Genomic DNA, 115,343 nt, shown 5'->3' with positions numbered 1-115,343 from the left:
AGCGTCGCCGCTCACACGTCCCGTGGGTGACGTGGGGAACCACGGTACTGGTGGCGCATTCCGTCGAGGCGTACGCGCAGCCGGATCTGCGAGACGAGGTCATGTCGCAGGTGTTCAGCGGTCACGTGCGGATGTGCCTGGGGTACACGGAACCCGAGGGCGGCTCGGACATCGCGACGTGCAAGACGAAAGCGGTGCGCGACGGTGACGACTGGGTGATCAACGGATCGAAGATGTTCACTACCGGCGCACACAATTGCCGGTACGTCTTCCTGATCACCAACACCGATCCGAACGCCGAAAGGAAGCACAAGAGCCTGACCATGTTCCTGGTCCCGCTCGACACTCCCGGCATTGAGATCCAGGGGCTGCGGACGGTCGACGGAGACCGTACGAACATCGTGTACTACAACGATGTTCGTATCTCCGATCGCTACCGGCTCGGTGAGGTCAACGAGGGGTGGACGGTGCTGCGCGGCCCGCTCGACACCGAGCACGGCGTCGTCGACGCTGCAGTGGACGGTCTCGACGACGTGTCGATCCTGCAGCACCAGGGCATGTTCATGGGGACCGCAGTGGACAAGGTGGCGACCATCGTCGGCCAGGAGGGTTCGGACGGCGGCCGCCGCATCGACGACGGACTCGTATCCCACCGTCTGGGGCGGAGCGTCGCCCGCATAGAGGCGGCACTGAGCACTCCGCACATGTTCGGCAGGGTGGCGATCGCGCAGGCAATGCGCGAGGTGTCCCTCGAACTCATGGACGTCGTGGGACCCACGTCGGTGCTGCCGATCGAGACCCCGGGTGCCCTCGATGACGGCGCGACAGAGTACCTGTACCGGTGGGCGCCGCTGTGCGGGATCTACGGGGGCACTCTCGAGGTGTTCCGCAACATGATCGCCCAGTACACGCTGGGAATGGGTCGGCCGATGTACGCACCCGTCAAGCGCTGACCTGCTGAACACCACAGCGACGAGAATGCCGGACGGACTTCGGGTCCGGCCGGCATTCTCGTCGTCTTTCGCAGGCTCAAAGGACCGCGCCGGACACCTTCGCGGCGATGATGTCGTCCCAGGTCATGCCGAGCTCCTCGAGGATCTCGTCGGTGTGCTCTCCGTGACCGGGTGAGCGACTCGGCGCGGCAGGGGTCTCGTCGAACAGGATGGGTGCGGTGACCGTCCGGTAGACCTCGCCCTTCGAATCGGTCACGTTCATCAGGTAGCCGTTGGCAGCGGCCTGCGGATCATCGAGCACCTCGGCGGGCGTTGCGATCGGCGACCACACACCGGGTTCGTCGGCGAGAATCTTCTGCCACTCCGTGAGGTCGCGTTCGGCGAAAATCTGCCGCAGGAGCGCGGTGGCATCGTCACTGTTCGAGACGAGGTTTGCCAGCGGGGTGAAACGTTCGTCGTCGCCGAGTTCAGGCCGGCCGATGCGCTCGCAGAATCCCTTCCAGAAGCGGTCCGCCTGCAGGAACACGAGCTGAACCCAGCGTCCGTCGCGGGTCTTGTACCGATTCACGACGGGGTTGGGTGCTTCGCCCTGCACGTACGGGGGGATTCGCTCGATACCGTAGTAGTCGGCAGCAGCGATGTCCGGTGCAACCGCCCACATTCCCTGTGCGAGAAGCGACCCGTCGACCACGGGTGGGCGCCCGGTGCGTTCCCGGTGGAACAGTGCCGCGGCGATCCCGCCGGCGAGGGTGATGCCGCCCTGAAGATCGCCGAAGGCCGGTCCCTGCGCGAACGGGAACTCCTGCCCGTCGGGCGTGAGGGCGTGGGCGACGCCGGCGCGTGCCGTGTACCCGGACGCGTCGAATCCGCCCTTGTCCCGGTCCGGCCCGAGAGGGCCCTGCCCGCTGCCCCGCGCGATGATCACGTTCGAGTTGAACTCGCGGATCCTCTCGACCGACAGATCGGCGCGTTCGAGTGCGGATGGAAGCCAATTGGTGAGGAGCACATCTGCTTTTGCGACCAGTGCGCCGAAGATCGCACGCCCCTCGGGCGATTTGATGTCCACGGCGATGCTGCGCTTGCCGTGGTTCCCGATTTCCATCATGAGGTTCGCGTCGACGCGCGATTCGGCAGGGTCGAGACCGCCCACGACGAGGTATCGGCAGGGATCACCTCCGTGGGTGTCCTCGATCTTGATGACGTCGGCGCCCCAGTCGCAGAGCGCGGAACCGGCGCACGGGACATAGGTCCAAGAGGCGAGTTCCACCACCCGGACACCTCTGAGCAGTTCGGACATGGCATTCCCTTCTCGCGGCACAAGTTGACTCTTCACCCGCTCTGGACGTTACTGTATCAATTACAGTTAGTCATCCCGTCGTATAGTCGAGGAGAGCGCATGAGTGAGGTAGTCGAAAGCTCCGAGGTAGGGGGACCCGAAGTCGGGAGTTCCGAGACCGAAACGAGCGTCGAACTCGGACAGCGCGTCGCAGCCCGGGCAGAAACCCGGCTGCTCATAGACGGAGAGCTCACTGAGGCTGCAGACGGTGCGACCTATCGGAACACCGCTCCCGCGACGGGGCTCGTTCTCGGCGATGCCGCCGCGGCAACCGCCCGCGACATGGACCGCGCGATCGGCGCGGCGCGGCGAGCGTTCGACGAGACCGGTTGGTCGACCGACCGGGCTCTGCGTAAGCGGTGCCTGCTGCAGCTCCAGGCTGCCCTCGAATCCGAGAAAGACCACCTGCGAGAGGAACTCGTCGCCGAGGTCGGATGCCCGACGATGGCAACCGGCGACGCCCAGCTGGACTGGCCGCTGACCGAGTCGCTCCGCTGGCCTGCTGCGATGGTCGACGACTTCGAGTGGGAACGAACCCTTGCCGGAGGTGGACTGTTCGGACCGCGCAACCGCCGGGTCGTCGTCAAGGAAGCCGCGGGTGTGGTTGCCGCGATCACGCCGTCGAACTACCCGATCGAGGTGATACTCAACAAGATCGGGCCCGCCCTGGCGGCCGGCAACACCGTCGTCCTCAAACCGGATCCGAACACACCGTGGAACGCGGCGCGACTCGCACGTCTCGTCGCGGAGAAGACCGACATCCCCGCCGGCGTGCTCAACGTCGTAACCACACCCGACAACGAGGTCGCCGGGATGCTCGTCGACGACCCCCGCGTCGATCTCATCTCGTTCACGGGCTCCACCTCAGTGGGGCGGATGCTGATGCGGCGCGGCGCAGCCACTATGAAGCGCATGTTCCTCGAACTCGGGGGCAAGTCCGCGCTCATCGTGACAGACGACGCGGATCCCGTGAAGGCGATCATGAGCACAATCGGCGCGTGCTCCCACGCGGGACAGGCGTGCGCCGTCAACACCCGAATCCTCGTACACCGGTCGCTGTTCGATCAGGTATCTGTGGGCGCCGCAGAAGCCTACCGACAGGTGCCGGTCGGCGACCCGGTGTTGCCTGAGACATTCGTCGGCCCACTCATCAGCGCATCGCAGAAGCAGAAGGTGCTCGACCTGCTCGCACGGGCACGCGACGGCGGCGCACACTTCCTCGCCGGTGGTGGTGAGATGGACGGGCTCGCCGAGCACCTGCGCGGCGGCAACTTCGTAGCACCCACACTCGTGACCGGACTCGGCAACGACGCCGAACTCGCGCGGGAGGAAGTATTCGGGCCGGTTGCTCTGCTCATCCCGTTCGACACCGACGACGAGGCAGTGCGGATGGCGAACGACAACCCGTTCGGACTGGCCGGTGCCGTCATGTCCGGATCGAGCGAACGCGGCAATGCCATAGCCCGGCGTGTGCGCACCGGAGCGATCGGAGTGAACGGCGGAATGTTCTACGGGGCAGACGCGCCGTTCGGGGGCTACAAGAACAGTGGCCTCGGACGGCAGTGCGGTACAGAAGGTTTCGAGCAGTATCTGGAGACGAAGACGATTGCCGAACGCCTCCCGCGGGGAGCGGTCTGACCGGCGCGTACATCGACCACCACCAGGAAGGTACGAAAGCATGGGCACATTCGACAACAAGGTCGCGATCGTCTCGGGAGCGGCCCGCGGACAGGGGCGCTCGCACGCGGTCGCCCTCGCGGCCGAAGGCGCGAACATCATCGCACTCGACATCTGCGCGGATCTCGACGGCAACACGTATCTGCTGTCGCGACCGGAGGACCTCGAGGAGACGGCGCGTCTCGTCGAGAAGGAAGGCGTTCGCGCACATACGGTGATAGCGGATGTGGGAGAACGCTCCGAGGTGCGGCGGGCGATCGCCGAGGGCGTCGCGCAGTTCGGGCGGCTCGATATCGTCGTCGCGAACGCGGGCATCTGCCCGATGGGCGACGGTCAGAGCCTGCAGTCGTGGTCCGACACCGTCGACACCGATCTCGCCGGCGTGTTCAACGTGGTGCAGGCGAGTCTGCCGCACCTCGGTGACGGTGCCTCGATCATCGCGACCGGCTCGCTGGCAGCACAATTGGGAAGCGCGACCAACCAGGGCCCGGGCGGTTCGGCGTACAGCCTTGCCAAGCAGCTGGTTGCACGATATGTCAACGATCTGGCAGTGCAGCTGGCCAAGAAGAACATTCGCATCAATGCGGTGCATCCGACCAACGTGAACACCGACATGCTCCACAACGAGGGCATGTACCGGGTGTTCCGCCCCGACCTCGAGCACCCGACCCGGGAAGAAGCCGAGGTGGCGTTCCCCGCGATGCAGGCGATGCGGGTTCCGTACATCGAGCCGAAGGACGTGTCCGAGGCGGTCGTGTTCCTCGCGAGCGATTCGGCCCGGTACATCACCGGAAGCCAGCTGCGCATCGACGCGGGTGGCTACGTCAAGTCCGTTCCGTGGAAGGGCTGAGACCGTGGCAGACGTGATCGGATTCCTCGGTGCCGGGCAGATGGGTGAACCGATGGTGCACCGCCTGCTCGCCGCCGGACACGACGTGCTCGCCCACGCCCGGAAGGAAGCGGTGCGCAACCGGCTCACCGACGCCGGTGCGCAGCTCTCCGATTCTGTCGCCGACCTGGCGCGACGGGCCGATATTCTCGTCGTCTGCCTGTTCTCCGACGATCAGCTCGTCGAGTTGGCCACCGGCCCGGACGGGTTCATCGCGCATGCCGAACCCGGGACGGTGGTGGTCTCGCACGTCACAGGCAACGTCGGCACGCTCGACAAGCTCCGCTCCCTGTATTCGGACGGACCGACCGTGGTCGATGCGCCGGTGAGCGGCTCGGCCGAGGACATCGCCGACGGGAAACTCACGGTCCTGCTCGGCGGCGACACCGCCGTGCTGGACCGAGTCGAACCGGTGGTGCGTGCCTACGCCGACCCGGTGATCCGGACCGGCGAGTTCGGCAGTGCGCTGAACCTCAAGCTGGTCAACAACATCCTGTTCGCCGCGAATGCACAGCTCGTCGCCGCCGCGGTCGAACTCGGCGGCAGGCTCGGTGTCGACGGCACTGCACTTCTCGACGCGATCGCGTCGAGCAGCGGTCGCAGTCATGCGCTCGCCTCGATCCGGAAGGTCGGCGGCGTCGATACGTTCACCCAGGCGGCGTCACCGTTCCTGCGTAAGGACGTGGCGGCCTGCGCCGCGGCCGCAGCGGACGCGCACGTCGACCTCGGTTGGCTCGGCACCGTCGTCGCGGACGGTCCGATCTCCCTGGTGAAGTCGACGGTGACCGAATGAGCGTGTCCCTTCTGCTGGAGATGGCAGTCTCGGCCGACCCCGACCGGGTTGCCGTCGTCTCCGAGAACACACGTGTCACCGCGGCCGAGTTGCACGGGATGGCCCGGCGCGGCGGTACCCACATCGCAGGCAGCGGTGCCCGCTCTGTCGTGTACGTCGGCACGGGCGGAGCGATGCTTCCACTGCTGATCTTCGCATCGGCGCACGGCGGAATTCCGTTCACCCCGCTGAACTATCGACTCGGCGAAGGTGCCTTGCACGAGCTGATCGCGCGCCTGCCGGAACCGCTGGTGGTAGCCGACCGGGAGTACCTGCAGACCATGTGGCGCTCCGGCGCGGACGTCATCGAGTCACAGGCCTTCCTCGATCTGGCGAGCGCGTCCGGTGACACCGGTGAAGAGGTCGCGGTCGACCCCGATGATGTGGCGGTGGTGCTGTTCACGTCCGGTACCACATCGAAGCCGAAAGCAGTGGAGCTCAGTCATTCCAACCTGTCCGGCTATGTGATGGCGACCGTCGAGTTCGCTTCTGCAGGTTCGGATGACGCTGCGCTCGTGTGTGTTCCGCCCTACCATGTCGCCGGTGTGAGTGCCGCCCTGTCGAATCTGTATGCGGGGCGTCGAGTGGTGTATCTGCGGCAGTTCGACGCTCAGCGGTGGGTGTCGCTCGTGCGCAGCGAGAACATCACCAATGGGACGGTCGTCCCGACGATGCTCGAGCGGATCGTGGTCGAACTCGAACACAATCCGACATCATTGCCGTCTCTTCGTGCGCTGGCCTACGGTGGGTCGAAGGTTGCGCTTCCGCTGGTGCGACGCACCCTCGAGCTGCTTCCGGACGTGGGATTGGTCAATGCGTACGGTTTGACGGAGACCAGTTCGACCATCGCAGTTCTCACGCCGGAGGACCACTGGGCAGCCCGCGACAGCCACAATCCGGAGATCGTGGGACGCCTCGGCTCGGTGGGCCGGCCGGTTCCGGGCATCGAGATCCAGATCCGTGACGAGTCCGGTACGGTGCTGCCGGCGGGCGCACCCGGCCAGCTGTTCGTGCGCGGACCGCAGGTCTCGGGTCGGTACACGGGGATCGGTTCGGTGCTCGACGACGACGGCTGGTTCCCCACCCGTGACCTCGCGACGGTCGACAGGGACGGTTACGTGTTCGTCGCCGGTCGCTCCGACGACACCATCATCCGCGGTGGTGAGAACATCGCGCCGGCCGAGGTCGAGGAGGTGCTCGTCGAACATCCCGATGTCGCGGCTGTCGCGGTGGTCGGTGTGGAGGACGACGAATGGGGGCAGGCCATGGTCGCGGTCGTCGTTCCGCGCGACGGCACCGACCCCGATGCCGAAGATCTCCGGGCGTTCGTGCGATCGCGGGCCCGCGGATCGCGGACGCCGGATCGAATCGTGTTCCGCGGGGACCTGCCCGTGACGGAAACCGGCAAGCTCCTGCGTCGGGTTCTCGTCGCGGAACTGACTGAGGCGCTGCAATATCAAGGGAGAGATGTTCGATGATCAAGACCGGAACGAGACTGGAGAGCCAGGTCTGCGACACGCAGGTGATCGTGGTGTCGGCGACCGGGTCGCTCGATGAGATCCGTTGTGGTGGAGTCGGCATGGTGGTACTGGGTTCGGCCAAGGAAGCCGGCGTGGTGCTCGACGAGGCGTTCACCGAGGGCCCTGCGCTCGGCAAGCGCTACGTGACCGAGGACGGTGCGGAGGTGTTGGTGACCAAGGCGGGCAGGGGGGCGCTGTCCGTCGGAGCCACCGTGTTGACGCTGAAAGAGCCGAAGGCGTTGCCGGCCAGCGATTGACGACGAAGCAGAGCGGGCGGAACGAGTCAGGTTGGCGCCGGATGAGATCCGTTGTGCCGGAGTTCGGGAGGATGTAACCCTGATCCGGGGTTGCATGGGTTCAGTTCCGAATCCGTATGGAGTTTCGGGAAGGTATGGAAAATTTCCCATACCTTCCCAAACAGTCCCCGAAATCCCCCGATCTGCAGACCTACCTCAGCGCGGAGTTGGTTATGTGATCGCGCGCTGCGCCGAAGAGTTCGGTTCCGTTTCGGTCGGCCATGGACTAGTAGGACTTTGTTACGTCGGGAAGGCATGGTGGCACAATGGGCAGGTACCGATCCAACGAGCAAGTGCGCGTTGGAGTTCACGGAGGATTCCGTAGAGGTTCAGTCCTGCCCAACCGCTTTTGGGTCGGTCAACCGTAAGGTGGTGATGAACAGGTGAGCGGCGGTGACCACGGTGGCGTGGTGATGCCATCCCAGCCAGGAACGTCCCTCGAAATGGTCAAGCCCAAGACCGGTTTTCAGCTCCCGGTAGTCGTGTTCGATACGTCAGCGGATCTTGGCCAGACGCACCAGCTCAGCGAGAGAGGTCTCGGCCGGCAGGGTGGAAAGCCAGAAGTCGGTGGGCTCGTCGGCACCGTCCGGCCACTGCGCGAGCAACCACACCCGAGGCAGGGTGCCGTCCTCGGCGCGGGGAATGTCGCGGTTCGCCGGACGGACCCGCAGGGCAGCGAACCTCGAGCGCATCGCCGCGGTGGGGTTGCCGGGGTCGGCCTTGGTGCCGTGGCGCCACGTCACGTCCCGCAGAGCGGAGGTTCTGGCGGCGAGGACCAGATCCTTGCAGGTCGAATGCGGATCCTGGTAGCGCGGTGTCGGCGGGCGTCCGCGCCCGGTGTACGCCGCGGCCTCTGGGACGACGCCACCGGGATAGGCCGTGGTAGCGCCTTTGACGGCGACGACATAGCCGACGCCACGGTCGGTCAGGCCCTCACGAAACGCGGTGGCGTCGCCGTAGCCGGCGTCGGCGGCCACCATCGGCGGGACCCGGCCCCACGCGATCAGCTCGTCGATCATCTCGAGCGCCAACTCCCACTTGCGGCGATGATGCTCGCCGGTGGGGACCGCGGACCGCATCCGGCGAGCGGTGATCGCCGCGACCGCCTTGGGGTCGGTCGTGGACTGATCGTCCCAGCTCTCGGGCAGGAACAGCCGCCAGTCCAAGGGCGCCGAGGCGGCATCGGTGGCGGCATGCACACTGACCGCGATCTGGCAGTTGCCGACCTTGCCCAACGTTCCCGAATGCTGCCGCGCCACCCCGGGCGAGCCGTCCCCGTCCTTGGCGAAGCCGGTGTCGTCGATGACCCACGCGTCCGGATCGATCAGATCGCATGCCTTACGCGAGAGCGTCTTCCGGACCGGAACCACGTCCAACGGCGCCGTGGTCACGAACTGCTGCAGGCGCTGGTGATCGACCCTGAGCCTCTCGGCTATCGGCTGCATCGACTTGCGACGCCCGTCGAGCAGTAACCCCCGGGCGTACACCCCCGCCGTCGCCCGCTGATCCTTCCGCTTCAACGACGCGAACACCTCACCGACAAACGAATCCAGACGTTCGTCGACCTCGGCCAGGGCTGCAGCATCCACCCATGATCGTCTCGAGAATCACGCCGAATCTCGAGCCCTCACAGCCGAAGTGGCAAACCTAACAAAGTCCTACTAGACGGTCTCGCCTGGGATCCCGACACTTGGGCACGCCTGAGGTCAGCCACCACACGAGTGGGATCGACGTTTACGGGAGGAAGCGACTACCGCGATCGATGCCGCCTCGACGCCAGCCGTGACTCTCGGCGGCACTGACTGGTGTGCTCGCTGTAGGCCAGGCGAACCTTTGGCGAGGAGGACTTCTGCGTAGGCGAGAATCTGCGCCGACTCGGTATCGGCCACCGAGATACATCCGCGCCGATCGGGAGGTCGGCGATCAGCTCTACTTTGCCGTGAGATTCATCGTGATTTCCTACTGACAGATGTTGGGTTGATGCGTTGCATCGCGGTCAGATGGCGAGTTCGCGGGTGACGACGCGGTCGGAGACGAGATGCAGTACGCGCTTGGGCAGGATCTTGGTGAGCAGTGCGGTGAAGCGCGCGCGGCGGCCTGGAATGATCATGAATGTGCGCTCGTCGATTCCTGTGATGATCTGACGCACCGCGGATTCGAGTTCGAGCGTTCCGGCCATCTCCTTGAGTGCACGAGTGGGCGCCAGCATGGTTTCGCGTTCTTCCGCCACCATGGGTGTGTCCACCTCCGGCGGGCACACCACCGAGACGTCGACCCGATCCGGGTGTCGTTCCAGCCGCAGGACTTCAGCTAGTCCGACAACGCCGTACTTGGACGCGCAGTACGCGGCATAGGAGTAGTTCGGGACCAACCCCGCCATCGAGGCGATCAACACCAGGTGCCCGCCGACACCGAGGTGCCGCAGTGTGGCGGCGGCGACGTTGCGGCTCCCGACGAGATTGATGTCGACGATCCGGCGGAACGCCTCCTCGGGCAGCTCGTCGAACACCGCGGCCTGCTGGACACCAGCGCAGTTGACGACGAGGTTCAGACCCCCGAAGGTGGCGACGCCGCGGTCGGTGGCAGCCACGACGTCGGCGCCGTTGCGGACGTCGACCTCCTCAACATGCACCCGGCCCGAGGTGGCGGCCTGAAGCCGGGTGCGGACCGCCGAGCTCAGGCGCAGGTCGAGGGCGATGACCGCGTTGCCGCGCTCGCCGTAGAGTTCGGCCAGCCGCAGACCCAGCCCGGAGCCCGCACCGGTGATCAAGACGGTCTTCGTGGGGCCGGACGTGGCAGAAGTGTTTTTCATCCAATGTCTCCGTGTGTGGGCGCGCGATGTCAGCCGCGGGTGATGGCCGAGTCGGTGGTCGGGGTCGTTGCCGTACCGGCGGCTGCTCTGTTCGCCCATCGGAGACCCTCGTCGAGGTCCGCGCGGTTGGTTGCCCAGGCATCGCGGAAGAAGTTCTGTGCCATAGCCCACGGGTACCGGTTGGTGGCGCGCGGCATCAGCGCAGCGGCGCGGGCGAGGTAGCCGGACTGCATGTCCAGCAGAGGTCCCTGCGGTCCGAGGTAATCGGGCAGGGCGGGTGCGACCCAATCGGCCCTGGTTCGGCTGAGGCGACGCAGGATGCGCGCGAGCAAACGCGCGCTCATGTCGGCGCGCATCGTCCAGGACAGGTTGATGTAGCCGATGCAGAACCCGAGGTTCGGAATGTTGGAAAGCATGACTCCGCGGAAGGCGGTTTCCCTCGACAGGTCGATGATAGTGCCGTCGACACGGATCTCGATGCCTCCGAGCAGTTTGATCGACAATCCGGTGGCGGTGACGACGATGTCGGCCTCGACGGTGCGTCCGTCGGTGAGTCGCAGGCCCTCGGGGACGAAGGTGTCGATGCTGCCGGTGACCATGGTGGCGCTGCCGTTCTTGACGGCGGTGAAGAGGTCGCCGTGCGGGGCGATGCACAACCGCTGGTCCCACGGGTTGTACGGGGGGGTGAAGTGTTCGTCGACGACGGCTTGAGATCCAGTGCCGGCGATCGCGCCCTTGCGTAGCAGCGCCTTCATCAGTCCGGGTGCGCGGCGGCAGGCCTGGTAGAGAGTCCACTGCAGCGCCGTGTTCTTGGCGCGCATCAGACAGTGCGCGGTGCCAGCGGGGAGGAAACGCCGGGCCGTGTCGGCAATGGGGTCGTGCCGGGGTTGAGCCAGGACGTAGCTCGGAGTCCGTTGCACCATCGTCACATCGGCGCCCAGCTTCGCCAGGCTGGGAACGAGGGTGACCGCGGTCGCGCCGGAGCCGATGACGGTGATCCGCTTACCGGAGCATGCGAGGTCCTCGGGCCAGAATTGCGGATGCACGATCTCTCCAGTGAAGTCGCCGACGCCCTGGAACTCCGGATCGTAGGGGTTGTCGTAGTCGTAGTAACCGGTGCACATGATCACGAACTTCGCCGTGATCGTGGTCTCGGCGCCCTGGACAGTGCACTTCACCGTCCACCGGGCATCGGCGCTGGACCAGTCGCCGGAGTGGACCTTCGTATCGAACTGGAGGTGCTTGTCGATGCCGAAGGTCTCGGTAACCTCTGTCAGGTAGGCGAGGATCTCGTTGCCGTCGACGATCACGTTCTTGCCTGTCCACGGGTGGAACGGGAAAGCCAGCGTGAAGAAGTCGGAGTCCGACCGGATACCGGGGTAGCGGAACAGGTCCCATGTTCCACCGAGCTGCCTTCGGCGATCGACGACAAGGTAGGTCAGGTCCGGGTTCTGCTCCTGGACCCGATAGGCGGCGTTAATGCCGGAGATACCGGCGCCGACGATCAGGACGTCGACCTCGCGTGACTCAGTGGTGTTGGGCAGGTTGCTCATAGCGGAACTACTTCTTCCTTTGTCGGACAACAGTGTGCGCAATGAGAGGACTGCACAGACCGAGGATTTGCGTTCGCAGTTCATGCAGGCTGCATAGATCTGCGGACCAGTAACCTCAGATTAGGCAATCCGAGGTCTGTTGTCATCAACATCTCGGAAACTGCTAGACTTACCAGTGCAAACAGGTTCGCCAGAGCCTCTATTCTGATGTCGTAAGGTTCCTGTTTGAGATCGAAGGGACGTGATCTGCATGAGCGAAGGGCGCGCATACGGCGGAGAATCCGCCGAGGCGCGTGCGGCGCGTCGCCGGGCCCAGTTGCTTGCCGCCGGTCTGGCAGTGTTCGGCACGATTGGCTTCCGTAAGGCCACCGTCAGGCAACTGTGCCGCGAGGCGCGAGTGGCCGACCGGTATTTCTACGACGAGTTCTCCAGCACCGAGGACCTGCTGCTGGCGGTGTATGACGAGTGCCACCATGTGCTGCGCAGCGCCGTGACCTCGGCGATCGCCGACCTTCATGCGGAGGCCGGAATCGACGACGTGATCACGGTCGGGCTCGATGCCTATCTGGCCTGCGTGCAGGATAATCCGCCGCTCGCACGGTTGCTCTGGTACGAGGTGCTCGGTGTCAGCGAACAGGTCGAGCGACGCCATGTCCAGCGACTCAACGAGTTCGGTGAACTGCTCGGCCTGATCCTCGAGTCGCGCGGATTGCGCCTGGTCGAGCAGACGGTGGCTGGGCGTTCCATCCTCCTTACCGCCATCGCGGGTGGGGTCAGCCAGGTCACGATGAACTGGATCGACAACGGCTATTCGGCTCGCCGGGCCGATCTCGTCGCACCACTCGCGTCCTTCATCCGTAGCGCCGCCGAAATGGCGCGAGTCCGGTAGCGCGGGCCGCCTGATCCGGTCCGAGCACCTTCAGAAGACCCCGTGCCCGAGCCTTTTCTGCTGCCTGAGCAGCCCGCAGACCTCATCACACCGCTCCAGGGATTCGTGCGGATCCATCCCTGGTTCCGGCGTTCGTCCGAGCCGCTGTTTCTTCATCACGAGCCCCGGGCACCGAGCAGGTGAGTGGGCATCGTGTCAGGAGGCAGCTCCGGGCACGAACCGCTTCACGCCGGATTCCTGGGCCGCGGAGTGCTCGATGCGGCGGTGCCCGGCCGCGTATTCGCCTCTCCGCACAACAAACAGATCTATGCGGCCAGCCAGGCCGTCGCCGTGGGCAGCAGTGTACTGCACATCATGAAGAGCAAGACCGGGGACAAGATCAACTTCGGCATCGCCGCCGAACGAGGCCGAGGTCTTGAACGCCGGCTTCTGTGTGATCGTCTCGCGTTGATCATCCGCGACCCGATCTTCGGATCGCGGGCCCACGACGGCACCAGCCTGTTGACTGGACTACGAACGGACACGCCGCAGAGTATTGCGCGTGCGTGTCCCGTACGCATCGCCCACCGACCCGATCGAGTGTCGATCGGTCGGTGTCCGGTGAAGGACTCGGCGTCAACGGTGAACATCACCGGATGCGGGCATTCGGCCCTGTCCGACGAACTCCGCGGCGCCTCCGGCGAGTACTTCAAGGTGAAAGGACCCCGGCAACCGACGATCGACGACATCGCCGCCTACTACCGCGAACGGAAGATGGCTGCCAACACATCACCACGGTGGACCATGCGTGAAATCTGCGTCGGCGCGTATCGAATCCGCGCCGGCGGTCGATAGTTCGTCCCGGAGATGTGATGCTTCAATCCGGGGCTGACGCATGGTCGGCACGAAAGAGGGCGACACTCGGCGATTTTCGCCGCCGAGCTGGCATCCGAACCGGCTCGGACAGATGATCTCTCACTGGGAAGCGCCGGCCTGCTCGTGCTTTGGGGGCACGATCAGGGCCGGGCCCAATATCGAGGGGACCTCGCGTCGAGGCTCAGTTCTTCACGGAGTTGCCGCCCGGCAAGATCACTTCATCATCATCGTGCACGTCGATCCCGCTCGGCCGCGAGTATGGACGCGAGCAGCCGCCACCGACGATGTCGATGCCGAAATATCACACGGGCGAACAACGCCGTCCCCCACCCACGAAACCCCTCCTCCACCTCGACCTCGTCGGTGTAACGGCACGTCGTGTCGTCCAGCGGGAGGAAGGCCAACCGATGGTTCCACGTCCGCACCGGGCCACCACGCTCATGCGTGTAGATCTCGAGATCGTCGAGACGAACAATGCGGATCTCGTGGGTCCAGGTCGGAAATAGACCGAACCACTTCACCCTGCCACTCGCGCAAAAGCCGGGGGTCACTGAGACATCCGGCGGCGGGGCCTCGTCCATCGCGAAGGTCAACACCGGCGCGAGGACGAATTGCATCACCTCGGGGGTCGCGGCCAGCTTCCGGGCCCGCTCGGCAGAGAGCGGAAGATCTGTACTGATCGATATCGTTGTCATGATTGCTCCTTCCGGAGCTCTGCGTCACCGCGCCGGACCGCGATGACGTTGTCGAATACCGTGGCCGTCGTCTCGCCGTCCGGGCCTGTTGCGATTCGCTGTGTGCGTTCGCATCGAACCACTGACCATTCCGGCCGAGCTGTTACTGCGCAAGTGTCTCCTCCGGTTCCGGAAAGGAGGACGGATCGCGCCGTTCCCACGACCACGGCGCCGAGGGAGCATGGTCGATTACAACAAGGTGGCCCCCTGTCGAAGTCCGGGCCATAGCCTCGCGGAGCACCGCGGCCCGGTCGAATTCGATCGGACTGTGGAAGTAGTTCGCATACACGAGATCGAACGGCCCGGCAGGTCGAGTTTCGGTGAGGTCGTGGCATTGTGCATCCACCGAGTCCCCGAGGCCCGCCGCTTTCGCACACCGGTGCGAACTCGCCGTACAGCGGTCGCGGACACATCAGTCACCGTGACAGTCCATCGCACGGACGCCAACCGCAACGCGTCTCCTCCCTGGCCGCATGCCATGTCCCACCCGTGCCCGATCGGCACGGCGAGGTCGGTCAATAGTTGTTCGAAGACGGCGTTGGGCTGGCGTGTCCCCGAATCGGGCGCCTGCGCGAACAACGGTTCCCAGAACTCGGCACTCGGCGTGTGCAGGTCGCCGACATCACGTGTCATCGCGATTGTTCCTCTCGTCAGACGAATCAGTTCTTCGGACGCTGCGTGGCCTCGCCTGTGTGTCACCATCTGCCCCGGCGTCATCCTGTCGGATCGACATGGGAGGAGCCGGCGTGGAGCCGGATCGCACGTCGGCGACCGCCATCTATCCACGCGGGAGTGGCATGTCGACCCTCCGCATAACGATGCTTCGATACCACAGTGATGTCCACGAGACCGAATCGGTTGCTGCGCAGTCTTTCTGCTGTCGGTTCGGGCGCAACTGACCGACTCGGCCGCGAAATCGACCGCGGGAATCGATTCCTCCGGGCCCGGGACCCACGCGCCGCATTTTGCTGACAACCATGACCACCCCCGACCAACTATCGAACACATCGCCCGGGCCGACCGATCCGCCGTGTGCTGCCGACAACGTCATCGGTGCATCCCGAACCCTACGGCATGTAGTCAGCACATAGGTTTGGTGGGCGGCCTTCTTCACCAGCACTTCCGATCACCGACCGACTGTGTCCGTGTGGTGTTTGGAACCAGCGCGATCGCAACAAGTGTCGGAACAACGAGGGAGATCGCGACGCCAACACCTCCACCTAGGTTGAGCCCGATGCTGGCGACAAGCGCGCCGGTGAAGACACCGAGGCTCATGCCGGCCGCATTGATACTGTACGCGGACGGGGTGAGTTCCTCTCCACGCTCTGCGATCTGCGTCGTGACAAGAGCTGCAACGATGGCGTGGCTGAAGCCCATGACTGCCGTCGCGATCAGTGCGAAGGGAAGCCACTCTGTAGTGAAGACGATGATGACCGCGACAGCGGCACAGAGCAGCCCCACGTAGAGAAGTCGTCGCCTCCGTGGCGCAGTCCCTCTCGCCCACCTCCCGGCAAGATAGTTGCCGGTGAAGAACGATGCGCCGCTGAGTGTCCAGATGAGCGTGAAGGAAACTGGATTGAGGGCGAATCGATCGTGGTAGTAGACAGCAAGGAACGCCAGGTACCCCATGAATGCGGTCGTGCGAAGGAATGCGATCCCAATGAGGGCCAAAAGATCGCGGCGATGCCGTAGCCGATGGAACGCTTCCGCGTATCGCAACGGCGTACTGCCCCCTCCAGACCCACTTTCGGCACGGAGGATGAGTATCGCGATGATCGCGGCCGTTCCGGCGGTGACCCACAAGGCGCCGTGCCAACCGTTCCACAGACCGATGCCTCCGATGACGGGGGCGGCGAGAACTGCAGCAAGGGACTGCGTGGCGGTGACGATGGTCGCTGCCCGGCCAGAATCACCATCACGGGTGAACGTGGTTGTTGCGATCGTCAACAGGGTGGGAGTGAGGACCGCGGTCGCCACGCCTATACCGATGCAGAACAGGACCAGAGCCGGCAGCGTGCCGAGGGTCGCGATCAGGCTTGCGGCTGAGAGAAGCACGAGTGCGGCTGACGTGGTGTGAGGGGCTGACCACCGTGCGATGAACGGTGCGAGCGCAATTCCCACGATGAGCGCGGCGACGCCGCCGAGCCCGCGGAGCGCACCCACGACCGAGGCTTCCTGCTCGGCTGCCTCAGCGATGGGAACGAGAAAGGTGGAGTAGATGGTGAATGGGAACAGGCTGATCACTGCCGCGAGTAGCACCCGCCACAGCGTGCGGATGATCAGGGAATCCGGTGTGGGCAGTGTGCCGCGCTCGGAGTGTCCAGGCGGCATGTCAGCGTCGGTGCGATTCGGCGTATTCGTGGAGATATTCGGCGAAGCCTTCCAAGCCATCGATGTTGCGGGGGCTCGAGATCGCCTTGTTGTAGTCGAGGACATAGAAGTTGTCGTTCACCACTGCGGGAAGGGTCGCAGTCGTGGGGTTCGACTTCAGGAAATCGATCTTCTCCTGTGCGGGCTGATCCTGGTATTCGAGGATGATGATCACCTCGGGTTCGGCTTCCACCACGGCCTCCCAGCTGGCTTCCGTCCACCGTGCCTCGACTTCACCGAAAATGTTGGTTCCTCCCGCGAAGCGGATGATGTCGTTCGGCGGCACCTGTTTGGCGGCGGTGAAGGGCTTGTCGGTCCCGAAGTCGTAGAGGAACACCTTGATCGGGTCTCCCTCAGGTGCGTGCTCCTCTACGGTTGCGACGCGCTCTTTGTATTCGGTGACCAGTGCTTCCGCGCGATCTTCGACGCCGAAGATCTGTCCGAGACGCTCCAGATCGGTGTAAAGGCCTTCGAACGGGGTGTGTTGTTCGGAGAACCCGGGATAGTTGAAACACGATTCGGAGTGCATGAAGCTCTGAATGCCGAGCGTGTCGAGGATCTCCGGGGTGATCCCCCGCGAGTCGGAGAAGCCGGAATTCCATCCGGCGACGACGAAGTCCGCGTTCGCATCGACGACGAGCTCCCTGTTGAGCAGGTCGTCGGAGAGGAACTCGCCCTTCTCGTACTCCGCAGCCCAAGGCGATTCGTTCACCGGAGGATTGGCCGGTGGGAGGACGTATCCCAAGACGTGGTCGGTCAGCCCGAGAGCGAACATTTTGTCCGCACTGCCGCCCTCGTAGACGATGGCGCGCTGCGGGGTGGAGTAATCCACTGGTTCGCCGCACCGATTCACCGTCACGGTCGTGGAACCCGTTCCTTGGCCGTCCTGAGGCGTGTCGACCTGGGCTCCACATCCCGTCAGTAGAAGCGTTGCTGCGGCTGCCGAGGCCGCAGCAGCGGACCTTCTCCGCTGTGGTGCACGTGTTGTCATCTCTGTGCTCCTTCCGTCTAGGGGTTCGAGCCGTCTAGGGGTTCGAGGCAACCGGTGGTTGCATGTCGTCGCCGGTCAGGGTGAAGAGAATCTGGGGGTTCCCGGTGATCGGGTGGCTGACAATGAAGACGGATACACCGAAGACCTCGGCGATCAGTTCCCGGGTGAGAACCTCACGAGGTGCCCCACTTGCCACGAGATGTCCCTTCGAAAGGACACCGATCCGGTTGCATGTGGCGGCAGCGAGATTCAGGTCGTGGAGGACGATGACGACTGTGAGACCGCATCGGCGCAGGTGCCCCAGGAGCTGGATTTGATGTCGCAGATCCAGATGGTTGGTCGGTTCATCCAAGATCAAGATGCTCGGTTCTTGCACGAGTGCTCGTGCGATCAGGACCCGCTGCTTCTCTCCGCCGGAGAGGTCCATGATGCCCCGGTGGGCGAGATCGAGGACGTCCATCTGGTTCATCGCGCGGGCACACAGTTCGCGCTCGGAGTCTGTGAGTGGGTCGTTTCCCCGCTTGTACGGCGTACGACCCAGTGCGACGACCTCTTCGACCGTGAAATCGAAGTCCGCGCCGCCCTCCTGGGTCAGCGCAGCGACGCGCTGGGCGCTGTCGCGCAAGGGAAGGCGCCAGATGTCGTCCCCGCCGATCCGGACGATCCCTGCTGAAGGCTTGAGCGCCCGGTACACGCATCGCAATGCGGTGGACTTTCCCGAACCGTTCGGTCCGACGAGCCCGACGATCTCACCCGAGGACACGGATAAGGACAATCGGTCGACAAGGTCGCGTCCGTCGATAGTGACAGTCAGATCATCGAGGCCGAGGTCCATCATTTCCCCCCGAACACATAGCTCTTGCGCCGCATCAGGTAGATGAACACCGGCACCCCGATGATCGCGGTCAGAACGCCGAGCGGCAGTTCCCTGGGAGCTACGAGCGTGCGAGCGAGCAGATCGACACACACCATCAAGATGGCGCCGATGAACGGTGCGACGAGCAGCAACCGGGCGTGAGTTGCACCGATCAGCATCCGTGTGATGTGCGGTATGACCAGCCCGACGAATCCGATTGTTCCGCTGACGGCGACCATCGTCCCTGTCATCACTGCCGTGACCACGAAAAGCGTCTTCCGGCTGCGCGTTGCGTCGATCCCGAGGCTGGCCGCGGTCTCGTCCCCAAGAGACATCACATCGAGCGAGCGACCGGATCGGCGGAGTACAACGATTCCTGCGAGGACGAAAACTGTTGTGATGGGGAGCGATCCCCACGTCGCTGCACCGAACGAGCCCATCGTCCAGAACAGCACAGTGCCCGTCGCCTCACTCGTGGGCGTGAAGTAGATCATCACGCTCATGACTGCCTGAAAGCCGAAGGACAACGCCACACCGGTGAGGACCAATCGCAGTGGACTGACGCCGACGTTCCCGTAGGCGATCGCGTACACCAGGATCGTCGCCCCGATCGCGCCGATGAACGCTCCCGCGGAGACGGCGTAGATTCCCAGTACAGATAGTGCACCGAACAGCGACACTGCGACCGCGCCGACGGATGCGCCTGAGGAGACACCGAGGATGTATGGATCCGCGAGCGAGTTCCGGACCAGCGCCTGGATCGCCGCACCTACCGCCGCAAGCCCCGCTCCCACCACGACGGCGAGGAGCACACGGGGTGTTCGGATCTGCCAGATGATCTGATAGCGGGTGACCTCATCGGCCGAGATCGTCCCGCCGGTCAGCGCGGACCACAGGTAGCGAACGGTATCTCCTGGCGGCACGACTGCGGATCCCAGTCCGATCGCAATAAGCGCCGAGACCAGCAGAACTGTAAAAAGTCCCGTCACGAGAACAGCCGTTCCCTTCGGTCCCGCAATCCAACTTGCTCGGCGATCCGGACTCGCCTGCATCCCACCGGCCGTGGGTGATGGCACCTTGGCCGTCATCGGATCGCGAAGAAGGACGAAATAACCATAATGATAACCATTGTCAACTAGACTGTTTGCTCAGGTCAAATCGCGCTCATTTTGAACCACCTGGGCTTGGTCAGCGAAGGCAAGTAGGATGCGAGAGCTCCAACATGACGTCGCAGTGTTCGACGAGGCCCACCGCTGCAACGATGCGGTCAGGGGGCTTCCAGACCAGGATGCGATCGTGCGCCTGGACGGTGCGGCGCTCACTGAGCAGACCGACGAAGAGGCCCGCGAGCGAGGATCCGCGCGGTGAGCGATCCCCGGCTACTGGAAGGGTCGAGCCCGGTCAGCCCACCTTCGTCGCAAACTCAAGTATGGCGAGCATCGCGGTGAAACGACTTTCCCGTTCGGTGATGTAAGTTTGCTGCCCGTCCCAATGATCGACGAGTTCCTTAGCCTCAAACTTTCGTCTGGCTAGGCTGACCTGTGGATAACCCGTAGGTGACAGCGTTGTCGTATCGAGGCACGCGGGGTCGCCGACGCTGGTCCAGGCGGTGTCGATGAGGTGGTTGTATGGCCAACCCCTCGGCAGTCGCAGCAATTGCCTTCTGCCTGTATGGACGATCCGGCCGGCGACGGCAAGGATCCGCAGGCGCAGCCGTGTGGGTTCCCACCGGCGGACCGGTGCATGCTCACCCCAAGCAAGAGCCTGAGTCCAGGCTAGTAATTCTGCTGCGAGGGAGACGACTTCAAGCCAGATCTGATTCTGCCCGAAACCGTAAAACGGCAGGGTTCCGCAGTCCGGTGTCCTTCAACCCGCGGATACGGTCCTCAGCGCCTGCTCACGGGTCCGGTTCAGGCACTTCGAGACAGTGATGTGTCCAAAATCTCACCGACCTCGGTCAGCTTTGTCACACCGCTGCTGGGCAAGCGGAGTTCGCGGATCGGGTCGGGCAGGGTGTCGTAGCTGGAGTTCGCCACTGCCAATGGGGCGGTGGTGCCGGCGTGGGAGTCAGATCGATGTGGAAGTCGTCGCCGTCGACGGAGAAGTGGTACAGGCGGCCGGCGAATGCGAATCCGTGCGAAAGCTCGAGCAGGAACGCCTCGAGTCGGTTCATCAGGGGCGGCTTCGAGTTCACGTTCGACTACTCGTTCGGTGAGGCCGAGGAAGTCGAACACGTACGGGTCTCGGACGAGCTGCCTGGCCAGGTCCGACGCCTTCATGGGCAGGTGGTCAGGGAAGTTCGACGGAGCTGCCCCGATCCTGCGGTGCAGTCCCCCGGCGATCTGATGAGTGCAGTTCTCGGGCGCGTGTGCGCGACGGGTGGTGCGGTCAGCGACCCCACACGTCGAGGATGTCGTCTGTGGTGGTGACGGTGGCCAGCACGCTCAGCGTGTTGTCGATCATCGCTTCCCCGTACTCGGCGGGTATCCCCGCGACCGCGTCGCTGGGCAGCACCACCCGGTACGCCTTGTTGACCGCGTCCATGACCAGATTGGGTATCGCGACATTCAGTGACACCCCGACCGGCACGATCGTGTCGATTCCGAGGTTGCGCAGGACCGCATCCAGGTCGGTTCCGCCCATCGGCCCCAGCCCGTGTATGCGGGTCAGCACCACATCGGATTCCGCGGGACCGAACTGCGGCAGCAGGGACGCGCCGTCGCTACCCGGAGCCATCGACGTCGACCGGCTCCCGATCGCGAAGAGTTTCGCATTGTGGTTGGAACCGAGCCCGTCGTCGCGCCGCTGCACCAGGCAGTGGACGACGCGGACCCCGGCTGCCCGGCCAGCGGGAAGTAACCGGCCGATGTTGGGTAGTGCCCGCCGCTCAGCCTCGCGCGCCAGCGCTCGCATGCCTGCATCCGGGCCGACGACAGCGCCCTGCAGTTCCTGCGTGACGATTGCCGTGCGGCCCGGATGGAGAAGCTCCGAGAGGGTCGGTGCGGTCACGCACGTGCCTTGATCGGTGTGCCGGCTGAGGATTCTTCGGGAGGAACCTCGTAGAACTGCTGCGCCCACCGGCGCATCGCCATGTACGGCTTGGCGTCGACGCGTCCGAGCGGAGGATTCTCGACGTAGATCTGGTACCGCCAGATGTCGAGATCCTCGAAAACCGTGTGGAGAAAACGTCGCTCGACCTTCTCCTGAATTTTCTTCGGAGCGACATCGCAGGTGTCGCCTTGCTCGCGTGGCCACCAGATCGAATAGAACAGATCGGAATGCCCGTTGTCGACGGGGGTGCAGGCGAAGATCAATCGATGGTTCTGGGCGCCCTCGAATGCGCTCATCGCGTATCCCAGCCCCGAGAAGTGGCTGTGGATACGCAGCGCCATCTTGTCCGGGTCGTCGCTGGTGGTATCCGGCCAGCCGGTGAGGAACCGCCACTCATTGTCCACCGCTTCCCAATCCAGGGAGACCGGCGTGACGGATGCGCCGTGGACATAGCGGAAGTGCGCACTGTCGGGTCCGTTCTCTGCCACGACCTGGGGATGAACGGGTTCGTAGTCTGCGCGACGGGAGAAGGTCGGATAGATGGGATAGTACTGGTCCGGGCCCGCGGTGATCTCGGGGAACTTCGTGAACGGGTCGGGCAGTTCCCACTGCGGCGGCTTCCCGTCCGGCTGATGCCACATGTACACGATTCCGTGCTGTTCCTGGATCGGGTACACCCGCAGCTTCAGGGCCTTGTTCGGACGGTCGGGGTCGTACGGGATGTAGCGGTTGGAACCGTCGGGGCCCCACCGCCAACCGTGGAATGGGCACTCGATGCAGTCGCCCACGACCTTGCCGCCATGTCCGAGGTGTGCTCCGAGGTGGCGGCAGTTGCCGGTCATCACGTGCAGTTCGCCGTCGTCGTCGCGATAGGCGACGAGGTCTTCCCCGAAGTACCGCAGAGCCCGGCTCTGCCCCGCCTCGAACTCCTGCGACCAGCCGATCACGAACCATCCCGTGACCTTCCATGTGAACGGTACGTCCATGGGTGCCTCCCGGCATTGTCGAAAGTGAAGGTGCGATGAAGTCAGTTCGAACGCTGCATCTCGGTGGCGGCGGCGATCTGCTGTTCCCAGGCAGCGAGTTTCTCAGCGGCATTCGATTCGTGCTTGCTCAGTGCCCGGATGCTCACGTCGTGGCCGGCAGCGGCGGCGCGGAGTGCCCCGACGGTGGCCTGCTCGCGCGGCACGTGCACGAAGGGGTCGAACGAGTACCAGCGCATCGCATTGAGGTGGGTCATCTTGTCGACTTCGCCGTCGGGCACGTGGTCGTCGGCGAAGACACCGCCGAGTTCTTCGGGCGCGCCGGGCCACATCGAGTCGCTGTGCGGATAGTCCATCTCCCACGCGATGTTGTCGATGCCGATGTCGTGGCGGAGTTTGACGCCGAGCGGGTCGCTGATGAAGCAGGTGAGGAAGTGCTCGCGGAACACTTCGCTGGGAAGCTTGCCGCCGAAATCCTGCAGGGTCCAGGTCGAGTGCATCTCGAAGGTGCGGTCGACGCGTTCGAGGAAGTAGGGGATCCAGCCGGTGCCGCCTTCGGAGAGGGCGATCTTGAGATCCTTGTATTCCTTGACCGGGCGGGACCACAGCAGGTCAGCGGCGGCATTGACGATGTTCATCGGCTGCAGCGTGATCATGACATCCGGTGGGGAATCCACGGCGGGAATCGACAGCTTTCCCGATGAGCCGATGTGGACGGACATCACCGTGTCGGTGTCGACGAGGGCCTTCCACAAGGGGTTCCAGTATTCGTCGTGGAAGCTCGGGTAGCCGAGAGCTGCGGGGTTCTCGGTGAAGGTGAGCGAGTGCACACCCTTCTTCGCGAGTCGGCGTACTTCCTGCGCGCACAGTTGGGCGTCCCAGATCACGGGTAGGCCCATGGGAATGAAACGGCCGGGATAGGCGCCGCACCATTCGTCGACGTGCCAGTCGTTGTAGGCCTGAACGAGCGCGAGGGAGAAGTCGGAGTCCTCGGTGGCGAACAGACGGGCGGCGAATCCGGGGAACGACGGGAAGTTCATCTGGGCGAGGACGCCGCCGGCGTTCATGTCCTTGATGCGTTCGTGGACGTCGTAACAGCCGGGCCGGATCTCGTCGAGCCCTTCGGGTTCGAGGCCGTATTCCTCTTTGGGGCGTCCGGCGACGGCGTTGAGTGCCACGTTGGGGATGATGCGGTCCCGGAACTTCCACATGTCCGCACCGTTGTCCATGTGCACGAGTCGCGGTGCGTCGTCGGCATATTTCGCCGGTAGATGGTTGGCGAACATGTCGGGTGGTTCGATGATGTGGTCGTCGACGCTGATGAGGATCATTTCGTTGAGGTCCACGGTCGTTGCCTTTCGCGTGGTGGGAGGAGGTCGGTCGAGATCGTCAGGGCTGTCGGCCTGCGGTGGCCAGCGACGGTGGAAGCGCGGCATCCGGGTCGGGATTCGCGATGGGAAGCCCCATGAATCGGCGGGCATTGTCGCCCATGAAGTCCCAGGTGCGACGACGGTCCATCCCCTCCGCGTACTTCCAGTACCCCTTCGGCTCGGGAAGCCCCTCGGGATGTGGATAGTCGGATCCGAACATGACCTTGTCCCAGCCGACGGTCTCGACGACGTCGGCGACGGACCCTTCCCAGAACGGGCTGACCCAGATGTTGCGGCGGAATACCTCGAGGGGATCCTCGGGGAAGTTCTGGGGCATCTTGTTCGTGAGATCGGCGAGGTCGTGGAACAGTGGCGGAATCCAGGAGCTTCCGTTCTCCACGCTGGCGATGCGCAGTTTCGGGAAACGGGTGAGGGTTCCGTGGCAGATGAGACTGCCGATCATGTCGGAGATCTCGCGATGCCCGAGCGCAAGCCAGCGAAATGCGCTCATGGCCATGAAGTTCTGGGTGTTCGGTGGTTCCCACTTGTTGATGTACTCGTCGAGGGGCGGTTGGCTGGCGTGGAGTGCGATCGGTAGGCCGGCGTCCTCGACATCGCGCCAGAACGGGTCGAATTCGGGTAGTGCAGGCGAGCGCCAGCCGTGCAGTCCTTTGACCGGGGCGGGCTTGATCAGCGCGATTCTCGCGCCGTTCTCGAGGAGATACGCGAGTTCGCGGCGGGCACCGTCGACCTCTGCGCAGTTGATCACGGGGGTGGTGAAGATCCGGCCCTCGTGGGCGAATCCCCAGTGTTCGAGCATCCACTGGTTCAACGCGTGCACGATCGCGAGGGTCAGTTGCGGATCGTCGGCGGACGAATGCTCGACGAGGCTCGCCAGTGTGGGGAAGACGATCGATTCGCGGACGCCCTGACGGTCCATTTCGGCGAGACGTTCTTCGGGGCCGCGGGTGGCGGGTGGGCAGTCGATCGCCCGGCCCTGCATTTCACGCAGTGTCAGGCCGTCGACGTTGCGGCCCGCGAAGAACGGTTCGTGTGCGCCGGGGGCCGCGACGCGGTCGAAGGTGGGGTTGGGGATGAAGTCGGTGATTCTCCCGTTGATGGCGAGGCGTGTGCGCTTGCCGATCTGCACGAACTGGACGGCCGACTCGTATTCGGCGGGAAGGTGTCTCGTCAGCGATTCCGCGGTTTCGTACATGTGCGTGTCGACGTCGAATATCGGTGCGGTCTCGGTTCCTGGCATGCGTGCCCTCCTTAAGTGGCGCCCACTTGTGCTTCCGAGCGTGTCAGCGCTGAACAGTTATGTCAACAGTGCGTCTTACGGTAACTTGTTCTGCGGTGTCGGGATTCTGTGAGCAACCGTCGCGAGAGTGAGATCTTCATGCCGTACGTGATCACCCAGTCCTGCTGCAACGACGCCAGTTGTGTGAGTGTGTGCCCGGCCAACTGCATCCATCCCACTCCGATGGAGCCGGAGTTCCTCACCGCAGAAATGCTCTACATCGACCCGGACACGTGCATCGACTGCGGTGCCTGCGCAGACGAATGTCCGGTCGGAGCTGCTATCGACATCGACCTGCTCGAAGCCCGCCAGGGGCGATACGAGCAGATCAACGCCGATTACTACAGCGACCACGACGTCCTCGGCGGGCTCCTCCAGCACGTGCGGCAGCCGAAGCTCGACGGCGAGTTGTCGGTCGCCGTCGTGGGAGCCGGACCTGCCGCGTTCTACGCGGCAGCGGAACTGTCCAAACACAGGACCGTGCGGATCGACATGTTCGACCGCCTGCCCACCCCGTACGGTCTGGTCCGGGCCGGGGTTGCCCCGGACCACCTGTCAACGAAGCAGGTGCAGGACGGATTCGCAGCGACCGCAGCCGGAGGGTCCTTCGAGTACTTCCTCGGCGCAGAGGTGGGCACCGACATCACCCACGACGAACTGGCGCAACGCTATACGGCTGTGCTCTACGCTTCAGGTGCATCGCACGACCGGCGTCTCGGCGTGCCGGGCGAGGATCTCGCCGGTTCGATACCCGCGACGGAATTCGTCGACTGGTACAACGGCCATCCCGATCGGGCAGACCGGGATTTCGATCTCTCGTGTGAACGTGTCGTCGTGGTGGGCAACGGAAATGTTGCGTTGGACGTCGCGCGTATTCTCTGCCTCGGCCCCGATGAACTGCACGCCACCGACATCGGCGAGCACGCGATCGAAACCCTGCAGCGTTCCCGGGTTCGCGAGGTCGTCGTTCTCGGTCGACGCGGCGTGGCACAGGCCGCTTACACCCTCTCCGAGTTCATGGCTCTTGCCGAGCTGAAGGACGTGGACATCGTCATCGACCCCGACGACCTCGTCCTCGACGACGCGACAGCTCGGGCGGAAGCCGACGGCACCCTCGATTCGGTACTGCGGATGAAGATCTCCCTCGCCCGGGAATTCGCGTCGCGCGACCTCACCGGCGCGAGCCGCCGCATCGTTTTCAGATACCTGTCGGCCCCCGCGGAGCTCGTCGGCGACGACGCGGTCGCAGGCGTGCGGTGCGCGCGGAACGAATACGTGACCGGTGGGGGCGGCACGGTCACCTCGACCGATGATGACCTCGTGCTCGACGCCGGGCTGGTGATCCGCGCGATCGGATACCGTGGCGTGCCGATCCCGGGGCTGCCGTTCGACGAGACGCGCGCAATCGTTCCGAACTCTGCCGGACGCGTGGAGCGAAGCCCCGGAGAGCCCGAACGAGGCGTGTATGTCGCAGGGTGGATCAAGCGCGGCGCCACCGGCGGCATCGGAGTGAACCGATGGTGCGGAGAGGAGACAGCGCGGACCATCGTCGCCGACTTCGCCGAAGGACTCCTGCCCGATCCCGTTGCTGCACGCACCGATATCCCGGACCTGCTCGCCGCGCGCGGTGTGAGGCGTGTGGACTGTGACGGATGGAACCGGATCGACGCGGCCGAACTCGCGGCCGGCCGCGAAAGAGGACGGCCGCGACTCAAGCTCGTCCGACGCGAAGACCTGTATGCCACAGCGGGTGGGGCCGGTATCCAGGTGCCCCTGTAGGAAACCCGAACTGCGGATCCGATCACCATTATCGACGAACTGGAGTGCTGCACATGATCTCGAAAGTGCCCGCAGGGTACGAAGACCTCCTCGAACGGCCGATTGTCGGTGTGCTCGGCACTGTCAGCCCCGACGGATCGCCCAACCTGGCGCCGATGAGATTCAGCTGGGACGGTGCACATCTGCGAGTGAGCCATACGATTCCTCGTAAGAAGTTCGTGAGCCTGCAGGCGAACCCCAACTACTCGTTCATGATCACAGACCCGGAAGACCCCGGCAGGGTCCTCGAGATACATGGGTGGCTGGTGACGGTGGTGCCGGATCATGACGCATTGTTCTACACTTCGCTCGGGCACCGGTACGGAGAGTCGGATGTCCAGCTGCCGGACGACAGCGATGATCGGGTCGTGATGATTCTCGACACCACTCGATTCATCGTCAAATAGCGCGACCACCCGCCGGGGAATCCCGGCGGGTGCCGTAGGACGGTCAGCGATCGTCGTTGGTGAAACGGATGACGCCGCGGATGTTCACGCCGTCGAGCATGTCGCGGTAACCGTCGTTTATCTGGTCGAGCCGGTACTCGCGGGTGACCAGCTCGTCGAGCGGCAGCTCACCGAGCTTGTACAGTGCGAGGATCTCGGGGATGTCCAGTCGGGGGTTCCCGCCGCCGAACAGGCATCCGAGAAGAGTTTTCTGCGACAGGGTGATAGACGCGAGATCGACAGTCGTGTCGACGGCACCGGCGCTGGCGATCGACGCGAGGACACAGGTGCCGGCCTTCGCCGTCAGCTGCATCCAGCTCTCGAGATCGCGACCGTCGCAGCGTCCGACCGTGACGATCACCTTCTTGCACATGCGTCCGTCGGTGACCTCGGCGATGTGTTCGAGTGCGGATTCGGCATCGGCGTACGCGTGGGTCGCGCCGAACTTGCGGGCCTGCTCCCGCTTCCATTCGGAGGGATCGACGACGAAGACGCGTCGTGCCCCCGCGATGATCGCACCCTGCAGTGCCGCACTCCCGACTCCGCCGACCCCGACGATGGCGACATCGTCGCCCGGCCGGACCTGTGCGGAGTGCACGGACGCCCCGTAGCCGGTGGTGACGGCGCACCCCACCAGGCAGGCGACCTCGAACGGGATCGCCGGATCGATCTTCACCGCCGAGGTGTGGTGGACCACCGCGTACGGGGCGAAGGCACCGACGAGCGACATCGGATACACGTCCTCCTCGCCGGTGTGGGCGCGGAAGGTGCCGTCCGACACGGAGACTCCGTTCAGCAGGCGAGGTCGCACGTCACAGAGATCGCTCGCTCCGCTGCGGCAGGACGGGCACGTACCGCACGACGGAATGAACGAGAGGGCGACGTGATCGCCCACCGCGAGGTCGGTGACACCCGGCCCGAGTCCAGTGACGACTCCGGCTCCTTCGTGTCCGCCGAGGATGGGAAAACCGTTCGAGGTGATGTCGCCGGACGCCAGGTGATGATCGATATGGCACAGACCGGCGGTTTCCATCCGGACCAGGACTTCCCCGTACCGCGGAGGGTCGAGTTCGATCTCCTCGATGGACCACGGCTGGTTGTGTCCTCGGAGCAGTGCACCCTTGGTTTTCATCATCGCGCTGCTTTCTGTGCTGGGGTCGTGGCGAGTAGCTGCGCGGCGTGGTCGAGGATGTTGGTCAGTCCGTACTCGAAATTGTGATCGTTGGGTTCTCCTCCGCGGAAACCGTTCTCGTTCGCTGCTGCCAGCAGCGGGGTGGTTTCGGGTGAGACCGGGAGGATCTCGTAGTACGCGTCGGACGGCGAATCGGACATCCGGTTCTTGTCCTGGAGTCGCTGGAGGACGATCATGCCGTGCACGTGCAGCTGGATGCTGGAGTAGATGCCCACCGCGTCGGCGAGGGTGAACCCGGATTCCACGAGCCCGGCGATCACGTTCTCGTTGTGCCGGGCTCCCAGCTTGGCGACATTGGCACTGAGGGAAGGACGGATCAGGATCAGATCGCACAAGATGGGATTCCCGAGGAACATCCGCCGTACAGTGCGCGCGTGGTTCTGGAGCGTCCCACGCCAGTCCGACGGTTCCACCGAGGGGGTGGAGCGCACCGACTCGCGAAGCACGTGGTCGGCCATCGCGGTGAGCAGGTCGTCCTTCTTACGGAAGTACCAGTAGATGCTCGTCACGCCGATTCCGAGGTGGCGTGCAAGCATCGGCATGCTCAGGTTGTCGACGGTGACCTCGTCGGTGAGTTCGAAAGCACCCCTGAGTATGTCATCCGGGTTGAGGGAGCCCCGCTCCAGTCGTGTTCGTTTCGCCATGATGGTGTACCGCCTTGCCGCGTGGTGTTCTCGTTACCTGCACTGCCACATGGGTGCACGTTTCTCGACGAAAGCCAGGGGGCCTTCGAGTGCATCCTCGGTCCGCGTGACGCGTTCACGGAACGATTCGGCGAGCATCTCCGCCTCGTGTAACGGCACGTCCAGCCCCTTCACAATCGCGAGCCTGGTCCCGCGGACGGCCAGTGGTGCATTGGAGTTGACGACATCCGCGATATCGTGCGCCCGCTCGAGAAGTTTCTCGTGCTCGACGATCTCGGTGACCATGCCCAGTTCGTATGCGCGCTGCGCGCTCATACGTTCGTGCTTACCCATCAGCGCCATCCGCAATGCCACCGTTCTCGGCAGCACTCGGGCTACGCGGACCACTTCGCGTCCCGCGACGAGTCCGATGCTGACATGCGGGTCGAAGAACGTGGCCTTTTCGGACGCGATCACGACGTCGCCGGTGGTGACCCAGTCGAGCCCTGCACCGCAACAGATCCCGTTGACGGCAACGACGATCGGTTTCGTCATCGACCGGAACGGGGGTGTCCCCTCCTGCGGTGCCTCCCATTGCTCGTACGTCGACAGGTACGGTTTCTCGTTGACAACCTTCCCGTCGCCTGGAATTTCCTTGACATCCGCGCCCGTGCAGAACGCCCGCCCCGTTCCGGTGACGACGAGCGTCCACACCTTGTCGTCGTTCTCGGCCTCGGTATAGGCGGCCCGAAGCTCGGTGATCATGTGTGGGCTCAAGGCGTTGAGTGCCTCGGGTCGGTCGAGTGTGACGGTGGCCGTATGGCCGTCCACTGCATAGCCGATCGTATCGAAGGTCATGGGTTTCCTTACGTGTAGCGCGGTTCGCGCTTCTCGGTGAACGCGGCGAATGCCTCCAGCACGTGGGGTTCTCGGAGGTTCGCTGCCTGGGCGCTCGATTCGCACTCGAGCGCCTCGCTCAAAGTGCGGTCTATCCCGTTGTTGATCAGATCCTTCGTCCGGGCAAGAGCTCCGGAGGGGCCGCGCGCGAGCCGCTCGGCGATTTCGCCGGTGAACTCGTCGAGTTCGTCCGGTGCCGTGACCCAGGTGACCAGGCCGAGGTCGTGAGCCTCGGCCGCGCCGATCATGTCGGCCAGAAGCGTGAGTCGTTTGGCCTGCTGCAATCCGACGATGCGGGGGAGCAGCCATGACCCTCCGGTGTCGACGGACAGTGCCCGGCGCGAGAAGATCTGGCAGAACCGGGCGTCGGAGTCCGCGACCACCAGATCGCAGGCGAGGGCGAGGTTCCATCCGGCTCCTGCCGCGACGCCGCGGACCTTCGCGATCGTCGGCACCGGTAGTTCCTGCAGGAGGCGCAGCGTGTCGTTGACGGTCGCGATAAGCTCTGCGGGGTCGGGGAACTCATCGAACTCCGCGGCTGCGGCGATGTCGGCTCCGCTACAGAAGGTGCCCCCCGCCCCGGTGAGCACGACCGCGCGGATCGCATCGTCGTCGGCGGCTCCCCACAGCTGCTCGGCGAGCCCGACCCAGATACCCGGCGTGATCGCATTGCGGCGACCGGGCCGGTTGAGGGTGAGCGTGAGGATGCCGGCGTTGCGTTCGGTGAGCAGTGCGGGCTCGGAATCGATGGTCGTGTTGTTCACGTTCACCTGCTTCTTCACGGAGTGTGGCTGCCGGGGTCAGAGCTGGACGGGACCTCCGACGGACATCGGTGCGACGAACCCTCCGTCGACATGGATGTCCTGGCCGTTGACCCAGCCCGCGGCCGGTGATCCGAGGAACTCGATGACCGGCACGATGTCGGAGACGCGGGCATGTCGGCCGACGGTCGCCCTGACCGTGTCGAGCACTTCCTTGCCCATCGACGCCTCGAAATCGCCGAGGATCGGGGTTTCGGTCGGCCCTGGGCTCACGGTGTTGACGCGAACTCCGTACCTCTGCCACGCAGCCGCAGCGAGGCGTTTGGCGTAGAGGATCGCGGCCTGCTTCGAGGTGCTGTAGACCGGGTAGTTCGGATCCTGCCCGGCCTGCCAGCGTTCGACTGCGTCGGCGTCGGTGGACTCGAGGAGGCCGGCGAGTACGTCGATGCGGTCCTGCCAGCCGAGCGCAGCAACAGATGCGACCGTGACGACGGATCCGCCGCGTTGCATCAGGGGCAGCATGCCCTCGGCGAACAGGCGCATCCCGAGGTAGTTGACCTTCAGGACGTCGGCGGCCGGTGCTGTACCGGGGACACCCGCGACGTAGGCGAGCATGTCCCAGCTGTCGCCGATCGAACCGAGCAGATCGCGAATCTGCGCGGCGTCGCGCAGATCGCACTGCGCATGCTGCGAGGCCTTCGCGGCTTCGGGGCGGAGATCGACGGCAAGAACATGATCGCCCTGGTCGTGAAAGTGTGCGGCGGTTGCTGCGCCGATTCCGGATCCCGCCCCGACGACGACGATCCTGCGCTGCTCGGTGTTCATGTGGGCTCCGTGCCTTTCGCTTCAGGGGATTCGTGAAAGCTATATAGAATGCTTGACAGTAAGGCAGACTATAAATCACTCTGGGGTGGCTGACAAAGGCTTTGGGATACCGGCGGTGCCAGACGAGAAGTGCATCGCCCCGGACGGACTGCATCGGAACGGAGCGTTGCTTGTGAATCAGCGAACCGCCGTGGATCGGGCGCGAGTACTGGCGACCCCGGCCGCATACAAGGACGAGCAGAACTTGCACGCGAGCCTGTCCGAGGTGCGGAACGAGACTCCGGTGGTGCGGGTAGAGGTGCCGCGGTACAAACCCTTCTGGGCGGTCCTGCGGCACCGGGACGTCATGACCGTCGAACGGTCTCACAAAGTCTTCACCAACTGGCCGCGCCCGGTGCTCATGACCGCCGAGTCGGACGAGATGCAGGCGGCTGCCGGGGTACGCACCCTGATCCACATGGACGGTGAACAGCACCGGGTCATCCGGGCGATCGCGACCAACTGGTTCCGTCCGAAAGCAATGCGTGCCATGGAGTTACGGATCGAGGAGCTCGCCCGCAAGTATGTCGACAAGTTGGCGGCGGCAGGCGGAGAGTGCGATTTCGTGTCCGAAGTCGCGGTGAACTACCCGCTCTACGTCATCATGTCCCTGCTCGGGGTGCCCGAATCCGACTTCCCGCTCATGCTGCGGCTCACCCAGGAACTCGTGGGCAGCGACGACGACGAGTTCAAGCGCAGCACCCCCGCCGACGAGACGATGAACGCGCTGCTCGAGATGTTCGAGTACTTCCGGGTGCTCACAGCATCACGCCGTGAGAACCCCACGGACGACATGGCGTCGGAGATCGCCAACGCCCGCATCGACGGCGAACCGCTCTCGGACATCGACACGATGTCGTACTACACGATCATCGCGACCGCCGGCCACGATACGACCAGCAGTTGCATCTCCGGTGGGCTCCGCGCGCTGATCGATCACCCGGATCAGCATCGGCTGCTGATCGAAGACTTCGACCTGCTCCCGCAGACGGTGGAGGAGATGATCCGGTGGGTCACCCCCGTCAAGGCGTTCATGCGTACGGCGGCGGAGGACACCGAACTCGCCGGGGTTCCTATCGGTGCGGGGGACTCGCTCCTGCTGTCCTACGCATCTGCAAACCGTGACGACGAGGTGTTCGAGGACCCCTTCGCGTTCGATGTGCGGCGCACACCCAACAATCATGTCGCGTTCGGCTTCGGAGTGCACTTCTGCATGGGCGCGGGTCTGGCTCGCATGGAGATGAAGAAGTTCTTCGCCGAATTGCTCCCGCGTCTGAAGTCGATCGAGCTCACCGGCGAACCCGAACTGACTGCGACGACCTTCGTCGGAGGCCTCAAGCACCTTCCGATCCGTTACGAGATGTCGCACTGATGCTCGACAGCCCACCGACAGCCACAGATCCCCGAGGACTACTCATGACCAACGCCCGGACCTGGGACGACACTCTCGACGACCTCGCCCGCCGCCGGAACCACTCCCACGGGATGGGCGGGTCGGAACGGCTGGACAAGCATCGCGGCAAGGGCAAACTCGACGCCCGTGCCCGGATCGAGAGGCTGCTCGACCCGGGCACGTTCCACGAGTTCGGGACCCTCGTCGGCGGGGACACCCCAGCCGACGCCATCGTCACGGGTTCGGGCCTGATCAACGGATTTCCGGTCATGGTGGGTGCCGAGGACTTCACCACCGTTGCGGGCACGATCGCGCCGGGCAGCAACTCGAAGCGGTACCGTCTCGCGGAATTGGCGGTCCGCAACAAGGTCCCGCTCGTGATGCTCCTCGAGGGAGCCGGCTTCCGGCCTTCGGGCGACCACTACGGACGCACTCCCACCGACCTGCTCGCGCAGGCACAGTGCTCGGGCAAGGTCCCGGTGGTGACCGCCGTACTCGGTGCGTCCGCCGGGCACGGCGCACTGATCGCGCCGGTCTCGGACTTCGCGATCATGAGCCGGCACGGAGCCATCTTCACTGCCGGGCCACCCGTCGTGAAAGTGTCCACCGGGGAGGATGTGTCGAAGGAGGATCTCGGTGGGCCTGGTGTAGCGATCCCGAGCGGGCTGATCCACAACGTCACCGACACCGACGAAGAGGCCCTCGACGAGATCCGCCGGTACCTGTCCTATTTCCCGCCGAGCGCCTGGTCGTATCCCATCGCGGCCGAACCCGACGAATTCTCCGGGCCGCGGAAGACACCGGAACTGCTCGACATCATCTCCCGCGACAACCGCACCACCTACGACATCGCAGCCGTCATCGACGCGGTGTTCGACACGAAGGACTGGTTCGAGGTGCAGCCGGGTTTCGGCAGGGCGATCGTCTGTGCTCTGGCACATCTCGGTGGACACCCTGTTGCGGTGGTCGCGAACCAGCCGCAGGTGCTGGCCGGATCCATCGATGCCGACGCCGCTGACAAGGCTGCCCATTTCATCTCGGTCGCCGACGCGTTCCACCTGCCGATCGTGTTCCTTGCCGACAACCCGGGAATGCTGCCGGGCAGCGAGTCCGAACGTTCCGGTGTGCTGCGCAGCGGCGCACGCATGTTCGTCGCGCAGACCACCGCGACAACCATGAAAATGCATGTGACACTGCGGAAGGCATACGGCTTCGGGTCGATGGTGATGTCGCTGATCGGGTTCGACGGGCAGACGGCGGCGTATGCGTATCCCGGTGCGACGATGGGTGCGATGAGCGCTGCAGCGCTCAGTGGCGCATCGAATGCCGATGACGACCTGGGTGCGCAACTTCGGGAAATGGAACTCGAAGCGTCCTACCGTTCCGCAGAACACATGGGATTCGACGAACTCATCAGCCCCGACGAAACCCGGAACGCGCTTCTGACATCCCTCGAACGAGGAATTTATGCGCGACAGGTCGCAGCGGAACCCGTAGCCAGAACCGCGATCGTGCCCTGACGTTCCGGAAATACTGATGTTCCGGAAACACTGACGTTCCCCGACAGAGGAGTGAAGCAGTGCCCGAATGGACCCTCGGCGCGGTGTTCGACGCCGTCGCAGACGCTGTACCCGATCGCACCATGACCGTATGCAAGCAACGCAGAACCTCGTTCGGTGAAGCTTCTTTGAGCACAAGAAGATTTGCTAATTTCCTTGCCGATCGAGGCTTCGGTGCGCACACTCCCAGTGGCGAACTGGACCGCTGGGAGTGCGGCCAGGACCGCATCGCGATGATCATGTACAACGATCGGTACCCCGAGGTGCTGATCGGCTGTCTCAAGGCGCGCACCGTTCCGGTCAACATCAACCCCCGCTACACCGCGCGGGAACTCCGGGACCTTCTCGCATATCTTCAGCCACGGGGAATCGTGTACCACCGGTCGTTCGGGCCGGTACTGGCGGAGATCATCGACGACGTGGACCTTCTGGTGTGCGTCGACGACGACAGCGACACCCCCGAACTCGACGGCGCGGTTTCGTACGAGACCGCCGTCGAAATGGGCGATCCGGACCGGGTGATCACCGGATCTCCGGACGATGTGATGATGCTGTGCACCGGCGGCACCACCGGAAGCCCCAAGGCCGTGCTGTGGCGACAGAGCGACGTGTACGTGTCGTCGATGAACGGTGCCGATCACGACTCGGCCGAACCGCTGCAGGCATTGACCGCGCTGACGGGACAGAAGTGGTTCGCTGTGTCCCCGCTGTCGCACGCGGCCGGTACGTGGACCGCGTTCGCCGGACTTCTGGCGGGGCAGACCGTCGTGCTCTACGACGACCGCAACCCGTTCGACGCCCGCGACACACTGGATATCGTCGAGCGGGAGAACGTGGCATTGATGACCATCGTGGGCGACGCCTATGCCGGGCCTCTCGTCCGAGAGATGCGGCACCGGCGTCACCGTCTCGATTCGCTCCTCGCGATCGGAACCGGGGGCGCTGCAACGAATCCGGTGCACAGACGCGCGTTCCTCGAGTTGCTTCCGCATGTCACGGTTGTCGAAGGATACGGCTCGACCGAGACCGGGGGAATGGGTTTCGGGCGCAGCAGCAGCGGGGCCGAGGTCGACACGTTCGCCCCGATGCCGGGAGGGACGGCCGTCTCGCAGGATCGCACCCGGCTGCTGCGCCCGGGCGACGACGAGATCGGCTGGGCTGCCCGAACGGGTCGGGTGCCGCTCGGTTACTTCCGCGACCGGGATGCCACAGAACGCACCTTTCCCGTTGTCGACGGGGTTCGCATGGCGATACCGGGTGATCGCGTGACAATGGCGGATGACGGCACGCTGCGCCTGCTCGGCCGGGACTCGCTGGTCGTCAACACCGGTGGCGAGAAAGTGTTCGTCGAAGAGGTGGAGGAGGTGCTGCGCGTGTATCCCGGTGTCGCCGATGCGCTTGTGGTGGGGCGGCCCAGTGAGCGGTGGGGGCAGGAGGTCGTCGCACTCGTGCACCTCGAGCGTGAATCCAATTGCACTGCAGAAGAATTGGGTCAGGCATGCCGTGTGGAACTCGCCGGCTTCAAGATCCCCAAGGAGTTCGTGTTCGTACCCGAGATCCGGCGACTCGGCAACGGAAAGGCCGACTACCGGTGGGCGGCACAGCAAGCACAAAGCAGGGAGACAGGCATCCGATGACGGCGTCGACAACGAGGACCACGCCGGCGACCACCCCACAGACCGAGTTCTTCTGGACATCCGGCGCCGAGGGTGTGCTGAGGATCCAGGAGTGCCTCTCGTGCTCGGGGCTGATCCATCCGCCGCGCCCGGCGTGCCGCCACTGCCACGGCACCGATCTCGGCGTCCGCGTCGTCTCCGGGTCCGCGACGCTCATCGGCTTCACCGTCAACCATCGTTTCGCGCCGCCCGGGATGCTTCCGCCGTACATCGTCGCGCAGGTCGCGCTCGACGACGATCCGCGTGTGCGGCTGACCACCAACGTGGCCGGCTGCGACGAATCCGACCTCACCCTCGGCATGCGAATGGAAGTGCTGTTCGAGCAGGTCGACGACGTGTGGCTGCCGCAGTTCCGCCCGGCGTCGGAACCTGGTCCGGTCCGGGAACTACCTGCCGACGATCCCGACGCCGGAACCATCGCGCAGCGGGTGCGCCCGATGGTGAGCGCGGACAAGTTCGAGGATCGGGTCGCGCTGACGGGAATCGGCATGTCGCGCATCGGGCGCCGACTCATGGTCGATCCGCTGTCGCTCACGGTCGAGGCGTGCCGCGCTGCCCTCGATGACGCGGGTCTGACCGTCGACGACATCGACGGACTGTCCACCTACCCGGGAGCGGGATCGCTCGGCCCGTTCACCGAGGGCGGTGTCACCGCGCTCGAATCAACCTTGGGATTGCAGCCGACCTGGCACAACGGCGCCATGGAAACGTTCGGCCCGGGTGGGTCGGTGATCGCGGCGATGCTCGCGGTCGCGTCGGGGCTCGCCCGGCACGTGCTGTGTTTCCGCACGGTGTGGGAATCGACGTACAGCGAACTGGTCCGGTCGGGCCGCACCGTTCCACCGGCTGCGCCGTCGGATGAATGGTTCGCGCCGTTCGGTGCGGTGTCTGCGGCGCATCTGCTGGCGCAGACCGCGCAACGCCACTTCCATCGATATGGGACGCAGCGCGAAACCCTCGGGTGGATCGCACTGAACCAGCGTGCCAATGCGGCAGCGAACCCCACTGCGATCTACCGTGATCCGATGACGATGGACGACTATCTCTCGGCGCGTCCGATCACCACTCCGTTCGGTCTCTACGACTGCGACGTGCCGTGCGACGGAGCGATCGCGGTGATCGTTTCGGCCCGCGAGACCGCACGTGATCTGGCGCAGCCCCCTGTGTTCGTCGAAGCGGTCGGCACTCAGATCCTCGAGCGACTCGAATGGGACCAGAGCACCCTCACCCACGAACCGCAGGTGCTCGGTCAGGCCGCACACATGTGGAGCCGCACATCTCTGCGCCCCGGCGACGTCGACGTCGCGGAGCTGTACGACGGGTTCACGTTCAACTGCCTGTCGTGGATCGAAGCGCTGGGGTTCTGCGGAATCGGTGAAGCGAAGGACTTTCTGGTCGGAGGAGGAAACATTGCACCGGACGGAGCTCTCCCGTTGAACACACACGGAGGCCAGCTGTCGCACGGGCGCACGCACGGCATGGGACTGATCCATGAGGCGATCACCCAGTTGCGCGGCCATGGAGGTGCGCGTCAGGTCGCGGATGCGCGAGTCGCGGTGGTCACCAGCGGTGGGCTGACGCCGAGCGGAGTCATGTTACTGGAGGCCGGCCGATGAGCACCGCCGGCGTCGGAACGCCCGAGCACATCGGGGTGGACAGGCCGGTTGATCGTGTCGTCGGCGTGGACGGTGTGCCGATGTCGGCCCGTTGCGTGTATGTCGAGCAGCCGCGGGCTGTCGTCGTCGCATTGCATGGTGGAGCGACGACCTCCCGCTACTACGATTTCCCCGGCCTTCCCGAATTGTCGCTGCTGCGCACCGGAGTGGAATCCGGGTACACGGTTCTGGCGATCGACCGGCCCGGTTACGGTGCGTCGCCCGATCGCGATCGGGCGTTCGACGACCCGCAGCGCCGCGTCGATGCAACTTTCAGCGCGGTGGAGAGGTTGCTGGAAGAACGGTCTTGGGGTGCTGGACTTTTCGTGGTCGGGCATTCGGCGGGGTGCGACCTGGCAGTGCGGATGGCGGCCGATCCGCGAGGTGACGGACTGTTGGGATTGGAGATCGCCGGCACGGGCACCGACAAGTTCGAGGATGCACTGCGCATCATCGAAGGGATACGCGCGACGCGAAACCGTTCGACGATCCGTGATCTGCTGTGGCAACCGGAGGAGTTGTATCCGGAAGAGGTTCGTGGCGGGCGCTCACTGACCTCCGCGGCTCCGCACTACGAGACGGCGGTCGCCGTGCAGTGGCCGCGGGACTTTGCGCAGCTCGCACCGCAGGTGCGAGTTCCGGTGCGGCTCAGTTGCGCCGAGCACGAGCGGGTGTGGCGAACCGATGAGGAGGCAAGGACGGTGATTGCAGGGCTCTTCTCGTCGTCCCCGCGGTTCGTCGACCACACACAGCCCGCGAGTGGCCACAACATCAGCGTCGGGTTCGGCGCACCCGACTACCACAGGAGCGTGCTGGCGTTCGTCGAGGAATGCATCACTGAAGTCACCTGAACAAGTATCGTTCGAATCTTCCAATAGTGTTGTCGGTCAGTATAATTTGCACGGTTCGGCAATTCGGCAAATGAAGGGATTCATCATGGAGAAGCTCCGCAATTACGGTCTGCTCGTCAAGTACGTCGTCGTCACGCAGTGGCGCAAGATCCGCGGCACCGACCAGGGGGATCAGGCGCCGACCCCGGACCAGCGCGCTTGATCACCTGCTTTCGCCCGAGTGATCGCGGACCGTGAATTGGTGCGCAGCGCAGGATAATGAGATGGGTGTGGAGGTGAGGGCTTCATGGATCTCGGTCTCGGAGGCGCAGCGGCTGTCGTGGTGGGTGGAAGCCGTGGGATGGGATTCGCCACTGCCCGGTGCTTGGCAGAGGAGGGCGCGCGTGTCGCAGTCGTCGGTCGTTCGCAGGCCGGTGTCGAGGCCGCTGCCGAGTCCTTGTCAGGGTATGGAAGTCCCGACGCTGTAGGGTTCGCCGTCGATGTTCGTGATGGTGACGCAGTGTCCGAGCTCTTCGCCGATCTCGGAGGTCGTTGGGGCGGTGAGCTCAACGTGCTCGTCAACACCGTCGGACCGAACGCGCAGGGGGCATTCGACGTCCTGACCGATGACCAATGGCGCGATGCCGTCGATGACGGTGTGATGTCGATGGTGCGCTGCGTGAGATCGGCCCTCCCACTTCTCCGTTCCGCCCAGTGGGCACGCATCGTCAACTTCTCCGCGCAATCGACTCGTCGACAGAGTGTTCCGCTCGTGGCATACACTGCGGCGAAGTCGATGTTGACGAGTGCGTCGAAGAATCTGTCGCAACTCCTGGCGCCCGACGAGATTCTGGTGAACGTCGTCTCCCCCGGAACCATCGTCACCCCGTCACTGATCGAATGGGCGATGTCGGTGGGGGTCGAATCGAGCGACCCGTACGCTCTGATGGACGCCATCGGCGCACATTTCGGGCATCCGGCGCAGATGCCGCGTGCGGGACTACCGGAGGAGGTGGGCCCGCTGGTGGCATTCCTGGCCTCCCGGCGGAACTCGTACATCACCGGAGCCGACATCAACATCGACGGCGGCTCGGACTTCACCTGATGGTTTGCCGGCACTGCCTCATGGGTGCACGCCTTTCGACAAGTCACGCGCTGAGGCGTCACCGTCGGAAAGTCAGGTTGTCGCGGCCGCGCCTGTGCACAGCGTCGATGCGGCGCAACAGTTCCTGGTGCACTACCTCGTTGGTTGCCGGAACCACACGAATGTCGCGTGCCGGCGCGAACATGTAACGACCGTCGTCGACGACATCGAACCAGCCGATGTCGGATTCCGTGGTGAAGCGGCCGTGAGCATTCGGGGCGAGCAGCCGGATGCTGCCCGCGCCGGAACGGTCGCGGAGGAGGAGGCGGCGCAGCGCCCGCGGTTCGTTCTCGCCGATCTGCTCCCTCACGGATGTGGTGCCGCCGGGTTCGGTGAGTTCACGCATCGACGCGGCTCGCGCCTTCTCACGTCCGCATGGCGCATCCGGGATCTGTGCGACGACGGTACGGGGAAGCGCGTCCGACCGGACAGGAGTGATCTGGATGTCGCCGGAGTCGTGCTGACGCGCGACGACGGCGAATGCACCTTCAACTCCACCACGCACACGTACGTCTGCATTCCCTACGGTGCTGTACACCTCGACGGCTACCTCGCCCGAGTGCAGAATGCGGATCGCGTGCTCGAGGCGCGGATCGGCCAGTTTGCGCCGCCACTCGTGGGCGGCGTGCAGGTCGGCGTCGTGTTCGTCCTCCCACATCGACGTCGACCGATAGCGCAGGGGGAACGGAAATTCGTCGCTTCCCGCCGTGGTCCACAGCGACAGGAAACGGTCGGGCGTGACACTCCAGGTCAAATCGGGTCAACTCCTAGGACAGGCGGGGCGGTGTCGGGGAGCGACCCGATCAGTTCGGTGCCGTGATCGTTCGTGACGAGGTAACTCGCGACCCTTCGTTCATCGTCGTTGTCGCGCTGCTGTCCGCCCATCATGCCGGGATACATGCCCATCGGACGCATCGAACCGGCGCGGGCGGCGGCTCCTCCCTGTTGGGACGCGGCGGGCGCGGGGACGGCAGCCGCGCCGACCCCACCGACAGCGCCCGGTCCGAGCGCGGAGCCACCACCACCGGCCGAGTTGCCACCGCCGAAGCCTCCACTTCCCGGAATGCCGGATCCCGTTGTCGAAGAACCATACGGTTGACTTGTCATGCCGCCGGGAAGAGTCGATGTCGGGGACGTCGAGGTCGGTGACGTGCGGGTCGCTTCCGACTCGGCCGAGCCCGCGCCCTCGGATCCTGCAGACTGCGGCTGTCCGTCCAGGGAACTCTCGGTCGCAGAACTGTCGGTCGTATTGCCGCCATCCGGTGGGGTCGCTGCCGATCCGGACGGCTGACCGCCCGCTGCCCCGCTCCCATTCGAGGACGACGCGGAACTATTGTCGCCGGATGCGGATGGGTTGCCGAACCCGGGTGCACCCACGCCCACGCCCACGCCCATGCCCGCGCTTGCTGAGCCGCCGTCGGCGGTGTCCTGGTGCACGACGCCGGCGGCGTCCTGGGGCGCAGGCAGAACGGGTACCGCGGACCCGGAATCGCGGTAGTACGGCTTGTAGAGCGATTCCATGACGCGAATCGCCTGCTGCCGTGCAGCCTCGTCCCGGCGCTCTCTGTCAGCCGCGGCGACGGGGCTGAGTGCGTCCATCGGCAACGGGACGGAGTTCGACGGGGGAGTGACCGACGACTTCACTCGCGCGCCCACATCTGCGGCGATCTGTAGCTTCTCCGACACCGCGAGCGACGCATCGCTCAACCGCTGGGCGGAGGTGCCGAACAATTCCGTCGCCGACGATGCGGCGTCCGCCGCGTCGCCTTCCCAGTGCTGCGCGATCTTGTCGCGGATCATGGCGGTGGCCATGGAGACCGTGAAGCTGAAAACTGTTCCGAGACTCCTCCATTCGTTCGAGAGCGTGGTCATCGCGAGGGGGCTGATCGTCTGGCTGAGCTGATGGATCGCGGCGTGTTCCATGCCGTGGAAGTTCTCGAACTGCGCGATGTAATCGGGGTCGACGCCGCTGTCCACCCGCCCGGCCAATTCGTCGTGGCGGGCTTGGCGACGCGCGACGGACTCCGGTGGCACGGACCCCAGCAGCGGGGTGAGCAGTTCGTGGATCGGGTTGTCGGTGTCGGACATCGTCACAACTCCTGTTCGATGTTGGCGAGCCGGCGGGCCCAGTCGAACTCTGCGTCGAGAAAGGCTTCGCCGCCGGAGGCGAAGGCGTCGCGGAGATGGGTGAACGCGACGATGAACTGCTCGACGCGCTCCTTGGCCGATTCGGGCGTGCCTGCGCCCTTGCGCGCGAAGCCGGCGGCGAGTTGTTTGGCGGACTCGAACTCGCCGAATCCCTCAGCTCGGCCGAGGAACCCTGCAATCTCGGCTGCCTTGTCGAGTTCCGCGAGCACGGTGTCGCAGATGGCGAGGATCTCGTCGATCACATGTGGTTCGAGGCGGACGAACTCGCTCACTGTGGCTTCTTTCCGGGGTTGTTCTCGATGAACGGTTCGAACAGCGCGACGGTGTCGTGCAGACCACCGCAGCGCTCGTCATGCGTAAGCGTGCGGGTATGGTCGGCGTGGTAGAGGCGGTCGAAAATGACGATGCCGAAGTCGGTCTGTACGGCGATGGCGCAGGTGTTGTCCGGCGTCGGGTCGTACTCCAGTAGTGCGCGGCGCCCGTTGACGGACGACTCACTCGCGATGTCGCCCTCTTTGGCGAGTTCTTCGTCGATCGTGACATTTCCCGCGAGGATGCCGAGCCCGTAGGAGCGGATCACCCCGGGGATGGCGACCGGAGCGCGGTATTTGCACCCGATGAAGGTGTAGTGCTCCATCGGATAGTCAGCCGAGTCCTCGGTGCGGGGGTCGTAACCGGCTTCGACGAGGACGTCGTCGGGGATGTCGAGGCAGGGGTCGAAAGTGATATCGGGTCGGCCCGACTCGTCCGTGAGACGTGGCGCGCGGGTCGTCGGCGTCGTCGTGGTCTCTTCCACGGCGACCGCGGTCGCGTCGCTCGCGGTGGTGCAGCCGCTGAGTGCGACACCCGCGGTGATTGCGGCCGCCCCCACTCTTGCCGCACTGAAAAGACGTGGATACGTCATTGCCAAGGATCCCCCCCGATCCGTCCGGTCGGGCAGATATTAACGCAGATCCGGACACTCGTCCGAGCCAGTGCCGACGCTGCGAAACTTTCCCCCAGTCGCGCGGGTTTCCGTTGCCACACGACCCACGGCAACCCGGACAACGCGAGGAAAGTTTCGTGCGAGGCATTGGGATCTGTATCACAATCGGTTGTCCGTTCATCCAGCAGACAATTGAGTGACCACTGTTCACGGCATCGTGTGCCCCGACCCATAGAGGAAGTGCGGCTCGTGAGTACTCCCACCTCGACCGACAGCCCGGAATCCGCAGCCGAGCGATACCTGTCCACAGCAGTGAAAGCAGCTGCGCGGGTCGCCGACATTCCCGATTCGGTGACGCCGCGTCCGATCAACCGAGTCGCGGTGATCGGTGCAGGCACCATGGGCTCGGGAATTGCCATGGCGTTCGCCAATGGAGGCGTGTCGGTCGCGTTGATCGAGCAGAGCCCCGAGGCGCTGGACCGGGGGATCGGCACGGTTCGGAAGAACTACGAGTCGTCGGCCTCCAAGGGCAAGATCACCGCTGAGCAGGCGCAGGAGCGTGTGGCGCTGATCGAACCGCACCTCGACTTCGCGGCAGTCTCCGACGCGGATCTCGTCATCGAAGCCGTCTTCGAGGACATGGATGTCAAGAAGGAGGTGTTCGGCACGCTCGACGCACTGTGCAAGCCCGGGGCGATTCTCGCGTCGAACACCTCCCGCCTGGACCTCGATGAGATCGCGCGCAGCACGTCCCGCCCGCAGGATGTGATCGGGCTGCACTTCTTCAGCCCGGCGCACGTGATGAAGCTCGTCGAGGTGGTGCGTGGCGACGCCACCGCCGACGATGTCGTCCTCACTTCCATGACGCTCGCGCAGACGATCGGGAAGGTTCCGGTGCTCGCGAAGGTCTGCGAGGGCTTCATCGGCAACCGGATGCTCACTCCGTATCGTCGTGAGGCCGATTTCCTGCTCGAGGAGGGCGCGAGCCCGCAGCAGGTCGATGCGGCGTTGAAGGCGTTCGGGTTGGCGATGGGGCCGTTCGCCATGGCGGATCTGGCCGGCAACGACATCTCGTGGGCTGCGCGCAAACGGCTCGCGCCGACGCGGCCGAAGGATCTCCGTTACTCGCGGGTGGCCGATACTCTCTGCGAGGCAGGGCGCTTCGGGCAGAAGACCGGGTCCGGTTATTACACGTACGAGCAGGGGAGTCGCACACCGGTTCCGGACCCGGCCGTGGATGAGGTCATCCGTAGGTGCGCGGTCGAGGACGGTATCGAGCGTCGCACGATCACCGATGAGGAGATTGTGGATCGCTGCATCTTGGCGTTGGTCAATGAGGGTGCTGCGTTGCTGGGTGAGGGTATCGCTCAGCGGGCGTCCGATGTCGACGTCGTCTACACGAACGGTTACGGATTCCCCAAGCATCGCGGTGGCCCGATGCATTATGCCCAGACAGTCGGTCTCGACGTGGTGCTGCAGAAGATCCGTGAATTCGAGAAGGTTCACGGTCGGGTGTGGGCACCGGCTCCGCTGCTGGTCGAGCGAGTCGAGGGTGGGCACAGCACCTTCTCCGCATAGGCGTACAAGATGACTGTAGGTGTACCGAAATTTCGGTACACCTACAGTCATCTCGGGCCTCTACTGCATCTCGATGCAGCCGGACAGTTCACACTCCCCGCACAGTGGGTTTGATGACTTTCATCGGGAAGCTCGAGGAGACCTTCTGGATTCCGGGAATGGTCTGTACCTTCTCGCTCAGGAAGTGTTCGTAGGCCGCGAGGTCGGCGACGGCGATGCGGACGAAGTAGTCGGGTGACCCGAACAACCGATACAGCTCCTGCACTTCGTCGAACGAGCTCATTGTGGTCTCGAATGTATCGATGCTCTTCCGATCGAAGTTCGTCATCTCGATGTCGACGAGCACCTCGAAGCTGCGACCGACGGCCTCCGGAGCGAGGACAGCGCGGTAGCCGACGATGATCCCTGCGGCCTCGAGTCGCTGCACTCGCCGTAGGCATGGCCCCGGCGTCAATCCCACGCGTTCGGCCAGAGCAACGTTCGGTATCCGAGCCTCCCGGTGAAGAACCTCAATTATTGCTCGATCCAAATCATCCATAACCAATAATTGCACGATCTGGGTATCCAACGGCAGAATCGGCAATCAAATGCCGCGTCATAAATGAGATTCTTGAACCTATGACGCAGGTGTGTGAAAAGGTCGAATTCTCACGGCGGCAAGAAATCAGCACGGGTATCCGGCTCTCGCTTGCGGCCGGCTTGGGCATCTTTCCGATCGGCGTGGCATTCGGACTTCTCGTAGTGCAGTCGGGGCTTCCCTGGTGGGTCGCGCCGGCCATGTCGATCGTGGGATTCTCCGGTTCGCTCGAACTGCTCCTGATCGGGATGATGGCTGTCGCCACGCCGCTCGCGCCGATTGCGCTCACCACCTTCCTCGTCAACTTCCGGCACGTGTTCTATGCGTTCTCGTTCCCGTTGCGAGTAGTGCGCAATCCCATCGCCCGTTTCTATTCGGCCTTCGCGCTCGTCGACGAGGCCTACGCTGTCACCTCCGCGCGACCCGAGGGATGGACCTCGTGGAGACTGCTGTCGATGCAGCTCGCCTTCCACAGTTACTGGATCAGTGGAGGGCTCGTCGGATTGGCTGTCGCAGGTCTGCTGCCAGGGCCTGTCGTGGGGCTGGAATTCGCGCTCTGCGCGCTGTTCCTCACCTTGACGCTCGACGCGTGCCGCACCGGAAAGCAGGTGCCCTCTTTGCTCATGGCGGGGGCGAGTTTCGCGTTCGCGACCCTGCTGACACCCGACGCCGTCATGTTCACCGGACTCGTTCTGTTCGTGGCGGCGCTCATCGTGCGCTACGTCGCTACGCAGCGGAGGGTCGAGCATGCCTGAAAGCTGGTATATCGTCGCCGTTCTCGGGGTCATGTTCATGATCACCTTCGCGTTGCGTGCTGTTCCCTTCGCGGTGATCGGACCGCTGCGGGAATCGGTGTTCGTGGCGACGTTGGCGATGTGGATGCCGGTCGGGATCCTCGGGTTCTTCGCGCTGTCGACGTTGCACAACTCTGCGCTGACCGCTACGGGAGCCTACGTGTGGGAAGCCGCCGTGGCCGCGGCCGTCACGATCATCACGCATCTCGCATTCGGTCGCCGCACCCTCGTCAGCGTCGGCCTCGGCACGTTGACGTTCGTCGCGCTCGTCAACGTCTTCTAGGGATACAGCGACCTCGTAGTCCGTAGACTGGCAGCACGCGGGTGCCGCACGAGAGCCCGGCGCCCGACTCCCGGCCGGGAGGGGCCATGCGCACACGGACACGGGCGACGATCGTTGTCGCGGTGGCATTGTTGGTGCTGCTTGCCTTCGTGCCACCGATCGTGCGTGCGTACACGGATTGGTTGTGGTTCGGCGAGGTCGGATTCCGGGGGGTGTGGATCCGAGTGTTCCTCACCAGGTGGGTGGTGTTCCTCGTCGTCGCCGTGCTGGTCGGGGGTGCGATCTTCGCCGGGATGGCGGTGGCGTTCCGGACCAGACCTCTGTGGATGCCGTCGCGCGGCGACCCGCTCGAACCGTATCGCCGGGTAGTACTGCAGCGGGTCCGAGTATTCGGTATCGGTATCCCTGTGATCATCGGTATGCTGGCAGGGGTTATCGCACAAAGTAATTGGGCAACCGTCCAATTGTTCTTACATGGGGCAGCGTTCGGCTCCGTGGATCCGGAATTCGGGCTCGACGTCGGCTTCTTCGTATTCGATCTGCCGTTCTACCGGTGGGTGCTGGGCTGGCTGTTCGTCGCGGTGTTCCTGGCGGGAATCGCGAATGTCACCACGAACTATCTGTTCGGTGGGATCACCGTCGGCGGCAAGTTACGCAACGTGTTCTCCTCGCCTGCACTGATCCAGGTGGCGGTGCTGGCCGGAGTTTTCGTGTTGCTCAAAGCCGTTGCCTACTGGCTCGACCGCTACGCGCTGGTGTCGGCGGGTCATCGTGAGCCTGCCTTCGCCGGCGCGGGATACACCGACATCAATGCGGTCCTTCCCGCAAAGTTCATCCTCTGCGCCATCGCGTTGTTGTGCGCGGTGGCGTGTTTCGCGGTGATCAAACTTCGGGACCTGCGGATCCCGCTGCTGGCACTGGCGTTGCTGTTCTTGTCGTCGATCCTGGTCGGGGGCGTCTGGCCGTTGGTGGTCGAACAGTTCTCAGTGCGGCCGAACGCCGCAGTGCGCGAAGCCCCGTACATCGAACGTGGCATCGAGGCAACGCGGCAGGCCTATCACGTCGGGGACGACACCGTCGAATACGTCCCGTACCGGGGGGTCGGTACCACGCCGCCCCAGGACGTCCCCCCCGACGTCACGACCATCGCCAATATCCGGTTGCTCGACCCTGACGTGCTGTCGCGCACGTTCACGCAGCAACAGCAGTTGAAGAACTTCTACGAGTTCCCCCGCAACCTCGACCTCGACCGCTACCGGATCGACGGGGAAATGCGGGACTTCGTGGTGGGAGTGCGTGAACTCTCACCCGAGCGACTCACCGGGAACCAGACCCATTGGGTCAACAGACATACCGTCTACACCCACGGCAACGGGTTCGTCGCTGCCCCGGCCAACCGGGTCAACGCGGCGGTGCGGGATGCGACCGATGGCGCGTCGAGCAGCGACAGCGGATACCCGCTCTACACGGTGAGCGACATTGCGACGCACGGTACCGAGCAGTTGATCCCGGTCGAGCAGCCCCGCGTGTACTTCGGTGAGGTGCTCGGACAGTCCGGGCAGGAGTACGTGATCGTGGGCGGTGAACCCGGTGAGGCACCTCGCGAGTACGACACCGACACCTCGTCCTACACCTACGACGGCGAGGGCGGTGTCTCCATCGGGAACTGGTTCAACCGGCTCGCGTTCTCGGCTCGCTACGGCGAACGCAACATCATCTTCTCCAACGAGATCGGCTCGGAATCGAAGATCCTGTTCCACCGCGATCCCGCCGAACGGGTGCACATGGTGGCACCCTGGCTCGAGACGGACACGAATCCGTATCCGGCAGTGGTGGACGGGCGGATCGTATGGATCGTCGACGGATACACCACGGCCGACGGTTATCCGTATTCGCAGCGCAGTGCGCTTCCCGAGCCGGACGCACTGCGTCCCCAGGCGATCAATTACATGCGGAATTCGGTGAAGGCCACCGTTGATGCCTACGACGGCACCATCACTCTCTACGAGGTCGACTCCGCCGACCCGGTGTTGCAGACGTGGATGAGCGTGTTCCCCGGCACCGTCCGACCCGAGAGCGAGGTGCCCGACGACCTGCGCGCCCACTTCCGTTATCCGGAAGATCTGTTCCGGGTCCAGCGGGATATTCTGGCTCGCTACCATGTCGATGATCCGGTGGAGTTCTTCACCACCAACGCATTCTGGTCGGTGCCGAGCGATCCCACCGTCGACGCGAATCCGAATCAGCCGCCGTACTACGTGCTCGTCGGCGACGAGGAGACCGCGCAACCGTCGTTCCGGCTGGCAGGAGCAATGGTCGGATTCCATCGAGAATTCTTGTCCGCCTATATTTCTGCGCGCTCCGACCCGGATGGGTACGGGAAGATCACGGTGCTCGAACTGCCGACCGACAGTCTCACCCAGGGGCCGCAGCAGACGCAGAACTCGATGATCTCGGATACGCGTGTCGCGTCGGAGCGCACTCTGCTCGAACGATCGAACCGCATCCACTACGGCAATCTGCTGACGCTGCCGATCGCCGACGGCGGGGTGCTCTACGTCGAACCGCTGTACACCGAGCGGATGTCTGCGGCGACCGACGGATCGACCTTCCCGCAGTTGGCGCGGGTGCTGGTGAGTTACCGCGACCCGCAGACCGGCGGTGTCCTCGTCGGGTACGCCCCGACGTTGGCGGAAGCGCTCGATCAGGTGCTCGGTCGCGGTGCGGGGAGCGCGGCGACACCTCCGGGCGGCGACGCCGCGACCGTGCCCGAGGAAGTGCCGCCGCCGGCGGAGGGGCTCATGCCCGCTGAAACCCCGGAAGCAGCCGCGGCGACCCCGGAAGTAGCCGCGGCCGCGCAGAACCTGCAGGCCGCCCTCGAAGAGCTGCGATCAGCGCAGCGGAACGGAGGCTTCCGCACATTGGGTGCCGCACTGGATCGGCTGCAGTCCGCGGTGGACGCCTATGTCGCCGTCACCGGAGGTCAGTGAACCGCCCCGACCAACCGTAATGAGAGGTCGGCGTAGAGGGAGCTGAGAGTGTCGGGTTCGTGGTATCGACCGGCCGGATACCAGCGGCAGATGTCGACGCACAGCGACATGAGGGCGAGGGTGACGCCCTCGGCGTCGGGCACCGTGAATTCACCCGAGGCGATCCCGAGGTCGACGACGTCGCGCACCACCCGGGTCGTGTCCCGCCGCAGACCGGTGATGACGCGGTAGTGGCCGGGCTCGAGTGCGGTCAGTTCGTACTGGATGACGCGGGCGCGTCGATGATTCTCTGCCTGCCACTGAGCGAAGCGCCGGATGATCGACGTGAGGCGTGTCGTGGCGTCGGCGTCGGGCAGGTCGGCTTCGCGGACCACCTGCAGCGCGAAGGCGTGACCCTCGTACGCGATGGCGTAGAGGAGATCCTCCTTCGACTTGTAGTGCGGGTACATCGCAGCCGGGCTCATGTCGAGGCGCGCGGCGATCTGCCGCGTGGTGGTGCTGCCGTAGCCGTTCTCCGCGAACGCTTCGATCGCGGCCTCCCGCATGCGCGCGGCGGCCTTGGAGCTGCTGATCACGGTGTTCTCGGGTGCGCTCACGGTGGGCCCGGCCTCCTTTCACTTTCTGGTTGACAAGCAAACCACAGCGTCGTTTAATAAGCGAACGCTTATAATCTAAGCGCGTGCTTATCTAAGAGGAGCAGTTGAATGCGACGCACCCTGTACGGCCCCGACCACGAAGCGTTCCGCGAGTCCGTCCGCGAGTTCGTGAATCGGCTCGTACTTTCCCGTGCCGAGGAGCTCATCGAGCGCCACGAGATCCCGCGCGACATCTGGATCGAGGCCGGTAAGGCCGGAATCCTCGGGCTCGAGATCCCCGAGCGTTTCGGTGGCAGCGAGGCCGGTGACTACCGCTTCAACGCGGTCGTCGCCGAGGAGATGGCCCGCGCGAACATGGCGCTGTCGTCGTCGATCGGTATCCACTCCGACATCACCGTTCCGTACATCGTTCACCTGGGGAACGACGAGCAGCGCGAGCGCTGGCTCCCCAAGTGCGCAACCGGTGAGCTGATCTGCGCGATCGGAATGACCGAACCGTCCGGCGGATCGGACCTCGCGAACCTGAAGACCACTGCGGTGCGCGACGGCGACGACTGGATCCTCAACGGTGCGAAGACGTTCATCACCAACGGCTACAACTGCGATCTCGTGGTCGTGGCAGCCCGCACCGATCCGAGCAAGGGTGCGAAGGGTATCTCGCTGCTCGTCGTCGAGCGCGGGATGGCGGGCTTCGAGAACGGCCGCAAGCTCGACAAGGTGGGCCAGCCCGAAGCCGACACCGCCGAGTTGTTCTTCGAGAACGTGCGTGTCCCGCACGCCAACATGCTCGGCGAAGAGGGCATGGGCTTCATCTCGATGATGAAGCTGCTGCCGCAGGAACGCCTCGGCTCGGCCATCAACAATGTGCACCACGCCAAGCAGATCCTGCTCGAGACCATCGAGTACGCGAAGGAGCGCAAGGCGTTCGGCAAGGCCATCGGCACCATGCAGTACAACAAGTTCCTGCTCGCCGAGCTCGTGACGAAGATCGAGGTCGCGGAGGCGTACGTCGACCAGGCGGTCGAGGCGCACGCCGATGGTGAGCTGACCGCGGTCGACGCCGCGAAGGCGAAGTGGTGGAGCGCACAATCCCAGTCAGAGGTACTGGATGCGTGCGTGCAGATCCACGGCGGCTACGGTTTCATGAACGAATACCGTGTGGCCCGCGCCTGGAAGGACGCCCGCGTGACGAAGATCTGGGCGGGGACGAACGAGATCATGAAGGAACTGATCGGCCGCGACCTGGGCCTGTAGCCCGGTTACGACAACCAACGAGGAGCATGTAATGCCCGAAGCTGTGATTGTGTCCGCTGTCCGCTCGCCCATCGGGCGCGCCATGAAGGGCTCGCTCAAGACCGTCCGCCCGGACGATCTGGCGACGCAGATGGTGGCTGCTGCACTGGCGAAGGTCCCCGAGCTCGACCCCGCGGAGATCGACGACCTCATGCTCGGCTGTGGTCAGCCGGCCGGTCAGTCGGGCTTCAACATCGCTCGTGTTGTTGCAGTGCAGCTGGGATACGATTCCCTGCCCGGTGTGACCGTCAACCGGTACTGTTCCTCGTCGCTCCAGACCACCCGCATGGCGCTGCACGCCATCAAGGCGGGCGAGGGCGACGTGTTCATCTCGGCGGGTGTCGAGTCCGTGTCGAGCTTCGTCACCGGCAATGCCGACGGCCTGCCCGACACGAAGAACCCGCTCTTCGACGACGCGCAGGCGCGCAGTGCCAAGCTCGCCGAGGGTGGCACCGCGTGGACCGACCCGCGCGCCGAGGGGCTGATCCCCGACGTCTATCTCGCCATGGGGCAGACCGCTGAGAATGTCGCCTCCTTCACCGGCATCTCCCGTGAGGATCAGGATCGCTGGGGCGTCCGCTCGCACAACCGCGCCGAGGAAGCCATCGAGTCGGGCTTCTTCGAGCGGGAGATCACCCCGGTCACGCTCGCCGACGGCACTGTGGTGTCGACCGATGACGGCCCGCGTCCCGGTACCACCTATGAGGCCGTCAGCCAGCTCAAGCCGGTGTTCCGTCCCGACGGCACCGTTACCGCCGGCAACGCGTGCCCGCTCAACGACGGTGCTGCCGCTCTGGTGATCATGTCCGACACCAAGGCCAAGGCTCTCGGCCTGACGCCGCTCGCACGTATCGTGTCGACGGGTGTGTCGGGTCTGTCGCCCGAGATCATGGGCCTGGGCCCGATCGAGGCCGTCAAGAAGGCACTGGGTCGCGCGAACATGGGTATTTCCGACATCGACCTGTTCGAGATCAACGAGGCGTTCGCCGTGCAGGTGCTCGGTTCCGCTCGTGAGCTCGGAATCGACGAGGAGAAGCTCAATGTGTCCGGCGGTGCGATCGCGCTCGGCCACCCGTTCGGCATGACGGGGGCGCGCATCACGAATACGCTTCTGAACAACCTTCAGACCCACGACAAGCAGTTCGGTGTCGAGACCATGTGTGTCGGTGGTGGCCAGGGTATGGCGATGGTGCTCGAGCGCCTGAACTGATCCGACCATAGGTTCGGGCTAAGTCACCGTTAGGCCGCATGTCTGAAAAGGCATGCGGCCTAACGCGTTTCGGAAGTCTTTTCTTTTGTAATCAGACCGTAGATGGGCTATACAGGGTGTAGCCCCCGTCACATGAGGAGATCGCTGCATGTCCGTACTCGACAGGTTCCGCCTCGACGACCGCGTCGCGATCGTCACGGGCGCCTCGTCCGGGCTCGGTGTCGCCTTCGCGCAGGCTCTCGCAGAAGCGGGAGCCGACGTGGTGCTCGCGGCCCGTCGCGTCGACCGGCTCGAACAGACCGCAGAACTCGTCCGCGCGGCGGGACGACGGGCCGTCACCGTCGAAACCGACATCGCGGATCCCGATCAGGCGCAGCACATGGTCGATGCGGCAGTCGAACAACTCGGCAAGGTCGACATCCTCATCAACAACGCCGGGATCGGAACTGCGGTGCCGGCAACCAAGGAAACTCCCGATGAGTTCCGGCGGGTCATCGACATCAACCTGAACGGATCGTACTGGGCGGCGCAGGCGGCCGGTCGCGTCATGCAGCCCGGTAGCTCGATCCTCAACATCTCGTCGGTCCTCGGCCTGACCACCGCGCGTCTGCCGCAGGCCGCGTACGCAGCGAGTAAGGCCGCGATCATCGGGCTCACCCGAGACCTCGCTCAGCAGTGGGGTACGCGCAAGGGCATTCGCGTCAATGCCCTCGCACCCGGCTTCTTCGAAACCGAGATGACCGACGAATACCTGCCCGGCTATCTCGACAGCATGAAGCCGCGCATCGTCCTGGGCCGCACCGGCGACCCGGAAGAAATCGCCGCCACCGCAGTGTGGTTGGTATCCGAGGCGGCCGGGTATGTCACCGGCCAGACCATCGCGGTCGACGGTGGCCTCACCATCAACTGACCGCACCACTTCACGGAGGTTTTCAGTGAGCTCAACTGTCCGCACCGCCATCGTCACCGGAGCCGCACGTGGTATCGGTGCCGCCGTCGCCAAGCGTCTGGCCGCCGACGGCATGCAGGTCGCCGTCCTCGACCTCGACGCTGCTGCCTGCGCCGACACCGTGTCCGCCATCGAGGCCGCGGGCGGCAAGGCGCTCGCCGTGGGCGCGAACGTCGCCGACGAAGCCTCCGTGGCCGCCGCTGTGGAGAAGGTCGCCGAGGAATTGGGCGATCCCACTGTGCTGATCAACAATGCGGGCATCACGCGCGACAATCTGCTGTTCAAGATGACGGTCGACGACTGGGATGCCGTCATGAGCGTCCATCTGCGCGGCGCTTTCCTCATGGCACGCGCCACTCAGAAGTACATGGTGGACAACAAGTTCGGCCGTATCGTCAACCTGTCGAGCACGTCGGCGCAGGGCAACCGCGGTCAGGTCAACTACTCGGCTGCCAAGGCCGGCATGCAGGGATTCACGAAGACCCTCTCGATCGAACTCGGCAAGTTCGGCGTCACCGCCAACGCGATCGCCCCGGGCTTCATCGCGACCGAGATGACGGCCGCGACCGCCGAGCGCGTCGGTGCGTCGTTCGAGGACTACAAGGCCGCTGCCGCGTCGCAGATCCCCGTCGCCCGTGTCGGTGAGCCCGAGGACATCGCGCACACCGCGTCGTTCCTCGCATCCGAGGGTGCCGGCTTCGTGTCGGGTCAGGTCATCTACGTTGCCGGTGGTCCGAAGGACTGAGCTGGTTCGACTCGCGGCGCCGCGGTCCCGGAAGGGGCCGCGGCGCCGTTTCGTGTGCGGGAAAGCCTCGACGCAAGCATCGAGCGGTACTTGACGTCACGTATACCGTTCGGTCTACTATGTGTGACGCATGTACACATATACATTTCCCTGCCGATTACTGAGGTGACCGCCATGACCGACACCGCACTGTCCGAGGTTGCGTCCCCGCCGGGAGGTGCTCCGCCGCAAGCCATGACGAGCCTGCGTCGCGGGGCGATCCTGGTCGTCGTCTGCCTGGCGGAACTGCTGGTGCTGCTCGACAACACCGTCGTCAATGTGGCGTTACCGTCGATGGGCGTGAGCTTGGGCGCCGGCTTCTCCGGGCTGCAATGGATCGTCGACGCCTACACCCTGACCTTCGCCGGACTGCTGTTGGCCTGCGGACACCTCGGCGATCGGTTCGGACGTCGGCGCGTGATGCTGATCGGACTGGCCGGCATCGCAGTGATGTCGGTCGGCGGAGCATTGGCCACGAGCGTCGGTATGGTCGTCGCTGCCCGCGCCGCGATGGGTGTGTTCGCTGCGGCCGTGTTCCCCGCGACCCTGGCGCTGGTCACCATCACATTCACCACGCCGAAGGCGCGCGCGGCGGCGATCGCGGTGTGGACCGCGATGGCAGGTTTCGCAGTGGCCATCGGACCGACCGCCGGCGGATGGCTGCTCACGCACTTCTCCTGGCACTCGGTGTTCTGGATGAATGTTCCGATCGCCCTCGCAATCCTCGTTGCGGCCCGGTTTGTGCTCCCGGAGTCGCGCACCAATGCGCATGGCAGGCTCGACGTCCTCGGCCTCGTCCTCTCGTTCGCCGGAATCGTCACCCTCGTGTGGGCGATCGTCGAAGGGCCCCGCCACGGATGGGTCTCCCCGACGACCATCGGGGCGTTCGTATTCGGAGCGGCCATGATCGCAGTGTTCGTGTGGCGCGAAACCCGTGTCAGCAACCCGGTGCTCGATGTGAGGCTCTTCCGCAACCGGAGGTTCTCGCTTCCGGCACTGTCGATCGCCGTCGCCTACTTTTCGATGTTCGGATTCCTGTTCCTGATCACCCAGTATTTCCAGGGCATCCAGGAATACTCCCCACTCGAGTTCGGGATCCGCTCGCTGCCGTTCGCGGCCGCCGTGCTCATCGCGGCACCGGCCGCAACCATGCTCGCTCAACGCGTCGGTACGACGGCGGTGCTGATCGGTGGATTCGTCATCCTCGCAACGGGAATGGGGATCGCCGGTCAGGTCACCGTCGAATCTCCGTACGTAGGAATCGTGCTGATATCGATGATCCTGATGGGCCTGGGTTTGGCAATCGTGCAGGGGCCGGCCACCGAATCGATCATGGGATCGGTGGAGCTGGACGAGGCCGGCGTGGGTTCGGCAGTCAACGACACCACGCGTGAAGTCGGCGGAGCATTGGGCGTTGCAGTGTTGGGATCGATCGTCGCGTCGGCATATACGGACAGGGTGGCCCCCCTCGTCGACACGATCCCGGATTCCATGATGGACCCACAGCAGAAGGACTTCGCACGCCAGTCCGTCCTGACCGTTCTGGAGATCCGCAAGCACGACGTCCCAACGATGTTCTCCGACAGCAAGGACCACCTCATCTTCACGATGAAGGCAGCCGCGCTCGACGGGTTCCAGATCGCGTCATACGCGACAGTGGGTCTGGCGATCGCCTGCGCGATCGCAGTGGCCGCACTCCTTCCGTGGAAACGTCCAGAGAGGGGATCGGTTCTGCTCGGCTGGATGCAGTCTCCCTCATCGGACGAGACGCCCACTACCGGAACCTGAAACAATCGGGTCCATGACGGAATCCGTACGGGAGCGTTTGATCGGTAGCGCCGTCGAGCTGGTGCAGCGCCACGGCGTAGCGGGCACGTCCGTGGCAGATCTGCTCGAGCGCAGCGGGGTCGCGCGCCGGTCGGTGTATCTGCACTTCCCCGGCGGGAAGAACGAGCTGATCACCGCATCCGTCGAGGAAGCCGGGAATACCATCGGAGCGATGATCGAGCGGCTCGTCACGACTCAGTCCCCGCCGGAATCGTTGAGCGCGTTCATCGAGTTCTGGAAGCACCTGCTCACCGGCTCCGACTTCGAAGCGGGATGTCCCATCGCGGCCGCCGCCTACGGTGGTCAGGAGGCTCCCGAGGCACGTGAGCAGGCGCATCGGGTGTTCGCGCACTGGCAGGATCTCCTCGTCCCGCGCCTCACCGCGTACGGCATCGACGAAGCGGACGCGTCCGCCGTGGCGACCACGACGATCGCCGCCATCGAGGGTGCGGTGATGCTGTGCCTCGCCGACCGCGACACCGCACCACTAGATCGTGTCCATTCACAGCTGCAGAGACTGCTGCCGCCGCAGACCGGCTGACAGCAGTCTCGGAGCACGACCTCGGTCGACGCCTATCTCTCGTCGTCGCGTGCGGAGGCGAGGACATCGCTCATGTCGCCCTCGCGCCATTCGGAGATCACACGGCGGAAGGCGATGGGACCGGGCGCGTACGACGACGACGTCGTGCGCGTCCCCTCGCCGTTGTAGTAACCCGGCGTGCACTCGATCAGGAATTTCGAGTTGTCGACCAGGTTCTCGGTGATGGTGTCGCACCAGGCCTGCTCCGCCGCCACCGTCGGCTCCACCCACTTCGCACCGGTCTTGTCGGCCATCGCGATGACCGCGGCGATGTGGGTCGCCTGATCCTGGAGCACGTGAGAGATGTTGACCGAGTTCCCGTTCTGAATCGACGCGAGGTGGAACAGGTTCGGGAAGCCGTGGGTGTAGAAACCGTGCAACGTGCGCGGACCCTGCGACCAGGCCTCGAGCAATGTCGTCCCGTTCCGTCCGTACACCGGCAGGGTGCCCGACAGCACGCCTGAGATTCCGACCTCGAATCCGGTGGCGAAAATGACGCAGTCGACCTCGTATTCCGTCTCGCCCACCACGACCGAATTGTCGGTCATCCGGGTGATCCCGCCGTGATCCGCAGTGTCTACGAGCGTGACATTCGGGCGGTTGAACGTCGGGAGATAGAGGTCGCTGAAACCGGGGCGCTTGCACATGTACCGGTACCAGGGCTCGAGCGTTTCTGCGGTCGCCGGATCGTCGACGACCTTCTTGATGCGGGCACGCATCTTGTTCATCGTCACGAAGTCGGCCAGTTCGTCGCGGCGTTCGCGCTCGGCGGGGTCGAGTGTCGTGTCGAGTGCGCCGCTCATCATCTTGCGTTGCAGGCGCGCGTTGGCCGTCCATCCGTCCTGGACGAGATCCTCGGCGGCGTCTTCCCCGGAGATGATGGCGAGGAAGTTGTCCATCCGCTCGCGTTGCCAACCCGGTTGCAGGGTCGCCGCCCATTCGGGGTCGGTCGGGCGGTTGTCACGGACGTCCACCGTCGACGGGGTCCGCTGCATGACGTAGAGGTGTTGCGCGCCTTCTGCGACATGCGGGATCGCCTGGAGCCCTGTCGCGCCGGTTCCGACGATGGCGACGCGCTTGTCGGCGAGGCCGGTCAGGCCGCCGTCGGGACTACCGCCGGTGTACCCGTAATCCCAACGGCTGGTATGGAAGGTGTGGCCTCGGAAATTCTCGATGCCGGGGATGCCGGGCAGTTTCGCCAGGGTGAGCGTCCCGGAGGACGCGATGACATAGCGGGCGCGGATGGTATCGCCGCGGTCGGTGCGCACCACCCACTCGACTGACTCTTCGTCCCACGTGAAGTCCGTCGCCCGGGTATGGAAGACGGCATCCCGATAGAGGTTGTAGTGCTCGGCGATGGCGACCGCGTGCTGTCTGATCTCCTCACCGGGCGCGTACCGCCATTTCGGGATGTAGCCGATTTCCTCGAGGAGCGGCATGTACACGTACGACTCGATGTCGCAGTGGATGCCCGGATACCGGTTCCAGTACCAGGTGCCGCCGAAGTCGCCTGCCTCGTCCATCATCCGGATGGACTCGAAACTCGCTTCGCGCAGACGGGCACCGGCCATCAGCCCACCGAACCCGCCACCGACGACAAGGATCTCGACGCGGTCGTTCAGCGAGTCGCGCTCGGCACGTTCGGTGTACGGGTCGTGCATGTAATAGCCGAACTCTCCCGCCGCGCGCTGGTACTGCGCGTTGCCCTCCGGCCGGATGCGTCGATCCCGTTCACGACGGTATTTCGCGCGCAGGGCGTCCACGTCGAAGTCGAGAGCCTCCGCGGCGGGCGGTGTCGTTGATTCGGGCACGGTGGTGGCCCTTTCGTCCGAGGTGTGGTCGTCGTCACTTAGGGTGATCGGGGACCTTACCCATATGTACCTGCCGATACGAATCGAGCATCGCCTCGGCGAAGGGGGACCTGTCGACGGAACGCGGCTTGTTCACCGTGCTTGCTGGAGACCCCCGCTGCCCATCCGCCGCCAGATCTCGGCGGCGGCAGTCTGCGCCGACGACATCATCCGTTTGTCCCCTACGCGGTCGGCCGGACCGAACACCGACAGCGCTGCGGCTTCGGTGCCGCCGATCCGCCCGATGGGCACGGCGGCGCAGCTGAAGCCCTTCAGACACCGCTCCGGGTCGTAGGCCAGCCGCCGCTCGCGGACACGGGTGATCTCGGGGGACTCCGCGTCGGCCGGATCGCCGATCGCCAGCAGTGCCTTGCCGATCGTCGATGTGGCGACGGGTAGCCGGTCGCCGACGCGGGACCGCACGAGCGGGGCCGACTCACCGCCGACCTTCTCGAGGTAGACGGCCTCGGGCCCGTCCCGGACTCCGAGATGGACGACGCATCCCGTCATCCGATGCAGCCGTCGCAGGCTGGGCAGAGCAGCGCGACGCAGTGCATTCTGCTGTGCAGCGGCCGCGCCCAGTTCGATCATCCGCATACCCAATTGATAATCCATACCCTCGCGATACACCCAGCGAAGCGCGACCAACTGCTCCAACGCGCGGTGCACCGAGGTGCGCGGGAGTCCGGTGGCAGCGACGATCTGCGACAGGTTCAGGCGGTCTGCGCACTCGAACACGTCGAGGATCACTGCCGCACGCTGCAGCGTTCCGGTCGGCCCCTCCATCCGATCTCCTTCCCACATCCCCGAACATGGTTAACACATCAAGCATGAGTCGAGGCCGATTCTTCCGCTTACCGGAATCGGTTCTGTCGTGCTGGACGCGAGATGCTGTTGACTCCGGCTATGCCGAATCCGAATCCCTTGTGTATGAGTCCCGGCGCGATGTTGGCAGGTCGTCGCGCTGTGGTGACCGGTGGTGCCGCCGGCATCGGAGCTGCGATCGCGAGGTCGTTCGCTGCTCACGGCGCCGACGTACTCGTCGCAGACATCGAACCGCTCGGTTCACTCGAATTCGATTCCTCCGCGGGCGGGGTGATCAGCGCCGTCGAGTGGGATGTGTGCTCCGCGGAGTGTCCTCCCGAACTCGTCGAGCATCGGCCGGACGTGCTGGTCAACAATGTCGGCCACTACCTGCAGCCGCCCCACGCGTTCGCTACCAATGCGCCGTCGCTGTGGGACGGGCTTCACGAGGTCAATTTCGCTCACGTGCTGCGTCTGACGCAGGCGCTGCTCCCGGGAATGACCGACCGTGGGCATGGCTCGATCATCAACCTGACCACGGTCGAATCCCACCGGGCGATCCCCGGGCACACCGTGTACTCCGCGTACAAGGCCGCCTTGACGCAGTTCACCCGATCGCTGGCTGCGGAGGTCGGCCCCGACGGCATCCGGGTCAACGCTGTGGCTCCGGACCTCATCGAGTCGGTGCAGGTACCCTACGCGGCGCTCGTCCCCGACGAGGATCTGCCGCTGTGGCCGAACTGGTCGCCGCTCGGCGGTCCCGGGCAGCCCGAGGACGTTGCGGGTGTCGCGCTGTTCCTCGCCTCCGACCTGTCCAGGTTCGTCACCGGTGGCACCATTCACGTCGACGGCGGCACACATTCCTCCGGCGGGTGGGTGCCGCGCAACTCCGGTGGCTGGACGAACCGTCCCCGCAATCCCTGATCCACGATCCGAAAGAGACATCATGAAAATTCTGGTAATCGGCGGTACCGGCATGATCGGCGCGCACGCCGCACTCGAACTGCGTGAACACGGCGACGACGTCACCGTGGCGGGACGCGGTCCGCTTCCCGACGACTCGCTCGTCGCCGATTTTCCGCTGCTGACCGGCGACTACACGGTGCCGACCTTCACCCGCGAACAACTGGCGGGTTTCGAGGCCATCGTCTTTGCAGCCGGTCAGGACCCGCGACACAAGCCACGCGAGGACGACGACGAGCTGAAGTTCTGGGAGACCACACAGAGCGTCGGTGTGCCCCGTTTCGCTCAGCTCGCCAAGGACGCCGGTGTGGGGCGTTTCGTGCAGGTGGGAAGCTACTACCACCAGGTCTGCCCGGACATCGCGGAGACCAACCCGTACGTCGCGGCCCGCCAGGCGGCCGACGAAGGTGCCCGCGCGCTCGCCGACGAGTCGTTCAACGTCTGCACGCTCAACCCACCGTCGATCCTCGGTGTGGTGCCGGGCGCCTCCACCCGCCGCTACCGGAAAATGGTCTCGTGGGCCGCGGGCAACGAACCCCAGATCCCCGATTTCGCCCCGCCCGGCGGCACCAACTACCTGTCGGCGCGTTCGCTCGCTCAGGCGATCCGCGGCGCCGTGCACCACGGTGAGTCGGGGAAGGCCTATCTCATCGGCGACGAAAACCTCACGTATCAGCGGTTCTTCCAGATGATGGTCGACGCAGCGGGCGGTAGCCGGCAGATCGCGGTGAAGGACGAGTCGCACCTGTTGCTCTCGGATGCGGCGATCGTCCAAGGGCGCGGCAACACTCTCGCGTACGAGCCGGATGCGGACGAGACGCGGCTGCTGGGCTACGACCGCAACGACTGCACGCGAGCGGTGGAAGCCCTTGTCGAGGCCGTCGTCGCGGCCACCACGCGTAATTGACCAACGAGCTGGAGAACGAAGTGAGCTCATCGAAAGAAGTTGTCGTCGACCGCAGTCAGCTGCGCAGGGTAGCGCTGTCGAGTCTGCTCGGCACCGTACTGGAGTACTACGACTTCCTCCTCTACGGCACCATGGCTGCGTTGGTGTTCGGTGAGTTGTTCTTTCCCTCCTCGAACCCCGCGCTCTCCACGATCGCCGCATTCGGCACTCTCGCAGCCGGTTACGCCGCACGTCCATTGGGCGGCGTGATCTTCGGCCACTTCGGCGATCGTCTCGGCCGCAAGACCATGCTGATCGTGACGATGGTGGTGATGGGTGCAGCGAGCTTCATCATCGGACTGCTTCCCACCTATGAGGCGATCGGAGTTCTAGCCCCGGTGCTGCTCGTGACGCTCCGCATCGTGCAGGGATTCGCGATCGGTGGCGAGTGGGGCGGCGCAGCGCTCATGGTGATCGAGCATGCGGAGCCCGAGCGTCGCGGACGGTGGGCAGGCATCATGCAGCTCGGCTCCCCGATCGGGTTCCTGCTCGCCACAGTGGTCGTCATGGTGGTCAGCCTTCTTCCGGACGAGAGCCTGTACTCGTGGGGCTGGCGAGTGCCCTTCCTGCTCAGTGCGCTGCTCGTCGTGGTCGGTCTCTACATGCGGTTGGGTGTGGTGGAAAGCCCCGTGTTCCAGGAAGCGGTGGACAACGACGACGCACAGGTGAAAGCGAAGACACCGCTTCTGCGAGTGCTCCGGCATCCACGCGCGCTGATCCTCGCGTGCGCAGCGGGAATCGGGCCGTTCGCGCTGACCGCGCTCGCGACATCCCACATCATCGCCTACGCCAAGGGAATCGGGTACGACCAATCCGACGTGATGCGTGCGTTGGTCATCATCGCGATGCTGTCGCTGATCACGATCCCGCTCTTCTCAGCGCTGTCGGATCGCGTGGGACGTCGTGGCGTGGCCCTTGCGGGTGCAATCGGTGCGGTGGTGTTCGCGTTACCCATGTATGCGCTCGTCGACACCGTGTCGGCACTGTGGCTGACCGTCGCTCTGCTGATTGCGCAGGTAGTGCAGAACCTGATGTATGCGCCTCTTGCACCGCTACTTTCGGAGATGTTCGGTACCGAGACCCGTTATACGGGCGTCTCGCTCGGATATCAGATGGCAAGCCTGATCGGAGCGGGATTCACCCCGCTGATCGCGAGCAGCCTGCTCGCGGCGACCGGAGGGTCGAGCCTGCCGCTGAGCTGCATCATCGTGGTCGCGGCGCTCATCACGGGCGTCGCGGTCTGGCGGATCGTCGAGACACGTGGACGCGATTTGACGACCGGATTCGATGAGTCTTCGCCGGGCCGCATCGAGCAGTCCGCACCCGAGGCGGGAGTGCGCGTGGAATGACACGCTCCTTTCCGTCATTCGGTGCCGTCCAGTGAGACTGTGGAACCTCGAATCGTAGTTTCCGCGATATCAAGAGGACATTCGGTCGGATTACTGCGAGGAGGACTGCAATGGGCAACCCGGTGATCGTCGATGCCGCGAGGTCCCCGATAGGCCGACGCGGCGGGGCATTGTCCGGGCTGCACGCTGCGGAACTACTCGGGGCAGTCCAGAAGGGTGTGCTGGAGCGGCTGAACCTCGATCCGGCAGTCATCGAGCAGGTGATCGGTGGGTGCGTCACCCAAGCGGGCGAGCAGGCGTCGAACGTCAGCCGCAATGCGTGGCTGCACGCGGGACTGCCGGAGCGGACCGGTGTGACGACCATCGACGCCCAGTGCGGATCCGGTCAGCAGTCGGTGCATCTGATCGCCGCCCAGATCGCGGCCGGCGTGATCGATGCGGGGATGGCCTGCGGAGTCGAAGCGATGTCGCGGGTACCGTTGCTTTCCAACATCACCGGCGACGTCGGCAGCCCGAAGCCTCCGGGCTGGAGTGTCGACATCCCGGCCCAGTTCGATGGCGCCGATCGCATTGCCCGGCGCCGTGGCTTCACGCGCGGCGACCTCGACGCATTCGGGTTGCGGTCGCAGGAGCGCGCAGCGGCAGCATGGGCGGCGGGCCGCTTCGACGCGTCGATCGTGCCGGTGAAGACTCCCGGTGTGGAGGGCGAGGACTCTACCGTCGTGGCGTGTGACGAAGGCCTGCGGGACACCTCGATGGAGGCCCTGGCCCGCTTGAATCCGGTGTTGGAGGGCGGCCTGCACACGGCGGGCACGTCGTCCCAGATCTCTGATGGCGCAGCCGCACTCGTCGTCATGGATCAGGCGCGCGCGGAGAAGCTCGGGCTGCGTCCGCGCGCGCGGATCGTCGTGCAGTGCCTCATCGGTGCCGAGACGCACTACCTTCTCGACGGCCCCGTGCAGGCCACCGAGTATCTGCTCGAGCGTGCCGGTATGTCGATCGGCGACATCGACCTTTTCGAGGTCAACGAAGCGTTTGCGGCAGTGCCGATGTCGATGGCCCGCGTGCACGGTGTCGACGAGGATCGCCTGAACGTCAACGGCGGTGCGGTTGCGCTCGGTCACCCCGTCGGTTCGTCCGGTGTCCGGCTGATCGGTGCGGTGATCGACGAGCTCGAGCGTCGCGATGCCGAACGTGCCCTCGTCGCGGTCTGCGCCGGTGGCGCGATGGCGACCGGGGCGATCGTCGAACGAATCTGAGTGCTGCGCCGGGTGTTCAGCGCCCGGCGCGTGTGGCCATGCCGTCGAAGAACAGGGACATGCAGTCTTCGGAGAGTTCTGCGAGAGTGTAGTCGTCGTCAGGCTTCGGCCAGTAGACGGTGAACCACACGGAATCTCGGAGGAACCGGTGGAACACCCTGGTGGGAATATCCTTCCGAAGGATTCCCGCGTCCTTGCCCGCCTCGATCGCATCGAGCCAGATCTTCTGGATGGAGTCTGCGAGGAGGCGGGCGTCGGCGAAGCCTTCGAGGTTGCGCAATTGGCCGAATTCCGATTGATACACCTTCGTCGCGTCGCTGCGGGCAGCGCCGGTCGCAAGGGAGACGTCGACGATTGCCTTCATGCGGGCCCGGGGTTCGAGATCTTCGGCTCCCGCGGCCCGGTAGTCGTCGAGGAGGTCCGACAAGTATCCCGTCACCAGCTCGGTGACGATGGCGCTCTTGGACCGGAAGTAGTGGTAGAGCGCACCCGCGTTCAATCCGACGGCGTCGCCGATTTCGCGCATCGATGTTCCGGCGATACCGCGTGCAGCGAATGCGGCAGCGGCAGCGTCGAGGATCTCGGCCCGTCGGTGGGAGGTGACCGTTCCATCAGCGCCGGTCGTTTGAACGTTCATTCAAGAAATGTAGCGACGGTGCCGACGTGCGTCAAGTCTGCCCGGGGTGCTCTCATGCAGCGTCTCCTAACTCATTGATTATCAGTGGATTCCGACACCAGCACTTGCGCTGTCGGTGTCCGGTCGAATGCTTGACGTTGGCGTTGGTGAATCCTATATTCGGCTTGAATGAACGTTCAAACGACGTTCATTATTTGTGAAGCGACTGCGCAACGATGAGTCGGCACATACGCGGGTCGTCCCGTGCGCGCGCTCCCGAAATCTGATGAGGAGATCCCATGACCAGGGTTGTCTATGCACGCAGTGTTCACGACGAGCGCGAGATCGAGGCCTGCCTCGAAGTGCTGCGTGGCGGTCCGTTCGCCTTGAAGATCGGCAAGAACGTCGCCGAGATGGAGAGCCGGGTGGCCGACCTGTACGGCAAGAAGGTCGGCCTGATGTGCAACTCGGGTTCGTCCGCGTTGTACCTGGCGCTCGAACTGCTCGACCTGCCCAAGGGCGCCGAGGTCATCACCTCGCCGCTGACCTTCTCCACAGATGTCTCGCCGATCGTCCGCGGTGGCTGGATCCCCGTCTTCGTGGATGTCGAGCCGGACACCTACAACGTCGACGTCACCAAGATCGAGGAGATGATCACCGACAGGACCGAGGCCATCCTGATCCCGAATCTCGCCGGCAACGCGCCCGACTGGGATGCCATCCGCGACATCGCAGACAAGTACGGTATCAAGGTCATCGAGGATTCGTGCGACTGCATCGGCACCACTCTGCGGGGCACCAAGACCGGCTCACGCTCGGACATCACCGTCACCAGCTTCGCGATGGCGCACATCATCACCTGCGCGGGAAACGGTGGCATGGTCTGCCTCGACGACGAGAAACTGCGCGACAAGGGCCTGATGCTGCGTCGTTGGGGTCGTCGCTCCGAGCCGCACCTGTTCGGCTCCGAGCCCGGCGGGCGGGTGTTTCGCGAGGATCTCGACGGCGTCTCCTACGACAACGACTTCATCTTCGACGTCCTGCCGTGGAACTTCGAGCCGTCCGAGCTCGGTTCGGCCTTCGGTCTGGTCCAGCTGAGCAAGCTGGACGAGAACTTTCGGCGCCGCCACGAGATCTTCGACGCTTTCACCGCCGCTTTCGGCACCTACCCGGAGTTGTTCCGGCTGCCCAGGCAGCTGGAGGACTTCCACACCGCATGGCTGTGCTACCCCGTGACGCTCCGTGAGGGTGCAGGGTTCGAGCGTTCGGACCTGCAGGAGTTCCTCGAGGGGGCCGGCATCGACACCCGCACCGTGTGGAGCGGCAACGTCACACGCCACCCGATGATGCGCAACATCGAGTATCGAGTGCCGGAGACCGGTCTCCCGGCTGCAGACGAGGTGTTCGTCCGCGGAATGTCGCTGGGAATGAGCCACGGTATGAGCACAGAGGAGCTCGATCACGTGGTCGCGAGCATCCATGCGTTCGCCTCGAAGTATGCGAAGGCCGACATCTGATCGCACCGTCTGCCCGGTTCTGTCTGCGCCGTGCACAAAAACTGAGACCAGGTTCCATCGCTGAGTGGGATCAGCGCTTGACCAAGGAGAATCAGGAGCTAATCTGAACTCCAGAAGATAGAACCGAGTTTCAAATCTACATCGACCGTGATTCTGGTAGACGTCGCACAGGAGCATCTCGTGACATTCGAAACGCCGTACATACTCATTTCCGCCGACAGTCATGCAGGCGCCGATCACTCCACGTACCGCGAGTATCTCGAGCCGAAGTGGCACGAGGAGTTCGACGCCTGGCGCGGCGAGTACAAGAACCCGTACCGCGACCTGGTCGACGACGGCCGGAACCGGAACTGGGACAACGAGCGGCGCATGCGCGAGACGCTCGGCGACGGCACCGTCGGTGAAGTGTTGTTCCCGAACACCGTGCCGCCCTTCTTCCCGAGCGCGGCAGTGCTCGCCGGGCCGCCGCGCGCCGAGGATTTCGAGAAGCGTCTCGCCGGGGTTCGTGCACACAACCGATGGCTCGCGGACTTCTGCGATGATGCGCCTGCGCAGAGGGCCGGCGTCGGGCAGATCTTCCTCAACGACGTCGACGAGGCGATCGCGGATGTGAAGTGGATCAAGGAGCACGACTTGCGTGGGGGTGTGCTGCTGCCGAACCTGGCACCGGACATCAAGTGGGTCAAGCCGCTCTACGATCCTGTGTACGACCGGCTCTGGGAGGTCTGCGAAGACCTCGGTCTGCCGGTCAACAGCCATGCGGGCACAGGTCTACCCGATTACGGCCGCTACAAGACCTCCTCGTTGCTCTATATCAACGAGGTCGGCTTCTACTCGATGCGTCCGTTGGTGCAGATGATCCTTTCAGGTGTGTTCGAACGGTTTCCGAAGCTGAAGTTCGCCGTCTCGGAGCAGGGCTGCTCGTGGGCTCCGGATCTGATGCGTCAACTCGACACCGTGGATCTGCGGGTCAAGCGCACCGGGCGGATCGGTGAGCTGTTCTACAGCGAGGACGAGCAGCTGCCGTTGCGTCCGAGCGAGTACTTCCGTCGCAACGTGTGGGTCGGTGCGACGATGCCGTCCGCGCAGGACATGGCGGTGCGAGGGACTCTCGGTGAGGGAAAGTTCATGTGGGGCAGCGATTACCCGCACAACGAGGGAACCTATCCCTTCACTCGCGAGTGTATCCGTCAGGTCATGCACGATGTCGACGAGGCAGAGCTGCGGAAGCTGTTCGCAGCCAACGCCGCCGAACTGTACGGATTCGATCTCGACGCACTTGCTCCGCTGGCTGCGGAGTACGGCCCCACGCCGTCCGAGGTCGCGCAACCGCTGACCGAACTGCCCGCGAACCCGAACGACGTGCTGATGCGGGAGTCCTTCGCCAAGCAGCTCGAACAGGAGCTGAGCGCATGACCCCGTATTCGGGAACTCCGATCATCGACACGCACATCGGATTTCGAGAATCCGGGTACGACGAGTACGCCTTCATCACCAGGCAGACGAAGGACGGTCAGAGTCGTGACGAGTTCACGATGCCCGCGCAATACATGTTCAAGGACGTACCGAGCGATCTGGCCACCGATGATCCGGTGTCGGTGACGCTGCGGGAGATGGACAAGCACGGCATCGAGATAGGCATGGTCAGCGTGGCCAAGGAGTCCGGGCAGCGGGCGATCCGCGCATTTCCGGACCGGTTCGTTCCCCAGGGTTCGGCCGTCGACCCCAACGACATCATGGGCACCTTGACGCGAATGACACGCGAATACGAGGAGTTCGGGATCCGCTCCGTGAGTTCCTTCGCTGCCGGCACGTTTCCGCAGGTGGCCCTCAACGCGCCGCAGATGTATCCGATCTACGCGAAATGCGTCGAACTGGACATCCCGATCTTCGCGTGTGCCGGCATCGCCGGGCCCCGGCTGAAGTCCGCGGTGCAGCACGTCGAACTGATCGACGACGTGATGTTCGACTTCCCTGACCTGGTGTTCGTCACCAGGCACGGCTGTGAGCCGTGGGAGGACCTGGCGATCAAGCTGATGATCAAGTGGCCCAACCTCTACTACTCGACATCGGCCTTCGCCCCGAAGCACTACCCGAAGGCGATCGTCGACTACGCGAACACTCGCGGCGCCGACAAGATCATCTACGCGGGCTATTTCCCTGCCGGACTGAGCCTGGAACGAATCTTCGGCGACATGCCGAACGTGCCGTTCAAGGACGACGTGTGGCCGAAATTTCTGCACGACAACGCCAGCAGGGTCCTCAAGCTGAAGGGATGATCGGACATGTCGATCGGTATCGGAGCGGATCACGATGCTCTTGCTGACTCGTTCGCTCGGTTCGCTGCGCGCAACGTACCCCTCGAACAGACTCGCGATCACTTCGACCGGCTGAGACGAGGCGACCGCCCCGCCTTCTGGGAACAGCTGGTTGGCCTGGGAATCCCGTCGCTGCACCTTCCCGAGGAGTACGGCGGGGCCGGCGCGGGTCTGCTCGAACTCGTAGTGGCGCTCGAACAGTCCGGACACGGATTGATCCCGGGTCCGTTACTACCCACGGTCGGTGCGAGCGCCGTGATCGCCTCCCACGGCACCGATGCGGCGCGCACAACGGTACTTCCGCGACTGGCGACCGGTACGACGGGCGCTCTGGGCCTCGAACCGGGCACTGTCACGCTCAGCGGTGACGGTGACGAGGTGGTAGCCACGGGAACCACGGCTCCGGTGCTCGGTGCACTCGGAGCCGACGTCCTCGTTCTGGTGGGGGCATGCGGGGACACGCCGGTCTGGTTCGTCGTCTCGGCAGGTGATCCGGGAGTCGATGTCCTGGGCGAGGAAGGCGTCGATCTGACCCGCGATATCGGCCGGGTGCGGCTGTCCGAGACGCGGATCCCCGCAGAGAATGTTCTCGGTGCCACGGCCGACGAGGTCGCTGCGCTCGCAGCCGTGCTGTTCTGCGCGGAGGCGGTGGGTGTGGCGCGGTGGGCGCAAGAGACCGGCGTCGCGTACGCGAAGATCCGGGAGCAGTTCGGTCGGCCGATCGGGTCCTTTCAGTCGATCAAGCACAAGTGTGCACGGTTGCTCGTTCGCGTCGAGACGATGGCCGGTTCGGTGTGGGATGCAGCACTGGCCGCGGACAGCGGTGACCGGCAGCAACTCGCGCTCGCCGCGGCTCGCACCGCGACAGTGGTCAGTCGTGAGGCCGTCGACGTGGTGCTCGACGCGCTCACCGTGCTCGGGGGGATCGGCAACACCTGGGAACACGACATCCATCTGTACTGGCGTCGCGCGGTCGCTCTGCTCGCGCTCGGCGGCTCACAGGACGTGTGGGCCCGTCGCGCGGGCGAACTCGCACTGAGTGTCGAGCGCGAATCGGCACTCGGCGCCCCGGACCGCCCCGACTTCCGGGTCGGTGTCGCCGCAATGATCGGCGAGGCCGCAGCACTCGACGCCGAGGAGGCCCGCGCGTTCCTGGCCGACCACGGTCTTGTCTCACCGCACTATCCCGTGCCGTATGGGCTGGGCGCCGACACAGCGGGCCAACTCATCATCGCGGAGGAGTTCGAGCGTGCGGGTATGACACCGCCCAGCACGGTGATCGGCGAATGGGCGCTGCCCTCGATCCTGCAGTACGGGACCGAGGAGCAGAGCGAACGCCTCATCGCGCGGACGTTGCGAGGCGAGATCATCTGGTGCCAGTTGTTTTCGGAGCCCGGTGCGGGATCCGACCTTGCGTCGTTGACGACCTACGCCACCAAGGTCGACGGTGGCTGGCGCATCGACGGCAGAAAAGTTTGGAATTCCAAGGCGCATGAGGCGCACTGGGGTATCTGTCTGGCCCGTACGGATCGGGACGTCCCCAAGCATCGCGGCATCAGCTACTTCCTCGTCGATATGTCGGCGCCCGGTGTCGACGTTCGACCCCTACGGGAAGCCAACGGCGACAGTATGTTCAATGAGGTCGTCCTCGATGGGGTATTCGTGCCGGATGCCGATCTCGTGGGTGCACCCGGTGAGGGCTGGAAGGTGGCGCGGACGACGCTGACGAACGAGCGGGTCTCGATGGGACGAACGCCCGTCGTGGGTCGCGACCGTTTCGATCCGGTGGAGATCGTGCGCGCACTCGACCCGGTGGCCCGGCAGGACGCGATCCCTGCGCTCGGTCGGCTCACATCCATGACGGGAGCACTCGACGCGCTCGCGCACCGTAATGTACTCGTGCGCCTGTGCGGCGGGAATCCTGGTGTGGAAGCCAGCGTCCTCAAGGTGGCATCTGCGCAACACATCACGAACGTCGCGGCGCAGGTACTCGAATGGTTCGGTTCGGAGGCCGCCGTCGGCAGCCTGGCGCAGAACGTCGTCGGAGGTGGCCGCGCCGCCAAGGCATACCTGTCGACTCCGTCGTTGCTGATAGGCGGTGGCACTCTCGAAATCCAGCTCGATGTCATCTCCGAGCAGATTCTGGGGCTGCCGCGGGAGTCGCGGTGAACGCGAAGATTCTGGACGGCCGTACCGCAATCGTCACCGGTGCAAGTGAGGGCCTCGGACGTGCGGAGGCAGTCGCCCTCGCAGTGGCCGGTGCCGACCTCGTGATCAACGCGCGGAGTGCACGGCTCGACGACGTTGCGGCCGAGATCCGCGCCGCCGGTGCGAATGTGGTGACGTGTGTCGGCGATGTCGGCGAGCAGGACACTGCAGACCGGCTCGTCGGCGTCGCAATCGAGGAGTTCGGCAGACTCGACATCCTCGTGAACAACGCGGGTATCATTCGGGATCGCATGGTGTTCAACATGTCAGCGGACGAATGGGACGATGTCCTCCGGGTGAATCTACGCGGCACGTTCCTCACCACCCGAGCCGCGACCGACCATTGGCGCGGCCGCGCCGAGCAGCTCGGTGGGCCGGTGTACGCCCGGATCGTCAACACGTCGTCGGAGGCCTACGCGTCGGGTCCTCCGGGTGCGGCGAACTACGCTGCGTCCAAGGCCGGGGTCGTCGCGCTCACGATGTCGACGGCACGGGGCTGCGGAAGCTTCGGTGTGCGGGCAAACGCACTGTGTCCCCGTGCCCGGACTTCGATGACCGGGGAGGTGTTCGGCCCGGCTCCGAGCTCGGGGAACGACCCGCTCTCTGCTGCGCACGTGACCCCGCTCGTCGTGTACCTCGCTTCACCTGCGGCCGAGGCGATCACCGGGCGGGTGCTGGGCGTGTACGGGAACCGGATCGACGTGATGTCGGCTCCCGCGGTGGAAGCGAGTCTGAGAACCCCGACACGGTGGGAGCACGAAGAACTGCACGAGGTCCTCGGTGGGTACTTCGGTTCGTCCTCGTCGGTGGCGGAGCCCGGAGCGAATAGAATGCCGTCGTGACCGACTCCTTGGCCGTGCCGATGAGCCCCGACGACATGACCGAGGGGCAGCGTCGTCGTCGGCGGCAACTGACCTCCGCGGTGATCGAGATGCTTGCGGAGACGGGTCCGGACGGGATCCAGATGCGGGAGGTATCGGAGCGGTCGGGGGTGGCGATGGGAACCCTGTACCGGTACTTCCCGGCAAAACAGCACCTCCTCGCTGCGGCCATGGTCGCCTGGAACGACATTCTCGCCGATCGTCTCGAGGACGAACGCCGGTCCGGGCGCCGGAATGGTGTTCACGGGTCGGTCCCCGAGCGGGTGGTCGATCTCTACACACGACAGATGAAGGCATTTCAGCGCGGACCCCACTTCGCGCGACTCGAGGTCGAGTTGCAGACCTCCGGCGATCCCTACGTACGGGAGACGCTCGACGAGCGTTCTGCTGCCAACCGCACAGCACTGTTCGAGGTGATGGACGGTGTTCCCGCCGAGCGTGCGCGGCTCGCTTCGCTTGCGATCGGCAGCACGATGCTCAACTCGCTGATCTTGTGGACCACCGGAAGAATCGCATTTCCGGAGGCATTGCGAAACGTCCAGGACGTGGCACGGCTGGTTCTCGCCGACTGCATGTGAGGGGTGAGTGACGCTTCGCGCGTCGGACCCGCTGCGAGTGCCGTCCAGTGAGACTTGCGCCACAACGACCTTGTTCGTCCGGTACGAAGGACAGGTCCGACCATCGCCGGTGGTCGGACTTCGGATGTTCGGCTTCGTGTAGGACCGTCGAATGCGTTGTTGGAGAAGGAGTGGTGGATGTCCGATCCTCGTCTCGCGTCCGATGCGCGCGCGGACGCCGTTGCACGGCTCACCGCGCCGGGCGCGCCCTTCGAGATCCTCGAGGAGCAGGTTCGCGGAGTGCAGATGCCGGTGTTCGGCACCAGATACCGGTCGCTGAGCTCGCTACTGGCCGACTCGGCGCGCTACGGCGACGCCGAGTACGTGGTCTGCGACGACCTCAGGCTGACCTTCACCGAGCACCTCACGCGGGTCGCATCACTTGCGCAGGAGTTCCGCTCGCGCTACGGCGTGGGCCGCGGCGACAGGGTGGCGATCCTCTCCGCCAACAATGCCGAATGGATCATGACGTTCTGGGCTGCGACGTCACTCGGCGCAATCGCTGTGGGGATGAACTCGCTGTGGTCCGGCCGCGAGATCGAGTACGGAATCGAGCTTTCCGGCCCGAAGGTGATCGTGGTGGATGCCGGGCGACGGGCCTTGCTCGGGTCCTCCGATATCGACGTGTTGTCGGTGGAGCACGATGTGCCGCATCTGGGATCCGTCCACCCGCACGCAGAATTGCCCGACGTGGAAATCGACGAAGACGATCCCGCGGTCATCCTGTTCACCAGCGGCACCACGGGACGAGCCAAGGGCGCCACACATTCACACCGGAACATGATCGCGGCGGTGGATTTCCACCGATTCAACGACGCGCTCGCCGGCGAATCGGGTCAGGCACCGAACAGGCGCCGGTTTCTGCTGGCCACACCGTTGTTCCATATTGCGGCGTTGCACAATCTTGCGGTGCCACGCCTCGCGTTCGGTGACACCGCCGTGATCAGCACCGGCCGGTTCGACGTCGATCGGGTGCTCCGCCTGATCGAGAAGGAGCGGCTCACCAACTGGGGTGCGGTTCCGACCATGATGACGCGCTTGATCGAGCATGGGGATCCCTCCCGCTACGACCTGTCGTCGCTGAAGTCGGTCTCGATAAGCTCTGCTCCGTCCACACCGGCGCTCCGGGCGAAGCTGAAGGAGATCCTTCCGTCCGCGGAGCGCACACTCGGCACCAGCTACGGCTTGACGGAATCGTCCTCTGCTGCCACGCTCGCGACCGCAGCGGACCTCGCCGAGAGGCCCGATACCGTGGGCAGGCCCGTGCTCACGACGAGCATCGAGATTCGCGACGAGACCGGGACTGCGGTCCCGGACGGTGTCGAGGGCGAGATCTACCTGCGTGGTCCGCTGATGATGCTGGGTTACTGGAACAACCCGGAGGCGAATGCCTCAGCCATCGTCGAGGACGGTTGGATGCGGACCTGGGATCTGGGCACGATGGAAGACGGCTACCTCCGGATCAGCAGTCGGCGTTCCGATCTGATCCTTCGCGGCGGCGAGAACGTGTATCCGGCCGAGGTCGAGGCAGTCATCGACGAGCATCCGGCGGTGCGTGAGTGCATCGTCGTCGGAGCCGAGCATCACGACTACGGCGAAGAGGTCTGCGCGATGATCGTGGTGTCGCCGGGCAGTGAGGTGACGGATCTGGAGATGTCCGGCTACACGGCCGAGCGGATTGCTCGTTACAAGGTACCGACCAGGTGGATCTTCCGGACGGATGATCTACCGCGCAACGCGACAGGCAAGGTCAAGCGGGCGGATGTTCGAGCTGCCCTGCAGTAGTCACGGTTTCGCGGTGATTCCGCCGCCCGCCCCGTTTCGTGCAGCACTTCCCGTGGACGCTCATCCGGATCACGGGTATCGGAGAGGACACATATGAGGCACAGTTGGATTCGAATGTCGCGCTTGATGGCTGTTTCTGCCGTCGGCACCCTGGCGCTGGTGGCATGTGGCGGCGGGGGCGTGTCCTCGACGACGGCCGGTGGCCCCACCGGCGCACCCGACAGCGCCGCCGTTCTGCGGGTCACTGCGAGCGCGCCCACTCGCAATCTCGACCCGTACCTGCAGACCAGCTATGGCGGATGGGGTTACATCACACCGGTGTTCGATCGGTTGACGGTGGTCGACGGTGACGGCGCCTTGCAGCCTGCTCTTGCCGAATCCTGGGAGTTCGCGCCGGACGGCTCGTATCTCGAGTTGAAGTTGCGGACGGATGTCACCTTTCATGACGGTGCGCCGTTCGATGCTGCTGCCGTGGCAGCGAACATCGAGCGCGGAAAATCTCTGGAAGGCAGCACCGTCACGGCTGCGCTGAGTGACATCACCGGCGTCGACATCGTGGACGATCACACGGTCCGTCTGCTGCTCGTGCCGGGAACCGGTGTGGAACTTCCGGGTGTGTTCACCACGAATGTCGGAATGATGGTCAGTCCGAAGGCAATCGAATCCGGCATGGATCTGCGCAACGATCCCGGCGCCAGCGGGTCGGGCGCATACCTCGTCAGCGAGTACATCCCGGAGGAGTCGTTGTCGCTGACACGCGCTGACGGCGCGAACTGGGACCCCGAATCCGGCAAGGTCCAGGCCATCGAGTTCGAGACGATCTCGGATGCCAGTACCCGCATGAACGGCATCAAGACGGGTGCGACGGACCTGACATGGGTCAGCTCTGCCAACGAGGTCGTCGAAGCACAGGGACTGGGCCGCTCGGGAGCGTTCGCCGTCGACGAGGTCCGGTTCCGGAACGTTCTCGGGCTCTACATGCGCGCACAAGGTGATCTCACGAAGCCCGAGGTGCGCCAGGCGGTGGCAACCGCAATCGATCCGGACGCCATCAGCGCATTGTTCTCGGGCACGTGCACACCCAGCCGTCAGTTGTACCCGGCCGGAAGCTGGTCGGTGGACGACTCGTACGAGTACCCGTACACGTATGACGTGGAGAAGGCCAGGAGCCTCGTGGAGGCGGCCGGTGGTGCCGAGATCGCCCTGACGTTCGCCTCCGGCACCAACACCGAGAAGACCGCGAATGTCGTCCAGTCCCTGCTCGACGATGCCGGGATCACCGCCGAACTCAATCCTGTTCCGAACGTTCAGAACGAACCGCGTTACATTGCAGGCGATTTCCAGTCGATGGTTGCGAACAGCTTCAGCCCCAAGGTCGATCCCGCAGAGACGGCCAACACCTTCGTCACGGGCCCTTACGACCTGTCGAACGGCAATGCAGCGATCAAGGAGCTTACAGACAGAGCCGCGGACCCGTCGCTCGCCGACGAGGAGCGTGCGCCCCTGTACCAGCAGATCTGGGATCTCACGCTGGAGGAGGCGATGTTCGTGCCCATCTGCAACCAGACCAATGCGGCAGTGTCCACAGACAAGGTCACCGGCGTCGACGACATGCCCTGGGCCGATCTGGGAATCTTCGACGTCCGTCATATCGGGATGACCGAGTAGGGCACGCGGACACCGACTTACCGATACGTGGGGAGGTTCGACGATGCTGCTGTACGCCGGTCGACGACTGCTTGCAGCGATTCCGCTGCTGCTGATCGTGCCGTTGCTGATATTCCTGTTGATCGACCTGGCCCCGGGCGACCCCGCAGTGATCCTCGCGGGCGAGAACCCGAGCCCGGAGCGACTCGAAGAACTGCGGGCGACCCTGAACCTGGACCAGAACGTGTTCGTCCGCTATCTGGATTGGGTCTGGGGCGTGCTCCGCGGCGACCTCGGGACGTCCCTCCTGTCCGATCAGTCGGTCGGTGAACTGCTCCTGCGACGGATGGCGACGACCCTGTCGCTGGTGGCGTTCGCCATGGTGCTGGCCGTGGTGATCGGGGTCGTACTCGGGGTGCTGGCGTCGCTGCGCCCAGGCGGAGTGCTCGATCGAGCGATCAATGTCGTGGCCTCCGTCGCGATCGCCATCCCCGCATTCTGGTTCGGGCTCGTGCTGGTCTCGGTGTTCGCGGTGTCGAATCAGATCTTCCCGGCGTTCGGCTACGTGCCCCTCGCTGACGGTGTGGTGCCGTGGTTCCAGCACCTGGTATTGCCGGGTGTGGCCCTGGCACTGCTACCGGCTGCAGAGGTCACGGTGCAATTGCGTTCCGCGCTCGGGCAGGTGATGAGCAGCGACTACGTTCTCAACGCCAAGGCCCGTGGGCTCGCACCGGCGAGTGTCGTCCTCAAACACGGCCTCAAGAACGCGTGCATTCCGGTGGTCACGGTTCTCGGTTTCCGCGTCGCGGAGGTCCTCGGCGGTGCCGTAACGATCGAGATCATCTACAACATGCCGGGAATGGGCAGTCTCGCGGTCGATAGTGTGCAGAACCACGATGTTCCGGTACTGCTCGGATTCGTCCTGTTCACCACATGCGTCGTCGTGATCGTCAATCTGCTCGTCGACGTCTCGTACGGCTACTTCAACCCGAAGGTGCGCGCATGACATCGACGCTGTCCGACACCGTGAACGTCGAGCATTCGGCGGGGATACTCGGCCGCATAGCAGGATTCGTCCGACGACGACCGGTGACTGTGATCGCGGGTGCCTTCGTGCTCCTGCTCGTGGTTCTCGCTGTCTTCGCGCCCGTCGTGGCACCGTATGATCCGTACGCGCAGGAGGTGGTCGATCGTCTTCAGCCGCCGTCGTCTGCGCATTGGCTGGGTACCGACGACTACGGCCGGGACGTGTTGAGCCGGCTGATCTTCGGAGTCCGCATCTCTCTACAGGCATCGCTGCAGGCCGTCGCGCTCGCGCTCGTCCTCGGGCTCCCGCTGGGGGTGGTCGCCGGGTATCGCGGCGGCTGGGTGGATACCGTCCTCACCCGCATCATGGACGCGTTGATGAGCGCGCCGTCGCTCGTTCTGGCGATCACGATCGTCGCGGTGCTCGGGTCGGGTATCACCAATGCCATGCTCGCGGTGGGCTTGGTGATGGCGCCCCGGTTCTTCCGGGTGGCGCGGGCCTCGACGATGGACGTGCGGGGCGACACCTATATCGAAGCTTCGGTTGCATTGGGATGCAGTACCTTCCGTACCATCTCGCGACACATACTTCCGAACGTGATGCCGCCGATCGTGTTGGTGATCTCGGTGTCGCTCGGCACTGCGGTTGCGGCTGAGGCGAGCCTGAGTTTCCTGGGGCTCGGTGCGGCGCCGCCGGCTGCGAGCTGGGGAGCAATGCTCAGCACTGCCGCGTCGAATATGCAGCTCGCCCCGTACCTGGTGTGGCCGCCCGGCGTGATGATCTTCCTGACCGTGCTCGCGTTCACCTACCTCGGCGACGGAGTTCGCCGCGCTCTGACGAGGAGTCGACATGGCGGCAACTGACACACTCACCCATCTCGAGAAGACCCCGTCGGACTCCACCTCACCGTTGGTTCGGGTGCGCGACCTGACGGTCCAGTTCCGCACCGGTCGCAAGGAGTGGGTGACTGCCGTGCGGGACGTGTCGTTCGACGTCGCGGCCGGTGAATCGGTCGCTCTGGTCGGTGAGTCCGGATCAGGTAAGACCGTGTCGTCTCTCGCCGTGATGGGCCTGACCGGAGACACCGGCGGTCGGATTGCCTGCGGCAGCGTGGAATTCGAAGGGCGTGACCTGGTGTCGGCCCCGCGGGCGGAATGGCGGGCATTGCGTGGCACCGGAATGGGTATGATCTTCCAGCAGCCCATCCGCAGTCTCAATCCCGCCTACACCGTCGGCGATCAGATCGCAGAGTCGGTCCGCAAGCACCTCGGTCTCGATCGCAAGGCTGCAATGGCTCGCGCAGTCGAGATGCTGGACATGGTGCAGATTCCGCGTGCCGCTGATCGGGTGCGCGAGTATCCGCACGCGTTCAGCGGTGGGATGTGTCAGCGCGTGATGATCGCGATGGTCATGGCCTGCAACCCGCGGTTGCTGATCGCGGACGAGCCGACGACGGCGTTGGATGTGACCGTGCAGAAGACGATCCTGCAATTGCTGCAGGACCTGCAGGAACAGACCGGAGTGGCACTGTTGTTCGTCACGCACGACCTCGGTGTCGTGGCGGAACTGTGCCGTCGTGTGGTCGTCATGTATGCGGGGGAGGTCATCGAGGACGGCATGGTCGACGAGGTCTTCTTCACCCCGCAGCATCCGTATACGTCGGGACTGCTGTCGTCGATCCCGCGGCCCGGCATGAGCGCCGGCCGCCGGCTGGTATCGATTCCCGGGCGCATTCCTGCCGCGGGGGAATGGCCGGCCGGCTGCCATTTCCACGACCGCTGCAACCACGCCCGGACGGGGCTCTGCGACAGCATCCACCCGACGTTGGACGAGACCACATCCGGTCGTTCCGCACGCTGCCTGCGCGTGACCGACCTGGAACTGCAAGGAGTGACGGGATCATGAGCCTGCTCGAGGTAGCGAACCTGACGAAGTCGTTCCCGACCGGGCGGAACCTGCTGGGCCGCCGCACCGGCTGGACGCACGCCGTGCGCGATGTGTCCTTCACTCTCGATGCCGGCGAATGCCTCGCTGTGGTGGGCGAATCCGGTGCGGGTAAGTCCACGGTCGGGCGCATGGTGCTTCGATTGGTCGAATCGGACTCGGGTACCGTCATGTTCGACGGGGAAGACGTGCTCGTCGCCAAACCTGCTCGGCTGCGCGAAATGCGCCGCGGCATGCAGATGATCTTCCAAGATCCGCACAGTTCGCTCGACCCGCGGATGATGGTGCTCGACGCGGTCGTCGAGCCACTCATCGTGCACACCGATATGGACCGTCAGGCTCGTCGACGTCGCGCCGAAGAACTGCTGGACAAGGTGGGCATCGGTGCACGCTATCTCGGGAGGTATCCGGCCGAACTGTCGGGCGGACAGCTTCAACGGGTGGCGATAGCCCGGGCGTTGACCCTCCAACCGAAAATGATCGTGTGCGACGAACCCGTCGCCGCCCTCGACGTCTCGGTGCGTGCCCAGGTCCTCAATCTGCTGCGCGACCTGCAGGAAGAACTCGGGCTCGCCTACCTGTTCGTGTGCCACGACCTGGCTCTCATCGAGGTCATCGCCGACCGCGTGCTGGTGATGAAATCGGGCGGGGTTGTGGAAGCGGGGACGGTCGAGCAGATCTACACAAGGCCTCGTGAGGATTACACGCGGGAACTGCTCGACGCAATTCCTGTCCCCGTGCCGCGCGCGACGCGCAAGGCCTGAGTCCGCCTACAGTGCAGCGCGCACCTTCGCATGAGGTGATTGCCTGGTGCTCTTCGACTGTCGATGTGTGTCCGGGTGAAGTGCCCGCGAGATACGGCGAGTCGCTGAAAAGACCATCGGGGCGATATTCGACAGCTCTACTGTGCCGACGCAGGAGACCGAGATCGCGCCTTCGACACCGTAGGGTCCCGTGATCGGCGCTGCGACAGAGCTGATCGCCATGTGACATGCGCGACGGGGGATGACGTCGAGACCGTGGCGTTGGCGTATACGGTTCAGGCGTGTGTGGAGGTCGTCGAGATCGGTCCGCGGGTATCCGCGCGGACCCGACTTCATCAATGAATCGACCCTCTCCGGTTCGAGTCCGGCGAGGAGTACCCTTCCGCTGATGGTGCTTTCGGCGGGAAGGTGTGTCGCGACCTGCGAAGGGATGGCCGCGCTGGCGGCACCTCCGATCCGATCGAGGAAGTAGATGGAGGAACCTTCGAGGACCGTCAGGTGGACGACTCCCTGGGTGTTGGCGTGGAGTTCGTTGAGTATTCCGGATGCTGCTCCGCGCAGCCGGGAGTAGTCCTTGGTCCGGTTCATGGTGAACATCCGCGGTCCGGGCTGGTAGCCGCGCGAATGGTGTTCGATCCAGCCCTGATCGATGAGCTGAGCGAGGAGTCGGAAGACCGTGGAGCGAGGCAACCCGGTGATCTCGGTGATCTCCTCGAGGTACATCCGATCCGGTCCGGCGGCGATCGCGTCGAGGATGAGAGTGAATCGTTCCACCACACCCGGGCGTTGTTCGGTGGGTGTGGTGGACGGCGAATTCGATTCGCTTCGAATCAATGTCATTGAATGACCTCCTTCGCGGCACTATACCAAGCAATTGCTTGGTAGATCCACCTGGAAATGCTACGAACCCGACCTGCTCGGGTGTGGCGCGAGGCCGTTCAATAGTGAATCGACGACGCGGACGATCAACTCGTCGTTCAGCGGGTCGATCGTCTTGTTGTTGGCCATGACGAAGATTCCCTGCAGTGTTGCGAAGAAGACGGTTCCGACGGTGCGGGCATCACCGGACAGCTCATTCTCCGACAGGCCGATGTCGATCAGAGTGGCAACGGGGGCGAAGCTCGCGGCACGTGCGTGCCGCAGTTCATCGGTGACGTCCTCCCGTCGGTAGCGCGACATCAGCTCCACCAGTGCCGGGTTCTCGGTCGAGAACCGGACAAAGGACACCGCGACATCGTGCAGGGTAGGCACGAAATCACGGTCGCCGAGTGCGGCCGCAGCCTCCAGCTCGCTGCCCAATCGACGAAAGCCCTCGACGGCAAGGGCTTCGAGCAGTGCGGCCTTGTCGGCGAAATGCCGACTCGGCGCGCTGTGGCTGACCTCGACCGCGCGGGCGAGTTCCCTCAGCGACAGACCGGATTCTCCGGATGTCTGCAACAGTTCTTCGGCTTTCGTCAGGAGTGCCGCACGAAGATCCCCGTGATGGTAGCCCTTGCTCATATGGGCGAACTCTAGCAAACGAGGGTGCTATGTAGTCATTGACAACATTGGTCGGCCGGCTCTAAGGTTCCGATGAACGAGGAAGGACGCGTTCATGATCGCAACCGCAGTGTCGCCATCGATCGGTGTTGAGGTTCAGGGGGTCTCGGCTGCAGATTTCACCTCCAGGGCTACAGCATCGGACACCTTGGAACTCCTGGCACGTCACGGGGTCGTCGTTTTCAAGCAGGCGGACATCTCCGATGCAGACCTGGTCACATTCAGTCGAATGCTCGGCGATGTGGTGGTCGCTCCCATCGGCGGGCACCTGGAGTTCCCTGAGATCTCCCCGGTCTCCCTCGACCCCGGTAGGAGTGAGTTGGCGCGGGCCCGCCGCAGCACGATCTTCTGGCATGTCGACGGAGTCACCGACGCCATCCCGCAGAAGGCCACGCTGCTGACCGCGCGCGAGGTCGTCGACGGTGAGGGCGACACCGAATTCGCGAATACCTATGCGGCCTATGAGGACCTTCCGGACGACCGGAAAGCCGAATTCGCCCGCTACCGAGTGGTCCACAGTATGGCTGCGGCTCAGGCATTGACCAATCCCGACGCGACTCGGAAGCAGAAGGACGCGTGGGATCGTCTACCTGCGCGCGAGCATCCACTGGTGTGGGAGCACCGCGACGGCCGCCGCTCACTGCTGATCGGAGCGACGGCCGGGCAGGTTGTCGGAATGAGCCCGGAAGAGGGACGTGCGCTGCTCGACAGTGTGCTGGACTGGGCCACGCGACCGCAGTTCGTGCTCCGCCATCGCTGGCAGGTGGGCGACCTCGTCATGTGGGACAACACCGGACTTCTGCACCGAGCACTGCCGTACGAGCCCACATCACGTCGTCTGATGCATCGCACCACCTTGGTGGGCGACGAGGCGGTCGCATAGCCGGGAGCTGTTCCGACGTCGCATACTCGAGGAATCTACGAACCGAAGGACGAACCGACATGGCACGAATCGAACCGCTCACTCTGCGTGAGTTCCCCAAGGAAATGCGCGCGGCGCTGGCCGCGATGACCCCTCCGAATCCACGACATGCGCAACCGTCCAGCGAAGGGCGACCCAAGGCGCTCAACACGTTGGGAACGTTCGCCCATCACCCGGAATTGGCCAAGGCGTACTTCACTTTGAACGGCCATCTGCTGATGGCGACCACCTTGTCGGAACGACAGCGTGAGCTTCTCGTGCTCCGGGTTTCCGTTGTGCGCGACTCGGGATACGAATGGATTCAGCATGTGTTCATGGCGCGCGACGCCGGTCTCGACGACGAAGAGATCAGCCGGGTCACATTCGGCCCGACAGCGCCGTTCTGGGACGAGCTCGACGCGGCGATACTGCGGTCCGTCGACGAACTCATCGTCGACGGCGAGATCAGCGCATCCACGTGGAAGGTCCTGGCCGCGCATCTCGACGTCCAGCAGATTCTCGACCTGATCTTCACGGTAGGCAGCTACGACCTGTTGGCCCGGATGTTCAGATCATTCGAACTCGAGATCGACCAGGACATCAAGGATCTGGTGGCAGAACGAGCTGCGAAGGCAGAAACCGCGTAACGGCATCCGCCTTCATCTCTGCAGGTACTTCAGCACCGCCAGCACGCGTCGGTGCCCGTCCATTTCGGGTGGCAGATCGAGCTTGATGAGAATCGAGCGCACATGTTTCGCGACCGCGGCGTCGGTGACCACCAGTTTCGATGCGATCGTCGCGTTCGAATCGCCCTCCGCCATCAGTGCCAGCACCTCGATCTCACGGCCGCTCAACCGCGACAGGGGGTTCCGGTTCGTGGCAAGGAGCGTGCGGACCACCTCGGGATCCACGACCGTGCCGCCCGCGGCGACACGTTCGACATCGGATACGAACTGCTCGACCTCGCCGACACGATCTTTGAGCAGGTAGCCCACACCGCCGGTGTCGAAGTCGATGAGTTCCGCCGCATAGGTGGGTTGGATGTATTGGCTGAGGACGAGAACGGGTAGGTCAGGGTGAGTGCGGCGCAGAGCAATTGCGGCGAGTAGACCTTCATCGGTATGTGTCGGAGGCATCCTTACGTCCGTGATCGCGATATCGGGCGTGTGGACTGCGACGGCCTCGAGGAGCGCGTCGGCGTCGGTCACGGCAGAGACCACGTCGTGCCCGAATCGCCCGAGGATGCCCACGACCCCTTCGCGGACGAGAAGGGAATCCTCGGCGAACACTATGCGGAGTGCCGGCATGGAATCTCCATTCGAAGTCGGGTGCCCCCGCCGATGGGGCTGTCCAGCACAATCGTGCCGTCGAGTACGGCGAGACGGTGACCGAGACCGGTGAGTCCGCTGCCGTGTGCCGGGTCGGCGCCGCCGGAACCGTCGTCGATCACTTCGAGAATCAACGTCGTGTCGGTCAACCGCCCTTCGACGCGAACGTACGACGCATCGGCATGTCGCGCGACGTTCGCGAGAGCCTCGCACACCGCGAAATATGCGGTGGATTCGACGTCGGCGGGTATCCGCGGCACATCGAGATGGACGTCGACCGGGATCTGCGACCGGGCCGCGACATCGTCGACCGCGGCGGCGAGTCCTCGCTCGGCCAGGACCTGCGGATGGATGCCGCGAATGAGGTCGCGCAGATCCTCCAACGCCAGCCGCGCTTGCTGCTGCGCCTCGCCGACACGTTCGGCGGCCGGGGAGTCGACGGGTAGATCGAGCTTCGCCATGCCGAGCGACATCGACAGGGCGACGAGTCGTTGCTGCGCTCCGTCGTGCAGATCCCGTTCGATGCGGCGACGTTCAGCATCGAACGCTGCCGCGAGCGCACTGCGCGACAGGGTTACCTCGTTGAGCATGCGGTCTAGTTCCGCGTCGCGAGGAGAGAGCACGGCCCGCACGATCTCGGCGCGCCCCGCCGCCCACGCAGCGATGATGTAGGCAGCGATCGGTAGGAACAGGAGCGACGCGAGCACGAAGATCACCCGATAGTGCGTCGGCACACCGGGTTCGGTCAGCGACATCTCCACGCCGAAGAACACCGTTCCCAGGCAGAGGAGCAAGACCAGCGCATCGATCCAGCACAGGATCGACGCATTGATGACGGCATAGCCCAGCTCCCGCCACGTGACGCGCTCGCGTAGCCGTACTCGGAGCCACGCGCGCACGCCCTGCTCCGTCACTCGGATGTGCGGATCGAAGGTCGGCTCTTCGTCCACCAAACGCAACCGCGCGCGTTCCCATCGGGCGATCGGGATGCCCATGAGCAGCGATGCCGCGAGGAGGACGAGACCCACGACGTAGATCGACAGCACTATCGCCAGCGCAACCGCCGCGGCGGTCAACGCGCCCAGCGCGGCTCCTGTCGCGAGGTAGACGATGGCGCGCCACGGCCACCACGACAGCAGGAACCGTCTCGGCGATCGTGGCACCGCGGTGCGAAGCGTAGAGGGTTCCACATCCAGGCACGTTATCGCGTTCGGCAAGGCGTCACAGTAGTGCTGGCGCTACTCGCAAGAGTCACTCCTGCGTGACCGACACGGCGGCCGGAAACCGGTTGGGTCGAACCCATGACGACAACGATTCGGACCACGACGCGAGGGCATGTCGCACTGCGCGCCGTCTCCCGTGAATATGGACTCGGCGATCATGTGGTGACCGCACTCGACGATGTCTCGGTCGAATTCCCACCGGGAACCTTCACGGCGATCATGGGACCGTCCGGTTCGGGCAAGTCCACGCTCATGCACTGCGCCGCCGGCCTCGACCGACCCGATGCGGGATCGGTGCTCATCGGAGACATCGACATGACGCAGCTCGGAGAGAAGGAGCTGACGAAGTTTCGACGTCGACACATCGGGTTCGTGTTCCAGGCGTTCAACCTCGTGCCGTCGCTCACCGCCGCGCAGAATGTGGCACTACCGCTCAGATTGGACGGCAAGCGCCCGGAGAAGTCGGAAGTGGCGGTGGCGCTGGACCTGGTCGGACTGAGTGACCGCGCGGCACACCTTCCGTCGGAGCTGTCGGGCGGGCAGCAGCAACGTGTCGCGATTGCGCGTGCCCTGATCTCGAATCCTTCGGTCCTGTTCGCCGACGAGCCGACGGGAGCTCTCGACATCACGTCGTCGCGCACTGTGTTGCAACAACTTCGACGTCTGGTCGACAAGCATCGTCAGACGGTCGTGACGGTGACGCACGATCCCGTGGTGGCAGCGTGCGCCGATCGGGTGCTGTTCCTTGCCGACGGCAGGGTCGTCGATGAGTTCAGTTCGAGAACACCTGCACAACGGATCGCCGCGCGCATGACGGAATGGGAGGCGTGATGTTCTCACTCGCAGTGTCTTCGGCGCGACATCAGTGGCGGAACCTACTCGGCAGTGCTGTGGCGCTCGCCTGCGGCATCGGTCTGCTCTCTGCAACGCTGCTCGTCATAGTGTCTGCGCAGCCAAGTCCGCCGGCGCAGTACGCCGACGCGGACATCATCGTCGCTTCCGAGGCGCTGGGCGAGACCTACAACTCCACACCGGTACGCGAGCCGTGGGACGAGTCGACGGAGAACAGCGTGGTCGCCCGGCTCGGGCGGGTCGACGGTGTTGCTTCGGTGGTTCCGAGTTCGGTGTTCCCTGCCCAACTCGCCGAGGGGGATCGAGTGCTCACCCCGACCGATCGGGACGACCCACTGGGGCACAATATTTCGGCATCGACTCTGGGGAGCAATCGGATCGTCGCCGGATCGTCCCCGGTCGCGGCAGACCAGGTAGTTGCGCCGGAATCCAGCGGGCTCGAGGTCGGGGATTCGACCACACTCGTCACGGCCGCGGGCAGGGCACGCGTCACAGTGACGGGGCTTGCAGACGGTCGCTCCGTGTACGTCGACGACGCGACCGCGCGGAGTATGTCGGGCGGCGTCACCACCATCGGGGTGGTTCTCGACGAAGGAGCCGAGACCGACTCGGTCCGTGAAGAATTCGAGGCGATCGTCGGATCGTCGGGTGACATCCTCACCGGCAGTGATCTGGTGGCTATCGAATCGTCGGCGGATCGCGGCGCCCGCAACATCGGGTCGCAGCTGCTCGGCGCAATGGGGCTGCTCGCCGCGACGATCACCGTATTCATCGTGGCAACCACCTTTGCGTTCACCGTGACGCAGCGTCGACGAGAACTCGGATTGCTGAGGGCTGTCGGTGCCACGCCAGGGCAGGTACGACGGATGCTCCTGGCGGAAGCCGTCGTCATCGGTGCAGTGTCGAGTGTTGTCGGGTCGGTGCTGGGGTGTGCGTTGGCGCCGATGCTCGGTGGATGGATGCGTGACGCCGGGATGCTGCCGGCAGGCTGGGAGCTGTCGATCACCGTGATGCCGGTACTGGCATCGGTGGTAACCGGCCTGGTGGTGGCCGTGACGGGCGTATGGTTCGCGTCGCGTCGAGCCACGCAGGTGCGGCCGATGGAGTCGTTGCGGGAAGCGCAGGCCGAGCGGTCGCCGATGACGAGGGCACGGTGGATCGCAGGCGGAATCGGCGTTGTCGCAGCATTCGGATTCGCTGCAGCCGGAGCGACGAGTGGTAGCGGTGGGTCGACGGCGTCGTACGCTGTTGCCGCAGTGATGTCGGTGATCGTCGGTGCCACGGCACTCGGGCCGGTGTATCTACCGAGGTTGATCCGGGTGTTCGTGCGGGGTTCGAGTCCGACTGCGGAACTGGTACGCGCCGAGTCGTCGCACGGTGTGCGGCGGGTGTCATCCGTGTTGTCGCCGATTCTCGTTCTCGTCGGGTTCGCGGTGATGTTGACCGGCTTGATCGACACGATGGACAAGGCATTCGGTGAGACGGCATCAGCTGCGGTTCCGTCGGAGTTGGTCGTGTCGCCGAGCGAGGGTAGTCCGGCGCTTCCGCTCGATGTCGTCGACACCGTGCGGTCGTATGGAGGGTCTGTTGTCGCTCCGGTCGCGACCATGCTCGTGTATGGAGACAGAGCACTGGACGCGTGGGGGATCGACACGGCGTCTCTCTCGTCGATGGGGTTGACCACCGACGCAGGCTCGGTCGACCGTCTCGCACCCGGCACCGTCGTCCTGGATGCGGACGCGGCGTCCCGGCTGGGTGTGGGAGTCGGCGCGGCGGTACCGACGGTATTTCCCGACGGCGCACAGGAACCGCTCGAGGTGGTGGCCGTGGTATCGGGAGGGCCTGCATTCTCGTACGTCGATACGGAGACGGCGCTGGCTCACGACCGGGTCGCGATGACCCCCCTGTTGTACGCGGACGGCGTCGAACAAGCAGCCCTGACGGACGCGTTGGCCGGTACGGGTGCGCGGGTGGAGACACCGGAACAGTACGAGAGCGCGGGCAATGCCGAGGATGCGCGGCTCCTGGGGTTGTTCGAACTCGCGCTCGTGGGGCTGTCTCTCGGCTTCGCTGCATTGGCTGTCGCAAACACGACGCTCATGGCCACCTCCGATCGGCGTCCCGCCTTCACGTTGTTACAGCGGATCGGTGCGACGCGTCGTCAGATCCTCGGGGTCGTGGCGGCAGAGGCTGCGGTGGTGGCAGTGATCGGTGCCGTACTCGGAGCGGTCCTGGCATGGCCGGCGCTGGCCGGTGTCGCGGCGGGGTTGGCCGACGACCTCGGTACCCCCGTGTCGCTGGAAGTGCGATGGAGCGCCGTGGTCTCGGTCGGGGCGGTGTCGCTGGTAATCGCACTGGGATCCGCCCTGATTCCGGCGGCAAAGCTGATTCGATCCGCCGGATCGGCGCGATGAGTCCGAACCGGCCTCGTCGAGTCGAAGCACCTCGGCCGAATACATCGCGTTTCCGGTCCGTTCTTGCGGGTAACCGGTTGGTACTGCGCGAAGGAGGCTGCAATGAGTACCAACGGTTGGGTCGGACTGATCATCATCGCACTTGTGGTAGTGCTGTTGCTCATCGGACTGGTGTGGGCACTGAGGCGTCGGGGTGCCGTGAAACGGCAGGAGGAGGCTGCGCACATCCGTGAGCGAGTGACGGAGAAGCAGCCGGTAGTCGAACAACGTGCTGTGGTGGCCGAGCAGACCGAAGCGGAAGCGCGACGGGCAGCAGCGGACGCGGATGCCAAGGCCGCAGAAGCGGAACGTCTGGGCAACCGTGCGGAGAATCAGCGCGTCGCGGCCGAGCGCTCACGTGCGGAATTGAACGAGGACGTGGCGCGCGCGAACAAGCTCGATCCGTCGGTCCGCGACGGCAACAGCGTCGGCCGGACGGATCGATCCGACCCGGATACCGGTGTGCCGCCTCGGGGCTGAATGGTTCCGCCTGCGCAACAGGACACCATGAACGCTCCAGCTAGTGTGAAGACGGTCACATTACACTCGCTTGTCAGGCCTGTGAGCTGCCGTTATCTCAGGCCTGTGCGGGCTGTGAAGAATTTCGGGGCGATCCGAGCAACTTTCCATGCACTCGGGCCCTCTAATCTTCGCGACACACCAACGGCGAAAGAGGACAGTGCAATGACGAGTGGGTCTTCCACATCCGGCAGCGATCCCGTGATCCTCGACGAGTACACGCTCGAGGACGGCACCCGGGTTGTGGACGTCGATACCGACGGCGACGGCGAGGTCGACCTGTCGGCGCTCGATACCGACGGCGACGGTACTTTCGAAACCCAGGTCGAGGACACCGATGGCGACGGCCGGATCGATCTGATTGCAACCGACGCGGACGGTGACGGCTATATCGATTCGGTTGCCGGTGATCTCGACGGAGACGGTCGGTTCGACGCGGCAGTGTTCGATGTCGACGGTGACGGTGAAGTGGATGCGGTCGTCGACCTGCACAGCGGCGCGGTCGACTACGACGGTGACGGTGTCGCCGACGATTACATCGACGTCTCCGGTTTCGACTGCTCGACCCAGGACGACAGCTCCTCCGCAGACCTCGTCTGAGCAAGCTCTTCACAGTAGGTCCTTCGCACTATTACGAGATCCGCATCATCGAACCCGGTGATGCGGATCTCGCGCGCTGTCAACCGAGTTGGGTCGCCGGCCGGAGCAGGATCTCGTTGAGGACCAGGTGGCGGGGGCGACCGAGAGCGAATGAGATGACCTCGGCGACCTCCTCGGGCTTGACGGAGGCTACGTCGTAGCCCTGCTGCACAGCCTGCCGGGTCGGCTCGTGCGTGATGTGCGTCGGCAGCTCGGTGTCGACGACGCCGGGCTCGATCAGCGTGACCCGGACGTCGGGTAAGAGCTCCTGACGCAGCGATTCGGACCAGCCGTTCATGCCCCACTTCGTTGCAGCGTAGACGCCGTTGGAGGCGCGAGCCGTGCGTCCGGCGACCGACGAAATGTTGATGAGATCGCCACCCCCGTCCTTGATCTGGTCGAGGAAGACCTCCGTGGCGGTGATCGCGCCCAACAGGTTGACTTCGATCATGCTCCGGTAGTCGTTGCGTTGTTCGGAGGAGAACGGGCCCAGGAGCATGGTTCCGGCATTGTTGACGAGCACGTCCGTGACCCCGAGCTCGTCCTGAACCCGCTGAGCTGCGGTCACGATCGCGTCGCGGTCGGTGACGTCGGCTTGGATCGCGATTGCTCCGTCGCCGAGTTCTGCCGCGATCGACTCGATGCGATCGCGGCGGCGTGCCAGCAGCGCTACGCGGTATCCGTCGGCGTGGAGGGCACGGGCGGTGGCGGCGCCGATCCCGGACGACGCGCCGGTGACGACCGCTACGCGGTGAATGTTCTGAGAATCGGTCATGTGGAGGTTCCTTCGTCCTGTGAGGTAGTGTGCGTTCAGTTCTTCGATGTCGGCTGCTCAGCGGCCGGCGTGACGGCAAGGCTGCCGAGTAATGCGATCCGTTCTTCGGTGGGACTACCGGGTTCGGCGGTATAGCCGAACATGTGCCATTCGGGATTCGCCGGCAGATCCATTGCTTCGTAAGCCAACTCCAGATCGCCCACCTGGGGGTGGCAGATGCGTTTGATCCCGGTGCGGTGGTGGCGGACATTGTGCGCGGACCATCGAACACGGAATTCGTCACTGCGGGTGACGAGTTCGCCGATCAGGTCGGTCAGCCGCTTGTCACGCGGATTCTGGCCGGCGTAGGTGCGCAGGGTGGCAACGATGTCGTCGGCGCCCTGCTCCCAGTCAGGAAAGAAGTTCCGCGACGCAGGGCTGAGGAACATATACCGTGCGGTATTTCCCCGGCCAGCAGGATCTTGGAGCAGCGGTGCATACAACGCCCGGCCCAGAGGGTTCGTGGCGATGACGTTCATGCGCCGGTCGCGCACCCACACTGGTGCTCCGGTGATGGCATCGAGGAGGCGTTGCAGACCGGGCCGCACGGTCTGGTCGGAGCGTGTGCGACGCCTGGCCGGTTGTGGGTTCGCAGCCTGAGCAAGGTCGTGCAGGTGGTCGGTTTCCGCCTCGTCCAACTGTAGGGCCCGAGCAAGGGCGTAGAGGACTTCCGGAGATACTCCGGACAGGTCGCCGCGTTCCATTCTCGCGTAGTAGTCCACGCTCACGCCGGCGAGCATCGCAACCTCCTCGCGCCGCAGTCCCGGTACCCGGCGGCGACCGCCGCCTATGATGCCGGCCTGGTCCGGGGTGATCCGGTTGCGTCGACTGCGCAGGAACTCCCCGACCTCATTTCGCTGATCCATATCGTCGACGGTAGGGCTGACGCGCCGGTTTTGGGGCGTACCGCCAGTACACGGATCAGCAGGCACTTCCGCCGCACATAGGAACACAGTGGAATCGGTGCATGGCAGAATTCGCACCCACCCACGACATCACGCGGCGTAGACCACAAACTCTGCGCACCGGGATGGTTCTCGCGATCGTGCTGGTCAGCTACTTCATGATCGTGCTGGACAATTCGATCATCTTCACCGGCCTACCGCAGATCCAAGCCGACATGGGCCTGTCTCCGGGTGGTCTGGCGTGGGCGCAGAATGCGTACACCCTGGTCTTCGGCGGCCTGCTGCTGCTCGGTGCCCGTGCCGGCGACCTCCTCGGCCGACGGCGGATGTTCGTCGTCGGTCTGGTGTTGTTCGGCTTCGCGTCGTTCCTCGTGGGGACCGCGCAGAGCGAGACGTGGATCATTGCCGCCCGCGCCTTTCAGGGGATCGGCGCCGCCATCGTTGCTCCTGCTTCCCTCGCGCTGATCACTGCCACCTTCCCCGCGGGACGGGAGCGCACTCGCGCGGTCGCCGCATACGGCACCACCGCCGGCCTCGGCGCCAGTCTCGGTCTCGTTGTCGGCGGGGCCCTGGCCTCGGCGCTGTCCTGGCGGGCAGGTTTCTTCATCAACGTGCCCCTCGCGATCATCCTGATCCTTGCCGCGTGCAAGTATCTTCCGGCATTCGAGGCCCACGAGGGGCGGTTCGATCTGACCGGTGCGATTGCCTCGACTCTGGGCATGGGCGCTCTCGTCTACGGCATAATCAACGCCGGAGAGCAAGGGTGGACCGATCCCGTGACTACCTGGCCGATTGCTCTCGGCGCAGCCGTTCTGATCGTGTTCGTGGTCAACGAACGGAGAGCGAAGCAGCCGATTCTGCCGTTGCGGCTCTTTGCGAGCGCAGAGCGGTCCGGAGCTGCGGTCGTCCGGCTGCTGTTCGCCGGTACGATGATTGCGTTCTTCTTCTTCACCACCCAGTTCTTCCAGGGCGTCTACGGCTGGACACCATTGCAGGCCGGGCTCGGGTTCTTGCCCATGAGCCTGGTCCAGTTCGTCTCCTCGCTGTTCGTATCCCGACTCACCCGTCGGTTCGGTAGTGCACCGGTACTGGTGGTCGGCCTCACGCTTGTCACTGCCGGAATGGCATGGATGACGCAGCTCACCGGCGAGGCCCCGTTCCTGGCAGGGGCAGTCGGACCTCTCGTTCTGCTCGGTCTCGGGCAGGGCCTGGCCTTCGGTCCGCTGACCGCGGCGGGGATCGCCGGGGCCCGCGCCGAGGATGCAGGTGCTGCCTCCGGGTTGGTCAACACCGCCCACCAGCTCGGCAGCACCTTGGGCGTGGCGATACTCACCGCCGTTGCCGCGGGCGCCGTCACCCTCGAACAGCATGTGATCGACGCATATCTCGGTGGCACCGTGATGCTCGTCCTCGCTCTGATGGTCGCCGGCATCACCCTGGCCCCACACTCCTTCCCGCGCGCCCGCCAGTCTCCTGCAACGACAATCGCCGATGGGGGAAGCAGGGATGCGCGCGGGAAGGAGGGTCGCTAGTGCTCAGCGCGGGAGGTACTGCCGGGTCTGTGTCGAGTCGGTTACATTGAATCAATTAGACAGCAATGCTGTGTAGTGTTTCGTCCAAGGATGTCAATACCTGGGACAAACTTCCTAGAAAAAACAATATTGCTGTCTAGTTTGGTGGTGGAGATCGAGTGGATGAACGTGTCGATCGGTTGAGGGAGAACGTGGTCGCGTTCAACCGCAGGATTCGAAGCAACAACGCTGGTCATCTGATGACGCCGACACAGATGCAGGCGTTGTCCCATCTGGATCGGTCGGGACCGTTGAGTGCACGCGCCCTCGCCGATCTCGAGCAGGTAGCTCCGCAGACCATTGCTCGCACGGTGTGCACCTTGGAGTCCAGGGGCATGGTCACTCGTTCAATTGATCCGAAAGATGCTCGATCGCAGCTGATTTCGATCACAGATTCGGGAGTCGAGACGCTGGCCGCGGATCGTGCACGGCGCAGTGAGTGGCTCGCGGCCGCGCTCGAAGAACGCTGCACCGATGCGGAGCGGGAGCTGCTGTTCATCGCGGGCGGTCTGTTGGCTCGCCTGGCCGAGGTTCCATGCCCGCCACCGAGGGGGTCGCGATCGTGACTGCCCTCAGCAGTCGGACTTCGCCCGGAGCGGAAGATCTCCCTGTTCCGTTCCGGGTGAGTGGCGCGCTCGCGACCGGCAGCGTATTGCAGCCGCTGAACTCGTCGATGATTGCCGTTGCCATCGTCGGTATCGCCGCCCAGTTCGGGTCGACCTCTGGGGTGTCCTGGGTCATCTCGGCGATGTACATCACCACTGCGGTGGGTGCGCCCACGGCGGGTCGTTTGGGTTCGCTGTTCGGGGCGCGGCGCGTGTTCGTCGGTGGTTTGCTTCTCGTTGCTGCCGGCTCGGTCGTCGGAATGCTGGCGCCGAGCGTGGGGTGGCTGATCGCAGCGTACGTTCTGCTCGGCATCGGGATCTCGGCGCACATGCCCAACGCGATGACGATGATCCGCAGCTACGCGGAGCGTTATGGGCGTTCGTCGCGGACCGCACTCACCACATTGGTGGTGTGTGGCCAGTCCGTCGCTGCTCTCGGCCCCACCATCGGGGGACTTCTCGTGGGCACGTTCGGGTGGCATTCGATCCTCTGGGTGAACCTGCCGGTGGTGTTACTCAGTGCGATCGCTGTGATACGGGCCGACGTCGGATTCGCCGGCGGCCGGTCGGCGTCCGCGGGTGAGGCCCTTCGTGCGCTCGACGTGATGGGCATCGTGCTGTTTCTGATCGCGATTACGTCGTTGATGCTGTTGCTCGTGTCGTTTCGGGATCGTCCGTTGTGGTGGTTGCTGCCGGTGGTCGGCATCGGTTCTGTTCTGTTTGTGTGGTGGGAATTGCGGGCACCGCAACCCTTTTTCGATGTTCGCGCCTTGGTGCGCAATCGTGCGCTCAGCAACACACTCGTCCGGACTATGGTCACCTACACCTGCTTCTATTGTGTGTTCTTCGGTATTCCCCAGTGGCTGCAGTACGTGAGGGGGATGAGCGCGATCGAGGCGGGTTTGACGATGCTGCCGGTCGCGGGAGTGAGCGTCATCGCGACGATCGCCGGATCTCGTCTCTATCGGAGGGTGGGGGCCCGGGCGACCCTCCTCGTCGGCACGGTCGCACTGCTGGTCGGCGGGATTCTGATTGTGTCCGTGGAGCGCTCGACAGCGCCGCTGCTGGTGTTGCTCCTGGTTGCGGCGGTGCTCGGCATCCCCAACGGATTCAACAACATCGGTAATCAGAGCCTGGTCAACGCCGTGAGTTCGGTCGAGGAGGTGGGCACAGCGATCGGGATGTTCCGCACGATGGCGTTCATCGGAGCGAACCTTTCTGTGGTTGTCCTACAGGTGACCGCCGGGAACTCGATCGACGACGACGAGGGACTCCATCGGATGGCGTGGTTCATCATCGCCGCCGCCGCGGCTCTGGTTGCCGGGGTCGTCTTCTCACGCCATATGGGACCGAAGGGTGAGGTGCGAGGGGTGGGGCCCGGGCACTACTCGGAGTAAGCGAAGCTGAGATTGTATATACGTCTTACTGTTCCTATATAAGAACTAACGCGCTAAGCTCGGGTCGGAGAAGACATGAGGTTTCACCGACTCCGGAGGTCCTATGACCGTGTTGACCGTGCGCCACACCACCCCGTCGTTTCGTACCTACTCGGGTGAGAATGCGCTGGACCTGCTCTCGAGAGAGCTCGACCGCCCTCGGCCTCATCGCGTGATGCTGATGTGTGGCGCATCGATGCTGTCTCATCGAGAGGCACTCGAACGTGTCGAGTCCGCGCTCGGCGAGCGATTGGTGGCGCGGTTCGCCGAGGCGCGTGAACACAGCCCGTTGCCGGCTGTCGAGAAGGCTCGTGAACTCCTGGTCGACTCCGGGGCGACGGCGGTGGTGGCGCTCGGCGGCGGCTCCGCGGTCGTGACTGCACGGGCGGCGGTGATCCTGGCGGGTGAGGGCGGAGATATCCGAGACCTCTGCACCAGGCGAGCGGAGGACGGCCGGATGATCAGCCCCCGATTGTCGGCTCCCAAGGTGCCGATATGGGTTGTTCCGTCCACACCCACCACCGCCTATGCAAAGGCCGGAGCTGCGGTGCGGGACCCGGCGACGGGGGAGAGGCTGGCGCTCTTCGATCCGAAAGCGCGGGCAGCGGGTGTTGTCTTCGATCCCGTAGTCGCGTCGACGGCCCCGGCCGCTCTGGCGCGGTCGTCGGCGCTCAATGCCTTCGCGATGGCGGTCGACGGGATGCAGTCCACGCGCGGAAACCCGCTTGCAGAGGCGCTACTCGGTCAGGCACTGACCGTGCTGGGTACCTGGATCGGTCGCATCGACGAAGGGCCCGGCCCCGAGGCTGCCGTCCAGTTGATGTTCGGCGCACTCCTTGCAGGTCAGGGCAGTGATCATGCGGGCACGGGCTTGGCTCAGGCGCTCTCGCATGCTCTGGGTCCGCGCTCGACGGTCGGCAACGGTGTCGTCGAAGCCCTGCTCCTGCCTCATACGATACGTTTCAATCTCGGCGTGACCGATGGGGCCATGATCCGGATCGCTCGAGTACTGGGTGTGGTGGGAGCCGAATCGCCATCTCTCGCGATCGCCGCCGTCGAGGAGGTGCTCACCTCCGCGCGTATCCCGCGCCGCCTTCGTGAGGTAGGCATCGAACAGGCCGACCTTCCCGACGTCGTCGACCACACCCTGCGCGACTGGGCTGTCACTGCGGTTCCTCGCCCTGCGAGTTCTGAGGACCTGCGACAGATTCTCGATCAGGCCTGGTAGCTGCGCGTCCGGATTCTCGTTTCGCCGCCCGGGGATGTGCCGGATCGAGATCCGTCCCACTCCGGGTGTTCACATTTAGGTCCAATAGTTCTAATATACGAACAACGGTGCCGCGCTGACTCCTCCCCAGCCGGTGCTGACGACACGAACACCGTCACATCCCGCCGGTCGGCACCACGGAATCGGCCGCTCATCACAAGGAGAGACGTTCATGACGACACAGCCGCAGAGTTGGTCCTTCCCCCTGTCGAAGGACAACGGTTCCGCACCGATGTTCATCGACGGAGGTTGGTCGGCATCGATCTCGGCCGCGACATTCCCGACCTACGATCCGGGAACCGGGGAGAAGATCGCGGACGTAGCGCTCGGCTCGGAGAAGGACGCCGAGATAGCGGTCGCCGCAGCCCGCCGTGCCTTCGACGAAGAGCGATGGATGAGACTGCCGGCGCAACAGCGCGGAGCGATTCTGTGGCGGGCATCGGAGCTGATCAAGTCCTCGGCCGACGACCTCGCAGTGCTCGAGAGCCGGGATATGGGAATCCCCGTTCCCCAGGCGCGTGCCATGGTGCTCGAAGCGGCCGCCCAGTTCCAGTACTACGCAGGCTGGGCAGACAAGATCCACGGTCGCACCGCGGATTTGGGGCCGGCCGAGCGGCGTATCCAGGGCTACACCCTGAGGGAACCCGTCGGCGTGGTCGCGATGATCGTGCCCTGGAATGCACCGCTGATCTCGGCATCGAAGAAGCTTGCTCCCGCGCTCGCTGCCGGATGCACCTGCATTCTCAAGCCTGCTGCCGAAACACCGCTCACCGCACTGTGGTTGGGGCAGATCCTCCACGAGGCCGGCGTGCCGGCGGGTGTGGTCAACATCGTCACCGGCCCCGGCTCGACCGTCGGATCCGCCTTGGCCGAACACGACGACGTCGATGCTGTCGCGTTCACCGGTTCGACCGAGGTCGGACGCTCGATCATCAACGCCGGTGCCGGCAACATCAAGAAGCTCTCACTCGAACTCGGCGGCAAGTCGCCGGTCATCGTCATGCCGGACGCAGATCTCGCAGCGGCCGTCCCCGGCGTGGCAGGAGCCGTCTTCTGGAACACCGGGCAGGTCTGCGCGGCGGGTACCAGGCTGTTCGTCCATGAAGCGGTCTTCGACCAGGTCGTCGAGGGCGTTGCGGAAGAAGGGCGTCGTCTGCGCATCGGCTACGGGGCGGATCCGGACGTCGACCTCGGCCCCCTGATCTCCGCCAAGCAACTCGAGCGCGTCACCGCCTACGTCGACGGCGGACGTGAAGCGGGTGCTCGCGTAGTGACCGGCGGCAGCCGGATCGGCGACAAGGGCTACTTCTTCGAGCCCACCGTTCTGGCAGATGTCGACCAGTCGATGGCCGTCATGCGGGAAGAGATCTTCGGCCCCGTTCTGGGGGTCATGCCGTTCTCCGACATCGACGAAGCCGTTGCTCTCGCGAACGACACCTCCTACGGACTGGCCTCGAGTGTCTGGACACGCGACGGCGCGCTCGGCCACACCATCGCCAGACGACTGCGCGCCGGACGCGTGGGCATCAACGTGCACCGTGCGGGCGGCGTGCACATGCCTGCCGGCGGCTACCGGCAGTCGGGATGGGGACGCGAGAGCGGTCCCGAGGCAATGGAGAACTACCTCGAAACGAAGTCGGTCGTCTCGACCCTCGACTGACGATCCCGATCGGAATCGGAAACAGTCACTTACAGAAGACCTTCCAACATCAGGAGAGCCATGACCCAGACACAGGACGCCGAAATCGGACGCGAACTCGCGCAAGCGCGGTTCACCGACGAGATGCTCGAGAACATGCGAGCACTGATCGGTACCGAACTGCGTACCGCTTCAGCGGTCAACAACGAGTACGCCACCCGCTTGGCCATCCTTCGCTTCTCCGAAGGCATCGGTGACGACAATCCCCTGTGGACCGACCCGGAGTACGCCGCAGGAACGGCTCACGGGGGGATCATCGCCCCGCCGTCGTTCATCTTTGCGTGCCTCGGATCGGTCCAGGTCGGCTGGCCCGGGCTCGGAGGGTTCCACTGCGAAACCACCATCGATTTCCACACGCCGATCCGCGTCGACGACAAGATCACGGCCAAGGTGGTGTTCGACGGTTTCGACGGCCCGACCGAGGGGAGCAACTTCGCCGGGCGCCGCATCAAAGACTACCTGCGTCAGGAGTACCGAAACCAGAACGACGAGCTCGCAGCGACATTCATATGCTCGCGCATGCGATTCGAGCGCACCGAGATGCAGGCGAAGCGTGAGTCGCGCAAGATCGAACTTCCGCACCCGTGGACCGACGAGGAACTCGAACAGATCGAGAACGACATCCTTGCCGAGAAGCCACGCGGCGCCGAACCGCGCTACTGGGACGACGTGCAGGTCGGTGACGAACTCGACGTCATCACCAAGGGACCGATCGGATTGACCGACGAAATCGCGTTCATCGCCGCGGGCGCCGCGCCCATCCCGCGCATCTCCGCACACGGCGTTGCGCTGCGCCGCTACAAGAAGCACCCCAAGTGGGCCTTCCGCGACCCGTCCACGAGCGCTCTCGAGCCCGTCTACTCGGTGCACTACAACGACTACGCAGCAGGCCTGCAGGGCGCGCAGATCGCGTACGACGTGGGCATCCAGCGCACCTCATGGCAGATCCACCATCTGACGAACTGGATGGGCGACGACGCATTCCTCGAGTCGATCCACGGCCAGTACCGCTCGCATGTCTACTTGTCCGATGTCGTCCGCCTCGGTGGCCGCATCACCGACAAGCTCATCGACGACGCCGGGCACCGTGTCGTCCACGTCGAGACCTGGGCAACCAACCAGCGCGGCCAATCGGTGATGCCCGGTTCGGCCGTCATCCGCTTGCCGCACCGCGCGGACGCAACAGAGGAGAGCGCCCGGTGACCGTCGAATCCACCACCACACAGTGGGGTACCTCGATCGAGCCGGTCGTCGTCGACGGACGGACGTACCGGATGTATACCCACCGTCCACGAAACCTCGGTTCGCTGTTGTCGCTCGCGGATCGCTGGAACGACCGTGCCTACATCGTGCAGGGCAACCACGTGGTGACCTTCGCCGAATTCCATCGGGCGGTACGGCAGCGTGCCGCAGAACTGCGAGCACGCGGCGTCACCGCCGGCGATCGTGTGGTGATCCTCGGATGGAACAGCCCGGAATGGATCGTGAATTTCTGGGCGGCGGTCGCCGCCGGCGGGGTCGCGGTTCTGGCCAACGCATGGTGGAGTGAGAGCGAACTCGCCGATTCGCTGGACACAGTGGCCCCGAGGTTGGTCGTTGCCGATGATCGGGTCGCTGGTCGGGTGCCGTCCCAGTGGTCGCTGTTCCCGTGGGACCTCGAGCGCGAGACCGACTCGGAGGCGCTGGTCGAGTTACCGACAGAAGCGATCGACGAGAACTCGCCGGCGGCCATCATCTTCACCTCGGGAACCTCGGGACGGCCCAAGGCCGCTGTCCTGTCCCACCGGTCGCTGCTCGCGGGACTGCAGATGCTCCTGCACATAACCCGACGGCTGCCGCATCAGGTGAGCGAATCGACCGGCCAGGCGGCGCTGCATACCGGACCGATGTTCCATGTCGGTGGTGTGCAAACGCTCCTACGGGCAATCTGCGTGGGCGACACGCTGGTGATGCCGGCAGGCAAGTTCGACGCCGCCGAAGCGATGCGCTTGATCGAACAGTGGCGCATCCAGCGGTGGAGTGCGGTCCCGACGATGGTCTCGCGCGTGCTCGAACACCCGGATGTGCATACGCGCAACCTGACCACGTTGAAATCGCTGACGGTCGGTGGCGCACCGATGACGCCGGAATTCGTCGACCGAATCCTCACCGGCCTTCCCGGCGTGGAACCGCGAATCGCCACCGGATACGGCCTCACCGAGAACGGCGGGCAGGGCGTCGCGGCCTCGGGAGCCGATACCGTCGAACGCCCCGGAACCACCGGACGGGCTCTCCCGTGCGTCGAGATCAGGATCGCGCCCTCCACCGAGTTCACGGACGGTGAGATTCTGCTGCGCAGTCCCACACAGATGCTCGGGTATCTGGGGGAGAGCGAATCGCCGATCGATTCCGACGGATGGCTGCACACCGGCGACCTGGGTCGATTGGACGACGACGGATTTCTGTGGATCACCGGACGGTCGAAGGACATGATCATCCGGGGCGGGGAGAACATCGCCCCCGCAGCGGTCGAAGCGGCGTTGACCGCTCTACCTGATGTCGCGGACGCCGTTGTGTTCGGCATTCCCCACTCGGACCTCGGTGAGGATCTCGTGGCTGCGGTTGTGCTCACCCACGACCGCGGTCCGGAAGACCTGGCGGAACAGTTGCGCGGTCGGATCGCGTCCTTCGCGATTCCGAGCCGATGGATCCCGCACCGCGAACCGTTTCCGGTCAACCATGCGGGCAAGATCGACAAGAAGGCGGTCGTTGCTGCCGCACGACAGCTCCTCGAGGAGGCCCGATGACCGGCGGCGTGGCCACCAGTACCCAGGGGAGCGTAGGAATCGTCGAGGTGCAGCGGGGACCGCACAACTTCTTCGACGAGTCCGGTCTGAGCGAGATCGGTGAGGCGCTGGTCCACTTCGACTCCGTCGCGAATGTCCGCGCTGTCGTGCTGTGTTCGCAGGGACGGAATTTCTGTGCCGGCGCTGACCTGCGAGGAGTGGACCAACACATTCTCCGCCGGGTCTACCGTGCAGCAGCGTCGCTGTTCACCACCCGCAAACCGATAGTCGCCGCAGTCCAGGGCGCAGCGGTGGGAGGAGGGCTCGGTCTCGCAATGACCGCAGACTTCCGCGTCGCAGGTCAGGATGCCAGAATGACCGCGAACTTCGCGAGGCTCGGATTTCACCACGGGTTCGGATTGTCCGTCACCCTGCCCGCGGTCGTCGGACAGCAGAAGGCGCTGGACCTGCTGTACACAGGCCGCAACGTGGACGCAGGTGAGGCACTGGCGATCGGGCTCTGTGATCGGGTCGCAACGGGTGACCCGCGGGTTGACGCGATCGGGTGGGCCACCGAGATCGCAGAATCCGCGCCGCTGTCTCTGCCTGCCATCAGATCCACGATGCGCCGCGATCTTGCCGCACGGGTGACCGCAGCGCTCGACGAGGAGGCGACCGCACAGACAGCATTGCTGGCCACAGCGGATCTTCGCGAAGGAATCGCGGCGTCGATCGCCAAGCGAGCACCGGTATTCGTGGGAACGTGAAATGAAGGCGGTAGCGGCCTTCCCTCCGAGGGATGAGGTTAGATTGTGACCGTGAGTGAAATTTCCAGCGACCGAGCGGACCGAGGTCCCCAGAACCACCGGACGATCGACCGAGTGACTCGAATCCTCGAGGAGGTCGTCTACAACCCGGGCATGACCTTCGCGGAGCTTTCTCGTGCGTTGGACGCTCCGAAGAGTTCGGTGCACGGTTTCATTCGCGGCCTGGTCGCTGCCGGATGGCTCCACCAGGACAACAACCGGTTCTACATCGGCCCGGCCCTGCACGGCCTGACGCTGGCGAGCGGACACTTGCGTGCGGGCTCGGTCACCGACGCAGACCTGCAGGCCCTGCACGAAGCTGCGGGCGTGACGGTGTTCCTCGGCGTGCAGGCCGGGGACAACCTCATCTATGTGTCCGAAATCGGCGCTGATCTGCTGGCAGGGTTCGGTGCCCGCAAGAACATCCGCCGGAGACTGCTCGAGACCGCAGGCGGCAAGGCGTTGCTGGCCAACCAGCCGCCGAATCAGATGGATGGGTACCTTCGTCGGTGCGGAGAAGAGGAAGCGGCACTTGTCGACACCTTCCTCGGCGAATACGACGAGATCAAGCGCACCCGCATCGCACGGAACACGCTCCACGCCGGTACCAGGTTCGCACTGGCCACCGTCGTTCGAGACAAGACCGGGAAAGCTGTTGCCGAAGTGACCCTGGTCGGCCCGAGTGTCGAGATGCTGCCGCGCGAGCAGGAACTGAGCAAGATCCTGCTCGACCACGTCGATACCTGGCAGCAGCGGATCGATTCCCGACGCTGAGGCCGAGTACGGCGCGGTAGGCCGGTAGTCAGCTGTCGGCGTGCTCGGTGTCACGGCAGGGCAAGCTCGAGCCGGAACGGCAAAAGCATTGTTCCACATCGGAATCAATCATGAGTCCGAATAGCTCGGCACTGACTTCGAGGACTCCGAGAAAGGAGTGCTGCTATGGAAGCGGCCTCTTCACCTGAACCGACAACCTTCGTCCTGCTCCACGGCGGGCGCCACGGTGGGTGGTGCTGGAAGCGTGTCGCAGCGCTTCTCCGTCAGGGTGGGCACGAGGTACACACCCCGACCTTGACGGGGCTCGGTGACCGTGCCCACCTCTTGAATCGGAGTGTCGGTCTCGATACCCACATACAGGATCTCGTCGCGACATTCACGTACGAAGACCTCCACAATGTCGTACTCGTCGGACACAGCTACGGAGGAATGGTGGTCAGCGGAGCGATGGAGGCCATCGCCGACCGCGTACAGACGGTGGTCCTGCTCGACGCCCACATGCCATATTCCGGAGAGTCCGTCTTCGATCTCAACGGTGAGGAGCGCGCTGCGGCGATGGTCGCTCTGGCCGAGGAGCACGGCGACTCGTGGTACATCCCACCGGCCGATGCCAGTCGCTACGGCGTCACCGACCCCGCCGATATTGCGTGGGCGAACAGCCGAATGACCGCTCAGCCGTTGAAGACCTACCAGGATTGTATCGGCGCGACCGATCGAGTCTGGAGTCACTCGGGAATGTTCATCGAGTGTGTTCCTTCGTCGCTCGAACAGCACCTTCTCGCGCGCGCTCGGGCGCGCAGCACGGATGATCCTCGCTTCCACTATCGCGTGTTGCATACCTCCCACAACGCCATGGTCACCGATCCTGCAGCTGTGGTGGAGCTTCTGTTCGAGGCCCGGAGTCTTGCCGGGGTCGATAGCTCGGAAGTGCCTTCGGCTTCCCTCTGAATTCCGAACCCCACTTGAGCTTGCTGATCCCCCGGCTCGGAAATGCCTGCAAAGTCTCGTGAACGGCCGCGTTCGTCGCTCCACTGTTGCGCGAGCGATGATCCGGGCCGGGCGCCGGAGGGGTCCGTGACGCTCGGGTGGAGTCCGGGGCGAAAGGGCTGCTTACGCAGATGGGAACGGCAAAGTGGGTTATCGATGCAGTCAAACTCGGTGAACTGCAGGATGTTCCGTCAGAGCTGATCTATCTCGAGGATCGATCCCAGCGAACGTGCAGCCTGCCACTGATCAGGTTCGTCCTGCGGTCGGATGACAGAACGGTCGTCGTGGATACCGGTGGTCCTGCTGAGGACGAGGAGGTCCGCCGCAAGATTCCCTTCGGCTACGTGGTGGCGGAGGAGGAGCGAGTCGAGAACGCACTTGCCCGGGTAGGGGTCCGTCCAGGTGAGGTCGATCTTGTGATCAATACGCACCTGCACTGGGATCACTGTTCGAACAACGATGTATTCGGCAATGCCGAGATTCTGGTCCAGCGGTCCGAGTTGAGCTATGCGGCGGCTCCCGGTCCGGATGACGAGCGCGCCTACAGGATTCATCCCGATTCGATTCCGCCGTTCACCCGGTGCCTCGACAGGATCCGTGAGATCGAGGGTGGCACCGAAGTAGCACCCGGATTGGGGGTCCTGCCCTTGCCCGGTCACTCGCCCGGCTCGCAGGGTGTTCGTGTCGACACGGGCACGGGGACTTTCGTCATAACGGGCGATTGTATCGACGCCGTGGACAGTTGGAGGCGATGGGATTCCGAGGCCCCGCTGCCGTCAGGGCGGTTCACGGACCTTGCCGATTTTCACGCTAGCCTTGCGCGTCTCGAGGGCACCGGCTGGACGCCGCTACCCAGCCATGATCACGCCGTAGTGGACACGGGCACCTTCGGATACTGACCGGCCCGTTACGCCTCCGCTCCCGCCGTGGAGAGTGACTCGTCGGCGAGGCTCGAAATCAGAAGGAAGTCTTTGATGACACCAGAAGCCAAGAACGGCAAAGTGATACCGGTCGCTCAACCTGCGCGTTCCGATAGGCAGATGCGCCGGATTGCGCTGGCGGGCTTCACCGGCACAGTGATCGAGTTCTACGACCTGACGTTGTACGCGGTGACAGCCTCGTTGGTCTTCGCCAATGTGTTCTTCCCTGCGCTGGGGCCGATGGCCGGCACGATCGCGGCTTTCGGAACTCTGGGGGTTGCGTTCGTTGCACGCCCTGTCGGAGCGTTGATCTTCGGTCATTTCGGCGATCGGCTCGGCCGCAAGCGCATGCTGGTGACGACCCTGGTCCTGATGGGCGGTGCGACGGTCGTGGTGGGTGCGATGCCGACGGCGGAACAGATCGGCGTCGCCGCGCCGATTCTGATCGTCCTCATGCGCATCGTCCAGGGTATCGCGGCAGGCGGTGAACTGGCGGGAGCAGCGCTTTTCAGCACTGAGAGCGCGCCGGACGCGAAGCGTGGGTTCTGGACGATGTTCACTTCTTTGGGTGGAGGCTTCTCCATCGTCCTCGCCAACGCCACTCTGCTGCTGGTGGCGATCTCTCTCCGACGAGCAGTTCGCCTCGTTCGGGTGGCGAATTCCATTCCTGGCGAGTGGGATTCTCATCGTCGTGGGTCTGTATATTCGCCTGAACATCGAGGAGAGTCCCGTATTCGAGGACGAGGTCAAGACCGATGTCGAAGGCGAAAAGGGGCGTTCGCAGATGCCGTTCCTCGTGGCCTGGCGTCGTCAACCGCGTCAGATGCTCTTGGTTGCGGGCCTGTCGATCATGCAGGCCGCATTCACCTACCTCGGTGCTACCTACTTTGCGAATCTCGGAACGCAACAGCTCGGCTTGGCCCGAAGCACGGTACTGGCAGCTGGCATCGTAGGGGGCCTGTGCTGGGCACTCGGTGTCGTTGTCGGAGCGATCGCGTCGGACCGGGTGGGGCGCCGCCCGGTGCTTGTTGTGGCGACTTCGGTTGCGGTCGTCTGGGCCCTGCTGGTCTTCGCCATTCTGGACACGGCCTCCGGTGGTGTGTATCTGTTGCTGCTGTGCGTAACAATGTTCCTTGCGGGCCTCGAGATCGGCCCTCTCAACGTGATGTTGTCGGAACTGTTCGAGACCGAATACCGCTACACAGCATCCGCTTTCGCATACAATATAGGATTGGTACTGGGCGGAGCGGTGCCTCCGATGGTCGGCGGTGCGATCACACTTGCATTCGGTCCTGTGGCCTTCGGTGTCTTCGTGGCGGGGCTATGCTTTGTCAGTCTGCTCAGCGCGATCGGTCTGCCCGAGACACGCCATCGAGATCTGCGTGATGTATCGGGTCCGATTCTTCGATCGAACAACTGAGCCGTGACCGGGCAGGGAGGTACCGAGAGGGGAGGGAACTGCCACCATGACCACCGAATCTGTAATCGCAGTCAGCGGGGCTACGGGCCATATCGGGCGAGCAGTCGCCGGTCACCTCACCGATACTGCGGCTCGTCTGCGACTGGTGGTGCGCGATCCGGATCGCGCACCGACCGGGGCCTGGGGCATCGTGCAGGCGGAATACGGCGATCTGGCGGCGGCGACCGCAGCACTGCGCGGAGCGCAGGTGCTGTTCATGGTTTCGGCAGCCGAGAGCGCAGACCGCCTCGACCAGCACTGCACGTTCATCGACGCGGCCGCCGATGCGGGTGTACAACATGTGGTCTACACCTCGTTCCTCGGAGCATCTCCTGAGGCCACGTTCACGTTGGCGCGCGACCATTGGGCAACCGAGCAGCACCTACGCGCATCCGGGATGGCATGGACTTTTCTGCGCGACTCGTTCTATCTCGACTTCCTTCCTACTCTCGCCGGCAGCGACGGGGTGATCCGCGGACCGGCTGCCGATGGTCAGGTAGGTGCGGTGGCGCGCGAAGATGTCGCGCGTAGCGCCACCGCCGTCCTGTCGGATCTCGACGCGCACGCGGGTCGCACCTACGACCTGACCGGTCCCCAGGCCCTGACCCTCGCCGAGGTCGCTCGCATGATCACCGATGTGAGCGGGCAAGAGGTCACCTACGTAGAAGAGTCCGTCGAGCAGGCGTACGAGTCGCGTCGGCACTACGGCGTCCCGGATTGGCAACTCGACGCTTGGGTGTCGACATACACTGCGATCGCGGCAGGTGAACTCGCGCCTGTGACCGACACGGTCGAACAGCTGACCGGTACCGGTCCGATCGGTCTCGTCGACCTGCTGCGGCGACCGTGATCAGTTCCGGAGGCGGCAGGACTCTCCACGTCGGCAATCCGGATACAGGTCGAGAAATCAGCGCCCCTGCACGGCTTCCAGTTGGCGCTCGCCGTGATCGGTCCCCGGCTCGTTCGTGCTGCCGCGCGTGAGGGTCACCAGACTCAGGAGGGCAATGGCGCCGGCAGCGAGCATCACTATTGCCATCGGGATGGCGCTGCCTTCCCCGGCGAGTCCCACCAACGGTGAGGCGAGGGCAGCCAGGGTGAACTGAAGTGCGCCCAGGATCGCGGATCCCGTTCCGGCGTACTTCTTGGCCTGCTCTGTGGCCAATGCCGCGGCATTGCCGAAGACGAAGCCCAGCGGCGAGATGGCCAGGAAGAGCAGGACGAGGGTGGGCACAAGTGGTGTATCGGCGAGCGACACGACCGCCAGCAGAGCGGCACTGGACACCAGAAGTCCGGAGACCCCGACGTACGTCATCCGCAGCGGCCCCACGGAATCCGCCAGCCGCACCGCGACGATGCTGGTGATGGTCAGGCCCAGGGCGTTGAGGGCAAAGATCAGTGAGTAGGCGGTAGTGCCGAGTCCGAGGATGTTCTGGATCACGAATGGCGAGGCAGCAATGTAGCCGAACATGGCGGCCATCGAGAACGCGAAGGCGGAGGTGAATCCGAGGTATCGCTTGTTGCGGAGAACGCGCCCGGCGTTGGAGAAGAGTTCGCTGACGCCTCCCCTGCTGCGAAGTTCCTGTGGCAGGCACTCTTTCAGGATGAAGAACGAACCGATCAACATGATCAGGTTCAAAACTGCCAACACCCAGAACACTCCGCGCCAACCGGCGAAAGCGATGACTCCGCCGCCTGCCAGCGGCGCGAGAACCGGTGCGATGCCACTCACCGCCATCATGATGGAGAACAGCTTCGCGGCCTGCGCTCCGTGAGCTGTATCGGAGATCACGGCGCGTGCCAGTACGACACCGGCAGCACCTGCGAAACCTTGCACGAATCGCATGCCGATGAGGAATTCGACATTGGGTGCGACGGCGCAGAGCGCGCTGGCGATCGTGCAGGCGAAGACGCCGATCAGTAGCGGCTTGCGTCGGCCGAACTGATCCGACAACGGCCCGATGACGAGATGGCCCACGGCCATGCCGAGCATGAATGCGGTGAGCGTCAGCTGAACAGTGGCGGCGCCGGTGTCGAAATCCACCATCATCTGGGGAAACGCCGGCAAATACATATCGATGGCAAAGGGGCCCTGTGCACTCAGAAGCGCCAGCATGGCTATCAGGGAGGCTGTGGTCGTCGAAGTCTTGTTCACGGCGAGAAGTGACTCTCTTTCGAATCGGTAGATTGGTTATGTTCACATAGGTATGTCTCCATGTCAAAATGGTGGGATGGACAAGGCGCATGAGACGGCGAAGACCCTTATGGAACTGGCCTGGTGGGTTCAGCGGAAGGGTCCCGTCCGGTCGGGGCTCGAGCCACTACCGGCCGCTGAGCGCGCAGTGCTTCGATATCTGGAGCACCACGAGGGATCCGGCGTCACCGAAGTAGGGTCGGCGTTGAACATGAAGACGTCGAATGTTTCTGCCGTGGTCAGTGGCCTGAGTGAGCGTGGGCTGATCGAGAAGTCCTCGGATCCTCGAGACAAGCGGAAGTCGTTGCTTCATCGGACGGATCTCGCCCGAGCGAACAAGGGGCGGATCGACGCGGCGGTGACCGGCGCGCTGGAAGAGGTGCTGGGAGAGCTTTCTCCTGAGCATCGGGAATCGCTTTTCGATTCCCTCGAGGCTCTGAGTGAGGTTGCTTCTCGACTTCGGCCCTACGGGTAGGGCACTCGAAGTACTGCCGGCCGACATGTTCGTGTCAGCTGCCGCACCGGCGCCTCACCTCGCCGGCGCGGACTCCCATTGCATGTCGGTCGACTGTTCGGATCGAGGCTCGAGGACGACCCCGCCGGGGACGACCGGGCGGAGAGTGCGGTCCAGGTCGTATCGGATCGGAGTGCCGGTGGGAATCGCGACTTCACCGATGTCGTCGACGGTCATACGGTCGAGGTGCATGATCAGCGACCGAAGGGCGTTTCCGTGGGAGACGATCAACACTGTTCGACCACATGTCAGATCAGGCACGATCGCCGTCTCCCAATAGGGAAGCAATCTGATCTGCACGTCCCGAAGCGATTCCGTTGGGGGGACGTCGATGCCCGATCGGTGATAACGAGGATCGAGATTCTGAGAAAAGACACGCTCCGGTCGAATCGCGGGCGGAGCTACGTCGTAGGAGCGTCGCCAGATCTTGACACGCGCATTGCCGAATCTGGTACGGACATCTTCCCGGGATTGCCCCTGGAGATCCCCGTAGTGCCGCTCATTGAGTCGCCAACTGCGATGAACCGGAATCCAGTGACGTCCGGCAGCGTCGAGCGCTATGTCCGCTGTCCTGATGGCGCGTCGCAGTAGCGATGTGTGCACAACGTCCGGTAGCGCCCCGGCCTGACGGATCAGTTCGCCGGAACGGTGGGCTTCGGCCCGGCCCACGTCGGTGAGCGGGATGTCCACCCAGCCGGCGAAGCGATCGGCAGCGTTCCACGCGCTTTCGCCGTGCCGCAACAGAATCAGGCAGTGGTGTTCGGTCATGGTGACTTCCTTCACGAGTTGGCGTCCGCCGCAGATCCTTGTTGCCATCGACGCAGGACTGCCTCCGGACCGTGTGGGGCCGGAGGCAGTACTGATGTGGTCTTGCTCGTCACGAGACGGGGACGCCGTCTTCGCGGTCGAGGTCCAGTTGTTTCGTTTCGCCGATCGTCAGGATGCAGATCAGGCTCACTGCAGCGAGGCCTGCCATCACGAGGCCGAACGCGAATCCTCCCCAGGCGGCGATGATCGGTGTCGCGATCAGCGGGGGGATTGCTCCGCCGAGCATGCCTGCAAGGCTGTAGCTCAGGCCGGTCGCCGTGTAACGGTAGCGTGTGTAGAACAACTCGGAGAGGAAGGCGCCGAGAGGCCCCGTTGCGATACCCGAGATGAACATGGTCACAGGCACACCGACCGCGAAGGCGACCATCGATCTCGTTTCGAGGATCGGGAACAGCATCAGGGTCCAGACGATCGCCAGACACGCAGCCGTCATGATCATCCGGCGCCGACCGAATCGGTCCGAGAGGATCGCGCTCAGAATGACCGCAACGGATATCGAGAATCCGCCGAGTACCGCGATGCTCAGCACGTACGGGCGGGAAAGCTCCAGGATGCTGGTGCCGTAGCTGATCAAGTAGGTCCCGCCGATGTATGTGAGCGACATCGTGAATGCTGCAGCACCCGTTGCCAACAGGACTTGACGCGGCTGGCTCTTGAACGCATCCAGGAAGGGTGTGCGTGCCACGCCATGGCTCTTGATCTGCTTGGCGAACACAGGTGTTTCGTCGATGCTCAGTCGCACCCAGAGCCCGACCGCGACGAGGAGGATGCTGGCGAGGAAGGGGACCCGCCAGCCCCACGAGAGGAATGTTTCGTCGCTCATCCAGACCGCCGTTCCGAAGAACGTGGCGTTGGCCAATATGATCGCGCCGCCACCACCGAGCGACGGGAACATCGCCCAGAAGCCGCGTTCGGCCTTCGGAGCATGTTCTGAAACGAAGAGGACCGCACCGCCCCACTCACCGCCCGCGGCAAGTCCTTGCAGAATTCGAAGCACGACGATGAGAATCGGTGCAGCCACGCCGATCTGAGTAGCAGTGGGCATAAGCCCGACGAGAAGGGTTGCCACGCCCATCAGCATCATCGTGACGATCAGGGTTTTCTTCCTGCCGAGCCGGTCACCGAAGTGCCCGAACAGGATGGAACCGAAAGGCCGGGCGACGAACGCTACACCGAGAGTGGCGAAGGACGCCACGGTACCCGCGACCGCGCCCAGAGCGGGGAAGAAGACGGTCGGGAAGACGAGCGCTGCTGCGACACCGTAGATGTTGTAGTCGTAGAACTCGATCACGGTGCCGATGAAGCTCGCTGTCGCGACCTTCTTCATGCCGGGCGGCTTCTTACCCGAAGACGATCCGGAATCGGAACTCGGTGGGTGGACCTTCTCCTGCGAGTGAGTCATTGGTGCTCCTTGCTGCCGACGAGTCACGTGGTCCCGTGAGGGGAAGGTGGCGCCGGGTGTTTCTGATGAGGAGTTATGAAGAACTGGTGGATGATTCGGCTGAGGTGAGCGTGACCGAAGTCAGTCGAGGTGACCGTGTTCGCGCAGTACGTTTTCCGCGACGCGGAACGCTTCACCGGCAGCCGGGAGCCCGCAGTAGACGGCCGCTTGTAACAGCACTTCCTTGATTTCGGCGACCGTGCATCCGTTGGTGAGCGCGCCTTCGACGTGATGGGCGAGCTGTGCGGGTCGGTTGAGCGCTGTCAACATGGCGATGTTGACGATACTGCGCTGCTTCCGGTCGATGCCGTCGCGCGCCCAGATCCGCCCGAAGCAGACTTCGGTGGAGTAGTCGTGGATGACGTCGTTGAAGTCGTTCCGGACCTGGTCCTTCTTCTCGACGTAGTCCGCACCCATGAGTTCGCTCATGATCTGGCGGCCGGTTGCGTTGGCGTCCAATGTTTCTCCTGAATTCGGGAAGGGAAGTGGCCGGATCAGCCGCGGTCGAGAATTTCCTGTACTTCTTCTGCCGAGAGCTTGATCGACACGTTCGCCCGTTCGTTCACCAGCTCGAGAGGGGACTGGGAGTCGCGGCGGCCCCATCCGCGTTCGAGTGCTTCTGTGAAGTCGGCCTGCGCGACCTGAGCGCATCGCATCGAGACGTCGAGTTGATCCGCCAGCTCGAGTGCGAGACGAAGGTCCTTGTTGGCAAGCTCCAGTGCGAAGGAGGCCGGCTCGAACGCTCCTTGCAGGTACCGATCGCTGATCCGATCGAATGTACGAGACCGTCCGATGGCTCCTTGCCTGATGGCATGCCAGAGGGGGCCAGGCTCCACACCGGCCTTGACACCCATGGTGAACACCTCGGCGATGGCGAGGCGGATCGTGATGCTCGCACAGTTGTGTACGAGCTTGGCCGTATTTCCGGCACCGATCTCACCGACGTAGAGAATCTGATCGCCGATCGCATCGAGTACCGACTTGTACTCGTCGAACGCGTCTTCGTTGCCACCGATGTAGATGGCGAGTTTTCCGGTCCGTGCGCCCTTGGGGCCGCCACTGACCGGCGCGTCGAACAGTTCGACGCCGCGTGCGACGCACGCCGCATGCACTTCACGGACCACGGCGGGCGAATTGGTTGTCAGGTCGAACCAAGCGCTGCCGGGGCGCATGGTGGTCAGCAGCCCTGCATCGCCGAGGCCGACCTCCTGCATTTGCACCGGGCCGGGTAGCGAGGTGAAGACGATATCGGCCTGGCGGCCGAGGTCTGCCACGGTGTCGGCCCACTGTGCGCCGGCTTCCTCGAAGGGCCTGCCGCTCTGCCTGTTGATGTCGTGCACGACAAGTTCGTAGCCGGCCGCGAGAAGGTTGTGGGCCATCCCCGATCCCATACCGCCGAGCCCGATGAATCCGACCTTCATCCGAGGACTTCCCTTCGTGATCATATATACGAACCAGAGTTCCTAATCAGGAACCAATTGAGCGTAGCTGTGGTGGCTGTCACCCGTCAATACGTTGACCCGACGGCCGCGAGTGCTGCTGCGTCCGGGGGTATCGGCCCCGAACTCGAGGCCTGTTGCCGTGGGTGTCGGTGGTGGACGATGAAGCGGGGGCGGCCCCGGATGTGCGGCCCGTTCTGCAATTCCGGTGGACGATTGGGTGCGTTCAGGCGTCGCGTCGAAACGTTGACAGCATCGTCCAACGCCGCGTAACGTGCGAAAGGTCACACTATCGATCAATGGTTCGTATATACGAACCACATCGGCGCGGGACATGCTCACGCTCTGCCGTGTTCTATACCCCGACGTCGCAACAAGTCACAGGAGTGGGTTCGGTTGATCGTCAAAGACCAGATCTTCATCAACGGTAAGTGGGTCCCTTCCTCGGGCGCCGACGTCATTCCGGTCATCAGCGCGATCTCAGAGGAGGCGATCGCAACCATTCCTGCGGGCACCGCGGCGGATGTCGACCTCGCTGCCCGAGCGGCCACAGATGCATTTCCGGCATGGTCCGCGACGTCACTCGACGAGCGCGCAGACATGCTGCACAAGATCGCGCGGGCAATGGAGGCGCGGGTCGACGAGATCGCTGACACCGTCGTCAGTGAGCTCGGGTATCCGATCGAGTATGCACGGGCCGCTCACGCTCGCGCTGCGATCAAGGACCTCACGATCGCTGCAGACAGCCTCCGCGACATCGCGTGGGAAGAGCAGGTCGGCAGCACGACCGTCCGTCGTGCTGCCGCGGGTGTCGTCGGAGCGATCACGCCGTGGAACGGTCCGATGCGCATGGTGACGTTGAAGGCAGGAGCCGCGCTCGCCGCCGGTTGCACTGTGGTGCTGAAGGGCACAGAACTTGCGCCGCTGAGCTCGTTCCTGTTCGCAGAGATTGCGGAGGAAGCAGGACTTCCCGCAGGGGTGTTCAATCTCGTGTCGGGAACGGGACCGGTCGTCGGTGAGGCGCTCGTGACGCATCCGCTGGTCGACATGGTCTCCCTCACCGGGTCCGTCCGCGCGGGACGCCGGGTGATGGAGCTGGCCTCGCAGTCCGTCAAGAAGGTCTGCCTGGAACTCGGCGGCAAGTCGGCCAACATCATCCTCGAGGACGCAGACCTCGAGGCTGCGGTCACCGGCGGAATCACGGATGCGTTCCGCAACACGGGTCAGGCCTGCGGCGCACTCACACGGATGCTGGTGCCGCGGTCGCGACTGGCGGAAGCCGAACAGCTCGCGATCCGCACTGCGGAAAGCTTCGTGCTGGGAGATCCCTACGATGCCGAGACGACTCTCGGTCCCGTCGCGAATGCCGCCCAGCGCCAGCGTATTCGCGACTACATCCAGCTGGGAATCGACGAAGGGGCGCGATTGCTCACGGGCGGCCCCGATGCGCCCGAAGGAATCGACAAGGGATTCTTCGTCCGGCCGACTGTCTTCACAGGCGACAACTCGCTTCGCATCGCCCGGGAAGAAATCTTCGGCCCCGTCATCACCATCATCCCCTTCGACAGCGAGAACGAGGCCTTCGAGATCGCGAACGACTCGCAGTACGGGCTCGCCGGTGCGATCTGGGCCGGCGACGCAGACCGGGCGAAGTCATTGTCGAGCAAGCTGCGCGCCGGGCGTATTCGCATCAATGGATCGCCTGTGAACCTCCAGGCTCCGCACGGCGGCTTCAGATTGTCCGGAATCGGCCGTGAGTCCGGACGATTCGGCGTCGAGGAGTACCTCGAGTACAAGGCGATCGGATAGATCGCCCGGTTCAAGTAATCCCTGGAACTGCAGTCCTACAAGGCTATTCACTCGCCAAGTCGGGAAGAGATGTCCGACGGTGATTGGCTGGAACATCGCAGAACGGCCACATCGGCCGGCGATGGATTGAGTGGACGTCGCGGGACGGGCGGTTCGACACCGACCCGACCCGGACCGTGACGTCGCTCTCGGCTCTTGCCGACACCGACACCGCGTTTGCCGCAGGTGCGCGAGGGAAACGTTCGATGATCATTCCGAACAGAATATCCACATTCATTACGTAACAGTTGTTTACGAGGACAGATTCACTCTGGTGATGCACGGGCAGCCCTGCCGGTGCACGAGTGGGATACCCACACCGAACCGGTGCAGCTCGTGTGCTGCCGGTCTCATCTCGTACCGTCACCCTCCTTCCTCGTCGCAGAATGCTCGCCCCAGTACTTCCGATCCAAGAAGATACGAGGTGGAATCATCATGCATCGTCGACTGCCGATATGGGCCGCTACTCTCGCTCTCGCAACCGCATTGACGTCATGTAGTGCGCAGTCCGGGCAGCTGGAAAGTGATGAAGACGGCATCACGACGGTACGGATCAGCAGCACACAGTCTTTCAATACAGCACCTGCAGCACTATTGGTCGAAGGCGACTTCACCGAACGATACGGCTTGGACTTCGAGCAAGTGAACATCGCTGGATCGGGAAGCTCGAATCAGATCGCAGCGATTCTCTCCGGTGATGCCGACATCGCCGTCGCGGCCTCCAACGCGTTTGTGGACGCCACTATCGGAGGCGCCGACCTTCAGATCATCGCAGGTGTCAGCGACATCATTCAGAGCCTCGTCGTCTCGAACAATGCAATCGACAGATTCGGTGTCGACGTCGATGGCTCGCCGCAAGAACGCGTGCGCGCACTTCGCGGTATGAAAATTGGTGCGGGGCCGACTGGTTCGGCGGGCAATGCCTCGTTGAGGGTGGTTCTGGACGACGCTGGGCTCGACCCCGATCGCGACGTCACTCTCGTTCCACTCGCGGATACCAATAGTGCAGTCGCAGCCGGTCTGGAGCAGGGAACCTTCGATGCGACGTGGGCTACCACGGGTTCCGGAGAAGTCGCTGTGGCGCGAGGTACCGCGACGACGCTGATCTCAGTTCCTGCAGGCGACGCGCCCGCGCTCGACGGCTACGTGTGCAACGTGGCCTTCGCACCGACCCGCTTCATCCAACAGAACCCCGAAGTCGTCGACCGAATTCGCGAGGCACTCGCCGAGGCTACGCGTCTCACCAAGGAGGAGCCGGAACAGGCAGGACGGATCCTGAAGGCCTCCGTCTACAGCGGCATGGACCAGCCGGTGTTCGACCTCGCGTGGAGCCAAGCCATACCGGGATACGACGACAGCAACTCGTTCACTCGTGAGGAGTGGGATTCCTTCGTCGAAATATTCGACCAATCATCCGAACACGACTATTCCTCAGTAGATTACGACACGATCATCAACGAATCGGCACGCGGACAGCGCTGACCGGATATCGGATTCACCGCTGGTAGCTCCGGCACCGAATCATCCTGAACCACTCACCGAATGGATCTCCCATGTATCGAAGACTGGCCCTATGGGCAGTTCCCGCAGCGCTGACACTGGCAGTGACCGCCTGCGGCTCTCAACCGACACAACTGGCGAGCAACGAGGAGGGCATCACCACCGTCCGGATCACGAGCACCCAGTCATTCAATACGGCGCTTCCCGCGCTTCTCGTAGAAGGTGACTTCGCGGAGCAGTACGGCCTGAATTTCGAACGGGTCGATATTGCAGGATCGGGCAGCTCGAACCAGATGGCTGCAATACTCTCGGGTGACGCCGACATTGCGGGTGCGGGCTCCAATACCGTTGTCGATGCGTACCTCGGTGGAGCAGACGTTCAAATCATCGCAGGCGACGGCGATCTCATCCAAAGCCTGGTCGTATCGAACGATGCGATCGAACGATTCGGTGTCGATGTCGACGCCGGCCCACGAGAGCGTGTGCAGGCTCTCCGCGGAATGACGATCGGCGCTGGGCCCACTGGATCGGCCGGCAATTCGTCCCTGCGTGTCGTACTGACCGACGCCGGACTCGACCCGGACCGCGACGTCACCCTCGTACCACTCGCCGACACCGGCAGTGCAGTGGCGGCAGGCCTGGAGGGAGGAACGTTCGACGCGACATGGGCTCCGGTGGGCTCCGGTGAGATCGCCGTGGTGCGGGGTAACGCGACCACACTCATATCCGTTCCGGCGGGCGATGCACCGGCTCTGGACGGCTACGTCTGCAACGTGATCTTCGCACCGACTCGCTTCATCGAGCAGAACCCCGACCTCGTCGACCGAATTCGCGAGGCGCTCGCCGAGGCCACTCGTCTGACGAAGGAAGAACCCGAAGAGGCCGGTGAGATTCTGAAGAACTCCATCTACAGCGGCATGGACCAGGATGTCTTCGACCTCGCGTGGGGCCAAGCAGTGCAGGGCT

104 protein-coding genes and 6 pseudogenes (2 of these 110 running past the window's edge) are annotated in these 115,343 nt (G+C 64.3%); 69 read left to right on the top strand and 41 right to left on the bottom strand.

Annotated elements, in window-relative coordinates; genetic code table 11:
- Positions 1–953 carry the 3' portion of an acyl-CoA dehydrogenase family protein gene (locus tag Q7514_RS13505; RefSeq protein WP_330133772.1) on the top strand. The gene continues 235 nt to the left of window position 1, outside the view, so the window shows 953 of its 1,188 coding nt (coding positions 236–1,188); its start codon lies off the left edge, out of view; the stop codon is at positions 951–953.
- 76 nt (positions 954–1,029) lie between these two features.
- Here Q7514_RS13505 and Q7514_RS13500 read toward each other — a convergent pair whose 3' ends face one another.
- The gene (locus Q7514_RS13500; RefSeq protein WP_330133771.1) at positions 1,030–2,250 is read right to left on the bottom strand and encodes a CaiB/BaiF CoA transferase family protein; all 1,221 of its coding nucleotides are present in this window, start codon (positions 2,248–2,250) and stop codon (positions 1,030–1,032) included.
- A gap of 99 nt (positions 2,251–2,349) precedes the next feature.
- On the opposite strand from Q7514_RS13500, the gene Q7514_RS13495 reads away from it, so the two are divergent.
- From Q7514_RS13495 to Q7514_RS13475, 5 genes are read left to right on the top strand one after another with little or no spacing between them, the layout of a single operon-like run.
- Positions 2,350–3,927, top strand: coding sequence for an aldehyde dehydrogenase family protein (locus Q7514_RS13495; protein WP_330133770.1), 1,578 nt, complete (start codon positions 2,350–2,352; stop codon positions 3,925–3,927).
- 40 nt (positions 3,928–3,967) lie between these two features.
- Entirely contained in the window at positions 3,968–4,816 is an 849-nt protein-coding gene (locus Q7514_RS13490; RefSeq protein ID WP_330133769.1) for a mycofactocin-coupled SDR family oxidoreductase, read from the top strand.
- A 4-nt stretch (positions 4,817–4,820) separates the two neighbouring features.
- Complete coding sequence (locus tag Q7514_RS13485; RefSeq protein WP_330133768.1) at positions 4,821–5,648, top strand: NAD(P)-dependent oxidoreductase; 828 nt, start codon at positions 4,821–4,823, stop codon at positions 5,646–5,648.
- Positions 5,645–7,165 (top strand): class I adenylate-forming enzyme family protein, encoded by a 1,521-nt coding sequence (locus Q7514_RS13480; RefSeq protein ID WP_330133767.1) that lies wholly within the window; start codon positions 5,645–5,647, stop codon positions 7,163–7,165. Before Q7514_RS13485 ends, Q7514_RS13480 begins: the two co-directional genes overlap by 4 nt.
- Positions 7,162–7,464: a hypothetical protein gene (locus Q7514_RS13475; RefSeq protein WP_330133766.1), complete on the top strand. Its 303-nt coding sequence runs from the start codon at positions 7,162–7,164 to the stop codon at positions 7,462–7,464. Before Q7514_RS13480 ends, Q7514_RS13475 begins: the two co-directional genes overlap by 4 nt.
- Before the next feature lie 368 nt (positions 7,465–7,832).
- Here Q7514_RS13475 and Q7514_RS13470 read toward each other — a convergent pair.
- The 3 genes and pseudogenes from Q7514_RS13470 to Q7514_RS13460 form a co-directional block, all read right to left on the bottom strand.
- A pseudogene (locus Q7514_RS13470) lies at positions 7,833–9,092 on the bottom strand (IS701 family transposase).
- A 407-nt stretch (positions 9,093–9,499) separates the two neighbouring features.
- Positions 9,500–10,315, bottom strand: a complete 816-nt coding sequence (locus Q7514_RS13465) for an SDR family NAD(P)-dependent oxidoreductase (RefSeq protein ID WP_330133765.1) — start codon at positions 10,313–10,315, stop codon at positions 9,500–9,502.
- A 29-nt stretch (positions 10,316–10,344) separates the two neighbouring features.
- A complete protein-coding gene (locus Q7514_RS13460) occupies positions 10,345–11,868 on the bottom strand; it encodes a flavin-containing monooxygenase (protein ID WP_330133764.1) in 1,524 nt (507 codons plus the stop codon).
- Positions 11,869–12,118: 250 nt separating this feature from the next.
- Between Q7514_RS13460 and Q7514_RS13455 the strand changes: the two genes are divergently transcribed.
- Both Q7514_RS13455 and Q7514_RS13450 read left to right on the top strand, forming a co-directional pair.
- The gene (locus Q7514_RS13455) at positions 12,119–12,757 is read left to right on the top strand and encodes a TetR/AcrR family transcriptional regulator (protein WP_330133763.1); all 639 of its coding nucleotides are present in this window, start codon (positions 12,119–12,121) and stop codon (positions 12,755–12,757) included.
- Between the two features lie 183 nt (positions 12,758–12,940).
- Positions 12,941–13,108, top strand: a pseudogene (locus tag Q7514_RS13450) (dihydroxyacetone kinase subunit DhaK); the annotation flags it as partial.
- Positions 13,109–13,145: 37 nt separating this feature from the next.
- On the opposite strand, the pseudogene Q7514_RS13445 reads toward Q7514_RS13450, so the two are convergent.
- A pseudogene (locus Q7514_RS13445) lies at positions 13,146–13,254 on the bottom strand (SOS response-associated peptidase family protein); the annotation flags it as partial.
- Positions 13,255–13,378: 124 nt separating this feature from the next.
- Between Q7514_RS13445 and Q7514_RS13440 the strand changes: the two are divergent.
- Positions 13,379–13,591: a hypothetical protein gene (locus Q7514_RS13440; protein ID WP_330133762.1), complete on the top strand. Its 213-nt coding sequence runs from the start codon at positions 13,379–13,381 to the stop codon at positions 13,589–13,591.
- 245 nt (positions 13,592–13,836) lie between these two features.
- On the opposite strand, the gene Q7514_RS13435 is transcribed toward Q7514_RS13440, so the two are convergent.
- From Q7514_RS13435 to Q7514_RS13415, 5 genes are all read right to left on the bottom strand, one after another.
- Positions 13,837–14,307 (bottom strand): SRPBCC family protein, encoded by a 471-nt coding sequence (locus Q7514_RS13435; RefSeq protein WP_330133761.1) that lies wholly within the window; start codon positions 14,305–14,307, stop codon positions 13,837–13,839.
- Positions 14,308–15,456: 1,149 nt separating this feature from the next.
- The gene (locus tag Q7514_RS13430) at positions 15,457–16,677 is read right to left on the bottom strand and encodes an MFS transporter (protein WP_330133760.1); all 1,221 of its coding nucleotides are present in this window, start codon (positions 16,675–16,677) and stop codon (positions 15,457–15,459) included.
- A gap of 1 nt (position 16,678) precedes the next feature.
- Positions 16,679–17,707, bottom strand: a complete 1,029-nt coding sequence (locus tag Q7514_RS13425) for an ABC transporter substrate-binding protein (protein ID WP_330133759.1) — start codon at positions 17,705–17,707, stop codon at positions 16,679–16,681.
- Positions 17,708–17,741: 34 nt separating this feature from the next.
- Entirely contained in the window at positions 17,742–18,545 is an 804-nt protein-coding gene (locus tag Q7514_RS13420) for an ABC transporter ATP-binding protein (RefSeq protein WP_408016081.1), read from the bottom strand.
- Positions 18,542–19,552, bottom strand: coding sequence for a FecCD family ABC transporter permease (locus tag Q7514_RS13415; protein WP_330133758.1), 1,011 nt, complete (start codon positions 19,550–19,552; stop codon positions 18,542–18,544). Before Q7514_RS13415 ends, Q7514_RS13420 begins: the two co-directional genes overlap by 4 nt.
- Positions 19,553–19,769: 217 nt before the next feature.
- Here Q7514_RS13415 and Q7514_RS13410 point away from each other — a divergent pair, with 217 nt between their 5' ends.
- Positions 19,770–19,931 (top strand): hypothetical protein, encoded by a 162-nt coding sequence (locus tag Q7514_RS13410; RefSeq protein WP_330133757.1) that lies wholly within the window; start codon positions 19,770–19,772, stop codon positions 19,929–19,931.
- 225 nt (positions 19,932–20,156) lie between these two features.
- Here Q7514_RS13410 and Q7514_RS13405 read toward each other — a convergent pair.
- From Q7514_RS13405 to Q7514_RS13380, 6 genes and pseudogenes are all read right to left on the bottom strand, one after another.
- Positions 20,157–20,460 (bottom strand): annotated as a pseudogene (locus tag Q7514_RS13405) (transposase); the annotation flags it as partial.
- Positions 20,461–20,473: 13 nt separating this feature from the next.
- Positions 20,474–20,914, bottom strand: a pseudogene (locus Q7514_RS13400) (PDDEXK nuclease domain-containing protein); the annotation flags it as partial.
- A gap of 37 nt (positions 20,915–20,951) precedes the next feature.
- Positions 20,952–21,572: a cysteine hydrolase gene (locus Q7514_RS13395; RefSeq protein ID WP_330133756.1), complete on the bottom strand. Its 621-nt coding sequence runs from the start codon at positions 21,570–21,572 to the stop codon at positions 20,952–20,954.
- Positions 21,569–22,600 carry a Rieske 2Fe-2S domain-containing protein gene (locus tag Q7514_RS13390; protein WP_330133755.1) on the bottom strand — a complete coding sequence of 344 codons (1,032 nt, stop codon included), beginning with the start codon at positions 22,598–22,600 and terminating at the stop codon, positions 21,569–21,571. The genes Q7514_RS13395 and Q7514_RS13390 overlap by 4 nt, the downstream gene beginning before the upstream one ends.
- Before the next feature lie 41 nt (positions 22,601–22,641).
- Positions 22,642–23,943, bottom strand: a complete 1,302-nt coding sequence (locus Q7514_RS13385) for an amidohydrolase family protein (protein WP_330133754.1) — start codon at positions 23,941–23,943, stop codon at positions 22,642–22,644.
- A gap of 43 nt (positions 23,944–23,986) precedes the next feature.
- Positions 23,987–25,228, bottom strand: a complete 1,242-nt coding sequence (locus tag Q7514_RS13380) for an amidohydrolase family protein (RefSeq protein ID WP_330133753.1) — start codon at positions 25,226–25,228, stop codon at positions 23,987–23,989.
- Between the two features lie 138 nt (positions 25,229–25,366).
- On the opposite strand from Q7514_RS13380, the gene Q7514_RS13375 reads away from it, so the two are divergent.
- Together Q7514_RS13375 and Q7514_RS13370 are read left to right on the top strand one after the other, a co-directional pair.
- The gene (locus tag Q7514_RS13375; RefSeq protein WP_330133933.1) at positions 25,367–27,046 is read left to right on the top strand and encodes an FAD-dependent oxidoreductase; all 1,680 of its coding nucleotides are present in this window, start codon (positions 25,367–25,369) and stop codon (positions 27,044–27,046) included.
- Between the two features lie 53 nt (positions 27,047–27,099).
- Positions 27,100–27,492, top strand: a complete 393-nt coding sequence (locus Q7514_RS13370) for a pyridoxamine 5'-phosphate oxidase family protein (RefSeq protein WP_330133752.1) — start codon at positions 27,100–27,102, stop codon at positions 27,490–27,492.
- Positions 27,493–27,535: 43 nt separating this feature from the next.
- Here the strand turns inward: Q7514_RS13370 and Q7514_RS13365 are convergent, their stop codons facing one another.
- Genes Q7514_RS13365 through Q7514_RS13345 form a run of 5 tightly spaced genes read right to left on the bottom strand, consistent with a single transcriptional unit; the run spans position 27,536 to position 31,829 of the window.
- On the bottom strand, positions 27,536–28,663 hold the full coding sequence (locus tag Q7514_RS13365; protein WP_330133932.1) for an NDMA-dependent alcohol dehydrogenase: 1,128 nt from the start codon (positions 28,661–28,663) through the stop codon (positions 27,536–27,538).
- Positions 28,663–29,367 carry a TetR/AcrR family transcriptional regulator gene (locus Q7514_RS13360; RefSeq protein WP_330133751.1) on the bottom strand — a complete coding sequence of 235 codons (705 nt, stop codon included), beginning with the start codon at positions 29,365–29,367 and terminating at the stop codon, positions 28,663–28,665. Before Q7514_RS13360 ends, Q7514_RS13365 begins: the two co-directional genes overlap by 1 nt.
- A gap of 33 nt (positions 29,368–29,400) precedes the next feature.
- Positions 29,401–30,204 (bottom strand): enoyl-CoA hydratase/isomerase family protein, encoded by an 804-nt coding sequence (locus tag Q7514_RS13355; protein WP_330133750.1) that lies wholly within the window; start codon positions 30,202–30,204, stop codon positions 29,401–29,403.
- An 8-nt stretch (positions 30,205–30,212) separates the two neighbouring features.
- Positions 30,213–31,007, bottom strand: a complete 795-nt coding sequence (locus Q7514_RS13350) for an enoyl-CoA hydratase/isomerase family protein (RefSeq protein ID WP_330133749.1) — start codon at positions 31,005–31,007, stop codon at positions 30,213–30,215.
- 36 nt (positions 31,008–31,043) lie between these two features.
- On the bottom strand, positions 31,044–31,829 hold the full coding sequence (locus tag Q7514_RS13345; RefSeq protein WP_330133748.1) for a coniferyl-alcohol dehydrogenase: 786 nt from the start codon (positions 31,827–31,829) through the stop codon (positions 31,044–31,046).
- A 172-nt stretch (positions 31,830–32,001) separates the two neighbouring features.
- Between Q7514_RS13345 and Q7514_RS13340 the strand changes: the two genes are divergently transcribed.
- From Q7514_RS13340 to Q7514_RS13310, 7 genes are all read left to right on the top strand, one after another.
- Positions 32,002–33,240, top strand: a complete 1,239-nt coding sequence (locus Q7514_RS13340) for a cytochrome P450 (protein ID WP_330133747.1) — start codon at positions 32,002–32,004, stop codon at positions 33,238–33,240.
- 44 nt (positions 33,241–33,284) lie between these two features.
- Positions 33,285–34,781: an acyl-CoA carboxylase subunit beta gene (locus Q7514_RS13335; RefSeq protein ID WP_330133746.1), complete on the top strand. Its 1,497-nt coding sequence runs from the start codon at positions 33,285–33,287 to the stop codon at positions 34,779–34,781.
- A 59-nt stretch (positions 34,782–34,840) separates the two neighbouring features.
- Positions 34,841–36,457, top strand: coding sequence for an AMP-binding protein (locus tag Q7514_RS13330; RefSeq protein ID WP_330133745.1), 1,617 nt, complete (start codon positions 34,841–34,843; stop codon positions 36,455–36,457).
- On the top strand, positions 36,454–38,112 hold the full coding sequence (locus Q7514_RS13325; RefSeq protein WP_330133744.1) for a thiolase C-terminal domain-containing protein: 1,659 nt from the start codon (positions 36,454–36,456) through the stop codon (positions 38,110–38,112). Before Q7514_RS13330 ends, Q7514_RS13325 begins: the two co-directional genes overlap by 4 nt.
- Positions 38,109–39,002: an alpha/beta hydrolase gene (locus Q7514_RS13320; RefSeq protein WP_330133743.1), complete on the top strand. Its 894-nt coding sequence runs from the start codon at positions 38,109–38,111 to the stop codon at positions 39,000–39,002. The genes Q7514_RS13325 and Q7514_RS13320 overlap by 4 nt, the downstream gene beginning before the upstream one ends.
- A gap of 70 nt (positions 39,003–39,072) precedes the next feature.
- Entirely contained in the window at positions 39,073–39,204 is a 132-nt protein-coding gene (locus tag Q7514_RS13315) for a hypothetical protein (protein ID WP_330133742.1), read from the top strand.
- Between the two features lie 84 nt (positions 39,205–39,288).
- A complete protein-coding gene (locus Q7514_RS13310) occupies positions 39,289–40,086 on the top strand; it encodes an SDR family NAD(P)-dependent oxidoreductase (RefSeq protein ID WP_330133741.1) in 798 nt (265 codons plus the stop codon).
- A 58-nt stretch (positions 40,087–40,144) separates the two neighbouring features.
- Here the strand turns inward: Q7514_RS13310 and Q7514_RS13305 are convergent, their stop codons facing one another.
- The 4 genes from Q7514_RS13305 to Q7514_RS13290 are packed head-to-tail and all read right to left on the bottom strand — an operon-like array spanning position 40,145 to position 43,177.
- Positions 40,145–40,879, bottom strand: coding sequence for an ESX secretion-associated protein EspG (locus tag Q7514_RS13305; RefSeq protein WP_330133740.1), 735 nt, complete (start codon positions 40,877–40,879; stop codon positions 40,145–40,147).
- Entirely contained in the window at positions 40,876–42,213 is a 1,338-nt protein-coding gene (locus Q7514_RS13300) for a hypothetical protein (RefSeq protein ID WP_330133739.1), read from the bottom strand. Before Q7514_RS13300 ends, Q7514_RS13305 begins: the two co-directional genes overlap by 4 nt.
- A 2-nt stretch (positions 42,214–42,215) precedes the next feature.
- Entirely contained in the window at positions 42,216–42,545 is a 330-nt protein-coding gene (locus Q7514_RS13295; RefSeq protein WP_330133738.1) for a hypothetical protein, read from the bottom strand.
- Positions 42,542–43,177: a DUF3558 domain-containing protein gene (locus Q7514_RS13290; RefSeq protein WP_330133737.1), complete on the bottom strand. Its 636-nt coding sequence runs from the start codon at positions 43,175–43,177 to the stop codon at positions 42,542–42,544. The genes Q7514_RS13295 and Q7514_RS13290 overlap by 4 nt, the downstream gene beginning before the upstream one ends.
- A 270-nt stretch (positions 43,178–43,447) precedes the next feature.
- Here Q7514_RS13290 and Q7514_RS13285 point away from each other — a divergent pair, with 270 nt between their 5' ends.
- Positions 43,448–44,776: a 3-hydroxyacyl-CoA dehydrogenase gene (locus Q7514_RS13285; RefSeq protein WP_330133736.1), complete on the top strand. Its 1,329-nt coding sequence runs from the start codon at positions 43,448–43,450 to the stop codon at positions 44,774–44,776.
- An 88-nt stretch (positions 44,777–44,864) separates the two neighbouring features.
- Here the strand turns inward: Q7514_RS13285 and Q7514_RS13280 are convergent, their stop codons facing one another.
- Positions 44,865–45,314 carry an Lrp/AsnC family transcriptional regulator gene (locus Q7514_RS13280; RefSeq protein ID WP_330133735.1) on the bottom strand — a complete coding sequence of 150 codons (450 nt, stop codon included), beginning with the start codon at positions 45,312–45,314 and terminating at the stop codon, positions 44,865–44,867.
- Between the two features lie 80 nt (positions 45,315–45,394).
- Here Q7514_RS13280 and Q7514_RS13275 point away from each other — a divergent pair, with 80 nt between their 5' ends.
- The 3 genes from Q7514_RS13275 (at position 45,395) to Q7514_RS13265 (ending at position 49,420) form a co-directional block, all read left to right on the top strand.
- Complete coding sequence (locus Q7514_RS13275; protein WP_330133734.1) at positions 45,395–46,108, top strand: AzlC family ABC transporter permease; 714 nt, start codon at positions 45,395–45,397, stop codon at positions 46,106–46,108.
- On the top strand, positions 46,101–46,430 hold the full coding sequence (locus tag Q7514_RS13270) for an AzlD domain-containing protein (RefSeq protein WP_330133733.1): 330 nt from the start codon (positions 46,101–46,103) through the stop codon (positions 46,428–46,430). Before Q7514_RS13275 ends, Q7514_RS13270 begins: the two co-directional genes overlap by 8 nt.
- A gap of 86 nt (positions 46,431–46,516) precedes the next feature.
- Entirely contained in the window at positions 46,517–49,420 is a 2,904-nt protein-coding gene (locus Q7514_RS13265; RefSeq protein WP_330133732.1) for a UPF0182 family protein, read from the top strand.
- On the opposite strand, the gene Q7514_RS13260 is transcribed toward Q7514_RS13265, so the two are convergent.
- On the bottom strand, positions 49,414–49,965 hold the full coding sequence (locus Q7514_RS13260) for a TetR/AcrR family transcriptional regulator (RefSeq protein ID WP_330133931.1): 552 nt from the start codon (positions 49,963–49,965) through the stop codon (positions 49,414–49,416). The two genes, Q7514_RS13265 and Q7514_RS13260, sit on opposite strands and share 7 nt — an antisense overlap.
- 159 nt (positions 49,966–50,124) lie before the next feature.
- On the opposite strand from Q7514_RS13260, the gene Q7514_RS13255 reads away from it, so the two are divergent.
- From Q7514_RS13255 to Q7514_RS13230, 6 genes are all read left to right on the top strand, one after another.
- Positions 50,125–51,270 carry an acyl-CoA dehydrogenase family protein gene (locus Q7514_RS13255; protein ID WP_330133731.1) on the top strand — a complete coding sequence of 382 codons (1,146 nt, stop codon included), beginning with the start codon at positions 50,125–50,127 and terminating at the stop codon, positions 51,268–51,270.
- 31 nt (positions 51,271–51,301) lie between these two features.
- Positions 51,302–52,519 (top strand): acetyl-CoA C-acetyltransferase, encoded by a 1,218-nt coding sequence (locus tag Q7514_RS13250; RefSeq protein WP_330133730.1) that lies wholly within the window; start codon positions 51,302–51,304, stop codon positions 52,517–52,519.
- 148 nt (positions 52,520–52,667) lie between these two features.
- Entirely contained in the window at positions 52,668–53,429 is a 762-nt protein-coding gene (locus Q7514_RS13245; RefSeq protein ID WP_330133729.1) for an SDR family NAD(P)-dependent oxidoreductase, read from the top strand.
- A 25-nt stretch (positions 53,430–53,454) separates the two neighbouring features.
- Positions 53,455–54,213 carry a 3-oxoacyl-ACP reductase FabG gene (fabG, locus tag Q7514_RS13240; RefSeq protein ID WP_330133728.1) on the top strand — a complete coding sequence of 253 codons (759 nt, stop codon included), beginning with the start codon at positions 53,455–53,457 and terminating at the stop codon, positions 54,211–54,213.
- A gap of 234 nt (positions 54,214–54,447) precedes the next feature.
- Positions 54,448–56,040, top strand: a complete 1,593-nt coding sequence (locus Q7514_RS13235) for an MFS transporter (RefSeq protein WP_330133930.1) — start codon at positions 54,448–54,450, stop codon at positions 56,038–56,040.
- A 13-nt stretch (positions 56,041–56,053) separates the two neighbouring features.
- Positions 56,054–56,620: a TetR/AcrR family transcriptional regulator gene (locus tag Q7514_RS13230; protein WP_330133727.1), complete on the top strand. Its 567-nt coding sequence runs from the start codon at positions 56,054–56,056 to the stop codon at positions 56,618–56,620.
- A 32-nt stretch (positions 56,621–56,652) separates the two neighbouring features.
- Here the strand turns inward: Q7514_RS13230 and Q7514_RS13225 are convergent, their stop codons facing one another.
- Together Q7514_RS13225 and Q7514_RS13220 are read right to left on the bottom strand one after the other, a co-directional pair.
- Positions 56,653–58,470: a flavin-containing monooxygenase gene (locus Q7514_RS13225; protein WP_330133726.1), complete on the bottom strand. Its 1,818-nt coding sequence runs from the start codon at positions 58,468–58,470 to the stop codon at positions 56,653–56,655.
- A 132-nt stretch (positions 58,471–58,602) separates the two neighbouring features.
- Entirely contained in the window at positions 58,603–59,295 is a 693-nt protein-coding gene (locus Q7514_RS13220; protein ID WP_330133725.1) for an IclR family transcriptional regulator, read from the bottom strand.
- Between the two features lie 120 nt (positions 59,296–59,415).
- Here Q7514_RS13220 and Q7514_RS13215 point away from each other — a divergent pair, with 120 nt between their 5' ends.
- The 4 genes from Q7514_RS13215 to Q7514_RS13200 all read left to right on the top strand — a co-directional run bounded on the left by Q7514_RS13215 (position 59,416) and on the right by Q7514_RS13200 (position 63,830).
- Positions 59,416–60,237: an SDR family NAD(P)-dependent oxidoreductase gene (locus Q7514_RS13215; protein ID WP_330133724.1), complete on the top strand. Its 822-nt coding sequence runs from the start codon at positions 59,416–59,418 to the stop codon at positions 60,235–60,237.
- Between the two features lie 22 nt (positions 60,238–60,259).
- On the top strand, positions 60,260–61,183 hold the full coding sequence (locus Q7514_RS13210; protein WP_330133723.1) for an NAD-dependent epimerase/dehydratase family protein: 924 nt from the start codon (positions 60,260–60,262) through the stop codon (positions 61,181–61,183).
- Positions 61,184–61,203: 20 nt separating this feature from the next.
- Positions 61,204–62,571: an MFS transporter gene (locus tag Q7514_RS13205; protein WP_330133722.1), complete on the top strand. Its 1,368-nt coding sequence runs from the start codon at positions 61,204–61,206 to the stop codon at positions 62,569–62,571.
- A gap of 110 nt (positions 62,572–62,681) precedes the next feature.
- The gene (locus Q7514_RS13200; RefSeq protein WP_330133721.1) at positions 62,682–63,830 is read left to right on the top strand and encodes a steroid 3-ketoacyl-CoA thiolase; all 1,149 of its coding nucleotides are present in this window, start codon (positions 62,682–62,684) and stop codon (positions 63,828–63,830) included.
- A 16-nt stretch (positions 63,831–63,846) separates the two neighbouring features.
- Here the strand turns inward: Q7514_RS13200 and Q7514_RS13195 are convergent, their stop codons facing one another.
- Entirely contained in the window at positions 63,847–64,467 is a 621-nt protein-coding gene (locus Q7514_RS13195) for a TetR/AcrR family transcriptional regulator (RefSeq protein WP_330133720.1), read from the bottom strand.
- 278 nt (positions 64,468–64,745) lie between these two features.
- Between Q7514_RS13195 and Q7514_RS13190 the strand changes: the two genes are divergently transcribed.
- From Q7514_RS13190 to Q7514_RS13135, 12 genes are all read left to right on the top strand, one after another.
- A complete protein-coding gene (locus Q7514_RS13190; protein WP_330133719.1) occupies positions 64,746–65,963 on the top strand; it encodes a DegT/DnrJ/EryC1/StrS family aminotransferase in 1,218 nt (405 codons plus the stop codon).
- Between the two features lie 180 nt (positions 65,964–66,143).
- Positions 66,144–67,379, top strand: coding sequence for an amidohydrolase family protein (locus Q7514_RS13185; RefSeq protein ID WP_330133718.1), 1,236 nt, complete (start codon positions 66,144–66,146; stop codon positions 67,377–67,379).
- Entirely contained in the window at positions 67,376–68,242 is an 867-nt protein-coding gene (locus Q7514_RS13180; protein WP_330133717.1) for an amidohydrolase family protein, read from the top strand. The genes Q7514_RS13185 and Q7514_RS13180 overlap by 4 nt, the downstream gene beginning before the upstream one ends.
- A gap of 6 nt (positions 68,243–68,248) precedes the next feature.
- Complete coding sequence (locus Q7514_RS13175; RefSeq protein WP_330133716.1) at positions 68,249–70,450, top strand: acyl-CoA dehydrogenase; 2,202 nt, start codon at positions 68,249–68,251, stop codon at positions 70,448–70,450.
- On the top strand, positions 70,447–71,331 hold the full coding sequence (locus tag Q7514_RS13170; protein ID WP_330133715.1) for an SDR family NAD(P)-dependent oxidoreductase: 885 nt from the start codon (positions 70,447–70,449) through the stop codon (positions 71,329–71,331). The genes Q7514_RS13175 and Q7514_RS13170 overlap by 4 nt, the downstream gene beginning before the upstream one ends.
- Before the next feature lie 20 nt (positions 71,332–71,351).
- A complete protein-coding gene (locus Q7514_RS13165; RefSeq protein ID WP_330133929.1) occupies positions 71,352–71,948 on the top strand; it encodes a TetR family transcriptional regulator in 597 nt (198 codons plus the stop codon).
- Between the two features lie 177 nt (positions 71,949–72,125).
- Complete coding sequence (locus Q7514_RS13160; protein WP_330133714.1) at positions 72,126–73,772, top strand: class I adenylate-forming enzyme family protein; 1,647 nt, start codon at positions 72,126–72,128, stop codon at positions 73,770–73,772.
- A 126-nt stretch (positions 73,773–73,898) separates the two neighbouring features.
- Positions 73,899–75,440, top strand: a complete 1,542-nt coding sequence (locus Q7514_RS13155) for an ABC transporter substrate-binding protein (protein WP_330133713.1) — start codon at positions 73,899–73,901, stop codon at positions 75,438–75,440.
- A gap of 43 nt (positions 75,441–75,483) precedes the next feature.
- A complete protein-coding gene (locus tag Q7514_RS13150; RefSeq protein ID WP_330133712.1) occupies positions 75,484–76,425 on the top strand; it encodes an ABC transporter permease in 942 nt (313 codons plus the stop codon).
- A complete protein-coding gene (locus Q7514_RS13145) occupies positions 76,422–77,309 on the top strand; it encodes an ABC transporter permease (RefSeq protein ID WP_330133711.1) in 888 nt (295 codons plus the stop codon). Before Q7514_RS13150 ends, Q7514_RS13145 begins: the two co-directional genes overlap by 4 nt.
- A complete protein-coding gene (locus Q7514_RS13140) occupies positions 77,296–78,351 on the top strand; it encodes an ABC transporter ATP-binding protein (RefSeq protein WP_330133710.1) in 1,056 nt (351 codons plus the stop codon). Before Q7514_RS13145 ends, Q7514_RS13140 begins: the two co-directional genes overlap by 14 nt.
- Entirely contained in the window at positions 78,348–79,154 is an 807-nt protein-coding gene (locus tag Q7514_RS13135; RefSeq protein ID WP_330133709.1) for an ATP-binding cassette domain-containing protein, read from the top strand. The genes Q7514_RS13140 and Q7514_RS13135 overlap by 4 nt, the downstream gene beginning before the upstream one ends.
- Positions 79,155–79,160: 6 nt before the next feature.
- Here the strand turns inward: Q7514_RS13135 and Q7514_RS13130 are convergent, their stop codons facing one another.
- Both Q7514_RS13130 and Q7514_RS13125 read right to left on the bottom strand, forming a co-directional pair.
- Complete coding sequence (locus Q7514_RS13130) at positions 79,161–79,994, bottom strand: IclR family transcriptional regulator (protein ID WP_330133708.1); 834 nt, start codon at positions 79,992–79,994, stop codon at positions 79,161–79,163.
- Between the two features lie 60 nt (positions 79,995–80,054).
- A complete protein-coding gene (locus Q7514_RS13125) occupies positions 80,055–80,654 on the bottom strand; it encodes a TetR/AcrR family transcriptional regulator (RefSeq protein ID WP_330133707.1) in 600 nt (199 codons plus the stop codon).
- A 94-nt stretch (positions 80,655–80,748) separates the two neighbouring features.
- Between Q7514_RS13125 and Q7514_RS13120 the strand changes: the two genes are divergently transcribed.
- Entirely contained in the window at positions 80,749–81,576 is an 828-nt protein-coding gene (locus Q7514_RS13120) for a TauD/TfdA dioxygenase family protein (RefSeq protein WP_330133706.1), read from the top strand.
- A 59-nt stretch (positions 81,577–81,635) separates the two neighbouring features.
- Positions 81,636–82,241, top strand: a complete 606-nt coding sequence (locus Q7514_RS13115) for a carboxymuconolactone decarboxylase family protein (RefSeq protein ID WP_330133705.1) — start codon at positions 81,636–81,638, stop codon at positions 82,239–82,241.
- Positions 82,242–82,253: 12 nt separating this feature from the next.
- On the opposite strand, the gene Q7514_RS13110 is transcribed toward Q7514_RS13115, so the two are convergent.
- Positions 82,254–82,901 (bottom strand): response regulator transcription factor, encoded by a 648-nt coding sequence (locus tag Q7514_RS13110; protein WP_330133704.1) that lies wholly within the window; start codon positions 82,899–82,901, stop codon positions 82,254–82,256.
- Positions 82,883–84,112: a sensor histidine kinase gene (locus Q7514_RS13105; RefSeq protein WP_330133703.1), complete on the bottom strand. Its 1,230-nt coding sequence runs from the start codon at positions 84,110–84,112 to the stop codon at positions 82,883–82,885. The genes Q7514_RS13110 and Q7514_RS13105 overlap by 19 nt, the downstream gene beginning before the upstream one ends.
- Before the next feature lie 111 nt (positions 84,113–84,223).
- Here Q7514_RS13105 and Q7514_RS13100 point away from each other — a divergent pair, with 111 nt between their 5' ends.
- The 4 genes from Q7514_RS13100 to Q7514_RS13085 all read left to right on the top strand — a co-directional run bounded on the left by Q7514_RS13100 (position 84,224) and on the right by Q7514_RS13085 (position 88,569).
- Entirely contained in the window at positions 84,224–84,976 is a 753-nt protein-coding gene (locus tag Q7514_RS13100; RefSeq protein ID WP_330133702.1) for an ABC transporter ATP-binding protein, read from the top strand.
- On the top strand, positions 84,976–87,411 hold the full coding sequence (locus Q7514_RS13095) for an ABC transporter permease (RefSeq protein WP_330133701.1): 2,436 nt from the start codon (positions 84,976–84,978) through the stop codon (positions 87,409–87,411). The genes Q7514_RS13100 and Q7514_RS13095 overlap by 1 nt, the downstream gene beginning before the upstream one ends.
- 102 nt (positions 87,412–87,513) lie before the next feature.
- Positions 87,514–87,930 (top strand): hypothetical protein, encoded by a 417-nt coding sequence (locus Q7514_RS13090; protein WP_330133700.1) that lies wholly within the window; start codon positions 87,514–87,516, stop codon positions 87,928–87,930.
- 204 nt (positions 87,931–88,134) lie between these two features.
- Positions 88,135–88,569 carry a hypothetical protein gene (locus tag Q7514_RS13085; RefSeq protein ID WP_330133699.1) on the top strand — a complete coding sequence of 145 codons (435 nt, stop codon included), beginning with the start codon at positions 88,135–88,137 and terminating at the stop codon, positions 88,567–88,569.
- Positions 88,570–88,648: 79 nt separating this feature from the next.
- Here the strand turns inward: Q7514_RS13085 and Q7514_RS13080 are convergent, their stop codons facing one another.
- Together Q7514_RS13080 and Q7514_RS13075 are read right to left on the bottom strand one after the other, a co-directional pair.
- Positions 88,649–89,383, bottom strand: coding sequence for an SDR family oxidoreductase (locus tag Q7514_RS13080; RefSeq protein WP_330133698.1), 735 nt, complete (start codon positions 89,381–89,383; stop codon positions 88,649–88,651).
- 35 nt (positions 89,384–89,418) lie between these two features.
- Entirely contained in the window at positions 89,419–90,288 is an 870-nt protein-coding gene (locus tag Q7514_RS13075) for a helix-turn-helix transcriptional regulator (protein WP_330133697.1), read from the bottom strand.
- Between the two features lie 101 nt (positions 90,289–90,389).
- Here Q7514_RS13075 and Q7514_RS13070 point away from each other — a divergent pair, with 101 nt between their 5' ends.
- The 14 genes and pseudogenes from Q7514_RS13070 to Q7514_RS13010 all read left to right on the top strand — a co-directional run bounded on the left by Q7514_RS13070 (position 90,390) and on the right by Q7514_RS13010 (position 105,466).
- Positions 90,390–91,859, top strand: coding sequence for an MFS transporter (locus Q7514_RS13070; RefSeq protein ID WP_330133696.1), 1,470 nt, complete (start codon positions 90,390–90,392; stop codon positions 91,857–91,859).
- A 158-nt stretch (positions 91,860–92,017) separates the two neighbouring features.
- Complete coding sequence (locus Q7514_RS13065; protein ID WP_330133695.1) at positions 92,018–92,464, top strand: MarR family winged helix-turn-helix transcriptional regulator; 447 nt, start codon at positions 92,018–92,020, stop codon at positions 92,462–92,464.
- Complete coding sequence (locus Q7514_RS13060) at positions 92,461–93,900, top strand: MFS transporter (protein WP_408016091.1); 1,440 nt, start codon at positions 92,461–92,463, stop codon at positions 93,898–93,900. The genes Q7514_RS13065 and Q7514_RS13060 overlap by 4 nt, the downstream gene beginning before the upstream one ends.
- A 103-nt stretch (positions 93,901–94,003) precedes the next feature.
- On the top strand, positions 94,004–95,167 hold the full coding sequence (locus Q7514_RS13055; protein ID WP_330133693.1) for an iron-containing alcohol dehydrogenase family protein: 1,164 nt from the start codon (positions 94,004–94,006) through the stop codon (positions 95,165–95,167).
- Between the two features lie 211 nt (positions 95,168–95,378).
- The gene (locus tag Q7514_RS13050) at positions 95,379–96,866 is read left to right on the top strand and encodes an aldehyde dehydrogenase family protein (RefSeq protein WP_330133692.1); all 1,488 of its coding nucleotides are present in this window, start codon (positions 95,379–95,381) and stop codon (positions 96,864–96,866) included.
- 60 nt (positions 96,867–96,926) lie between these two features.
- Entirely contained in the window at positions 96,927–98,108 is a 1,182-nt protein-coding gene (locus Q7514_RS13045; RefSeq protein WP_330133691.1) for an FAS1-like dehydratase domain-containing protein, read from the top strand.
- The gene (locus tag Q7514_RS13040) at positions 98,105–99,691 is read left to right on the top strand and encodes a class I adenylate-forming enzyme family protein (protein ID WP_330133690.1); all 1,587 of its coding nucleotides are present in this window, start codon (positions 98,105–98,107) and stop codon (positions 99,689–99,691) included. The genes Q7514_RS13045 and Q7514_RS13040 overlap by 4 nt, the downstream gene beginning before the upstream one ends.
- Positions 99,688–100,437 (top strand): enoyl-CoA hydratase/isomerase family protein, encoded by a 750-nt coding sequence (locus Q7514_RS13035; RefSeq protein WP_330133689.1) that lies wholly within the window; start codon positions 99,688–99,690, stop codon positions 100,435–100,437. The genes Q7514_RS13040 and Q7514_RS13035 overlap by 4 nt, the downstream gene beginning before the upstream one ends.
- A 114-nt stretch (positions 100,438–100,551) precedes the next feature.
- Positions 100,552–101,250 (top strand): IclR family transcriptional regulator, encoded by a 699-nt coding sequence (locus Q7514_RS13030; protein ID WP_330133688.1) that lies wholly within the window; start codon positions 100,552–100,554, stop codon positions 101,248–101,250.
- A 165-nt stretch (positions 101,251–101,415) separates the two neighbouring features.
- A complete protein-coding gene (locus tag Q7514_RS13025; RefSeq protein WP_330133687.1) occupies positions 101,416–102,198 on the top strand; it encodes an alpha/beta fold hydrolase in 783 nt (260 codons plus the stop codon).
- Positions 102,199–102,368: 170 nt separating this feature from the next.
- The gene (locus tag Q7514_RS13020) at positions 102,369–103,136 is read left to right on the top strand and encodes an N-acyl homoserine lactonase family protein (RefSeq protein ID WP_330133686.1); all 768 of its coding nucleotides are present in this window, start codon (positions 102,369–102,371) and stop codon (positions 103,134–103,136) included.
- Between the two features lie 75 nt (positions 103,137–103,211).
- A pseudogene (locus tag Q7514_RS33190) lies at positions 103,212–103,712 on the top strand (MFS transporter); the annotation flags it as partial.
- A 136-nt stretch (positions 103,713–103,848) separates the two neighbouring features.
- Positions 103,849–104,577, top strand: a complete 729-nt coding sequence (locus tag Q7514_RS13015; RefSeq protein WP_330133684.1) for an MFS transporter — start codon at positions 103,849–103,851, stop codon at positions 104,575–104,577.
- Between the two features lie 46 nt (positions 104,578–104,623).
- Positions 104,624–105,466 carry an SDR family oxidoreductase gene (locus tag Q7514_RS13010; protein WP_330133683.1) on the top strand — a complete coding sequence of 281 codons (843 nt, stop codon included), beginning with the start codon at positions 104,624–104,626 and terminating at the stop codon, positions 105,464–105,466.
- Between the two features lie 57 nt (positions 105,467–105,523).
- Here Q7514_RS13010 and Q7514_RS13005 read toward each other — a convergent pair whose 3' ends face one another.
- A complete protein-coding gene (locus Q7514_RS13005; protein WP_330133682.1) occupies positions 105,524–106,768 on the bottom strand; it encodes a multidrug effflux MFS transporter in 1,245 nt (414 codons plus the stop codon).
- 76 nt (positions 106,769–106,844) lie between these two features.
- Between Q7514_RS13005 and Q7514_RS13000 the strand changes: the two genes are divergently transcribed.
- Positions 106,845–107,282, top strand: coding sequence for a MarR family winged helix-turn-helix transcriptional regulator (locus Q7514_RS13000; RefSeq protein WP_330133681.1), 438 nt, complete (start codon positions 106,845–106,847; stop codon positions 107,280–107,282).
- Positions 107,283–107,336: 54 nt separating this feature from the next.
- Here the strand turns inward: Q7514_RS13000 and Q7514_RS12995 are convergent, their stop codons facing one another.
- The 4 genes from Q7514_RS12995 to Q7514_RS12980 all read right to left on the bottom strand — a co-directional run bounded on the left by Q7514_RS12995 (position 107,337) and on the right by Q7514_RS12980 (position 111,011).
- Entirely contained in the window at positions 107,337–108,089 is a 753-nt protein-coding gene (locus Q7514_RS12995; RefSeq protein WP_330133680.1) for a 2,3-bisphosphoglycerate-dependent phosphoglycerate mutase, read from the bottom strand.
- A gap of 109 nt (positions 108,090–108,198) precedes the next feature.
- Positions 108,199–109,551 carry an MFS transporter gene (locus tag Q7514_RS12990; RefSeq protein WP_330133679.1) on the bottom strand — a complete coding sequence of 451 codons (1,353 nt, stop codon included), beginning with the start codon at positions 109,549–109,551 and terminating at the stop codon, positions 108,199–108,201.
- 120 nt (positions 109,552–109,671) lie between these two features.
- On the bottom strand, positions 109,672–110,049 hold the full coding sequence (locus tag Q7514_RS12985) for a carboxymuconolactone decarboxylase family protein (protein ID WP_330133678.1): 378 nt from the start codon (positions 110,047–110,049) through the stop codon (positions 109,672–109,674).
- Positions 110,050–110,084: 35 nt separating this feature from the next.
- A complete protein-coding gene (locus Q7514_RS12980; RefSeq protein ID WP_330133677.1) occupies positions 110,085–111,011 on the bottom strand; it encodes an NAD(P)-dependent oxidoreductase in 927 nt (308 codons plus the stop codon).
- A 414-nt stretch (positions 111,012–111,425) separates the two neighbouring features.
- Between Q7514_RS12980 and Q7514_RS12975 the strand changes: the two genes are divergently transcribed.
- From Q7514_RS12975 to Q7514_RS12965, 3 genes are all read left to right on the top strand, one after another.
- Positions 111,426–112,838: an aldehyde dehydrogenase family protein gene (locus tag Q7514_RS12975; protein WP_330133676.1), complete on the top strand. Its 1,413-nt coding sequence runs from the start codon at positions 111,426–111,428 to the stop codon at positions 112,836–112,838.
- A 474-nt stretch (positions 112,839–113,312) separates the two neighbouring features.
- Positions 113,313–114,359: an ABC transporter substrate-binding protein gene (locus Q7514_RS12970; RefSeq protein WP_330133675.1), complete on the top strand. Its 1,047-nt coding sequence runs from the start codon at positions 113,313–113,315 to the stop codon at positions 114,357–114,359.
- A gap of 71 nt (positions 114,360–114,430) precedes the next feature.
- Positions 114,431–115,343: the 5' portion of an ABC transporter substrate-binding protein gene (locus Q7514_RS12965; RefSeq protein WP_330133674.1), read on the top strand. The gene runs 134 nt beyond the window's last position; only the first 913 of its 1,047 coding nucleotides appear in the window; its start codon is at positions 114,431–114,433; the stop codon falls past the right edge of the window.

It is taken from the genome of Rhodococcus artemisiae, from assembly GCF_036327795.1.
Lineage (GTDB): Bacteria > Actinomycetota > Actinomycetes > Mycobacteriales > Mycobacteriaceae > Rhodococcus > Rhodococcus artemisiae.
The sequence above is the reverse complement of the archived record's forward strand: the minus strand, read 5'-3'. Positions and strand labels throughout refer to the sequence as shown.

Coding starts and splice junctions, on each gene's coding strand:
- Q7514_RS13500 (WP_330133771.1), bottom strand. CDS start 2,250: ATGTCCGAACTGCTCAGAGGTGTCCGGGTGGTGGAACTCGCCTCTTGG.
- Q7514_RS13495 (WP_330133770.1), top strand. CDS start 2,350: ATGAGTGAGGTAGTCGAAAGCTCCGAGGTAGGGGGACCCGAAGTCGGG.
- Q7514_RS13490 (WP_330133769.1), top strand. CDS start 3,968: ATGGGCACATTCGACAACAAGGTCGCGATCGTCTCGGGAGCGGCCCGC.
- Q7514_RS13480 (WP_330133767.1), top strand. CDS start 5,645: ATGAGCGTGTCCCTTCTGCTGGAGATGGCAGTCTCGGCCGACCCCGAC.
- Q7514_RS13475 (WP_330133766.1), top strand. CDS start 7,162: ATGATCAAGACCGGAACGAGACTGGAGAGCCAGGTCTGCGACACGCAG.
- Q7514_RS13465 (WP_330133765.1), bottom strand. CDS start 10,315: ATGAAAAACACTTCTGCCACGTCCGGCCCCACGAAGACCGTCTTGATC.
- Q7514_RS13460 (WP_330133764.1), bottom strand. CDS start 11,868: ATGAGCAACCTGCCCAACACCACTGAGTCACGCGAGGTCGACGTCCTG.
- Q7514_RS13455 (WP_330133763.1), top strand. CDS start 12,119: ATGAGCGAAGGGCGCGCATACGGCGGAGAATCCGCCGAGGCGCGTGCG.
- Q7514_RS13435 (WP_330133761.1), bottom strand. CDS start 14,307: ATGACAACGATATCGATCAGTACAGATCTTCCGCTCTCTGCCGAGCGG.
- Q7514_RS13430 (WP_330133760.1), bottom strand. CDS start 16,677: ATGCCGCCTGGACACTCCGAGCGCGGCACACTGCCCACACCGGATTCC.
- Q7514_RS13425 (WP_330133759.1), bottom strand. CDS start 17,707: ATGACAACACGTGCACCACAGCGGAGAAGGTCCGCTGCTGCGGCCTCG.
- Q7514_RS13420 (WP_408016081.1), bottom strand. CDS start 18,545: ATGATGGACCTCGGCCTCGATGATCTGACTGTCACTATCGACGGACGC.
- Q7514_RS13410 (WP_330133757.1), top strand. CDS start 19,770: ATGCGAGAGCTCCAACATGACGTCGCAGTGTTCGACGAGGCCCACCGC.
- Q7514_RS13390 (WP_330133755.1), bottom strand. CDS start 22,600: ATGGACGTACCGTTCACATGGAAGGTCACGGGATGGTTCGTGATCGGC.
- Q7514_RS13380 (WP_330133753.1), bottom strand. CDS start 25,228: ATGCCAGGAACCGAGACCGCACCGATATTCGACGTCGACACGCACATG.
- Q7514_RS13375 (WP_330133933.1), top strand. CDS start 25,367: ATGCCGTACGTGATCACCCAGTCCTGCTGCAACGACGCCAGTTGTGTG.
- Q7514_RS13370 (WP_330133752.1), top strand. CDS start 27,100: ATGATCTCGAAAGTGCCCGCAGGGTACGAAGACCTCCTCGAACGGCCG.
- Q7514_RS13365 (WP_330133932.1), bottom strand. CDS start 28,663: ATGAAAACCAAGGGTGCACTGCTCCGAGGACACAACCAGCCGTGGTCC.
- Q7514_RS13360 (WP_330133751.1), bottom strand. CDS start 29,367: ATGGCGAAACGAACACGACTGGAGCGGGGCTCCCTCAACCCGGATGAC.
- Q7514_RS13355 (WP_330133750.1), bottom strand. CDS start 30,204: ATGACCTTCGATACGATCGGCTATGCAGTGGACGGCCATACGGCCACC.
- Q7514_RS13345 (WP_330133748.1), bottom strand. CDS start 31,829: ATGAACACCGAGCAGCGCAGGATCGTCGTCGTCGGGGCGGGATCCGGA.
- Q7514_RS13335 (WP_330133746.1), top strand. CDS start 33,285: ATGACCAACGCCCGGACCTGGGACGACACTCTCGACGACCTCGCCCGC.
- Q7514_RS13325 (WP_330133744.1), top strand. CDS start 36,454: ATGACGGCGTCGACAACGAGGACCACGCCGGCGACCACCCCACAGACC.
- Q7514_RS13320 (WP_330133743.1), top strand. CDS start 38,109: ATGAGCACCGCCGGCGTCGGAACGCCCGAGCACATCGGGGTGGACAGG.
- Q7514_RS13315 (WP_330133742.1), top strand. CDS start 39,073: ATGAAGGGATTCATCATGGAGAAGCTCCGCAATTACGGTCTGCTCGTC.
- Q7514_RS13310 (WP_330133741.1), top strand. CDS start 39,289: ATGGATCTCGGTCTCGGAGGCGCAGCGGCTGTCGTGGTGGGTGGAAGC.
- Q7514_RS13300 (WP_330133739.1), bottom strand. CDS start 42,213: ATGTCCGACACCGACAACCCGATCCACGAACTGCTCACCCCGCTGCTG.
- Q7514_RS13290 (WP_330133737.1), bottom strand. CDS start 43,177: ATGACGTATCCACGTCTTTTCAGTGCGGCAAGAGTGGGGGCGGCCGCA.
- Q7514_RS13280 (WP_330133735.1), bottom strand. CDS start 45,314: ATGGATGATTTGGATCGAGCAATAATTGAGGTTCTTCACCGGGAGGCT.
- Q7514_RS13275 (WP_330133734.1), top strand. CDS start 45,395: ATGACGCAGGTGTGTGAAAAGGTCGAATTCTCACGGCGGCAAGAAATC.
- Q7514_RS13270 (WP_330133733.1), top strand. CDS start 46,101: ATGCCTGAAAGCTGGTATATCGTCGCCGTTCTCGGGGTCATGTTCATG.
- Q7514_RS13265 (WP_330133732.1), top strand. CDS start 46,517: ATGCGCACACGGACACGGGCGACGATCGTTGTCGCGGTGGCATTGTTG.
- Q7514_RS13260 (WP_330133931.1), bottom strand. CDS start 49,965: ATGCGGGAGGCCGCGATCGAAGCGTTCGCGGAGAACGGCTACGGCAGC.
- Q7514_RS13255 (WP_330133731.1), top strand. CDS start 50,125: ATGCGACGCACCCTGTACGGCCCCGACCACGAAGCGTTCCGCGAGTCC.
- Q7514_RS13250 (WP_330133730.1), top strand. CDS start 51,302: ATGCCCGAAGCTGTGATTGTGTCCGCTGTCCGCTCGCCCATCGGGCGC.
- Q7514_RS13245 (WP_330133729.1), top strand. CDS start 52,668: ATGTCCGTACTCGACAGGTTCCGCCTCGACGACCGCGTCGCGATCGTC.
- Q7514_RS13235 (WP_330133930.1), top strand. CDS start 54,448: ATGACGAGCCTGCGTCGCGGGGCGATCCTGGTCGTCGTCTGCCTGGCG.
- Q7514_RS13230 (WP_330133727.1), top strand. CDS start 56,054: ATGACGGAATCCGTACGGGAGCGTTTGATCGGTAGCGCCGTCGAGCTG.
- Q7514_RS13220 (WP_330133725.1), bottom strand. CDS start 59,295: ATGGAGGGGCCGACCGGAACGCTGCAGCGTGCGGCAGTGATCCTCGAC.
- Q7514_RS13215 (WP_330133724.1), top strand. CDS start 59,416: ATGCCGAATCCGAATCCCTTGTGTATGAGTCCCGGCGCGATGTTGGCA.
- Q7514_RS13210 (WP_330133723.1), top strand. CDS start 60,260: ATGAAAATTCTGGTAATCGGCGGTACCGGCATGATCGGCGCGCACGCC.
- Q7514_RS13200 (WP_330133721.1), top strand. CDS start 62,682: ATGGGCAACCCGGTGATCGTCGATGCCGCGAGGTCCCCGATAGGCCGA.
- Q7514_RS13195 (WP_330133720.1), bottom strand. CDS start 64,467: ATGAACGTTCAAACGACCGGCGCTGATGGAACGGTCACCTCCCACCGA.
- Q7514_RS13190 (WP_330133719.1), top strand. CDS start 64,746: ATGACCAGGGTTGTCTATGCACGCAGTGTTCACGACGAGCGCGAGATC.
- Q7514_RS13180 (WP_330133717.1), top strand. CDS start 67,376: ATGACCCCGTATTCGGGAACTCCGATCATCGACACGCACATCGGATTT.
- Q7514_RS13175 (WP_330133716.1), top strand. CDS start 68,249: ATGTCGATCGGTATCGGAGCGGATCACGATGCTCTTGCTGACTCGTTC.
- Q7514_RS13165 (WP_330133929.1), top strand. CDS start 71,352: ATGAGCCCCGACGACATGACCGAGGGGCAGCGTCGTCGTCGGCGGCAA.
- Q7514_RS13160 (WP_330133714.1), top strand. CDS start 72,126: ATGTCCGATCCTCGTCTCGCGTCCGATGCGCGCGCGGACGCCGTTGCA.
- Q7514_RS13155 (WP_330133713.1), top strand. CDS start 73,899: ATGGCTGTTTCTGCCGTCGGCACCCTGGCGCTGGTGGCATGTGGCGGC.
- Q7514_RS13150 (WP_330133712.1), top strand. CDS start 75,484: ATGCTGCTGTACGCCGGTCGACGACTGCTTGCAGCGATTCCGCTGCTG.
- Q7514_RS13145 (WP_330133711.1), top strand. CDS start 76,422: ATGACATCGACGCTGTCCGACACCGTGAACGTCGAGCATTCGGCGGGG.
- Q7514_RS13140 (WP_330133710.1), top strand. CDS start 77,296: ATGGCGGCAACTGACACACTCACCCATCTCGAGAAGACCCCGTCGGAC.
- Q7514_RS13135 (WP_330133709.1), top strand. CDS start 78,348: ATGAGCCTGCTCGAGGTAGCGAACCTGACGAAGTCGTTCCCGACCGGG.
- Q7514_RS13130 (WP_330133708.1), bottom strand. CDS start 79,994: ATGACATTGATTCGAAGCGAATCGAATTCGCCGTCCACCACACCCACC.
- Q7514_RS13125 (WP_330133707.1), bottom strand. CDS start 80,654: ATGAGCAAGGGCTACCATCACGGGGATCTTCGTGCGGCACTCCTGACG.
- Q7514_RS13120 (WP_330133706.1), top strand. CDS start 80,749: ATGATCGCAACCGCAGTGTCGCCATCGATCGGTGTTGAGGTTCAGGGG.
- Q7514_RS13115 (WP_330133705.1), top strand. CDS start 81,636: ATGGCACGAATCGAACCGCTCACTCTGCGTGAGTTCCCCAAGGAAATG.
- Q7514_RS13110 (WP_330133704.1), bottom strand. CDS start 82,901: ATGCCGGCACTCCGCATAGTGTTCGCCGAGGATTCCCTTCTCGTCCGC.
- Q7514_RS13100 (WP_330133702.1), top strand. CDS start 84,224: ATGACGACAACGATTCGGACCACGACGCGAGGGCATGTCGCACTGCGC.
- Q7514_RS13095 (WP_330133701.1), top strand. CDS start 84,976: ATGTTCTCACTCGCAGTGTCTTCGGCGCGACATCAGTGGCGGAACCTA.
- Q7514_RS13090 (WP_330133700.1), top strand. CDS start 87,514: ATGAGTACCAACGGTTGGGTCGGACTGATCATCATCGCACTTGTGGTA.
- Q7514_RS13085 (WP_330133699.1), top strand. CDS start 88,135: ATGACGAGTGGGTCTTCCACATCCGGCAGCGATCCCGTGATCCTCGAC.
- Q7514_RS13080 (WP_330133698.1), bottom strand. CDS start 89,383: ATGACCGATTCTCAGAACATTCACCGCGTAGCGGTCGTCACCGGCGCG.
- Q7514_RS13075 (WP_330133697.1), bottom strand. CDS start 90,288: ATGGATCAGCGAAATGAGGTCGGGGAGTTCCTGCGCAGTCGACGCAAC.
- Q7514_RS13070 (WP_330133696.1), top strand. CDS start 90,390: ATGGCAGAATTCGCACCCACCCACGACATCACGCGGCGTAGACCACAA.
- Q7514_RS13055 (WP_330133693.1), top strand. CDS start 94,004: ATGACCGTGTTGACCGTGCGCCACACCACCCCGTCGTTTCGTACCTAC.
- Q7514_RS13050 (WP_330133692.1), top strand. CDS start 95,379: ATGACGACACAGCCGCAGAGTTGGTCCTTCCCCCTGTCGAAGGACAAC.
- Q7514_RS13045 (WP_330133691.1), top strand. CDS start 96,927: ATGACCCAGACACAGGACGCCGAAATCGGACGCGAACTCGCGCAAGCG.
- Q7514_RS13035 (WP_330133689.1), top strand. CDS start 99,688: ATGACCGGCGGCGTGGCCACCAGTACCCAGGGGAGCGTAGGAATCGTC.
- Q7514_RS13025 (WP_330133687.1), top strand. CDS start 101,416: ATGGAAGCGGCCTCTTCACCTGAACCGACAACCTTCGTCCTGCTCCAC.
- Q7514_RS13020 (WP_330133686.1), top strand. CDS start 102,369: ATGGGAACGGCAAAGTGGGTTATCGATGCAGTCAAACTCGGTGAACTG.
- Q7514_RS13010 (WP_330133683.1), top strand. CDS start 104,624: ATGACCACCGAATCTGTAATCGCAGTCAGCGGGGCTACGGGCCATATC.
- Q7514_RS13000 (WP_330133681.1), top strand. CDS start 106,845: ATGGACAAGGCGCATGAGACGGCGAAGACCCTTATGGAACTGGCCTGG.
- Q7514_RS12995 (WP_330133680.1), bottom strand. CDS start 108,089: ATGACCGAACACCACTGCCTGATTCTGTTGCGGCACGGCGAAAGCGCG.
- Q7514_RS12990 (WP_330133679.1), bottom strand. CDS start 109,551: ATGACTCACTCGCAGGAGAAGGTCCACCCACCGAGTTCCGATTCCGGA.
- Q7514_RS12980 (WP_330133677.1), bottom strand. CDS start 111,011: ATGAAGGTCGGATTCATCGGGCTCGGCGGTATGGGATCGGGGATGGCC.
- Q7514_RS12970 (WP_330133675.1), top strand. CDS start 113,313: ATGCATCGTCGACTGCCGATATGGGCCGCTACTCTCGCTCTCGCAACC.